This is a genomic window from Gemmatimonas sp. (assembly GCF_021298855.1).
GTDB lineage: Bacteria > Gemmatimonadota > Gemmatimonadetes > Gemmatimonadales > Gemmatimonadaceae > Gemmatimonas.
On the sequence record NZ_JAJTHI010000008.1, the window covers coordinates 1 to 82,413 of the forward strand.

Consider the following 82,413-nt stretch of genomic DNA (forward strand, 5'->3'; position numbering starts at 1 on the left):
CGTGCCCCTCCACCAACTCGGTGCTCTCCGTGAGTGCGCGTTTCCCCCGCCCCTCCAGGAGGCAACGCGACGCGCGCCTCATCATTCCCCGGCAGGTGAGTGACAGGGCGATGATGGTGGAGGCGATCATGGGGCATGACCACCTGCAGCTCGGCATCCGTCGCAGTTCTCCGTGCCCCTCCACCAACTCGGTGCTCTCCGTGAGTGCGCGTTACCTCACCCCTCGCGACTCGCCGCTCCCATCTCCACCCCCCGGTTTCGGCAAGCCGAACAGCCAGCCCGAACACAAAACGGCGGCCTCCACGGGGAGACCGCCGTTTGCGAGCAAACAGAGCGGGCGACCGGACTCGAACCGGCGACGTCCAGCTTGGGAAGCTGGCATTCTACCAACTGAATTACGCCCGCGATGTGAAGGGAAGGTAGCGCGTGACAGCAGCCGTGACAACGGGGCGCGCCGAGGTTCCGGTCCAGCCCGTCAGTCCACGGCGGCGATCCAGTCCCGTGGCAGACGTCGAGAGGCCACCAGCATGAGCAGGCCGGCCACCCCGTAGAACGCCAATCCATAGGTGATGGCGACCCGCATGCTCTCCGCGCCATAGACGGGGGCGAGCCGGTCGGAGAGGAAGCCGAAGATCCACAACCCCACCCCCAGCCCCAGCAGGTTCACCACCAGCAGGAACAGCGCGCTCGCCGTGCTGCGCATGATCGCCGGTACCAGATGCTGCACGGCGGTCATCACCGGGCCCATCCACGCGAGGTTGAGGCCCGTGGGCACGAGGAACAGCACCCAGGCCAGCGCGGGCTCCGTGAGGTGCAACGCCAGCAGCAACAGCGGCAGCGCCACGGCGTAGCACACCGCCGGTGTTCGCGCGTACGCCCCCCGATCGCGCGGTCCCAGCCGGTCGGCCACAACGCCTCCCAGCCAGATGCCGGCCAGCCCGCCGAACAGCTGAATGGTGCCGTAGTAGACCGACGTCTGCGCCAGCGTAAACCCCTCGCTGCGCATGAAATAGCTGGGCAGCCAGAACCCGAGCCCATAGCCGCAGATGGAGGAACAGGCCGCGCCGAGGGACAGGAGCCAGAAGCTGGGCGTCGCGCACACGCGGCGTGCCACCGAGAAAAACGGTGCCGTTCCCGGTGGCACGCCCACCACACCGCCGTCCAGCCCGCCGCGGACCGGATCGGCCACCACCCACTTGAAGAGGGGAGCGAAGAGGACCCCCGCCGCCCCCACCACGAGGAGCGCCCATCGCCAATCAATCCAGGCCGCCATGAGTCCGCCGAACAGAATGCCGGCCCCCGACCCCAGCGGCACGCCGAAGCTGTACACGGCCAGCGCACGCGCCCGTTGCTCCCGCGGGAAGTAGTCGGCGATGAGCGAATAGGCCGGTGCCACACCGCCCGCCTCGCCAAGCCCCACCCCGACGCGCGCCAGGAACAGCGACCAGAAGCCGGTGGCCAGACCGCACAGCATGGTGAACGCACTCCATGCGGCCACGGCGGCGGTGATGATCCACGTGCGACTCACGCGATCGGCCAACCACGCGATGGGGACCGCCACGGTGCTGTACAGCAGGGCGAACGCCAGCCCGCCCATGAGCCCGAGTTGCGTATCACTCAGCCCCAGATCGGCCTTGATGGGCTCCTTGAGAATCCCGAGGATCTGCCGATCGAGAAAGTTGAACGTGTACGCCACGAGCAGCATGAGCAGCACCAGGGCCCGCCGAGGCGGTGCCGCGGTTGCGCCCTCTGCCGGCGGTTCGGTGTTCGCGCGATGCATGAGCGCAATGTGCGCAGACATGGTACGTTCCGGCCATGGCGAACCGGCCCCACCTGCTCGTAATCGATGCGCAGTCGCTTGCCGCCCGTGCCGCCCATGTGGCCGGCGACGACCGCACGGCCGGCGTGCGCCTCTGGTGCCAGATGGCGCGCGGCACGGCGTCGGACATCGGGGCAACGCACCTGATCGCGGCGTGGGACCACGACGGCCCCACCTTTCGCCACGCGCTGTTCGCCGGGTACAAGCACCGCCGGACGGGAGACACGCGCGCGCGGGTGGCGCCCATTCGCACGGCGCTCGAAGGGGTCGGGGTGACGAGCGTGAGCGTGGAGGGCTTCGAAGGCGACGATGTGGTGGCCTCGATCATGGCCGGCTTCCGCGCGGTGCTGCCGGTGACGCTGCTCTCGAACGACTCCGACCTGCTGCAGTTCGTGGACGACGACGTGCAGGTGGTGTCGTATGTGGGCGTGGGAAAAGGCACCGACGGGTTGCGTGTGCGGCGCTGGTGTGCGGCCGACGTGCACGAACGCTTCGGCGTGAAGCCGTCGCAGCTCCCCGATTTCAAGGCGCTGTGTGGCGAAGACGGTGACGACATTCCGGGCGTTGCCCGCATTGGCAAGGGCACGGCGGTGAAGCTGCTGCGCCGCTGGCAGTCGCTGGAGAAGGCACTCGAGGCGAGCGAGTTCGTGAGCCATCGCGACGAGACGGCGAAGCTGGCGGGGCAGCACGACCATGCCCGGCTGATGCGTCAGCTCACCACCATTCGTCAGGACGCGCCACTCCCGCTGTTCGACCTGGCGCGCTGCGCCCTCGAGGCGGTCTCGTGGCCGTCGGGCAGCACCACGCGCGGTCGCGGCGGTGCCCCCGGGAACGGCTCGGGAGCGGCGGCACCGGTAACGCGGACGGCCGCGGGTCCTGGGCTGGAAGCAATTCCGTGGCCCGAGTGACCGGAACGGGAAATCCCCGGCCCGCGAGGCGGACCGGGGATTCGAGAGCCACAGATCGGGATTGAACCGATGACCGCCCGATTACGAATCGGGTGCTCTACCACTGAGCTACTGTGGCGGTGACGCGACTGCACCAACACCTGCATGCTCTGGAGCGGACTCGAACCGCTACGCCTTGCGGCACCGCCCCCTCAAGACGGCGTGTCTACCAATTTCACCACCAGAGCGAGGGGCTCGGCTTGCGACCGAGTTTGTGCGACCTGCTCCTGCAACCTGCACCTGCTGAGCCCGAACAACGACGGGAGCGACGGGGCTCGAACCCGCGACCTCTCGAGTGACAGTCGAGTGCTCTAACCAAACTGAGCTACGCCCCCCAACACCACCAACACCTGCATCCTGCGCCGACTCTCGCGAGTCGAGTAGCTCCAACGGGAATCGAACCCGTCTCTCGACCTTGAAAGGGTCGCGTCCTAACCGATAGACGATGGAGCCGTAGATGTGATTCAGACCATCTGCCTGCAGCAACGTCCAGCGCATAGCGGTAACGGGATTCGAACCCGTGTTCCAGCCTTGAGAGGGCTGTGTCCTAGTCCCCTAGACGATACCGCCGTTGACAGTCGCCTTCGGCGAATGCCGACGGCGGAACAAACAGATACAGGCCCGGAGGGAATCGAACCCCCAACCGCCGGTTTTGGAGACCGGTGCTCTACCAATTGAGCTACGGACCTCCGGAGAGCGGCGATGGATCGCTGCCCGCCAGTGTGTTCAGGGTGACCGACGGGAATCGAACCCGCAACCCCCGGAACCACAATCCGGTGCTCTAACCGATTGAGCTACGGCCACCATGCTCGCCCGGGCCCGCCTGCGCCCGTTGCGATTTCCTACCGACGTGGCTCCGATCGTGACGATTGGAGCGGATTTCCGCAGGAGACGCCAAGAGTAACCGGAGAAAAGGCCAAATTCAAGGGCTGAACCCGGCCATTTTCTCCGTTCGCTCAATCCTTCGCGCGGTCGAGGTACTCGCCCGTGTTGGGATTGACGCGCACGCGCGTTCCCTGCTCCACGAACTCCGGCACGTTCACCGTGACGCCGTTCTCCAGCTTGGCCGGCTTCGAGGAGGCCGTCTTGGTCGCACCGCGCACCACCGGCGCCGTCTCCACGATCTCGAACACCATGGAGTTGGGAAGCTGGATGCCAATGGGACGCCCGTTGTAGTACTCGGCCAGAATCTTGAGCCCCGACTGCATCCACGGCGCCGAATCGCCCAGCGCCTCCTCGTCGAGTTCGATCTGGTCGTAGTTCTCGGCGTTCATGAAGTGGTACGAGTCACCACCCTGGTACATGAACTCCAGCTCGTGCGTTTCCATGTCCGCCTTCACGATCGTGTCGGCAGCACGGAACCGATGCTCGAAGCTCGAACCCGTGCGCAGGTTCTTCAGCTTCGCCTGCACCATCGCGCGCAGGTTGCCCGGCGTGTGATGACGGAACTCGATGACTCGACACGGATCGCCCTCGAACACGAGCACCATGCCACGGCGGATCTGCGTAGCGGAAAAAGCCATATCTACGGCACCTGCAAGCAGGAATGGAAAGCACGAACAGCGCGATGATCACACGACCTGCCCGGATCTCACGGGCAGCCTCAAAACGTAACCGGACGGATCGCGGGCTGGAAGTGTGAGCGCGCGCCCGCGGCCAGTTGACGCCACTACGGTGCCACCAGCTCCCTGAGCAGCGGCCCCATGGCGCCCCATACCGTGCCGGCCACCACCCGCGCCCCTTCGGCGTTGGGGTGAATGCCGTCGCCCTGGTTCAACCGCGCCACGCCGGCCACCCCATCCAGCAGAAAGGGCCAGAGCGGAACCCCGGTTTCGCGGGCGGCCCGCCCATAGGCGTCGTGAAAACGGCGGGTATAGGAGGCGCCGAGGTTCGTGGGAGCTTCCATTTGCACCAGCGCCACCTTGGCCTCGGGGCGCTGCGCCTTCACCATCTGCACCAGCTTCACCAGGTTGGCGTAGGTGCTGTCAGGGTCCACGCCGCGCAGGCCGTCGTTGGCCCCCACCTCCAGCACCACCACCGCCGCCGGCTGCTCCAGCACCCAGGAGGCGCGGCGCACGGCCCCGGCCGACGTTTCGCCGCTCAGCCCGGCGTTCACGATCGTCACGGGCAGCTGCGCCGAATCGGCCTTTGCCTGCAGCAAGGCGGGGTACGCCTGCTCCGGCGGCAACCCCAGCCCCGCAGTGAGACTGGTTCCCAGCAGGACCACCCGCCGCGGCCCCACCGCGGCGCCTTTGGCCCCCGCGGGTGTATTCTCCCCCACGGCGCGCGCGGCCACGGCAGACGTCGCGGAATCCGTTGGTGCGTCGCCGCCGTTGGTATTGGCAGCCGCCGCGTTCCCCGAAGCCCCGGTACCACACGCGCCCAGCAATCCCGCTCCGGCAAGCGTCACCACCATGGCGGCGGTGCGCCAGCGGCAGTGTCCCTCTTCCCTCTTCTGTCTTCGCATGCTCGTTGCTCGTGGGTTGACCAAGGAATATCTGAGCGGCACCCAGCGCCTCACGGTGCTGCGTGACGTGTCGTTCGAGGTACCGGCCGGGGCGTTCGTCTCCATTGTCGGCCCCTCCGGCAGTGGCAAGACCACGCTGCTCGGCCTGCTCGCCGGTCTCGATACCCCGTCGAGCGGCACGGTATCCCTCGACGGCGAGGATTTCGGCCGCCTCGACGAAGATGCCCGCGCACGCCTCCGGGGAGAGAAAGTTGGGTTCGTCTTCCAAAGCTTTCAATTGATCCCCACCCTCACGGCGCTCGAAAACGTGCAGGTACCGCTCGAACTCGCCGGGCGCGTCCCGGTCCGTGAGGCGGCGGCGCGTGCCCGCGACCTGCTCGCGCGCGTCGGGTTGGGCGACCGCACGCACCACTTCCCGCAACAGCTCTCGGGCGGTGAGCAGCAGCGCGTGGCCCTCGCGCGCGCCTTCGTGAACGACCCCAAGATCCTCTTTGCCGACGAACCCACGGGCAACCTGGACGGTGCCACCGGTGAACGCATCGTGGAGCTGCTGCAGGCGCTCAACCGGGAACGCGGCTGCACCATCGTGCTGGTCACGCACGACGTGACGCTTGCGGCGCGCACGCAGCGGACCATTCGCCTCAAGGACGGCGTGATGGTGGAAGACGTGCACCACACCCCCGCATGACCGTCCAGACCCTGCTCCGGCTGGCGTGGCGCGAAAGCCGTACGGCGCGTCGGCGGCTCGCGCTCTACATGTCGTCCATTGCCTTCGGCGTGGCGGCGCTCGTGGCCATCGACTCCTTCGCCGGCAACGTCACGCGCTCCATTCGTGACCAGTCGCGCACCCTGCTGGGCGGCGACCTGTCGCTGCAGGCGCGGGCGAAGTTCCCCGCCGTCATCGACACCCTCACCGATTCGCTGCGCACCGCCGGCGTCCCGGCCTCGCGCGTGACCACCTTTGCCTCCATGGCGCTCGCCGAGCCCTCGGGGGGCACGCGCCTCGTGCAGGTGCGGGCGGTCTCCCCGGGATATCCGTTCTACGGCGCCATCGAAACGGTCCCCGCCAACGGCTGGTCGCGGGTGCACGACGATACGCTCGTGTTCGTCGACGCCTCGCTGCTCATTGCGCTCGACGCCAAGGTGGGAGACCGGCTCAAGCTGGGACAGCAGCCGTTCACGATCGGCGGCACGCTGGGCAACGTCCCCGGGGATGCCGGCATCACGGCGGTGATTGGCCCGCGGGTGTACGTGTCCGACCGGTGGCTCCCGCAAATGGGCCTGCTGTCCTTCGGCAGCCGCGCCGAATACGAACTGGTGCTCAAGCTGCCCGCGGCGCAGGCCACACCCAAGCCGGCGGCGCAGGTGGCCCGCGCCCTGCGCCGGCGCATCGACCCGGTGGACGCGGCCCGCATCGAGGCCGCGGAGGCCCGCGGCGAACGGGAGCGCAACGCGCCCGGCGGCGAGGGGGAAGCGGGCGCGCGTGACACCGCATCCGCAGCCGCAGACAGTGCCGCGGCGGCGCCGACCGCCACCACGGCCTCCCGCACCCGCGTGCGCGTCCGCACCGTGGCCGATACCGAACGGGAGTTCACCGAAGCGGTGGCGCGGCTCGCCGACTTCCTCAGCATCATCGGGCTCATTGCCCTGCTGCTGGGGGGCATTGGCGTGGCGAGCGGGGTGAACGCCTTCGTCTCGGCCAAAATCGACACCGTCGCCGTCCTGCGCTGCCTGGGCGCCACGAGCCGCCAGGTGCTGGCGCTCTACGTGGTGCAGGCCGCCGCCATGGGGCTGGTGGGCGCCATCGCCGGCGCCGCCCTGGGGGTGGCCGTGCAGTTCCTTCTGCCGCAGGTCATGGGGGATTTCCTCCCCGTCGACGTGACCATCGCGCTCGAGCCACGCCCGCTGCTGCTGGGGCTGGCCACCGGGGTGTGGGTGTCGCTGGTCTTTGCGCTGCGCCCGCTGCTGGCGCTGCGCCGTGTGTCGCCGCTGCAGGCCATTCGCCGCAATGCCGATCCGGCGGCCCTGCCCAGCGAGTGGAAGGATGGGGCGCGCCTGCTGGTGGACGCGCTGCTCGTGGGCAGCATCGTGGCCATCGTGCTCTCGCGCGTCGAATCGCTGCGCGACGGCCTCGCCATGACCGGCGGCATTGTGGCGGTCGTGCTCATCCTGTGGCTGGCGGCCACCGCACTCATTGCCCTGGCGCGACGCAGCACGCACCCCTCGTGGCCGTTTCCGTTGCGGCAGGGCATCGCCAATCTCCACCGCCCGGCCAACCAGACACGCGCCGTGACGCTGGCTCTTGGCTTCGGCGCGTTCCTGCTCAGCACCGTGTACCTGGTGCAGGCCAATCTGCTGGGACGGCTGCAGACCACGGCCGATGCCGCCGCCGGCAACCTGCTGCTCTTCGACGTGCAGGACGATCAGGCGGCGCCCCTCGACTCCATGCTGCGCGTGCGTCAGCATCCCATCGTGCAGCAGACGCCCATCGTGACGATGCGCGTGGAAGCGATCAACGGCACATCGGTTACCAAGCTGCAAGGGGACAGCACCGTGCGGCGCGCCGGCTGGTCGCTGCGGCGCGAGTACCGCTCCACCTATCGCCACGACATGCAACCGTCGGAAAAGCTGGTGAGCGGCACATGGTTCCCCGATTCCGCCGCGCTCGCGACGCAGCGTGCCGCCGACCCGTCGCGCCCGTTCCTGCTCTCGCTGGAGCAGGACGTGGCCGGCGAGATGGGCGTGACCCTGGGCGACACCATCACCTGGAACGTCCAGGGGGTTCCCGTGACCACCGTGCTCACCAACACGCGATCGGTGAACTGGGGGCGCTTCGAAGCCAACTTCTTCGCCGTCTTCGAACCGGCCGCGCTGCGCCGGGCCCCGCAGCAGTACGTGATCGTGGCCAACGTGCCCACCGGGGCGCCGCTCGCGGAGATTCAGCGTGACATCGTGCGACGGTACCCGAACGTCTCCAGCCTCGACCTGACGCTGGTGAAGCAGACGATCGGCGCCATCGTCGATCGGGTCACGCTCGCCATCCGGTTCCTCGGACTGTTCTCCCTCGCCATGGGCATTCCCGTGCTCTTCAGCGCGGTGGCCGCCACACGCCGGGCGCGATTGCGTGAGGGGGTGCTGCTGCGCACCCTCGGCGCATCGCGCACGCAGGTGGCACGCGTGCTGCTCGCCGAGTACGGCGCGCTGGGGGCTCTGGGCGCCCTGACCGGCATGGTGCTCAGCTTCGGCGGCGCGTGGGCCATCACCACCTTCGTGTTCGAGGACCCCTTCGATCCGGCCGTGGGCCCCACGCTCCTCATTGCCGGCGGGATGCTGCTGCTCACCATGACGATCGGCCTGCTCACGTCGCGCGACGTCTACCGTGAGACGCCCATGATCGCCATTCGTGAACCGGGGTGACCGGTCAGCGTGCTTCCACGAGGCCGTAGGCGTGCAGTTTGCCGTCCTTCACGGCCACCCACACGCGGGCGCCACGCATCCCCTGCAAGGAGGCCGGCAGGGGCACACGCTGCAGGGTACCGCCGTCGGTGAGACGCACGGTGCGCGCGTCCACCACGACACCGTCAAAGGCCGGCACTTCATTGAAGGCGCGCACCACGTAGTCGGACACGACGAGATCGCGCGGGGTGACGCGCACACCGCGCACCATGATCTCGCTCCCCACGAGCTTGCTGATGCCCGCGGTCGCCATGCCGCTCAGCGTCACCACGGTGGTGCCGGCGCGCAGCACGACGCTGCGCGTGGGCCCTGCGCCTTGCCAGACGAGCAGCCCGCGCACACTGTCGCCGCGCGCCCGGTCGCTGCCGGTTGCCCCGCCGGTGAGGCGCGAGGCGAACGCGCGCGCCATGGAGTCCCCGCGCGCCTGCGCGCGCCGGGACATGGTGCCGCCGGGAGTGCTGGCATCCTCCACGGCGCGGCGCGCGGCGCGCGCGGCAAGGGAATCGGAAGCCATGGCGAGAGAATCCTCGGGCACGGTGTCCCCCATCCGTCGAGCGAACTCGGCGCGTGACGCGGCACGCATGGAGTCGAGCACGAGCGGGGCGCGATCGGCCTCCCGGAGAATCTCACCACCACGGAAGGCCAGCGTATCGAGCCCCTCCACATCCCCGGAGACGCTGACCTCACCGGAACCGCACGCCCCCAACGCGATGACCGCACACGGTACCACCCAGGCGAGGCGGCCGGCCATGCTGCGCGCGAGCACACCTGCGGCGCCGGCTGGCACACCCGTGGCGACCTCCGCTTTCCGCTTCATCGTGAACTTCATGCAGTGGAAGCTACGATGGGTGACCATACCGTCAACGCGGCAAGTCGCCATATTTGTTGATGGCGCGCGCGATCAGGTTGCAACGACGACCGTTCTGCCGTGCGCCCCCGTGCAACCTGTGATCCACCCTGCACAACCGTCACGCTCCCGGCCCATTCACGGTTTACGGGGTGACGTCGATCGTTACAGCGCGTCAACCAAGGCATGGCAGACTTCCCATCCGATCGCCCCGTGGCGCGCCCCGAGCGTGACGCGTGGCCGCACGACAATCACCGCGGGCTGAGCCTCGCGGAGGCCGGCGACTGGGCGGAGGCCGCCGAGGCATTCGCCAGTGCGGCCGATTGTCTCGCGCGCAGTCTGCCCGATGATCGAGCCCTTGCCGGGGAGTCGCACCTCGAACCGCTGGCGTTGGTGCTTGGCAACCTCGCGCAGGCCTGCTTCCGCCTGGGGCGCCTGGATGAGGCGCTGCGCCATGCGCAGCGCGCCTGTGCCTTGCGCGTGGCCATCACCGGCGAAGATGGCATGCCCGTGGCGCGCACGCGCATGGATATTGCCGTCATGCTCGCCAGCGGTGGGCGCCTCGACGAAGCCACTGCACTTATCCAGCGGGCCATCGCCGGCATCGAACACCGGGTGGGTGAAGAAGATGAGCGCCTGGCTCCGGTGCTCGAGAACGCCGCCCGCATTGCCCTGGCGTCGGGGCAACCTGCCAACGCCGAGCCGCTGCTGCTACGTCTGCACGCCCTGCTGGACGCGCACGATCGGTCAACCGCCAGTGCCGACCTGCTGCTGGCGCAGGTCGCGGCAGTGCGCGCACATCAGCGGGCGGCCGTGGCCGTGCCGGCGGCGGCGCCGGAACGCGTCGTGGCGGCAGTGCCGGAACGCGTCGTGGCGGCGGCGCCGGAACGCGTCGTGGCGGCGGCGCCGGAACGCGTCGTGGCGGCAGCGCCGGAACGCGTCGTGGCGGCAGCGCCGGAACGCGTCGTGGCGCCGGCGCCGGCACCCGTGCCCGCCGCGGTTCCGGTGGAAACGCCCGTGTCGTCGGCGTACGTGGACGGCTTCGACGATGCCTCCCCACGCGTGTATGCGCACGCGAGCATCACCGATCGCGCGGACTGGGAAGACCAGCCACTGCGCGATGCGGTGGTCGTGACCGACCACTTGCTGCGCATCACGCCAACCGGGGTGCCCGTGGTTCCGACAACGGCACTGCTCGAACCGCCCGATCTCGCCGTGAACGACGAGACGGTCGACGAGGCCGAGGCGTTGCACGACCCCATCGACGTGCCCGACGCGCTCCCCGCGCACTCGCTGCGGGACCCCGTGACCGAGCGGCTGCCCTCGGTGGATCCCGTGCTCGAATCCGAGGCGGACGGCGATGCGTCGATGGCCGACGACGAGGCCGCCGTGGTGCAAGCGGCACCCATCTCGCCGCCGGAACCCACCGCCGAAGCCGCCATGACTCCGGCGCCAGCGCGTTTCGCGCCCACGCCGGCGGGAGGGCAGCAACCGGTGGCGCGTCCCCCTGAGGCACGCGTGGTGCTGCCCGAGCCCACCGAAAGCCCGGGCCATCACCGACTCATCGCCATCGTAGCGGCCGTCGTGGCCGCTGCGGCCGCCGGCGGCGCGGCGGCATTCTTCCTGCTGCGCTGACGGAGCGTCCGCGGGCGCGCGGGTGCGCGTCAGTTCTTGTGGCGGAACGTGATGCGACCGCGCGTGAGGTCGTAGGGGGACACCTCGACCGTGACGCGATCGCCGGCCAACACGCGGATCCGATTGCGACGCATATTTCCGGCGAGCGTCGTCAGTACTTCATGGCCGCTCGGCACCGTCACCCGAAACGTGGCATTCGGCAACAACTCGGTGACGGTACCCTCGAGTTCAATCGCGTCCTGCTTCCCCATGTATGCGTCGATCCTGTCCCCTTCGGTGGGACCGGCCCGGGAGTCGTGCCGGCCATGACGGTGACAAAGATATGATTTTCCCTGCGCGAGGCCAGCGGAGGGTACCCCGTGGGACATGATGCCGAGAGCGATGTCCTGCTCGTTGGCCCGGGGTGGCTGGGCGCACCGGCCGCGGCGGCGCTGGCTGCCGCCTCGCCCGCGCGGCGCGTCTGGACGGCGTCACGCACCGACCGGCCGGCGCCGGCGGGCTGTCACGCCCTGACCGCTGACGTGACGCGCGGCATGGACGACCCGGCCTTTGCCCGCGCGCTCGCCGCGCCGCTGGCGGCGGTCGTCGTGTGCGTGGCCCCGTCGCGTGCGCGTGGGGACAGCTATGCCGTGTATCCGGCCGCTGCACGCGGGGCGGCCACGATCGCCGCCGCGCTGGGCGCCGAGGCGCTGGTCTACGTCTCGAGCACCGGCGTGTACGATCGTCACGACGGCAGTGCGGTAGATGAGCGGACGCTCATTGCGCCAGCCAACGACCGGGTGCGGGCGCTCTTCGATGCGGAGCTCACCGTGCTGGCGACGGCGGCGGCAGGCTGTCGGGCCACCGTGCTGCGCGCGGCGGGGCTGTACGGACCGGGGCGGGATCCCGGCCCCCGTTTCGCCGCCGGATCCGTTGAGCCGGACACGTGGTGCAACTTCTCCTGGCGCGACGATGTCATTGCGGCCATGCGGCACGTCCTGACGCTCCCCGCCGCCCATGCCGGCACGATCTACAACTGTACCGACAACACGCCGGTACAGGCCGGAGCCATCACGCACGCCCTCACCGGGCTCCAGGCGGCCGTCACGGAGATGCCGGTCGAGGACAGTGCGGTCCGCGCCGGACGCAGCAACCAGCGCATCAGCAGCGCCGCACTGCTGGCCACCGGCTGGCGCCCCGCCATGCCCACCGTGTTCGATGGCCTGCGGGCTCTGGGGCACGCCCTTCCGGGGCACGCCCTTCCGGGGCACGCCCTTCCGGGGCACGCCCTTCCGGGGCACGCCCTTCCGGGGCACACCCTTCCGGGGCACACGGCGTGAGCGCACAGCCCTATGGCCCCAATACCGCCGGCGTGCGCCGCTTTCTCGTGCAGCTGGCGGGGTTGGGGAAGGAAGACCGCGGCCTCGTCGTGGCGCGCTACGCGCAGGCACGCACCACCGTCTCGTGGCGCGCGGCGGAGCAGCACTTGGCCACGGCGATCGCGCGCAGCGGACGCGAACCGCAGCGGGACGCCCTGACCGGGCCGCTGCTGCAGCTGGTGCGCCCCGTCAACGCGCCGGCCCCGGCCACCGACGACGATGCGCTGGCGCTCCTGGATCCGGTGGCGGAGCCGGCGCTGGCCGCCCTGCTGGCACTCCTGGTCGAGGAGCTGTTGCCACCGGAGGCGGTGGAGACGCTGAGTGCCCCGTTCGCCGGCGTGATCGCGCGCCGCTAGCGCCGCGCACACGCCGGCGCCCGCGTCACGACACGGTGTCGGCGCGCGGTTCGGCGTCGAGGGTGAAGCGCGGGATCACGGCGGTGAAACCGGAGCCGTCGTCGCGCACGAAGCGGTAACTGCCTTCCATCCAACCGTTCGGCGCCTTGAGCACGCAGAAGGAGCGGTACTCGTGCACCTGGCCGGGGAGCAGATGCGGCTGCTCACCCACGACGCCCTCGCCCTCGACCTCCGTATCTCCCGCGGCTTCATCGTGAATGAGCCAGCGACGGGTGCGCAACTGCGCCGCCTGCTCCCCCACATTCTCGATGCGAATGTGGTAGGCGAAGACGAACTGGCCAAGCAGCGGGTTGGAACGCTCCTTGAGATACCTCGGGCGCACCGTGATGCGGATGCCCGCGGTGATGCGATAGTAGAACGGGACGCGCTCGCTCATTGGAACCGTCCAGTGGGCGCAGTGGTGGGTCGAGTCACGATGGGTAGCGACACCGGGGGGCTTTCCGTGCCGACCCGGTTGAGCGCCGACACCGTGACCTTGGTGGGGACCACCCCGGAGGGGATGGGCCAGTGGGTCGTCGTCCCCGGCAATATCATGGTAATCCATGCCGAGTCCGTGCGCAGCCGCACCACCCACTGCCACGGTGCCGTGCGCCCCTGCGGCGTGAGGCGCAGCGTGGTGGCGCCGGCCTCCCGCGCAAGCCGGAGGGCTGGCGTGGGCGGCGGCGGCGCCTTGAGCCACGGCGTGGGCGGCGGCAGCGCCACGGTGGCGTACGGCCCCACCAGCAGCGTGTCGTTCATGCCCGCCTGATTTTTCAGAAACGACGTCATGCTGAAGTGCACGTTCCCCGACGCCCCCGGCTGCAGCCGGGTAAGCCGAATCTGCTCCACGAGATCGCTCACCGGAAAAGCGGCGGCCCCCGGCAGCCCCGCTCGCGAGGCGTAGTTCCCCGGCCAGAGATGCCGCTGCATGATGTTCTCCGTGGCCCACCAGTCGAGCAGCACGGGATAAGCCTGTCCCACCTTGGTGGTGGGCCAGTACAGCTGCGGCGTGAAGTAGTCCACCCACCCTTCGCGCAGCCACTTCCGCGCGTCGGCATAGAGCTTCTGATAGGCGTCGAAACCGCGCACCGACGCCGGATACCCGGGACGCCAGATCCCGAAGGGGCTGATGCCGAAGCGCACGTGCGGCTTGGCACGGTGAATGGCCGCGTCGAGTTCCCGCACGAGCGTGTTCACGTTCTCCCGTCGCCAATCGTCGCGCGACAGCGCGCCGCCTTTCGCCCGATACTTCTTCCAGCTCGCCGCATCGGGGAACGGGAGCGGCCGCCCCCGTCGGTCATTCTCCGGATAGGGGTAGAAGTAGTCGTCGAGATGCACCCCATCCACATCATAGCGCTTCACCACATCCACGATGACGCGCACCGTGCGTGCCCGCACGGCGGCCTCTCCGGGATCCATCCACCAGTAGCTGCCGTACTTCTTCACGAGCGACGGGTTCGTGCGCCGAATGTGCGAAGCGGCAGCCGCAGAACGCCCGCGGACGAAGCCGGCGCGATAGGGATTGAACCACGCGTGCAGCTCCATGCCGCGGGCATGGGCTTCCTTGATCGCGAAGGCGAGCGGATCCCACGACGGCGAGGGCGCCCGCCCCTGCACTCCCGTGAGAAACTCCGACCACGGCTCGATGGACGACCGGTACAGCGCGTCCGCCGCGGGGCGTACCTGGAAGATCACGGCATTGAGCCGCAGCGCTTCCGCGCGATCGAAGAGTGTGCGCAGCTCCGCCTGCTGCTCCGCCACCGATAGCGTGCGCGCCGAGGGCCAGTCCATGTTCCCCACCGTGGCCACCCAGACGCCACGAAACTCCCGCAGCAACGGTGGGGCGTCGGCGCTGGCCGCGGGGCTGGGGGCCGTGTTGGCCCCAGCCTTGGCAGCGGCATTGGCTTTGGCCGGTGGGGACGCCGCCGGGCGCGGCGCCGTCTCGGGGCGCGGCGCCTCCGGCACCGCCGCTGGCGCGGCGGCGCCACGGTCGAGGGGCGGGACCGCCGGCGTGAGTCCGGTGCGGCAGGAGACGCTTCCCAGCAGCAGCAGCGACGCCGCCGGCCAGACGCCCGCGCGCCACGACCGGGCGCTCATGACGTGTGCGCGCCCGGCGATCGGGGCTCGGCGGCGAGCATCGCCGACAGTACCACACCGGCGCGGCGGGCCGCCTCGGCAATGCGGGGGCCGTCCTGGATGAACGAGATGCGGAAGAACCCTTCACCACCCGCGCCGAATCCGGAGCCGGGCATGGCAATGACCCCCTGCTCTTCCCGCAGTCGGTCACAGAAATCGGCGCTCGCGATGCCTTCGGGGAGCGGGATCCACAGGTACATCGTGGCGGCCGGTGACTCGCACGAAAACCCGTTGGCCCGAAACGCCGCCACGGCGGCATCTCGCCGTTGGGCAAAGACGGCGCGATTGCGCGGGACGAACTCGCCCCAGCTTTCGATGGCTGCCACACCAGCCGCCTGGATACCGAGATACTGGCCGGTGTCGGTGAACGACTTCACCTTCGTGAGCGCGCCGGCAATCTCCGGCTTGGCCACCGCCCAGGCGCACCGCCATCCCGTCATGTTGTACGTCTTCGACAACGAGTGGAATTCGATGGCCACGTCACGGGCGCCATCGATCTCGAAGATGCTGGGCGGCACGTAGCCGTCGAAGCCCATCTCCGAGTACGCGTTGTCGTACACCAGCAGGATGTCGCGCTCACGGCACAGCCGCACCACGTGCTCGAGGTAGGCGCGTGGCGCAATGGCCGCCGTGGGATTGTTGGGATAGTTGAGATACAGCACCCGCGTGCGCGCCAGCACGTCGGCCGGGATTTCGTCGAGATCCACCAGGAACTCCGTGCGCGGCCGCAGGGCATACACATACGGCGTGGCATCGCTCATGAGCGCGCCGCCCAGATAGGCCTGATACGCCGGGTCCGGAATGATGGCCACATCGCCCGCCCCGAGATACGCGAAGGCGATGTGTGCCAACCCTTCCTTGCTGCCGAGCAGGGGAACGACCTCGGTCAGGGGATCGACACGGTGCCCGAAGCGCGTCTGCATCCAGCCACTGATGGCTTCCCGAAAGGGCACGTGCCCGAGGCCGAAGCCGTAGCGCTGCATGGCTGGCACCTCGGCCGCGGCCTGCAACGCCGCCACGGCGCCAGCGGGCGGCGGGAGATCGGCGTCGCCCGCGCCCAGGTCGATGACATCCACGCCCGCCGCCACGAGCGCCTTCTTGCGCGCCGGAATGTGCGCGAGCGGATAGACCGGGAAGGCCGAAAAGCGCGAGGAGAGGCGCGGCATCAGGACGTGGGCGGACTGAACTGCGCGTGCTGCGCGTCGATCCAGCTCTGATGGTACCGCGGATCCTCGATCGACAGCGCCGCCTTGGCCACCTTGAGCGGCCGGAAGCTGTCCATCATCACCGCGAGCTCGTTGGTGTACTTGGCCCCGATGCTCGCCTCCGCCCGCCCCGGATGCGGCCCGTGCGGCAGCCCATCGGGGTGATGCGTGATGGAGCCGTACTCGATGCCCTTGCGGCTCATGAACTCGCTCGACGCGTAGAAGAGGACTTCGTCGGAGTCCACGTTGCTGTGATTGTACGGCGCCGGCACCGCCTCCGGATCGAAGTCGTAGGGGCGCGGGCAGAAGCTGCAGATCACGAACCCGTCGCCCTGAAACGTCTGGTGCACCGGCGGCGGCTGATGGATGCGCCCCACGATGGGCTCGAAGTCGTGGATGTTGAAGATCCACGGGTAGAAGTAGCCGTCCCACCCCACCACATCGAACGGGTGGTGATCGAGCACCAGTTCGTTGAGCGCGTCGTACTGCTTCACCACGATCGGGAACGCGCCCTTCTCGTCGCGCGGCTCCAGCAGCATCGGGCGACGGATGTCGCGCTCGCTGAACGGCGCGCCTTCGAGCAACTGCCCGAAGTCGTTGCGATACCGCTTGGGGAACCGGATGTGCCCACGGCTCTCCATGACGAGGAACTTGCTGGGCCCCTGGCCGGGGTCGAGGCGCCAGCGATGGGTGATGTTGCGGTGAATCACCACGTAGTCGCCGGGCCGATACGGCAGGTCGCCGAACACCGACTCGAGCACCCCGTGCCCTTCCACCACGTACACCACTTCATCCGCCTGCGAGTTGCGATAGAAGTGGCCGTCGGTGACATCGGGCTCCACGTACAGCATGCCGATGTCGCTGTTGAAGAGCAGCGGCAGGCGATCGAGCGTGGGCGACCCGCCGCGGGCGACGCGCGACGTGAGGAAGTGGCGATGCCGCAGCGACGTGTCGGTGTCTTCTTCCCACCGCAGGTCGCGCAGCTTGCGCGCCGACAGGACCGTGGTGGGCGGATGCGTATGGTACAGCAGCGACGACGTGCCGACGAACCCCTCGTGTCCCATGAGTTCTTCGGCATAGAGGCCGCCGTCGGGACGCCGGAACACGATGTGGCGCTTGCGCGGGATGGCCCCGAGCTGATGGTAGATGGGCATGATCGGCTCGGAAGGTCAGAGATTGCCGCGCAGTGCCTGCTCGCGCTCGATGCTCTCGAACAGCGCCTTGAAGTTGCCCTTGCCGAAGCTCGTGGCCCCCTTGCGCTGAATGATCTCGAAAAAGAGGGTGGGGCGGTCTTCGACGGGCTTGGTGAAGATCTGCAGCAGATAGCCATCGGGGTCCCGATCGACGAGGATGCCGAGGCGGGCCAACTCGGCCACCGGTTCATCGATGTGCCCCACACGCGCCTGCAGCTCGTCGTAATACGACGTGGGGATCGACAGGAACTCCACCCCGCGGTCGCGCAGCGCCGTGACGGTGGCGAGGATGTCATCGGTGGCCAGCGCCAGATGCTGCGCGCCGGGACCGCCGTAGAAGTCGAGATACTCCTCGATCTGCGACTTCTTCTTTCCCGAGGCCGGCTCGTTGATGGGGAACCGGATCTTGTCGTTGCCGTTGGCCATCACCTTGGACATGAGCGACGAGTACTCGGTGCTGATGTCGCTGTCGTCGAAGGTGATGAGGTTGCGGAAGCCGAGCACGGTGGCGTAGTACGCCACCCAGTGGTTCATGCGCCCGAGCTCCACGTTGCCAACACAATGGTCGACGTACTTGAGGCCCACGCTGGCCGGCTGATATTGCGGCGTGACCGGACGGAAGCCGGGGAGGAAGACCCCCTCGTAGTGGCGACGCTCGACCAGCGAGTGGATGGTGTCGCCGTAGGTCCCGATGGCCGCGAGCACCACCGTCCCGTGTTCGTCACGCATCTCGGTTGGCGGCTGCACGGGGATCGCGCCGCGTGAGAGCGCCGTCTCGTAGGCGAGCCGGGCGTCATCCACCCAGAGCGCGTAGTCCCGGACCCCGTCCCCGTGCCGGTGCACGTGCGCGGCGATGGGCGACTCGGGGGACAGCGCCGTGGTGAGGACGAGGCGGATCTTCCCCTGCTGCATCACGTAGCTGGCGCGGTCGCGCACCCCGGTTTCGGGGCCGCGATACGCCACCAGGGAATAGCCGAAGGCGGCGCGATAGTAGTGGCTCGCCTGTTTGGCGTTCCCGACGTAGAACTCGACGTAGTCGGTGCCGTTGATGGGGAAGGCGTCCTGTTCGGCGCCCGTTTCGGGAAGCGTGAGCGTGGCCATGCGTGCCCCGGCAGAGTGAAGGACGATGAGGAAGACAACGCGAACAGGCGTGCGCCCGACCGGGGCGTCACGCGGCGTGCACCAACCTCTCGACTCTCAGATATGAGAACGGGGCAACGCGCCGATCCACGCGCGCTGCCGCTGATCCTCTGCCGGCGGGCTCAGACTCATGACACTAACCTAAGGGGTAACTGCGGGGTTGGCGACGGGCCTCCGGGGGGACGGCGACGCCCCCGGGAGCTGCAAGGCCGGAAGATCCCGAAACAATGCGAGCGCGGCCGGGTTGGCGAGGGCATCCACGTTCTTCACCGGGCGCCCATGGATGACCTCGCGCACGGCCAGCTCCGTAATCTTGCCGCTGATCGTGCGCGGCAGGTCACCAACGGCCACGATCACCCTGGGGACATGATGGGGGCTGGCGTGCTCGCGGATGCGGTGGCGGATCTCCTGCTGCAACGTCTCCGTAAGGTCGTGCCCCTCACGCAGCCGCACGAAGAGCACCACGCGGGAGTCGCCTTCGCCGATCGTCTGCTCCACGACCAGCGACTCCACCACCGCGGGGATCTGTTCGACCTGCCGGTAGATCTCCGCGGTGCCAATGCGGACCCCGCCCGGATTGAGCGTGGCATCGCTGCGGCCGTGAATCACGAGTCCGTCGTGCGGCGTGATTTCCGCCCAATCGCCGTGGCGCCACACCCCGGGAATCTGTTCGAAGTAGGCGGCGCGATAGAGCGCCCCGTCGGGATCGTTCCAGAAGGCCACGGGCATGCTGGGAAACGGCTTCGTGCACACCAACTCTCCCGGCACGCCGCGCACGGCCACCCCCTGCTCATCGAACACCTCCACCGCCATGCCCAACCCGCGCATCTGCAGTTCGCCGCGATGCACCGGCCCCGTGGGATCTCCCAGCGCGAAGCAGCTGACGATGTCGGTGCCCCCGCTGATGCTCGACAGGCGAACCCCCGAGCCCACGGCGCGCGCCACGTAGTCGTAGCTGTGCGAGGCCAGCGGGCTGCCGGTGCTGAGCACCGCCTTGAGGGCCCGCAGATCGGCACACTCGCGTGGAACGACTCCCTCCTTCTCGCACATGGCCAGGTACTTCGCACTCGTGCCGAAGACGGTCACGCGCTCCGCCGCCGCCATACGCCAGAGGATGGTGGGGTCCGGCGCCAGCGGCGCCCCATCGTACAGCACCACCGTGGCGCCAAGGGCCAGCCCTGACACCAGCCAGTTCCACATCATCCACCCGCAGGTGGTGAAGTAGAAGAGCACATCACCGGCCCGCAGATCGGTGTGCAGCGCCAGCTCTTTCCAATGCTGCAGCAGCGTGCCGCCGGCCCCGTGCACCATGCACTTGGGCAGGCCGGTCGTTCCGCTGGAGTAGAGGATGTACAGCGGGTGATCGAAGGGGAGCCGCGCGAAGCGCGGCGTGTGCTCGTGGCCGTGGGCCGCCAGCACATCGGGGAACAAGACGGCACCGGGCACCGTGTCGAGCGAGGGCGCCGCGTGCCGATAAGGCACCACCCACACCGCCGCCAGCGACGGGATGGCCGCCGCGATTTCGCGCAGCCGTGGCAGGCAGTCGATGTCCTTGCCGGCGTAGCGGTAGCCATCGGCAGCCACGAGCACCGTGGGGGCGATCTGTCCGAAGCGGTCGAGCACCCCTTTGGTGCCGAAATCGGGGGAGCAGCTGGACCACGTGGCGCCGATTGCCGCGGCGGCAAGCATGACGACCACCGTTTCCGGCAGGTTGGGCATCCACCCGGCCACCCGGTCGCCGGGGCCGACCCCCAGGGCGCGCAGTGCCGCCGCGCACTGCGCCACCTGCGCGGCCAGCTCGGCATACGTGATGCGGCGCTGTGCGCCTTGTTCGTTCCACGCCACCAGCGCCACCCCCTCATCCCGGCGGCGCAGCAGCTGTTCGGCAAAGTTGAGGCGCGTGCCGGTGAACCACTGCGGCCCGATACGGCCCTGTGGTCCGGTGTGCGGCGGCTGCATGACGTCCCCCTGCTCGAGGACGGCGCGCCAGGGGGCGTGGGCCGGCCCCGGTCCATCGGCCATGACGTCAGCGGCCTGCCACACGGCCGCCCAGAACTCGGCGAGGTGCTCCACCGACCAGCGTTGCAGCGCGTGGGCGTCGTGCACCTCCGCCGGTACGAGGCCGCGCGCAATCAGTCCCTCGCGAAAGCGCGTGAGCTGTGCCGTGGCCACATCAGCCGCAGCGGGACGCCAGAGTGGCAGATCGTCAGCAGGCACGGTGCACCAGAAAGTGCCGGAGAAAGGGTCAGGTCAGCATCGGGCGAGGGAACGGCGCGCCCCCCGAATGCTCGCCAGCGCGCACGCGGCGCGCCAGCGGATGGGGTGAGGAGCGCCGTAACGTCGCCGGTACGCCACCAAACGCCGGGGGACACCGGTGGGGCGTCAGCGTCATCCCCAGCGCACCACGGTGGCGCACAGATCACGGCCCGCGCCCGCGCCGGCGAGCACCACGACGTCACCGGTCGCCAGGAGGCCGCGCGTGACGGCATCGTCGAGCGTCAGGGGGGTGCAGGCCGAACCGGTGAAGCCAAGGGCGGATCTCGTGCTGTGGACGCGCGCCATCTCCTCCCCCAACGCCTCCATGATCGCGGCAACGGCACCGTCGCCGATCTGCGCCCAGAGCCAGTGCTGCACCATGGCCGGCTCCAGGCCGAAGCGCGCCAACAGCGCACGCAACTGGTCGGCACAGGCCTCCACCGGCAGCGGTGGCGGCATGGGGCCGGTCCAGCGCAGACGATTCTGAATGCCGGCGTCGATCACCGCGTGCGTGACCGGCGTGCGGCTGCCACCGGCGAAGATGCCGAAGGTGTGCACGTCGCGCGCGGAGGTGCGCACGTCGCTGCCGAGCACGCCCACGGGTGCGCCCGCGCTCGTGCGGTGGCCGTCACCGTCGTTGTCGCGCTGCCCCACCTCGAGCAGGAGGGCACCGGCGCCGTCGCCAATGTACGGCACTGTGCGGTGGTCATGCCCATCGAGGTACTTGGAGAGGGTGCTCGCGCCCACCAGCAGCGCCCGCTGCGGTGCCGACGCGCCGGCAAGGTACCCCCGCACCACCTCCAGCGCCGGGAGAAAGCCATCACCAGACGCGGTGAGGTCGAATGCCGGTACCGCGCGCATCTCGAGCCGTTCCTGCAGCACCGCCGCCGTGGCGGGCAGAATGTACTCCGGCGTATCGGTGGCCACGACGAGCAGATCGATGTCCGCTGCGGTGAGGCCGGCACGCTCGAGCGCCTGCAGCGCGGCTTCCTCGGCCAGGTCGACGGTGCTCTCGTGCGCGGCGCACCAATAGCGGGACCACGCCGTGTCGCCGGCATCCGGCCCGAGGGGTAGCGCGGCTGGCACCATGCGCCGCACCGCCTCGGCGTCGATGAGACGCGATGGCAGGGCACGTCCGGTGGACGTGATCGTAACGGAGTGGGATACGGTCATGCGCCAGGACGGTGTACGGAGGGTCGGGGCGAGGGGGACGTGCGCGGGGTCGGCGCCGTGCGGGTGCCACGGGCCGCTTGGTCACCTGCCTAAACTTCACCGGATGACCACCCCGCGCACCACCAAGGAATGGTTGACGGCCGGCACGCCACCGGAACGCCGCCAGCGTTCGCTGTGGGTGCAGGTGCTCGTGGCCCTGACCTCCACGACGGCACTGGTCGGCACGGTGGCGCTGGTGGCTGCGGCCGCCATCGTGCCCCCCATTGGCGCGCGGCGCATGGCGCGGGATGCCGCCCTGGGGGAAGTCGAGTCGGCCATGGCTCCCGGCGAACGCATCGTGGCGCAGGCGTTCGCGTCGCAGCGCCGATGGACCGACATGTGGCGCGAGTCGTTCGGCGTGGTGGTGGCCACCGACCGACGGCTGCTGTATGTGGGTGCGCCCCCCACACCGCTGCTTCGGCCGCGCGACGACGGGCCGCTGGCGTTGCTGGTGGAGAGCTATCCCTACGACGCGGCGTTCACATTGGAGCCGCGGACCATCTTTCGCGGGCGCGGGCGCGGGCTCGTCCTGCGCACCCCCGGTGCACGCGTGGACTTCATCGTGGATGACGCCTCGTGGCCCGAGGCAGAGCGGGTGGCGCAGGCCAGCGCGCGCGCGCGCGGCGCGGCCACGCGGGAGCAGCAGGAATCGGAAGGGACCGCGCGCAGCGCGCCGCGCCCCATGGACGAGTACGTGTCGCACATCGTGCGACGCGGCGAAACGCTGACCGGGCTCGCCCGGCGCTACCGCACCTCGCCGGACGTGCTGCGCCAGCTCAACCGGCTGGGGCAGGACGACATCACGGTGGGGCAGCGCCTGCGGGTGCCCAAACCGGCACCGGGCGATACGAGTACCCGCTAGCCGTTACTGGCCGAGGACGATGGCAAAGACGAGCGGCGCCACGATGCTGGCATCGGACTCGATGATGTACTTGGGCGTGTCGATGGCCAGCTTGCCCCACGTGATCTTCTCGTTCGGCACGGCGCCCGAGTAGGACCCGTACGACGTGGTGGAGTCGCTGATCTGGCAGAAGTAGCCCCACAGTGGCACCTCGGTGCGCTGCAGATCCTGATGCAGCATGGGCACCACGCAGATGGGGAAATCACCGGCAATGCCGCCACCGATCTGGAAGAAGCCGATGGTGGTGTCCTTCGTCATCTGCGTGTACAGGTCCGCCAGGTACATCATGTACTCGATGCCACTGCGCACGGTGTGGACATTCTTGATGTCCCCTTCCATGCAGTGCCCCGCGTAAATGTTGCCGTTGGTGCTGTCTTCCCAGCCCGGCACGATGATCGGGATGTTCTTCTCGGCCGCCGCGACCATCCACGAGTCCTTCGGATCGATCTGGTAGAACTCCTTGAGCTTCCCGCTGTTGAGGATGCGGTACATGAACTCGTGCGGGAAATAGCGCTCGCCCGCCCGGTCGGCGGCCTGCCACTCCTCGAGCACGGCCTTCTCGATGCGCCGGATGGCCTCGGCCTCCGGAATGCACGTGTCCGTCACGCGATTGAAGTGCTGATCGAGCAGCTTCTGCTCGTCGTCGGGCGTGAGGTCGCGGTAGTTGGGAACGCGGGCGTAGTGATCGTGGGCCACGAGGTTGTAGATGTCTTCCTCGAGGTTCGCCCCCGTGCACGTGATCAGGTGCACCTTGTCCTGCCGGATCATCTCGGCCAGCGAGATGCCCAACTCCGCCGTGCTCATCGCGCCGGCCAGGGTGATCATCATCTTGCCGCCCTGGTCGAGGTGGCGGATGTACCCGTCGGCCGCGTCGATGAGTGCCGCCGCGTTGAAGTGCCGATAGTGGTGACGCAGAAACGCCGTCACCGGCGCGGAAGTGGGCTGGGCCATGGAAGAGTCGGGTTCTGACGATGCACGGTGCTCCCACACCGGCAGCGGTGCCGGTGTGGTGCCGTTGGCAATCTAATCAGTCCCGAGTGGTGGGCGCCGACGGTGTGCGTACCAGCAACCACATGGCGACGGCCCCCAGCACCGCGGCAACCGTGGCGGCACCGTTCATGGCGGCTCCGAGGGCGCCTGCCCCCAGGATGATCGCCGGCAGCGCCGCACCGCGTGCGGCATCGTGCGGCGAGTGCTCAACCGCAGCGCGCGCGCGTGCCTCCCCCCAGCCGGTACCGTTGAACGCACTCGACCGATCTGCGCCTGCCGAAACGTCCCAATCCGTCGGCGTCGTGCGCACGCTGCCGTGCGGAACGAAGGCGCCGAGCCCCTGGCCGGGGAGCGGAACCGCGCTTTCCAGCGGCTCCTGCGCCCGTTCCAGGGCCCTGGTCGCGGCGGTTTCCGCCAGCAGTGACAGCCCGAGACGCACCGGCACGAGCGGCCCCTGCTCCACCTCGTGGGTGGCCACGCCGTCCACACCCGCCGCGCGTCGGGCGCGTATCGCGGCGGCGCCGGTGGCGGGCGTGCCTCCAGCCCGGTCATCCATGACCGTCGTGACCGGCGCCATCGGACCCGGGTCGCCGGCAGCACCCGCCACCAGAACTGCGAGGAGCGCGCGCGCCGCCGGGGGCACGGTGGCGCCGTGACGCCGCAGCAGGCGCTCCGCTGCGGTCACCGCCGCGGTCACCTCCGGGGGTGGCGACGCCGCGCGAGAAAGTGCCGCGCGCGACGGTGCCGCAGGAGACGGTGCCGCAGGAGACGGTGCCGCGGGAGACGGAGCCGAGGGAGACGGAGCCGCGGGAGACGGAGCCGCGGGAGACGACGCCGCGGAGGCGTCGGCCATGCTTCGCCCCCGCCGCAGTACCGGAACCAACTGCCGGACCAGCGTGTGCAGCGGCGCCGGACTGTCGGGCGTGCTTGGCCGTGCCCCGCTGTCGATGGGCATGGGCACGCCGTGGTGCCGCGGCTCGTCGACGGCATCCGTCAGCGCAAGCAACAGCTGTCGACTTGCGTGCGCCTCGGACGGCGTACAGGCGCTGGCGAGTGTTCCGCCGGCCGAGCAGGCACGGAGCAGCGTGCGCAGATGGTGCTGCAACGCAGGGGCGTCCTCATGTCGGAGCCGGGCGCCCAGGCGCGCGAAGGCGCTCGTCACCATGTCGCCGTCCGGGGCGCCGTCCAGGGCGCCGTCCGGGGCGCCATTGCCGGCCACCTCGGGGTGGAGCGTGGCCTCGGCGCGTTCGGCCGCGACCGGTTCCGCGTGAGTGGTCGCACTGGTGACCGCCCGGGCCACGCTGCGGTCGCGGTCGCGGCCGGCCGTGCGCACCGCCGTGCGCGCCCATGCCAGCGCCGGGTGCTCCGGCACGTTGGCCGCGAGGACGGACAGGAGGGCAGCCGCGTCGTCTGCGTGGCCCTGTCGGGCCAGCAGGAGCGCCTGCTGCGCCAGCAGTACCGGGTCGGCAGGGGTGCGCTCGAGCGCCCCGTGCAGCGCCGCACGCGCCCCCGAGAGGTCACCAACCATGGCGCGCGCGACCGACTGCAGCAGCCGCAGCGCCCGTGAATCGGGCTGCGCCTCCAACCCCTGTCCGGCCACGCGTTCGCCCTCGAGCGGATGCCCCAGCACGGTGAGTGCGCCCGATCGCAGGTACCAGCCCTCTTCGCTGTCGGCGGCTCCAGCCCAGATGGTATCGAGGACGGCCAGGGCCCCCTCCGGCTGGTGCTGGAGCAGTTGGCGGCGTGCGCTCTCCAGCCCCATTTCCATCGCCACGGGGGGCACCATCTCCCGCGTCTCCACGGCATCGCCAATGGCGAACAGCGCGTCGAGCGGCACCCCACTCCGCCCCAGAGGCGTGGTGGTGGGGGAAAGTCCCGTACCGGTGCGCTGGACCGGTACCACGGCGCGCGATGGCACCGCCGGCCGCACGGCGGCGGACGGCGGAATCGGGACGCCACTACCGGCGCCGCCCGTTCCGGCGACTTCTGAGGCCATGCGTCTTATATCGGCCGCTGCCGCCGCCTAGACGAGCGCTTCGACCAACGCTTCTTCATCATCCCCCCGCACGTAGCGCCCCACGCCGTCCAGCCAACGATAGGCCCCGCCGGTGGCGTCCAGTGCCAACCGACGCCTGGTCGCGCTGTGTTCGTACAGGCGCAGTTCGCCAACGTCCACCGGCCCTGGCACAAAGCCGATGAACCAGAAGGCTGCCGTGGCGTCGATGGCGTCCACGCCGAACACGCTCGCCAACGCGCGTTGCAGCGGGTACCAGTCGGGTGGGCGATACGAGGGGAATACGTCGTCGGACATGGGCATCTGGCTGCCTGCTGGACGCCCTGCGTTTCCCCTCGTCACGGATCGTCACGCCGGTGGTCGAGGTCGTTCGAACGTCCGTGCTGCCGGGATCACTCCGGCACGCAAATCACCGACCTGCGGTGTGTCGCGCAATGAAGTCCCGAGTGCGCGCCAGCGATTCCCGGGCTTCGGGAAGCACCGCGGCGAAGAACTGCCACACATGCGGCACACGGGGCCAGAGGGCACATTCCACCGGCACGCCCGCGTCGCGCGCGCGCTCGGCCACCCGCAGGGCATCATCGCGCAGGACCTCGTCGGCGCTGGCGTGCACCAGCAACGGGGGGAACCCGCGATAGTCGCCGTACAACGGCGAGACCGTGGGCGCACGCGGGTCGCCGCCGCCCACGTAGAAGCCGGCCGCACGGCGGATCGTTTCGCCGGCGAACATGGCACACCGCGCGCTGTTTTCGTTGAGCGACGCGCCGGTCGCCGCCATGTCCGTCCATGGACAGAAGGTGACCACGGCCGCCGGGAGCGGCTCGCCCGCGTCGCGGAGGGCCAGCACGAGGGCCAGGGCCAGCCCCCCACCGGCCGAGTCCCCGGCCACCACCAGTCGCTCGGGCGCCACACCCTGCTCGCGCTGCAGGAACCGGTAGGCCGACAGCGCGTCGTCGAGGGCGGCGGGATGCGGATGTTCGGGGGCCAGTCGGTACCGCGGCACCCAGGCCTCGCCGCCCGTGCGCCGCACCAGGGACCCGACAAGAGACCGATGGGTCTCGGGGGAGCAGGCGATGTAGCCACCACCGTGCAGATACAGCAGCGTGGGAGCGCCGGGGGCGGCAGCGGGCCAGACCAGATGCTCCCCCCCTGGCCACCCCCCTGTTGGGGGGCGCAGTGCGAGCCGCGCCCCGGTGGATCGCGCCATGAGCTGGCGGGGACCGCGGGGTTTGCCCATGTTGGCGCGCACCCACTGGGGATCGATGGGGCGCAACGCATGCGGGCGCATGCGTGCCGCCACCAGCCAGTGCACGACATGCGCCTGCCAGCTGGGGCGGCTGGCGGCCAGATACGGCCGCAGGGACTCAGCCACGACCCCACCCACGTCGGAAGCGCATGCGCGACCCGCCTAGACGCCGACCTGCTTTTCCACCCGGTCGCGATAGTGGCGACTGAGGCGCAACCGCGTCCCATCCTCGAGAATCACGACGTAGTCACCCGAGAACCACTGTTGCATTTCGCGCACCCGATTGAGGTTCACGATGGTCGAGCGGTGAATGCGGGCGAAGAGTCGCGGGTCGAGCGTTTCCTCGAGATGCGAGATGCGCTCCCGGATGGTGTGCGCCGTTTTCCCCACATGCAGGCGGACGTAGTTGCGATCGGCCTCGATCCAGTCGATTTCCGTGGTCTTCACGAAGAACATGCGGCCGTCCTGCTTCACCAGAATCCGGCTGGCGTAGCTGCCACTCGGCGCGGCGGCTCCTGCCGCCGGAGGCGCCGCCGCCGCGCTGCTGCCACCGGCGCCCAGTGCCAGACCGGCGAGGGCCGCAGCCCCGTCACGTGCTTCGCCACCGCCGTCGGCAAGGCGCCGTACCGTTTCGAGCAGCTCGCCCAGCCGTTCGGCCGCCACGGCGTTCGCGCGCTGCTTGCGCGCCTTCTCGAAGGCCGCGCGGAAGCGATCGCCGTCCACTGGCTTGAGCACGTAATCCACCGCGTGCACATCGAACGCACGCTGCGCATGCTCATCATACGCCGTGACGAACAGGACCATGGGGACCGGGCCACCCTCGATCTCCCGCAGCACGCCGAAGCCGTCGAGTCCGGGCATCTGCACATCGAGGCACACCAGATCCGGACGCAGCGCACGAATCATCTCGACCGCCTCGAGACCCGACTCGGCTTCGCCCACGATTTCCACGTCGCTTTCATTTTGCAGCAGGCGGCGTACGCGCTGGCGGGCCAGCGTTTCGTCATCCACAATCAGGACTCGCACTCGTGCCTTCTCCCCTCCCGTTGACGAACCGAAGCGCACCGGGCCATCACGTCGGGAGGCGCGACGTGACGGTGACGCTTCGACGACCATACCGCAGTGAGACCGATTTCGGGATCGCCAGCGGATACCCAGACCGGGGACCAACACCAAATTGCGAAGCGCGGTTGCACAGACGGTGGCCCCTGCTGTCCCGAACGGTTGCCCCAGACCCCGACGGAGGGAAGTGCCGCCTTGTTGCACGCGGTCCGCTGGTTCGCTGATACCCCGCTCCCGCTCCAGAGTTCGCCTGCGTGCCCGCGTGCTGTCCCGCCAGAGCGGATTCGTCCTGTCTCCCCTGAACGCGTCTTGTCTCACCCATGACCAACTCGTCACTTCCCCTCACCATCGCGGATGAGGGCGCACGGCTGCGGCGGCTCACCCGCGTGCTGTTTGCCGGCATCTGGGTGGTGCCCTCATCACTCGCCGCGCTGCAGCTCACCGTGGTGGGCGACACCTCCGGCGTCCACTACGGGATCGGCACGGCGCTGCTCTGGCAGGGCTCGGCGTGGATGTTGTGGGGACTCTGGTCGCAGCTGATCCTCACGCTCGTTGATCGCGTGCAGCTCGATACGGCCCGCGTCCTGCCGTGGCTGGCCCTGCACGCCGGGTTCACCGTGATGATCAGTGCGGCCAACGTGCTGGCCATTGCCTGGCTCGACCACGTGTTCGGCGCCGTCGGACAGGTCACGACCTACGCGTTCGCCCTGCGCGTGGTGATCGTGAATCATCTCGACATTCAGGTGGTGCTCTACTGGGCCGTGCTCGGGGCCGCGTACATGGTCGAGTTCGTGCGGCGGTATCGCGAGCGGGATCGCGCCGCCGCGGAGCTCGAGCAGAAGCTCGCGCGTACGCAGCTGGAGGCGCTGCGCATGCAGCTCAACCCGCACTTCCTCTTCAATGCCCTCAACTCGGTGGCCGAGCTGATGGAGATGAACGTGAAGGAGGCGCAGCGCACCCTCATTCGCGTCAGCGATCTGCTGCGCCTCTCGCTGCGGTCGGCCGGGCAATCGCTCATTCCCGTCTGGCAGGAGATCGAGCTGGTGGAGCTCTACCTGCAGATCGCCCGCGTACGCTACGGCCACGGGCTGGACGTGGACATCGACGTGGACCCCAATGCGGTCGATCTCATGGTGCCGAGTTTCCTGTTGCAGCCGATCGTGGAGAACGCCCTCAAGCACGGCCTGGCGCCGGGCCACCCCGATCAGTCGATCGCCGTGCGTCTGGCGCGCGTGGGTGGCAGTCTCGAGATCGTCGTGGAGGACAACGGCAAGGGACTCGACGGGCTGCTCACCACCAGCGGACGCTTTCTCGCGGCGGTGCCGTCGGTGGACGGGTTGGGCATTGGGCTCACCAACACGCGCTCCCGTCTCGCCATGCTCTACGGCGACCGCTATGCCTTTCGCATGAGCAACCAGCCCAGCGGGGGGTGTCGGGTGGACATCCGCCTGCCGGTGCAGAACTGAACAGGGGCCTGACGGCTGGGGCATGGCACGCTTGCCACCCGACGGGTTTCCACGGAGAATCCCTATCTCCACCGTTCTCCACCCTTTCGTACACTGCCCATGACGACGGTTGCCCCCCCCATCCCCCGCACGCCCCTGCTGCTCGGCGCTCTGGTGCTGGCCGTGGGCATGGCCGGCGCCGGTGCGTTGATTGGCACCGGCTTCGCCCGCATGCGCACCGCCGACCGCACCGTCGCGGTCAAGGGCGTCGCCGAGCGCGAGGCCAAGGCCGACCTCGCGATCTGGCCGCTGCGCCTGGTGGCCACCGACGATGACCTCGGGCGCGCGAACACCGCCCTCGAGCGCAACGTGCAGCAGGTGCGCGCCTTCCTGCGCGAGAACGGACTCGACTCCACCGCCGCGGAGATCACGGTGCAGGAGTTCCGGGTGGAAGACGCGCGCACCGTGGGCGGATATGCCAACACCGCCCGCTACATCATTCGTCAAACGCTGGTGGTGCGCTCGGCCGATGTCGACAAGGTGCAGGCCGCCAGCCAGCGGGTCCCGGAGCTGGTCCGCAACGGGGTGGTGCTGTCGAGCGGTCAGGAGTACGGGGGTGGCGGCCCCACCTTCGTCTTCACCGGCCTCAATACGCTCAAGCCGGCCATGATTGCCGAAGCCACGGCGCGCGCGCGCCAGGGCGCCGAGCAGTTCGCACGTGACGCCAACAGCACCCTCTCCGGCATCCGTACGGCCAGCCAAGGCGTGTTCGAGATCCTGCCGCGCGATCAGGCGGCGGGAATCACCGAGGAGAGCCAGGTGCGCAAGCGCGTACGCGTGGTGACCACGGTGGTGTACGGGCTCGACGACTGAGGCTCAGGCACGCCGCTCGTTACACGAACGCCGAGTGGCCGGTGATGGCGCGCCCCACGATCATGGTGTTGATCTCGTTCGACCCTTCGTAGCTGTAAATGGCCTCCGCGTCGGCAAACAGCCGTGCCACGTGGTACTCCAGCAGAATACCGTTGCCACCCAGCGCCTCCCGGGCCAGCGCCACCGTTTCCCGGCACCTGGCCGCGCAGAACTGCTTGGCCAGCGCCGAGTGTTCGTCGCGGGGGCCCAAACGGTCCTGCAACTCCGACGCCCGCAACGCCACGCCGATCATGGCCGTCACGTTGCCCAGCATCTTCACGAGCATCTGCTGCACCAGCTGGTAGGAGGCAATGGGACGACCGAACTGGGTGCGCTCGCCGGCGTACCGTAGCGCATGCTCGTAGGCGCCCATCGCACACCCCACCGCCTGCCATGCCGTCCCGCAGCGCGCCGTGACGAGCACCCGCTGGGTGTCGGCAAACGACGTGGCACGCTGCAGGCGGTCGGCTTCCGCCACCCGCAGGTCGCGCATGGTGATGAGGCCGTTGTGCACCGTGCGCTGCGCAATCTTGCCGCGCATGAGCTCCGCAGAGTAGCCCGGCAGTGCGGTGCGCACGATGAACCCCTTCACCGTCTGGTCGGCTTCGTCGCGCGCCCAGATCACCACCACGTCGCACCAGGTGGCATTGCCGATCCACTTCTTCTGGCCGTTGAGCACCCACGTGTCCCCATCGCGCCGACAGGTGGTCGTGAGTCCGCGCGCGACACCAGACCCGACATCGGGTTCGGTGAGCCCGAACGCTCCTACCAGATCCCACCGTCGCAATGCCGGCAGCCACTCTTCCTGCTGCTCCGGTGACCCGCAGAGCGCGATGGCGTTCATGCAGAGCCCGGCATGCACGCCGAAGAAGGTGGCAAGTGACGGATCGACACGCGCAAACTCCATGCTGAGCAGCCCATCCGAGACGGTGGCCACGGGCGCATGCGCCGGCGTGTACCGATGCTGCAGCAGGTCCAGCGCCTTCATGCGCGCCACGAGGTAGTCGCGCGGAAACTCGCCCTTCTCCCACCAGGCGTTGGCCTGCGGCTCCCACTCCTCGGTCATGAACTGCCGCAGGGCGAGGCGCTCCGCGTTCACCGCGTCGGGCACCGTGGAAAACCAGTCGTAGAAGTCGCTGGTGGTGATGGCTGGGCGACGCGGCATACGGACTCGTGACGAGTGGGAACGTGCGAGGGCGCCGGGTTGGACGCTCCGCGAGCGGGACCGAAGGCGCGTACTGGCCCCCGGCGATGGCCTCGGCAGTATAATGCACGGGCCGCCCTCGATCCCCTGCCCTGCCTGCCGCTCCTCGCGTGTCCCTCGCCCGTTACCTCGCCCGTCTCGGCTACGGCCCCCGCAAGGCGTGCGAGCGCCTGATTGCCGGTCAGCAGGTCCGTTCGGCCAGCGGGGCCGTCCTGCGCGACGGGGATCCGTTTGCCCACGATGACGTGCGCGTGGACGGTGCCCCGCTCGATCCCCCGCCCGGGGCCGTGGTCCTGCTGCACAAGCCCGTGGGCTACGTCTGCTCCACGCGCGATCGACCGCCGCTCGTGTACGACCTGGTGCCGCCGCGGTGGCTGGTGCGCACGCCCGTGCTGGCCACCGTGGGGCGGCTCGACGCGGACACGAGCGGCCTGCTGCTGCTCACCGACGATGGGCCACTCAATCACCAGCTCACCTCACCCCGATGGCACCTGCCGAAGGGCTACGACGTGACGCTGGCCGACCCGCTGCGCGGGGACGAGGCCGAGCGCTTTGCCAGCGGGACGCTGCGGCTGCAGGGAGACGACGAGCCCGTGCGTGCGGCCATACTGACGGCGCACGACGGGGGACAGGTGCGCCTGACCATCAGTGAGGGTCGCTACCACCAGGTGCGACGCATGTTCGCCGCCGTGGGCCACCACGTGACGGCCCTGCACCGCGCCACCTTCGGGCCGCTCGACCTGACCGGCGTGAACATCGGGAGCTGGCGGGTGCTTGCCGCCGACGAAGTCAGGGCACTGCGGGAGGCCGCGCAGTCGGCGGCCCGGGCGGCGAAGGGCGCGCGGTAGCCGGAAGGCGCTCTGCCAGGAGCCGCCTGATCGCCGGCCGCAGCGTAAGCGGGCCCACCGGCCCCATCACGGTATGGCGCACCACGCCCTGCCGGTCGACGAGAAAGCTCGTGGGATACCCGCGCACGCCACCGAAGGCGGCGATGACCTCAGCGGTGACGATCGCCACCGGATAGCGGATGTCGCGCTCAGCCAGAAAGGCATCCACCGTCTGAGCCGGACCGCGATCCACCGACAGCCCCAGCACCACCAGGCCGTCGTCGGCGTAGGCGTTGGCCAATTGCTGCAGCGCCGGCATCTCCGCCCGACAGGGTGGGCACCAGGTCGCCCACACATTCACGAAGACGACCTGCCCGCGCAGGCTCTCGGCGGTGATCCGGTCGCCGCGCCGTGTGGTCACGGCGTAGTCCGGCTGCAGCGCGGCACGCTGCCGCACCCCCATCAGCGCCTCCATGTGCGGCCAGCAGCGTGGCGCCGCCCACAGCAGGATGGCCGCGGTCACGAGATTGGGCAGCGTGAGCCAGCGGACCAGCCCCACGGGGATCCACGCCGGCGCCCAGGTCGGCACCCGGGACGGTCGTGGCTCGTGCTCCTCAGGCACGACGCACCCCGCCAATGACCTTGAACCGGCGCCCGTCGTGCGCCGTGCGCACCTCGCCAAACACCTCGGCGATGAGGCGCTCATACGGCAGCGTGCGGTTGGCCACCAGATACAGGCGCCCGCCACGATGCAGGTGCGCATGGGCCTGCTCGATGAACGCGCGCGGGATGGCCAGGTCGGTGCCCTTGCCAAGGTGAAACGGCGGATTGCTCACCACCACATCGAAGGCGCGCCCGGCGACGGCGCTGCACACGTCGCTGGCGCGCACGTCCACGTTGAGGCACTGCGCCATGCGGGCGGTGCGCTGTGCACAGCGGATGGCATCGGCATCGGCGTCGAGCATGCACACCGAGCCGGCCGGGGTGAGGCGAGCAGCCACCACCCCGAGGATGCCGGCCCCACACCCCAGGTCGAGCACGGTCTCGCCATCGTCCACGCGCATGAGGTCGGCCAGCACGCGGGAAGCCTCGTCGAGATGCTCCCATGAAAACACGCCGGGGCGCGTGGCCAGGACGAACGCGGTGCCGCCCACCACCACCGGTTGTTCGAAGAACGTCTCGCAGTCGAGCCACGGTGTGGTCGCGAGCACGCCGTCCGCCGGCACGTCTGCCGTTTTCACCGCCAACAGCAGCCGACAGCCACTGTGCTGGTTCTCGAGCCGCGCCGCCCCGAAAAGCTGCTCCAGCAGGCGCGCCGCCGGTTTGGCGCCTTCGTCATTCGCCCCCGCCAGCAGACACCGTCCCCCCACCGCAAGCGCACGGAAGGCTTCCACCACGGCCAACTGCACGCCCAGCTTGTCGGTGGGAATGCGAATGGTCACCAACTCGCACGAGCCAGCCTCCACGTGCGGATTGACGCACGCCGTGTGGAACACGGCCGGCGGGCTCTGGCCATCGTGCGCGCCGGGCGAAGCGGAGGCGAGCAGCGACCGACGGGTGGCCTCGGCATTCGCCGCGTACCGGTCAACGGCGAGCGGCGCAAACCCCACGGCCTGTGCCACGGCGGGCACGAGCCCATTGCCGCTCCCCAGGTGGAGGGACAGTGCGCCGGCAGCCGACGGACGCCGGGTGGCCACCGCTTCGGCCAGCATGCCGGCGGGTGCGTCGGTACCGCCGTGGGCCAGGACGCCCGGCTTGGAGGCCACGGCCACCACCGCGTCCATGACGGACACCCGCCCCACCTGCCACGTGTCGTAGGCGGAGATTCCGCTGCGCATGGTCATGGGCGCAAGCTACTGCGTGGTGTGACCGGCGAAACGCCCAGCCGGCGCCGCATCAGCGGCGTCCCCACACCACGGCGGTGCGCGGCGGCACGGTCAGCACGCCACGGGCACGGTCCCAGCGGGCGCTGCGAACGCGCGCGTCGGCCGCCGTGGGGGCGGCCAGCACCGGATGCAGCTGGAGTGGCGCGCCGGCCAGCCACGGGACCGTTACCTCGTGCGCCACCGTGTCGGCGTTCACGGCATACAGCAGGTCGGCGAAGTTGGCGCCGGTCAGTCCGCGACCGTCGAGATGGGCCGCGATCACCGTGGGCTCCTGGGCGCGCCCCACGTTGGCAAAGCGCAGCCGGGTGCGCACCTCTCCTGCCGTACGCAACCGGAAGAGAGAGGAGCTCGCGCGGATGCGCAGCAGGTCGAGAAAGGCGGCGCGCGTGAACCCCACCGTGGCCGGTGACGGCACCAGCGTGGCGTCGGCCAGCCGCTCACGCTGCAGCGGCCAGCTGGCGGCGTTGTCATTGCGCGGAGGCAGCCCGCGTCCGAATCCGTGTTGGGCGCCGGTGGGGTCGTAGCTGTTGAACCAGTCTCCCGAATCGAAGCTGTTGCGATCGAGACTCTTGCTGCGCAGCAGCTCCTGCCCCGCATGCACGTACGCGATGCCCTGACTGAACAGCACCAGGGACGACGCCAGCAGCTGCACCCGCGCACGGTCGTCCATGGTCGTGCCGCGCGGCAGCTTCAGCACGATCGCGTCGAACAGCGTGGTGTTGTCGTGATTCTCCACGTAGTTCACGACTTCGGCCGGCGTGTGCACATACCCCGCTGGTTGACCGCCGTAGCGCAGCGCTGCCCCCGCCTGCACCGTGCCGCTGGCGGTGACGAACCGGTAGTCCCGCAAGGTGCCGGCGAGCCCCAGGCGCACGAGATCGGCCGCCTGCCGCAGGGCGTCACGGTCGGCGGCCGGCGTGTCGAGCTGCTGCCGCTCCGCGTTGGGGGCATAGCCCAGCCCATTCACCCAGCCCTGATGGCGTACCTGTGCCACGCCATCATCGAGGGCGCTGCCGCCACGAATGGCATCGCGCGCGCGATCGGAAAAGGTGGCGATGCCGCTGCCACCCAGCGCACGCTGCGACGCCTGCACGAAGCGCCGGCCATCGGCGACTTCACCGAAGTTCCACCCCTCGCCGATGAGCGGCACGGCGGTGCCGGCGGCCGCATTCACCGCGCGCTGCAGTCGCTCCATCGCGGCGCGTGGCTGGTGCCCCATGAGATCGAAACGAAACGAGCTGATGCCATAGTGCCGCACCCACGCCACCGCCGACTCGATCATGAGCTTCGCCATCAGGCGATGCTCGGTGGCCGTGTTGGCGCAGCAGGTGGAGGTTTCGACGCGTCCGTCGGCATCCAGCCGATGGAAGTAGCCGGGCACGATGCGGTCGAGCACCGATTGCGGCGACTGACCGGCCGCCGAGGTGTGGTTGTAGACCACGTCCATGCCCACCCGCAAGCCGGCGGCGTTGAGCGCCATCACCATCTGGCGGAACTCGCGGATACGGGCCTGATGGGCGCCGGCATCAGTGGCGTAGCTGCCTTCGGGCACCGTGTAGTGCAAGGGGTCATAGCCCCAGTTGAAACAGTCGCTCCCGGCGGCGGCCATGACGGTGGCCTGCTGCGCCTCTCCCGCCGGGGTGCCGCGCACATCCGGCGTCAGGCAGCCGATCTCGGGGATGGTGGCGATGTCGAAGACCGGCAGCAGATGCACGTCGGTGACACCGGCGCGTGCGAGTGCCTGCAGGTGCCGCATGCCGTGGCTCGCGGTGTCCGTGAACGCGAGGTACTTGCCGCGATGGGCCGGTGGCACGCGCTCGTCCTGCACGGAGAAGTCGCGCACGTGCAATTCGTAGATGACCTGATCCACCGCATGGGTCAGCGTCGGCGGCTGTCGCCGATTCCACCCCGGGGGCGCCAGCATCGGATCGGCGAGGTCCACCACCACCGACTGCGCGGAGTTGGCCGTGAGGGCCAGCGACCAGGGATCCGTGACCCGATTGCGCACGATCCCGGTCCCGGGGACGTGCACATCGACGAGATAGCGGTACGGGGTGCCCTGTGGCGCCTCAGGCACCGTGGCCGCCCACACGCCGCTGACGGTGTCGGGCTGCAACGCCACGATACGCGCGCCCTCCGTCCCCTGGTGGAGGCAGACGGCAACGTGGCGGGCGGTGGGCGCCCACAGCGCAAATCGGGTGCGCTGGCCGGCAACAGGCTGGGCTCCCAGCGTCATGGATTCGGCGGCGGTGGCGTACAGCGCGTCGAGTGCCCGTGCGGTTTGCGTGTGGGTGGCCGCCAGCACCCGTCCCTCCCCGTCTTCGCGCACGAGCACCAGCGGCCCCGCCAGCAGCATGCGAGGCAGGGCTCCGCCACGTGCCAGCGAGAGCGTGGCCCCAGGGAGCACGTGGCGGGTGGCTCGCGCCAGCGGCGTGGCCAGAGCGGCAGACCGCCCGACCAGAGGCACGGTGTCGGTGGCGCCGGCGACCCGTTCGCCCGGGCGCACCGTCAGCGACGCCCCCCGGCTGGCATACAGCACGAACCGGCCGCTATCGAGCGGCGCCTGCGGCCAGCGTACCGTGCGGGCGTCGAGCCAGACGGCGCGCGCCGCCGCGGGTTGGTCCCGCACCGGCTGGAGCAGGCGGGCGTGGGTCTCGGCGGTGCAGTCGCCTGCCGACGGCGGCTGGGCGGCGGCCGACCCGGCGCCGCCCAGCAGGACGGCGGCAGTGAGGCTACGAAGGAACGAGCGCATGCAGTGAGCCTAACGCAAAGGGCCCCGGAATGTCCGAGGCCCTTGCGTACATGTGCGAAATGCGATGAACCGACAGTGGGCCTGAGAGGAGTTGAACCTCTGACCTCACGCTTATCAGGCGTGCGCTCTAACCACCTGAGCTACAGGCCCGGTGCCAGGCGCCCGAACCGGGCCACCAATCCACCAGAGCCGCATAATGTATCCTCTGGCGATCCTCGAGTAAAGGGAGCCGCCCGCTTTTCCTCACGATCCCTGCGGCGGACGCTCGGCCAGCGCCACGCCTCGGCCAAACGCACAACGGGCGACCGGTAGGTCGCCCGTCTTCCGTCCGCCTGCTCCCGTGCGGGAGGCCAGCGGACTGATCACGCGTCCGGATCGTCCTCGTCGCCGTAGCCGAGGTCTTCGTCGAAGTCGTAGTCGTCGTCGTCGTCGTCGTCCTCGTCGTCGAGATCCTCATCATCGTCGTCGAGGTCGTCCTCGTCGTCCTCATCGTCGTCGAGGTCATCGTCGTCGAAATCGACGTCGTCGTCGTCGTCATCCTCGTCGAGATCGTCCTCGTCGAAGCCCTCGTCATCGAACTCTTCGTCGTCGTCGGCGGCGAGCATGAAGACCGACGACTGCACCTTCTCTTCGAGCGCGTCCATTGACGACGACCCGAACAGCTCCAACATGGGACGATTCTCCTGCGAGTGTGAAAGAAAGGGAACGCGTGTGCCTGCTGTGCGGGAGTATCGGCAGGCGACGCGCAGGGCGCAAGCCGATCCAACGCACCGATACCCCGAAAAACGCGCCCGGATACGCACCCGGGCCCGCCGTGATCGGCTGGGCCCGGATGGTGACTGCGGCAGCGGAGACGGGCGGTTACGCCGAGGCGCGGTCCCGTTCGCGCTTGACTTCGCGCGTGACGCGCTTGCGGTCGCTGGCGGCCAGCATGCGCTTGCGCAGGCGGATGCTCTGCGGGGTGACTTCGATCAGCTCGTCATCCTCGATGTACTCGAGGGCGCTTTCGAGGGTGATCTGGCGGGGCGGTTCCAGCACGATGGCCTCGTCCGCGCCCTTGGAGCGCATGTTCGTGAGCTTCTTCTCCTTGCAGGGGTTCACGTCCATGTCGCCCGGACGCGAGTTCTCACCGATGAGCATGCCCTCGTACACGGCGTCGCCCGGGGTGACGAAGAGCGTCGAACGCTCCTGCAGCGAAAAGAGCGCAAAGGCAATGATGGTGCCGTTTTCCATGGACACCAGCACCCCGCGCGAGCGTCCCGAGAGCGGCCCGGCCCACGGCCCGTACTCCAGGAACCGGTGGTGCATGATGCCCGTCCCGCGCGTATCGGTCAGGAACTCCGAGCGGTAGCCGAAGAGCCCGCGCGCCGGCACACGGTACAGCAGGCGCACCAGCCCCTGCCCCGGGTTCTTCATTTCGATCATCTCGGCCTTGCGGGGGCCCAGCTTCTCGATGACCACGCCGAGATAGTCCTCGGGCACGTCGATCGCCAACTCCTCGAACGGCTCGAGCTTCTGGCCATTGTCGTCGATGCGCGTGATCACGCGCGGGCGCGACACCTGGAACTCGAACCCTTCGCGCCGCATCGTCTCCATGAGGATGGACAGGTGCAGCTCACCACGTCCCGACACGCTCCAGGCGTCGGTGGTGTCGCTGTCTTCCACCCGCAGGGCCACGTTGCGCTCGAGCTCCTTGTACAGCCGCTCACGGATCTGCCGCGAGGTGACGAATTTCCCTTCCTTGCCGGCAAAGGGCGAGTTGTTCACCACGAAGTCGACACTGATCGTGGGCTCCTCCACGCTGATCCCTTCCAACGCGTCCGGCGTGTTGGGATCGGTGAGCGTGGTGCCGATGTCCACGTTTTCGAAGCCGGCGAGCAGCACGATCTCCCCCGCCGATGCCTCCTGGATTTCCACGCGCTCCAGCCCTTCGTAACCGTACAGCTTCGTGACCCGGCCGCGCACGGGCGCCGCGCTGTTGTCGGGGGTGACGAGGGTGATGCTGTCACCCATGTGCACCGTACCGCGCTCGATGCGCCCGATCGCCATGCGGCCGAGATAGGCCGAGTAGTCGATCGTGGAGACGAGCATCTGGAAGGGCCCGTCCTTGTCGGTCGGCGGCGGCGGGACCGTCTTGACGATGGTCTCGAAGAGTGGTTCGAAGTCCACCGCTTCCTGGTCGAGATCGAGCGTCGAGATGCCGTTCTTGGCCGAGCAGTACACCACGGGTGAGTCGAGCTGCTCCTCGGTGGCCTCGAGCTCGATGAAGAGCGAGAGCACCTCGTCGTGCACGCGGAGCGGGTCGGCCCCCGGACGGTCGATCTTGTTGATGACGATGATGGGCGTGCGCCCGAGTTCCAGTGCCTTGCGCAGCACGAAGCGCGTTTGCGGCATGGGGCCGTCGAAGGCGTCGACGACCAGCAGCACCCCGTCCACCATGCGCAGAATGCGCTCCACTTCGCCGCCGAAATCCGCGTGCCCCGGCGTGTCCACGATGTTGATCTTCGTGTCCTTCCACCGGATGGAGGTATTCTTCGCCAGAATGGTGATCCCCCGCTCCTTCTCGAGCGGATTGGAGTCCATCACGCGTTCTTCTACGACCTGATTTTCGCGGAAGGCTCCGGCCTGGCGGAGCATTTTGTCGACGAGGGTGGTCTTCCCGTGGTCGACGTGCGCGATGATGGCGACGTTGCGAATTTCCATAGCCTTAGAAGATAGCGGGGACAGGGATACCAAAACAACGGCCCGCCGGTTCGGAATGATCCCCGGCGGGAAAACCCGGCCCCCCGCCGCCGCCGCGACCTGACCGGCACCCCCTCAGCGTGCTCCCGGCGTCCATGCCGGGGCCGGGTCGCGGTCACGGCACACCGCCGTTACCGTCGGCTGTCTCGCGTCTGCCGACGCTCCACCATCTCCACCGCCACCGCCATCGCCCGCACCAGACTCTCGGCACTCGCAATCCCCTGCCCCGCAATGTCCAGCGCGGTGCCATGATCCGGCGAGGTGCGCACGAAGGGCAGGCCGAGCGTGATGTTCACCGCGCTGCCAAAGCTCGCCACCTTGATGGCCGTCATTCCCACGTCGTGATACGGCGCGATGACCGCATCGAACTCGCCGCGCAGCGCGCGCACGAACACCGTATCGGCGGGAAAGGGGCCGAACATGCCGCAGGCGCGGGCCACCGGCGCCAGCAGGTCATCGTCTTCGTGACCGAAACGGCCACCGTCACCGGCGTGAGGGTTCATGGCGCACAGCGCGATGCGCGGCACGTCGATGCCCAGATCGCGGCGCAGCCCCTCGTGGGTCGTGCGGAACGTCTGCGCCAGCACCTCGCGGGTCAGCGCGGCCGGCACGTCGCGCAGCGCGATGTGCGTCGTGGCCAACACCACCCGCAGCCGGTCGCTGGCCAGCATCATGGCCGTGGGGACCCCCGCCAGCCGGGCCAGCATTTCCGTGTGCCCGGGAAAATCGAAGCCACCGGCCTGCAGCGCGTGCTTGTCGAGCGGTGCCGTCACCATGCCCGCGACCTCGCCGCGCAGCGCGAGTTGCGCCGCGAGCTCCACCGCACGCCCGGCAAAGCGCCCGCCGGCGGCTTCATCGCGCGCCGCATCGCCCGTGGGCGCCCACGCGCCCAGATCGTCGTGCACCGGCAGCCCGCAGCCGCGCGGGCCGATCACCCGCCACGCCACCGCGTTTGGCCCATGCGCCGAGGCGCTCAGCGCCGCAATTCGCGGATCACTGAGCGCCTTGCCGACGATCTCCGGACCGATGCCCCGCGGGTCCCCCAGCGTGAGCGCCAGCCGCATCACCGATTGCCACCCCCCTGCTTGGTGGGATCGTAGCGAACACTCACATAGGTCTGCTTCTTCAGATTGTCGATGAGGCGGCGCATCTTGCGCTCCTCCGACAGCTGATCGCGGATGCGATCGCGCGCCTCGTTCAGCGTCCACGCCCCCGCCTCGTCCAGAAACGTGACCTGGGCAATGACGAACTTCGCCACCCCGGCTGACGGATCGGGGAGCGGAAACGGATCGACGATCTGGTTGAGCGTGGCCCCCTCGAGCGCGTTCCGGTAGGGCTCGGGCAACTCACTGCGCGGATACTCCGGAATGGTCTTGTCCTCGCCACTCGCGTTGTCGTGGAACTTCACGCTGAGCGAGTCGAAGCTGCCGCCGGCACGCCACGCCAGCACGATGCTGTCGGCCAGCTCCTTGGCGCGACGCTCGTCGCTCGAGTCCACCTGCGGGCGGATGAGGATGTGTCGCGCCTTCACCTCCGCCGGCTGCACGCGATCCACGCGGATGATGTGAAACCCGAAGGCCGTCTCCACGATCGGACTGACGACGCCGGGGTTGAGGGAAAACATCATGCGGTCGAACTCCGGCACCATGCGCCCGCGGCGGTTCCAGCCGAGGTCGCCCCCCATTTCCGCCGAACCGTCCATGGAGTACTTCTTGGCCATCAGCTCGAAGTCCTCCGGCCGCGTCTGCAGCTCGTTCCAGAGCGAGTCGATCTTGTCGCGGGCGCGCTTCTTGGCCGCCTCGCTGGGCTTGGTGGCCACGACGATCTGCCGCAGGCCCACGCGGGCTTCCTTGGGGCCGATGCGCTGCTTGAACACCTCGAACGCGTCGCGGATCTCCTCCTCACTCACATTCACGGCGCTGACCTTGCCGTCGCGCTGCAGCTTCTGCATGACCTGCTGCTGCATCTTGTCGCGGCGCAACTGATCGCCGGTGATCTTGCGCCACTCCTCGATGGTGCCCATGCCGGCTTCCTTGAGCGCCGCCCTGAACTCGGCGTCGCTCTGAAAGCGCTTGCGGATGTTCTTCTCCTGGTCATCCACCGCACTGGCCACGTCGCCGTCCTGCACCTCCACCTTCTCGTCTTTCGCCTTCTGCACCAGCAGCTCGGCGTCGATGAGGCGCTCGAGAATATCGGCCTCGAGCTTGGCGAGATCGGCGGCCGACTCCACCTTGGCGCCCGACGCCCGCGCCTGGTTGACCGCCGTCATGACCTCCGACACGAGGATGATCTGATCGCCCACGATGGCGGCGATGCCGTCAATGGGAAGACCGCGAATCGTGTCGGCCGCGGGCGCGGGCGCCGCAGCGGCGGGTGACGCGGAGGTCGCTTGGGCGCGCACGAGCGCGGGCGCCGCCGTGAAGGCGACAGCGGCAACAAGGAGGCGGTGGTTCATGCGAGGCATCATTCGGGTAGGTACCCGCGGGCGGGAACAGGGTTGCAGCGCGGCCATCGTGGCCCCGTGTACAACGCGCCCCGGCCGGAAGCCGGCCGGGGCGCTGAGACCCACCGGAGTGGGCGGTTACTTCTTGGTCGTGTCAGGAGCCGGAGCCGGCGTGCTCGGCGCCGCCGCACCCGGCGCCGCCGGCGGACCCTGCTGCGCCTTGCTCGAATCGGCCTTGGCGCGCACGCCCTTGGCCAGCTCGATGACCTTGTCGAGCCCCGCCTCGTTGATGGCGAAGGTGTACTTCTTCTGCACCGCGCGGGCCACCGGGTACGGCACGTCCACGAACGGCACTTCGTTCTTCACGAGCTTGCTGAAGAAGGCTTCCACCTTGGCGCCGGCAATCTTCTCCTTGTCGCCGCCCGCCGCCTTGGCACTGTCGGCCAGCTTGGTGGGCTCCACCCCCAGCGATGCCCACGACTGCGTGACCGCGTTCTTGAAGTTCAGGAACAGGTTCGACATCTCGGCCGTGTCCACCGTGGCCTTGGCGCTGTCGGCCTGACGCAGCACGAGCTCGTTGCGCACGATCTGCTTCACGAACTTCTCGACCAGCGTGTCCGGCGCCTGCACCAGCTGCGGGCGGATCTGCGACGACGGCGGATAGGCCGCGAGCCAATCGGCGAAGCGCGACGCGGTGAGCTTGCCCCCCTTGTAGGTGGCCATGGCGTCGTTGTCCTTCATGTAGCCCAGCGTGTTCTTCGCGATGGCCTTGGCCTTCACCGTGGCGTTGGCCTCGACCTTCACTTCGTTGCTCGCTTCGAGCTTGGCCAGGTACGTGCTCTCGGCAATGGCCACGTTCCGCTGCTTGGCGATGGGCGCGAACTTCTCCGCGACGTCGGCGTACGGCGAGCGGTAGATGATGTGGAAGCCGAACGACGACTGACAAAGCTCCTTGGAAATCTCGCCGGGCTTGAGCGCCGCGACACACTTCTCGAACTCCGGCACCATCATGCCCTTGCCGAACAGCCCCAGATCTCCGCCGCGCTCCTTGGCGCCCGGCTCGTCGGAGCGGGCGGTCAGCGACACGAAATTGGCGGGGGTGGCCTGTTGCAGGATGCCCTGCGCCTTGCTCTTGGCGGCCGCGATCTGCTCGGGCGTCGCCCCCTGCTCGGTCTTGATGAGGATGTGCCGGGCGGCATATGCCTCACCGCTGTTGTACCGCTCCTCGTCGCTACCCGGGACCTGCGCCTGCCAGCCCTTGGAGACGTTGTCGTAGAACTTCTTCACGCGGATGTTGTCGAGATTCGACCACAGTGCGTCCTGCATGACCTTCGGATCGGTGAGCGAGTCACCCTTGGCCGCCGCGAGCGCGACCAGCTGGTAGTTGACCCACAGCTCGGCAATGGAGCGCGCCACATCCTTCTCGAGGGGCGCCTGCGACTGCCCCACGATCTCCGCGAGTCGAGCCGCCGAGAGCTGCTGATTGCCGGCGGTCGCCGCCACGTCGGGATTGGACGCTGCCCCGCAGGCAACGGCGAACGCGACGGCACCCAGCACGGACAAACGGTATGATTTCATCAGGTCGGACTCCGGTAGCGGAGACGAAGGTCAGGGAACGAGGGCCTTGAGGGCGCGGACCAGCCCGTCGAGCATCTCGGCGCCCCCCAGGCGGGTGAGCTTGAGAGCCAACGGCTGCGCACGGCGGACATCCACCTGGAATTGTACCCCGTGGAACGCCGCAGACAGCCCCTTCAGGCGCGGAACTGCGTCAGCCCTGAAAGTAATACGCGCCTCGGAAGCGCGCACAAGCACCCCCTCCACCCCCAGGGCGGCCCCGATCACCCGCAGCATGGCACTGCCGAAGAGCGCCTCGGCGGGGGCCGGCAGCGCCCCGAACCGGTCACGCACCTCCTGCCGCAGCGCCTCGATGGCGCTGGCATCCCGCAGCGCCGTGAGGCGGCGGTAGACATCCAGCTTGGCCTCCGGCGACGCGATATAGTCGTCGGGGAGGAAGCTCGGGAAGTCGAGGGTCACGTCGGCCGGGATCCACGCCTTCTGCGACCCGTCGTTGGACAGCTGCCGCACCGTTTCGTCGAGCAGGCGCAGGTACAGGTCGAACCCCACCGAGTGCACGAACCCGGACTGCTCGGGGCCCAGCAGGTTGCCGGCGCCACGCAGCTCGAGGTCCTTGAGGGCCACCCGGTAGCCGGCGCCCAGTTCGGTATGGTGCTCCAGCACCGCCAGACGGCGCTCGGCGTCTTCGTCCACCCGGTCGGGGACGAGCAGGTAACAGTAGGCACGCCGGTGCGACCGGCCCACGCGACCACGCAGCTGGTACAGCTGCGCCAGCCCCAGATGGTCGGCCCGGTTCACGAACATCGTGTTGGCATTGGGTACGTCGAGGCCGCTCTCCACGATGAGCGTGGAGACGAGGATATCGAGCTCCCCCTCCACGAACTGCCGCATGATCTTCTCGAGGTCGCGCTCCTTCATCTGCCCGTGCCCCACCCCCACGCGGGCACGCGGCACGATGCGGCGCAGGTGGTCGGCGATCGCCTCGATGGTCTCGATGCGGTTGTGCACGAAGAACACCTGCCCGCCGCGGTCGAGCTCACGGCTGACCGCCTCCTCGATGAGCGCGTCGTCGAACGGCTCCACGAAGGTGAGCACCGGCGAGCGGTCGCGCGGCGCCGTCTGCATGAGCGTGAGGTCGCGCAGCCCCGCCAGCGACTGGTGCAGCGTGCGCGGAATGGGGGTGGCCGTGAGCGTGAGCACGTCGGTGCTGAGCTTGAGCTGCTTGAGCCGCTCCTTGTGCTTCACGCCGAAACGGTGCTCCTCGTCAACGATGATGAGGCCAAGCTCGGCGAACGACACATCGGGGCTCAGCAGCCGGTGCGTGCCGATGATGATGTCGATCTGCTTCTTCTTGAGCTTCTCCACCACCACCGCCTGCTGCCCCGCGGTCTGGAAGCGGCTCATGACTTCCACCGTGACCGGGAAGTCGGCCAGCCGATCGCCGAAGCTGCGCGCATGCTGTTCGGCCAGAATGGTCGTGGGCACCAGCACCGCCACCTGCCGTCCGCTCTGCACCGCCTTGAAGGCGGCACGAATGGCGATTTCGGTCTTGCCGTACCCCACGTCGCCCACGAGCAGGCGATCCATGGGGCGCTCGCCTTCGAGGTCCCGCTTCACGTCTTCGGTGGCCTTGCGCTGGTCGGGGGTATCCTCGAAGAGGAAGCTGCTCGCCAGCTGGCGCTGCCACGCCCCGTCGGCGCCGTGCGGCGGCCGCGTGGTGACCTTGCGGCGCGCATAGAGGTGCAGCAGCTCCTGCGTCATTTCCAGGATGGCCATGCGCGTCTTGTCGCGCTGCGCCTTCCACTTGTTGCCCCCCAGCTTGTGCAAGCGCGGCGGGGGCGCGTCGTCGCTCACATCGCTGGCGCTGCGATACCGCTCGATCTGATCGATGCGGTACAGCGGCACGTTCAGCCGGTCGCCCCCTTCGTACTCGATGACGGCACTTTCGATGGTGGCCTCGCGCACGAACACCTGTTCGATGCCGCGATAGATGCCGATGCCGTGCTCGAGGTGCACCACGTAATCGCCCGGCTTGAGCGCCCCCAGCGACTCGAGCGACGCGCCGGTGCTGTAGCGGCGCGCGCGCCGGAGGCGGCGTTCGCGGCGGAAGATCTCGTGGTCGGTGAGCACCCGCACCACGTTGGGCACGACGAAGCCGCCCCCCAGCACGCCGATGGCGAGCGACGCGGCCACGGGCCCGTCTTCGCCGAGCAGTTCCTCGAGGCGCTCGGCCTGGCCGGCGTTGTCGCACAGGATGACCGTATGCAGCCCGTCCCGCTGCAGGCGGCGCAGCACGCGCAGGTCGCGGGAGATCGTTTCCGGATGCCGAATGGGGAACACCACGTCGGGCTCCGGCCCCACCGGCACATGGTCGGCGGCATTGGTGCTGACGGCGCGCTGCGGCGGCGGGTTGAAGCGCACCGTGCCGAAGCGCGCGAGGGTGCTCGCCATCTTGGGCGGCTCCACGAAGAGCCGGTCGCGGTGCGTGTACTCCTCACCGCGGCGCAGGGCGAGCTCGATATGATGCGACGCTTCCTCCCAGGTGCGCACGAGTTCGGGCAGCACGCTGCTGCCGCTCGGCATGATCACCAGCGAATCGGCGGGCCAGAGCTCGGGGAGCGTGACGCGCTCCCCGCGGTCGTCGCCCAGCTGCACGCGACCGTCCACGGGCAGCACGAGCGCCACCGCGGCGTCGCGCGTGCTGCGCTGCGTGTTGAGGTCGAAGTGGCGCAGCTCGATGATGTCATCGCCCCAGAACTCGAGGCGCACCGGCTCCGCCATGCCGAACGAATAGATGTCGAAGATGCCGCCGCGCACACTGAACTGCGCCACGTCTTCGACCATGGGCACGCGCTCGAAGCCGATACCCTCCAGGTGCGCCGCCAGCTCCTCGGGGCGCCGCACATCCCCCTTGCGCAGTTCGAGCCGAGCCCCGGAGAGCGCCCTGGGGAGCGCGGTCTTTTCGAGCACCGCCCGCGACGTGGTGAGCAGCACGCGCACACCGCTGCGCCCCAGCTTCTCGAGCGTTTCCACCCGTTCGCCGGCCACTTCGGCGTGCGGCTCCACTTCCCCGAATCCTTCGCGCGGCGGGTAGAGCGCCACCGGCACATCGTCGACCAGCGCCTGCAGGTCGGCGAGCCACCGTTCGGCGTCACCCAGCTGGTCGGTGATGACCACGACCAGCCGCTGCGGCAGCGCGCGCGCGAGCGCGGCCACCAGCACCGCATCGGCGGACCCTGCGAGGCCGCCAATACGAAGAGACCCACCCGGACCGGGGAGGGTCTTGAGCACACGGTCGAAGGCGGAGAGCCCGGCGACCGCGTCAAGCAGACGTGGAAGTGCCATCTACAACCTGGAGCAAGAGAACAGGAAGCCGGAAACCTAACGACCACTCACATAGGCTTCCGCCAACAGCGCGGCCAAGGCCAGCGCCACGAGGGGTAACAGCAGGGCCTGCCCCGCTGCCCGGGAGAACACGGCGTCCTGCCACTGGGTTGCATCGGTGGCAGCCACCACGTCCCGACCAACCACGAGTCCCGCCACCGTGGCGTCGGCATTGGTGTTGGCGCTGGTGCCGGAGGCGGCGGCGAACTCCGATTCCGACGGCTCCCCGTTCACCACCAGGGCCCCCGCCCTCGCCTCCTGCCGGCGCAGGAAATAGACCCCGGCCTGCGCGGGGACCGTGAGCCGATCGGACGCCAACGGCGACACGGTGCCGTCGGGGGCCTCGAGACCGGAGATGTCGCGCAGGCCGCTCACCACCTGACCGGGGCTGGCCTCGATAAGGCGCCCGTCGTCGCCCAACCGCCTCGCCAGCGCCTCCAGCAGCCAGGGCACGAACGCCGCGTCGAGCGGCAGGTCAGTGGCCTCGGGGTCCACCGGCGAGCCGAGCAGCACGTACCCCTCGCCAGCCACCACCCACGGCGCGCCGCCGGCCGTGGCGATGGTATCGGGGGCACTGGTCGGCGCCGCCGCCCCGCTTCCCGGGGAGTACTGCAGGGGATACCGGGTACGCACCGGGGTGCCGTCGAAGGCACGGGCCGAGATGGAACTGGTGTCCGCGGCGCCGCCGCGCGCCGGCACGCGGGCCAGCACCTGTGAGCGGGCAATGGCGCCAAAGCGCCACGGGATGCCGAGGCGTTCGAGCTGGCGATTGGCCTCCCCCACCCCAATGGGGTCGCGTGGTGCCGTGAGCAGCACCGGCAACCGGGTACCGGGGGCGTCGGCCCCCGATACGGTCACGGCACGCGATTCCCCGGCACGCGCACGGGCCAGCCGCCCTTCGTCCACGAGGGTGCCCAGCGCGGCGCCCAGAAACAGGCCACCCTCACCGCGCACGTTCACCGTGGGTGGCGGCGCGACGCGCACGGCAAACCACCGCGTGTCGTCGGCGCGCAACGCGTCGGCGTCCAACTCCACGCTGCCGCGCACCCAGCCGCTGCTGGTGCTGGCGAGACGCTGCGTAACGCGCGCCGGCGCGTCGAGGGTGGCGGGCGGCACCGTGCCACGCGCCACGGTGCGGCCATCGAGTGTCAGGCGCCACGCGGCCGCATCGGGGGAGGTGACGGCCAGCGTGACCGTACCACCGGGCGTCCAGCGTACCGGTTCCGGCGTGGCCTGCAGCACGGCGCGATTGCGCGGCAGGGGGCCGCCGCGCAGCAGCGTGACCACCGGGACCTCGTCGCTTTGTACGACCGAGTCGCTGCGAAACGAACTGCGCTGGCCGTCGCTGACGATGGCCACCACCGGGGTGCGGGGCATCCCGCTGCGCGCCAGTCCCACGGCGCGGCGAGTGGCGGCGGCCAGGTCGCCGCGCCCTCCCACCGGTTGCAGCGCGTCGAGCCCGGCGCGCAGCGCCTCCGGCCCACCACCAATGACCCGGCCGTCGGCCGTCACGATCCACGCCCGATCGTCAGCCGTGAGTTCATCCACCAGGCGCCGTGCGTCGGTTCGCAGGCTGTCGAAGCGCACCTGTCCGTTCTGGACCACGCCGGTGCTCAGCGAATTGTCCACGACGATGGCCACGGCCATGGGCGCGTGCCCCACACCCAGCAGGCGCGCGATGGGGCGCGCCGCCGCCAACGCCAACGCCAGCACTGCAAGCAGCCGGAGCAGCAGCAGCAGCCGGTTGCGCAGCTTGAGATCGCGGCTGTGTTCCTGCTCCATGCGCTCGAGATAGCGCACGGCGGGGAAATCAATGACACGCCCGACGCGGCGGCGCAGCAGGTGCACCAGCAGCGGCACACCGGCCAGCAGGCCGAGGGCGAGGAAGGCGGGGGCAAGGAACGCCATCAGCAGAACGCCATCAGGGGTGCGCCATCAGCGGGTGCGCCATCAGCGGGTGCGTTGCTTGGGGTGGAAGAGCACGTCGGGCAAGTCCGTAAAGTCGTCGTCCTGCGTCCACACCACACCGCCAACCATCTTCGCGGTGGCGTAGACGATGCTGTCGGCAAGCGGCAGGTTGTACTGCCGCCCGAGCTTGGCCGCCGTGAGGGCAAGACTTTCGTCCAGCGCCACGACCTGCCCCTGCTGCATGACGGCCGTGACCTGCAAGGCGTCTCCTTCGCCACGCTGCCGGGCCACCACCTTGAACACCTCGGTGAGACAGATCGCGGGCACGACGAGATGCTCGGTGTGCTCAATGGGAGGTGCGAACACGGCCGCCGTCGGCTCATCGGCGAAGTAGGCCAGCCAGGCGGAGGAATCGACGACGTTGAGTCGCGCGCGCTTCACCACGCCGCAGCCCCGACCGGGCCAACGTGCCTATCAGACACGATCGGCGCCACGCCCGCCATCGCGAGCGATGGTGGTATCGAGACCCTTGAGGAAGCCGCGCAGGGCGCGTGCAGGGCGCAACGGGATGAACTCCACCCGATCGTCGTAGGCGATGGCCTGGACCTGTTGGCCCGGCTCGAGCTTGAGGCGTTCCCGCACCGCGCGCGGAATCACCACTTGGAACTTCGGCGAAATGGTCACGATGTCCATGGTGTCTCCGGCGAAGGCGATCGATCGCGAAATCGTACAACAGAAGAATACATCGATCCATCCGGCGGCACACCACCACGCCGCGGCGCGGCGCCTGGGGCACGGCTCACACCATCGCCCCGCGCCCGTTCACCCCCACCAGATGGCGCAGCGCCCGCCCGAATGGCTCGTCCGTGTAGGCCAGCGCGTAGCGGGCACCGGCCCGGCCGAGCGCCGCCTTCCAGTCGGCGAGCGCTTCCTGTACGGTGGTGCGGTAGGTGGTGCGCACGTCGCCCGGGCTGGCCGGCACTTCGTGGCCGCTTTCGGGATCGCGATAGCGCGCCTCGCCGCTCTCGGGGAAGTCGCGCTCGGCGGGGTCCATGACGTGCAGCACCAGCACCTCGTGGCCGCGGGCGCGCAACGTACGCGCGGCATCGGCCGCGGGCGCGGGGTCGGTGAGCAGATCGGAGAGCAGCACCACGAACCCCGGGCGGCGCACCAGCTTGCCGGCCGCGGCAAGGGCGTCGCTCACATTGGACGCCGTTCCGCCGCCGGGTTCACCAAAGGCCGCCACCAGCCGACGCCATTGCCCGCGCTGCGAGCGCGGGGGTACGACATCACGCAGCCCCGCGTCGAAGCGCACCAGCCCCACGGCGTCCCGCTGACGCAGCAGCAGCAGCGCCATGGCGCTGGCCAGCCGCTCCGCGTAGGCCAGCTTGGACAGGCGCGACGGGTCCCCGGTCCACTGCATGGAGGCGCTCACGTCGAGTACGAGCATGGCGCGGGCGTTGGTCTCTTCCTCGAACTGCTTGACCACCCAGCGGTCGGCCCGGCCGGCGATGCGCCAGTCGAGGTAGCGCAGGTCGTCGCCCGGCATGTACGGGCGATGCTCGGCGAACTCTACGCTGAACCCCTTGCGCGGCGACCGGTGGAGCCCGGTAATGAAGCCGTCCACCACCCAGCGGGCGACGAGCTCGAGGTGGCCGAGTGCGGCGAGGACGGCGGGATCGAGTTGGTCGGCGCGGGGCTGGGACATGCCACAACGTACGCCAATGGCAGGCATTTCGTTCTTCGGCCACGCGCGGGCGCCGGCACGGGCCGCGTTGGCTTGGGGACAGGCACGGCGCCGACTACCGTCGGGTTGCGGCCTTCTGCGACGTGAGTCTTATTTCACGAAGTGGGCAGCGAAGCAGTTCGGCGACAAAGAGCCTTCAGGGAGGGCACGTGTTCCGATTGACGAGATTTCGCATGGCAGTGGCGGTGATCCTTCCCGCGCTGGCCCTCGCGCCTCTTGGCGCCCAGGCGCCGTCGGTGAGCGTGACGAAAGTCACGCCGGTCCGGGCGGTGGAGAAGTGGCCGGGGATGACGCTGGTCGCCGATCAGGATGCACACACGGTCGTTGTGGCGGTCACCCGCGGTCCGCGGCAGACGGCGGTGCAGGTGCTGTCGCCAGTCGCCCCCACGCGGGCGTCGTCGGTCCGCAGGGGCAAGCGACTCCCGGTGCGTTCGCTCCAGGCCGACGAACTCGCCCATTTGACGACGTATGGCTCGCGTCCCCTCATCCTGGCTTTCGCGTCCAGCGCGAAGCCCAATCTCGACGCGTTCGTGCAGCAGAACCGCTGGGCGCCCGACATGGTGCTGGACACGGCCGTCACGTCGGTGCAGGAAGTGATCGGTGTGCTGGGACGGGAACTGTTCGACGAGGCAGCGGTCGTGAGCGTCACCGTGGCCGAGGCGGCGTCCCCCGTGTTGCTGTCCGCTCAGGCCAATGCCTTTACGTTCGTCGAGAGTTGCGGGAACGGGGCCGCGAGCTCGGTACCAAGCGGCAATGTGTCCTATACCGGCGCGCTCGGCATCGTCGGTTACCCGGACTTCAACTGGGGTGCCGGAAAGCTGATCTCCGGGCAGTCCTTCAAGATCATCCCGGCTCGGTCCGTGGGGAGCGCCTGCATTGACGCTCGCATGGCGCTCTTTCCGATGCCGACTCCCGGTACGCCCCGGCGGCCCGTGCCCGCGAACATGCCGGCTGCGGCAGAACTGAAGATGCCCCCGGTCTCGGACAAGCCGGTGGAAGCGATACCGGCGCACATGGCGCCGGGGCCGGTGGTCAACCCGCCCGCGCCCAAGCCCCCCCGCTGACGCCAAGGCGGACGCGCACGCGAACCAGGAAGGCCGGCTCCCCATCGTGACGACGGGAGCCGGCCTTTTGCGTTCAGCCTTGGGCACGGTTCCCGGCCCTGCTATGTTGAAAGGTTATCCCAGTTTCGGTACTTCAGAGGACGGCCCCGTTGCATCTCAGCCACATCCGCAATTTCTGCATCGTCGCGCACATCGATCACGGCAAGTCCACGCTGGCGGACCGCCTCATCGAAAAAACCGGCACCCTGCAGAAGCGGGAAATGAAGTCGCAGGTGCTCGACACGCTCGACCTCGAGCGTGAACGCGGCATCACCATCAAGTTGAACGCCGTCCGCATGAGCTACACCGCGGGCGACGGTCAGAACTACGAGCTCAACCTCATCGACACCCCCGGCCACGTGGACTTCACGTACGAGGTGTCGCGGTCGCTGGCCGCCTGTGAGGGCGCCATTCTCGTGGTGGACGCGTCGCAGGGCATTCAGGCGCAGACGCTGTCCAATCTCTTCCTGGCCATGGACGCGGGGCTCGAAATCATCCCCGTGCTCAACAAGATCGACCTCCCCGGCGCCGAGCCGGAGCGCCGTCGGCAGGAAGTGGTGGACCTCATCGGGTGCCTGCCCGAAGACGTGCTCTGCGTGAGCGGCAAGGAAGGCACGGGCGTGCCCGAACTGCTCGAGGAAATCGTGCGGCGCGTGCCGCCGCCCACGGGTGAGCTGGACGGCCCGCTGCGCGCGCTCATCTTCGATTCGTACTACGACAAGTACCGGGGCGCCATTCCCAGCATCCGCGTGGTGGACGGCGAGATCCGCAAGGGCATGAAGATCACCTTCGGCGTGTCCGACAACGTGTACGAAGTGGCCGAAGTGGGGTATCTGCAGCTGCGCCAGGTGCCCACCGACGTGCTGCGCGCCGGCGAGGTCGGGTACGTGCTCGCCGCCGTGCGATCGGTACGCGAGACGCGGGCCGGCGACACGATCTTCGACAAGGACAACCGTGCCGCCGAAGCGCTGCCGGGCTATCAGGAAGTCAAGTCGTTCGTGTTCGCGGGCATCTACCCCACCGACACCACGCAGTACGAAACACTGCGCGACGCGCTCGAGAAGATGAAGCTCAACGACGCGTCGCTGCAGTACGAGCCGGAAACATCCACGGCACTTGGCTTCGGCTTCCGCTGCGGGTTCCTCGGGCTGCTGCACATGGAGATCGTGCAGGAGCGGCTCGAACGGGAGTACGACCTCGATCTCGTTACCACGGTGCCGAGCGTGGAGTACCACGTCACCAAGACGGACGGCACGGAGTTGCTGGTCGAGAACCCGGCACTCATGCCGCCGGCCGTCGTGATCGACGACGTGCAGGAACCGTACGTGCGCGCGCGCATCATGTGCCCCGCCGAGTACATCGGGCCCATCATGACGCTCGGCATGGAACGGCGCGGCATCTACAAGAACACGCGCTTCCTCGACACCGTGCGCGTGGAGCTGGACTGGGAGTTCCCGCTCGGCGAAATCATCCTCGACTTCTTCGACAAGATGAAGACAGTGAGCCGCGGGTATGCCTCCCTCGACTACGAGATGCTCGAGTACCGCTCGAGCGATCTGGTGCGCCTCGACATGCTCATCAACGGCGACGCCATCGACGCGTTCTCCGTGATCGTGCACAAGGACAAGGCGTACGAGTGGGGGCGCAAGGTGGCGGAGAAGCTCAAGGAGCTCATTCCGCGCCAGCTCTTCGAAGTGGCCATTCAGGCCACCATCGGCCAGAAGGTCATTGCGCGCGAGACCGTGAAGCCGCTTCGCAAGGACGTGCTGGCCAAGTGCTACGGCGGCGACATCTCCCGCAAGCGCAAGCTTCTGGAGAAGCAGAAGGAAGGCAAGAAGCGCATGAAGCAGGTGGGCAGCGTGGAGATTCCGCAGGAGGCCTTCCTGGCGGTGCTCCAGGTCGACTGACCACGTGATCTCGGCGGTCCTGCAAACCAGCTTTCTCGGCGACATGGTCCTCACCACCCCGCTCCTCGAGCGGCTGGCTGGTGAGGGCCGTGTGCATGTGGTGGCCACGCCGGCCAATGCGGCGCTGCTGAGCAACCATCCCGCCGTGGCCAGCGTCATCGTGTTCGACAAGCGCGGCGCGGATCGCGGGCTGGGCGGTTTGCGCCGTGTGGCGCGGCAGTTGCGTGCGGTCGGGGCGCAGCGCGCCTATCTCGCGCAGGGGTCGAGCCGTACCGCCGCGCTGGCCTTTCTGGCACGGATCCCGGAACGGATCGGGTTCGACACCAGCGGTGGGCGCCTGTTCAGCACGCGGCGGGTTCCGTTCGAGCCGTCGCTGCATCACGCCGCGCGCCTGTGGCAGCTGGCCAATGCGCCCGGTGACGCCACGGTCCCTCCGCCACTTCGCCCCTCGCTGTTTCCGGGGGAGCGCGAACAGGCCGCGGTAGCGGCGCTGCTGGCCGCGCACCAGGTGCACGACGGTGACCCGCTGGTGGCCCTCGCCCCCGGCAGCGTGTGGGCGACCAAGCGCTGGCCGTCGTTCGACGCCCTCGCTGCGGCGCTGGTGCGCTCCGCGACACTGCCCAACGCGCGCCTGGTGGTGTTGGGCGCCGCGAGCGATGCGCCGCTCGCCGCCGCCATTGACGCGGCCGCACGCACCGTGGGGGCACCGCCCATCATCGATGCCACGGGGCGCCTGTCGCTGCTCGGGTCAGCGGCGCTGCTGGCCCGCTGCCGCGTGCTCGTGACCAACGACTCGGCGCCCCTCCACCTCGCCAGCGCCATGAACACCCCCACGGTGGCGCTCTTCGGCCCCACGGTCCCCGCACTCGGCTTCGGGCCACTGGCGGAGCGGCAGATCGTGGTGCAACACGACACTCTTCCCTGCCGCCCCTGCCATGCGCACGGCCCCATGCACTGCCCCCTTGGGCATTGGCGCTGCATGCGCGATCTCTCGCCGGCAGCCGTGTGCGCGGCGGCGGAGCGCGCGGCGGCGGAGCGCGCGGCGGCGGCTCAGTAGCGGATCGCCTGACGCAACCGCTGCCAGAACTGCTCATCGAAGGTACTCGACGCCAGCGGGTTGCCGCCGCCGACAGCGGCCTCGTCGCCGTGGCGCACCACCACGAGGTCGAGGCTGGGGACTACGTAGATCTTCTTGTCGCCCTTGCCCAGCGCCGCCACCAGGTCACGGGGCGCCGCCGGGACCAGCGGGCCGCTGAGGGTGGGCAGCACAGAGGGCCCGGGAAGGCGGTGACGGTCGCTGCCGTTGAGCCACCAGAGCATGCCGTAGGCAGGATTGTCATGCGGCGCCGGGCGCCACATCTGCGTCACCCACGACGTATCGGTGACGACGCGCGTGGTGCCCCATGCGCCGCGGGACAGCGTGAGCAGACCGAAGCGCGCCATGTCCCGGGCGCTGCAGCTGAGGACGAAGCCCGGTTCTCCGGTGTCCACGTTGAATCGCCAGGTGCACGACATGCCGATGCGATCGAACAGCCGCGTGCGCGAGGCCGTGGTGATGTCCTGTCCTGCGGCGCGCGTGACCACCGCAAAGAGCTGGTAGTAGGCCGGGTTGTTGTAGTAGAACCGCGTGCCCGGTGCGACGACCGTGCGCAGGGAGTCATCGAGCCCGGAGGACATCTGCAGCAGGTGCCGCACGGTAATGCGCCCCTCGGTGCCGGGGCTGCGCGACCATCCGGCGCCCAGATACTGGCTGGCCGGGGCCTCGAGCGAGAGGCGCCCTTCCGCCTGCAGCTGCCCGATCAGCGTGGCGAGCACGCTCTTGCCGGCGGAGGCGATGATGCTGTCCGTCTCCCCGGTCCATCCGCGCCAGTACCGCTCTGCCACCAGACGCCCGCGCCAGGTGATGACCACGGCGGTGGAGCGTTGCGTACCGGCCCAGTCGAGGGCGGCGCGCAGTGCCGTGGTGTCCCAGCCCAGGGCGCCGGCACTCACGGTGGGCCACTCCGCCCCGGGCGCGGGGTGCACGAAGGGCAAGGCCCGCACATCGGCCGGCGGTGCCGGCAACGGTGACGGTGATGGTGCCGCCGGCGTCGGCGCTGGCGCGGTAGGGCCGCCGCCGCAGGCCATCAGCATTCCCGGCACGAGAAGTCGGCAGAGACGAGAGATCAAGGGCATACCCCATGGACGCGCCAGCGCCCGGCGTGTTAACCGCGCCCCGTGGGACGTTATGTTTCCGACCATGTCCTCACCGTCCCTCTCCCCCGCGTCGCAGTTCATCGTTGGTGTCGATCTTGGCGGCACCAACATTGTCGTGTCGTCCATGTCGCTCGATGGCTCGCGGCTCTTCGGCGCCCAGAGCGAACCGACCCACGCGCAGGAGGGGGCGGACGCCGTGGTGGCCCGCATGGCGCGTATGGTGAACACCACCATCGACGTCACGACGCGCGAGGCGGGGGTACCGCGGGGGGCAGTGTTGGGCGTGGGCATCGGCGCCCCCGGCACCGTGGACCGCAAGCGTGGTCTGGTGCTCGCCGCCCCCAACCTCAAGTGGTACGACTTCCCCCTCATCGAGCGCATGGCTGCGCTCACGGGGTTGCCGGTGCGCATCGACAACGACGCGAATTGCGCCACCTACGGGGAGTGGTGGCTGGGCGCGGCACGCGGGGGGACCAACGTGGTGGGCGTCACGATCGGGACGGGCGTGGGCGGGGGCATCATCGTGGACCGGCATGTGTACCACGGCTCGAGCGACGCCGCCGGAGAGATCGGGCACATCACCATCGACCTCAACGGACGTCGCTGCGGCTGCGGCAACTACGGCTGCCTCGAGGCGTACGCCTCCGGCAGCGCCATCGCCGAGCGGGCGCGCGAGGCGCTGCACAACAATGAATCGTCGGTCTTGCCGTCGCTCGTCGACGGTGATGTCAGTCGCATCACGGCGGCGGTCGTTTATCAGGCTGCGGGTCAGGGTGACGCGCTGGCGCTGGAAATCGTGCGGGACACGGCGAAGTATCTGGGTGCCGGCATTGCGAATCTGCTCAACGTCTTCAATCCCGACGTGGTCGTGATCGCCGGTGGCGTGACGCAGGCGGGGGAAGCGCTCTTCGGCCCGTTGCGCACCGAAGTCCGCCGCCGCGCCTTCAAGAGTGTCTCCGACAGCTGCCGTATCGTGCCCGGCACGCTGCCGGGGACCGCCGGCGTGGTGGGTGCCGTGGCCTCGTTCATCTCGCAGACCACCGGCCAGCCGCCGGCGTGACGATGTCAGCCACGGCCGGTACCGGCGCGCCACGCAAACGCGTGGGGGTGATCGGCTCCTTCGTGTGGGATGTGCTGCATGGACGCGACCGGCGCAGCGTACCGATGGAGGAGTGGGGGGGCATTACGTACTCGCTGTCGGCGCTCGACGCGGCACTGCCCGATGACTGGGAGATCGTGCCACTCGCCATGGTGGGTGACGATCTGGTGGAACGGGCGCAGCTGTACATCCGGGGGCTGCGTCGCATGGCCCCCGACGCCGCGCTCATTGGTGTGCCGTACCCCAACAACCGCGTCGAGCTGCGCTACCTCGACGACGAACGGCGCACCGAACATCTCACCGGTGGCGTCCCCGGATGGACCTGGCTGGGGCTCAAGCCGGTGCTGGACGCGGCGCGGCTCGATGCGCTCTACATCAACCTGCTCAGCGGGTGGGAGCTCGACCTCGAAACGGCGCAACTCATCCGCGCCCACTTCACCGGCCCCATCTACTGCGACCTGCACATGCTCGTCATGGCGGTCCAGGCCGACGGCCTGCGCACGCCGCGCCCGCTTCCCAATGTCGCGGAGTGGTGCAGCTGCTTCGACGTGCTGCAGGTGAACGAGGACGAGATGCGCCTGATGGCCCCCGATTCCATGGCGCTCGCGGCCACCGCGATGGCGGCCGGGGTCTCCATCCTCGGCGTTACCCTCGGCAAGCGCGGCGCGGCGTACTTTGCGGCGCCGGGCATTGAACGCCTGCAGGATCTGCCACCGCGCCGAGGTCACAACGTTGCGCTGTCCACATCACCACGGGGTGGCGCTGGGGCGCTTGGCGCCGTGCGCACGGCACTCGTGCCCGGCGTCGCGCCGCGCGTGGACGGCCCCGGAGATCCCACGGGATGCGGCGATGTGTGGGGCGCCACCCATTTCTCACGACTCCTCGCCGGTGATAAGTTGACGGAGGCCATCGCGGCGGCGAATCGGGCTGCGTCGCGCAACGTCGAACATCGTGGGGCCAATGGTCTCGCGAATCATCTCCGCGGAGAGCTCAGCACCACGTGACGATCGTCATCAGCGTGCCGCCCTCGCTCGACGAACACTCGTTCGAGCAGGTCATCGAGCAGCTCGCCGCCGCCCCCGACGGATCGAAGATCCTGCTCGACGCGCGGCACGCGCGTTGGGCCTCGCCGTATGGGCTGACCGCCCTGTTGTGCGTGCCTCAAGCCCGCCCCGAGCCCATCGGCTTCGCGGTGCCCGAGCACCCCGACACGGTGCGCTACTGGTCGCGCGCCGGCTTCTTCCGCCATGCGGCCGAGTTGTACGAACTGCACGGCGCCGTGCCGCGCGCCCGCGAGGCGCACGAAAGCGAGGTGCTGCTGGAAATCACGCCCATCGCGAAGAGCGACGATGTGCACGGCGTGGTGGGACGCATCCAGCAGAAGGCCGCTGACATTCTGCACGGCCAGCTCAACCTCGACACCGCGGTGACCGGCGCCTTCGGCATGACGCTGAGTGAGTCGTGCCAGAACATCGTCGAACATGCCGGCGTGGGCGGGTGGGTGGCGGTGCAGACCTACAATTACAAGCAGCGCCTGGGCCGTCGGGTGGTGCAGATCGCCGTGTGCGATGCCGGCGTGGGCTTCCGCACGTCGCTCGAAAGTTCGCCCGGTCATCGTCACAAGGATCGCTGGGATGACGCCATGGCCCTCGAGGATGCGGTGCTGCGCGCCGTGTCGCGCTTTCGGCACGGCGATGCCGGTCGTGGCCAGGGACTCGCGGGGATCCGGCGCTTCGTCGGGCGCTGGCACGGCAAACTCACCGTGCGCAGCGGCACGGCGCGCCTGGGGATCATTCCCGAGTGGGACGAGGATGTGCCCATGACCGAGGGGCTGCCCTTCTTTCCGGGGTCCCAGATGCAGATCATCATCCCGGAGCGCTCGGCCGATGCGCCGGCCCGCGCCCGCAGCACGGCGGCGGCAACCCGCGGCCGGAGCCGCTTCTGATGCACATCGACGTGGGTATGGTGCTGCGCGGCACGGTGTGCGACCTGTATTCCAATCTCGTCACCCGCCCCACCGGGGCGGCGGTGCGATCGGCGATCGAGCGCCAGGTCACCGAGATCGGGGCGCCGGTGGTCACCACCATCGACTTCTCGCAGGTCAACCTGCTCGATTTCTCCTGCGCCGACGAAATCGTGGCCAAGCTGCTGCTGCGCTATGCCAGCGAGGACGGACCACCGGGGTATCTCACCTTCCGCGGCATTCACGAAGGCCACATCGATCCCATCGAAACCGTCCTCGAACGGCACGCCCTGGCGCTGGTCTCCTGGCACGAGGGCGAAGCGGAGCTGTTCGGTTACGTGGACGACGACGAGCGCGATCACTGGCTCACCGTGCGGGATCACGGGCCGGTGCTCTCCGCGACCGTCGCGCAATTGTTGGGGGTGGCACCGGAGTTCGCCGAAGGGCAGCTGGAGCGGTTGGCCCGCCGTCGCCTCGTCATGCGTCACGAGACGGGGTATTCGGTACCAGGCGTGGTGCATGGCGCGTCCGGTACGTTGCCGGGCCACGGACAGGGAGTACAGTGAGCGACGACAAGAAGCGTCTCGGGGGCCCGGTGGGCGGGGCGAGCAAGCGGGGTCTGTTCAGCGGGTTCTCCCCCCCGCTGCAGGTGGTGGGGTTCATTGCCACCCGCATGGGCGATCCCGACCGCGGTCCCCTCGTCCGCATGCGCCCCGATGACGCGCTCATTCGCCTCGTGACCGCGGGCGATCTGGTGCGTGTGGTATCGGACCGCTGCTCGGAGCTGGCCGTCCTGGAGGTCGATGAATCGCTCCCGCGCGGGGGCGTCGTGCTTCGGGACGTGGTGGGCGCGTCGCTGGCGGAAGTCATCCGGGTGCTCCGGGTGGACAGCGCCCCACGTCCTCGTCCCTGATCCCCTCTTCTGTGTCTCACTCGCTGACCCGTCGGCTGGCCGAGTTGGAGGGCGCTGAAGCGGCCCTCGTGCTGGCCAGCGGTCGCGCGGCGGTTGCCTGCACGGCGCTCGCCCTGCTCCGCCCGGGCGATCACCTGCTTGCCGGATCGGCGCTGCAGGCCTCCACACGGGCGTTCTTCACCCGCGAACTGCCTGCGCTGGGCACGGAGGTGACCTACGTGGATCCGCGGGAACCGCGCGGCTGGCGACGCGGTCTGCAGCGAACCACCCGGGCCCTGTTCGTGGAGTCGCCGGTGATCGACAGCGGACGGCTGGTGGACCTGCGCCCGCCCCGCACGCTCGCCAATGAACTCGGGACCGCGCTCATCGTGGACGCCACCGGGGCATCGCCGGTCAACTTCACGCCGCTGGCGCATGGCGCCGATGTCGTGCTGCACGACGCCACGGCGTTCATCGAACCGCATGGCAAGGGCGAGGTGGGCATCGTGGCCGGCACCGAGGCGCTGGTGGAGGAAGTGCGTCTCAAGATGAAGGCGTGGGGCGCTGACCCTCACCCGGCGGCCTACGCCCAGCTCGAGCGCGGCCTGGCCACCCTCGAGGTGCGTGTGCACCATCAGAACAGCGTGGCCCTCCAGGTCGCCCAGTGGGCCGGTACGCACCCACAGGTGTCCGGCGTGGTATACGCCGGCCTCCCCGACCACCCGGACCAGCCGTTGCTGGCGGAGTGGTTCAAGGGCGCCGGTGCGCTGGTCCTGCTGCAGCTGCAGGACGGGCACGACCCGGCGCGTGTGAGCGCGCACGCCACCGCGCGCCTGCGGGAGGGCGTCGAGCCCACGCGGGTGTCCACCCGGTTCCTTGCGCAGGGCGAGACCGGCTGGTTGCGCGTGGAGGTGGGGTTGGAGCCCGCCGAGCACCTCGCGGATGCCCTCGCCGCCGCGCTGGCCGTCGCGGCCTCGTCGCCCGCGTAGCCGATGTCCGAGATTCTTCGCGTCACGAACGTGTCGAAGGAGTATCCGCGTTCGGGGATGGCACTGCGTGATGTGTCCTTCGAGATGCAGAAGGGCGAGTTCGTTTTTCTCGTGGGGCACTCGGGTGCCGGCAAGAGCACGCTGCTCAAGCTGCTCACGATGGCCGAGCGCCCCACCGCCGGCGAGGTGCGCGTCTCGGGGTTCTCCAGTTTCTCCATCCAGCCACGTGACGTGCCGCAGTTGCGCCGCCGGCTGGGCGTGGTCTTCCAGGACTTCCGCCTGCTTCCCGACCGCACGGCCGAGCAGAACATCGCCTTCGCGCTCGAGGTCACCGGGACGCCCGGCGCGCAGATTGCGCCGAAGGTGGCCCGACTGCTGACGCAGGTGGGGCTCGCCGCCCGGGCCACCGCGTACCCGCATGAGTTGTCCGGAGGCGAACAGCAGCGCGTGGCAATCGCGCGCGCCCTCGCCAACGATCCGTTCCTGCTGCTTGCCGACGAGCCCACGGGCAATCTCGACGACCGCGCCACGCACGCCATCTACCTGCTGCTGCGGGAGATCAACGCCCGTGGCACCTCGGTGCTCATGGCCACGCACGACGTGGCCATGATTCAGCGCGCGGGCATGCGCTGCCTCGAGCTGGATCACGGGCAGCTCGTATTCGACGGCACCGACGTGGGGACCCTGGTGGCCAACATGCGCGGACGGCGCGGGTGAGCCGGCCATGAAGCTTGCCCTGCGCGAGGTCATCCTCGCCTTCCGCCGCGCGCCGCTCATGGCGATCCTCGGGGTCGTCACCATCGGCTTCTCGCTGTTCGCCTTCGGGCTCTTCGGACTGGTGGCGCTCAACATCCGCACGGCGCTGCGCGAGGTCGAGGACCGGGTGGAGATCCGCGCGTTCCTCGTGGAGGGCGCGCGCGACACGCAGGTCGAGGCACTGATGCGGCGCCTGCAGGCCGATCCGGCTGTGGCGACCGTGGGCTACGTGTCGCCCGATTCGGCGCTCACGCGCGCACGGGCCGAGCTGGCGGAGTTCCGCGATGTCCTGGACGGCGCCTTCCTGCCCGGGTCGGTGGAATTGCGCCTGCGCGAAGGGCGTCGCGATCCGGAGACGGTGGCGGCGCTGTCGCGACGCCTGCAGACCTATGCGGTGGTGGAGGACGTGCGCTACGGGCGGGAGTGGGTGGAGAAGCTGTACCGCATCCGCAACATCGCGGCGCTCGTGGGGACCGTGCTGGGCAGCGTCTTTGCGCTCGTCGCCGTGATCATCATCGGCAGCACCATCCGCATGGCCATTCTGGCGCGCACGCGCGAGATCGAGATCATGCGCCTCGTGGGTGCCACGAACATGTTCGTGCGCCTCCCCTACCTCATCGACGGGACGCTCAAGGGGCTGCTGGGCGGCATCCTCGCCGCCATCCTGTCGTACGGCACCACCGTGGTGCTGGGGCGCTCGCTCATGCAGACACAGTTCTTCGACGCCCGGCAACTGCTCCTCGGCATTCTGGCGGGTGGGCTGCTGGGCCTGATCGGCAGTTGGGGGTCGGTGGGACGCCACCTGCGCCAGGTGTGGCGCGACTGATCGCCCCGGCCCGCATGCGGGGGGTCCGGCACGTCGTGGCCACCATGGGCGTCGCGCTGCTGTCCGCCGGCGGCGTGGTGCCGTTGCCGCTGCGCGCGCAGCAGCCGCCCCCCGAACAGCGGTTGCGTCAGCAGCAGGACGAGCTGGACAAGCTGCGCAAGGAGCGGGCCGATCTGGAGGCGCGCATGACCGCACTGCAGCGCAGCGCCCGCTCCCTGACCGAGGAAGTGAACAACCTCGAGGCGCAGCGCCAGACCACGCTCCGCCTCGCGGCCGCGCTCGACCGGCAGCTGGAAACGATCAACAAGGAAGTGGCGAAGGCGGGCAGCGGCCTGAGCGGTGCCGAACGGGAGCTCGACACCAAGCGGGGCGCCCTGCGGCGCCGCATGGTGGAGATCTACAAGCGCGGCAGCCTGTACGACGTGGAAGCCATGCTGTCGGCCCAATCCTTCGCCGGCCTCGTCGCGCGCTACAAGTACCTGCACGAGCTGGCGCTGAACGATCGCAATCTCGTGCGCCGGGTGGAGGGGCTGCGCGATCAGATCATCACGCAACGCATGCTCCTGGTGCGGCTGCAGGACGAATTGCGCCGCAACCGTCAGGAAAAGGACCGCGAGGCGAGCCGGCTTGCCGACCTCGAATCGCGCCGCCAGCGCAACCTCATGGCTGTGCAGCTCACGGCCCAGCGCACGCGGGAGCGCCTGCAACAGCTGACGCGTGACGAGTCGCGTATTGCCAATGCGATCAGCACGCTCGAAACCGCGCGGCGGCGTGCCGAAATGGCGCCCAACGCGCGACCGGCGGCGCCGTCCACGATACGCACCAGTGACCTGGGCAAGCTCGACTGGCCGGTGGACGGCGCCATCCTGTACCGCTTCGGGCGCGTGGTGAACCCCAACAATACGACGACCCGCTGGAACGGCATCGGCATTGGCGCCGCCGTGGGGACGGCCGTGAAAACCATCTCCGCCGGCGAAGTCGTGCTGGCCGACAACGTGGGAACCTATGGCCCCACGGTGATCGTGCAGCATGGTGGCGGTGACTACTCGGTGTACGGCTCGCTGCAGAACATCGGCGTGCGTCGCGGACAGCAGGTGAACAAGGGGCAGGTCATCGGCACCGTCGGGGACACCGATCCCGAGCTGCCGCCGCACCTGCACTTCGAGATCCGCCCCAAGGGGCGCGCCATCGATCCCCTCGAGTACCTGCGCGCGCGGCGCTGACCCCGACGCGGACCGCTGTTACTGTTGGGGCATGCCTGCCAAGCAATCCTCCACCACACCCACCACGCCGGCGGCGGCCGCCGCCGCGAAGAAGCCCGGCGCGCGCAAGCTGGCCGCACCGAAGGCGCCCCCCCTCACCGCGCCCATCACGGTGGATGCCGGTGACTGGACGGGTGACGGAGCGCCGCTGGGGGCGCACGTGTCCATCGCCGGCGGCACGTGGGAGGCAGCGTCCCGGGCGCGCGAGATCAGCGCCACGGGCGCCCAGGTGTTCACGAAACAGGCCAACCGTTGGGTGGAGCGCGAGATCGACGAGGCCGAGGCCACACGATTCCGCGAGGCAATGGCCGAGACGCACGTGCGCTGGATCTGCGCTCACGACTCATACCTCATCAACCTCGCCTCGCCGGACGCGCCGCTGCGCGCACGGTCGGTGGAGAGCTTCCGGGCCGAACTGCGTCGCTGTCACGCCCTGCGGCTCGATGCGCTCGTGTCGCACCCCGGCAACTACATGGATGACCGCGGCAGCGGCATCGCCCGCAACGCCGACGGCATCGTGCAGGCACTGGAGGCGGAGGTGGGACCCACGCGGCTGCTGATGGAACTGACGGCGGGTCAAGGCACCGTCCTTGGCTCCACCTTCGAGGAAATGGCCGACCTGCTCGGGCGCATTCCGGCGCCGTTGCGCGCGCGCGTGGGGGTGTGCCTCGACACCGCGCACGTATGGGCCGCAGGCTACGACCTGGTCGGCGATTACGACGGCGTCTGGCAGCGCTTCGGTGACGTGCTGGGATTCCAGCAACTGGGGTGCCTGCACCTCAACGACTCCAAGGCCAAGCTGGGCTCACACCTCGACCGCCACGAGCTGATCGGCGAGGGCACGATCGGTGGCGACGTGTTCCGACGCATCATGACCGACGACCGACTGGCCCACGTGCCACGCATCATCGAAACGCCCAAGGGTGATACGCCGGCCGAAACAGATGGCCGCATGCTGCGCACCCTGCGAAGCTACGCCGCACGCTGACCTGGCACGCGGAACCCGACGCCGCACGCGACGGAGGCTCGCGGCGGCGCCGCCGTTTCATGTTGCCAAACGCTTGAGCGGACGGTCACACTGGAGCAGATTTGCGGGATCCGGCCGCACGGCGCCCAAAGGGACGCCGAAGCCGGTGATTCCGGCAGTATTCCCCACCGAATTTCATGCGGCCTGCTCCGCTCTGGCTGGTGCAGTGCCGCTTTCCGCTTTCCATGAGGGTCGCACGCATGGCGACACAGGTCTCCCCGTCCGCTCCCGTCCGCGAAAGTGCCGACGGTCTCGCCCCGCAGGGCATCGCCCCGCGTGGTACGGTCCACTGGAACTACGTCGCCCCGGAGCTGATCGAGTCGGCCATTCGCCGCGGAGAAGGAACGCTGGCGCACATGGGGCCGTTCGTGGCCATCACCTCGCCGCACACCGGACGTTCGCCGAACGACAAGTTCGTGGTGCAGGAACCGTCCACCGAAGCCGACGTGGATTGGGGCAAGGTCAACCAGCCCATTTCCCCCGAGCACTGGGCCACGCTCAAGGCCGACGTGCAGGCGTATCTCAACGGCCTCGATGAGCTGTTCGTGCAGGACCTGTATTGCGGCGCCGATCCGGCCACGCGCCTGAGTGTGCGATACGTGCTGCCCAACGCATGGCACGCCGCGTTCGTGCGCAACATGTTCATCCGCCCCGACATCGCCGAACTGGCGGGGTTCCTGCCCAATTTCACGGTGTATCACGCGCCGGAAATGCAGGCGGATCCCGCTCGCCATGGGACGCGCACCGGCACGTTCATCGTGCTCAATCTCGCCGAGCGCGCCATTCTCATTGGCGGCACGCGCTACGCGGGTGAGCTCAAGAAGGCCATGTTCACGGTCATGAACTACCTGCTCCCCAGGCAGGGGGTCCTGTCCATGCACTGCTCCGCCAACATCGGCCGGGACGGCGATACGGCGCTCTTCTTCGGCCTCTCCGGCACCGGCAAGACCACGCTCTCCGCCGACCCCGAGCGCGGCCTCATTGGCGACGATGAACACGGCTGGTCGAGCGACGGCACCTTCAACTTCGAGGGGGGCTGCTACGCCAAGGCCATCAATCTCTCGGCCGAGGGGGAGCCGGACATTTATCAGACCACGCAGATGTTCGGCACGATCCTCGAGAATGTCGTGCTGAACCAGCCCTCGCGCACGGTCGACTTCGCCAACCAGAGCATCACCGAGAATACGCGCGCGTCCTATCCGCTGCCGTACATCGGCAATCACGTGCCGAGCGGCCGCGGCGGCCACCCGAAGAACGTGGTGTTTCTCACAGCCGACGCCTTCGGCGTGTTGCCGCCCATTGCCCGGCTCACCCCCGAGCAGGCGATGTACTATTTCCTCTCGGGGTACACGGCCAAGGTGGCCGGCACCGAGCGCGGCGTGACGGAACCGCAGGCGACGTTCTCGGCGTGCTTCGGCGCCGTCTTCCTCGTGTGGCACCCCACCAAGTACGCCGAGATGTTGGGGGCACTGCTCAAGGAACACGGCTCCCAGGTGTGGCTCGTGAACACGGGCTGGAGCGGCGGACCATATGGGGTGGGGCGGCGCATGAAGCTCGGCTACACCCGCGCCATGGTGCGGGCGGCGCTGGGCGGTGCGCTCGATGGCACCGAGTTCGTCGCCGATCCCGTCTTCGGCCTGCACATCCCCACGTGGGTACCGGACGTGCCGGGAGAAGTGCTGGAGCCGCGCGGGACGTGGGCCAACGGTGCCGAGTACGACGCCCAGGCGCAGAAGCTCGCCGGCATGTTCCGCGAGAACATCCGGAAGTTCGGCGACGCCGTTTCGCCGGCCATTCTCGCCGCTGGCCCGCAGGGCTGAGCGCGCGGCCCCGGCGCGTGACACGCGAGCCCGCTGAATCAGTCGATTCAGCGGGCTCGTTGCCGTATGGGTCGTAGCGGCCGCACGGGCGCGTGCTACTTGGGGTTGGCCAGACGGACAGTCTCGAGGAACAGCTGGCGCCCTTCGCGCGCCGTCACATAGATCAATCCGTTGGGGCCGAAGCCCACCACCTGTCGACCAGGTGGCAGCTTGACTCGCTCGATGAGCGTGCCGTCGGGGGTGATCACGTCGTAGACCAGCGGCGGCTGATTGGCCATGGCGCCCATCATCGCCATCAGGGCCGCGGGAGGCGCCTGCCGCGTGGAGTCACCCGGCGCACCGGGCGCTCTCGCGGCGCCGGGTGCCCGCGCTGCGCCCCCCATCATGCCCGGCGGAGGCCCACCGGCCCCGCGCGCGCCCATGAACGTCTGCGCCAGCTGCGCGGACAGGTTGGAGGTGGTGGGCACGACCCACAGGTTGCCGTTGCGATCGGCAATGCTCGACCCCTGCCGCACCGGCGGATAGTAGTCGGGCAGCTTGTCGGCGCCGATCGGCTCGAAACTCATGCGGAACCCACCGCCTCCGCCCTGCCCCGCGCGCTCGGACGCCGCCTTGGCCATGGTGGCCAGCGAATCCACCAGCTTGGTCTTCTCCTCGTCGGAGATGCGCTTCCAGTCGAACGGCAGCTTGTCGGAGGCGACGTGCGTGCCGTCGGGCCGATAGTAGTCGACGTGATAGTCGAGCACGCGCATCACGGCCACGGTGCCGTCGGCCAGCAAGGCCCAATCATCGGCCTGCGGCAGCGGGTTGATCTTGATGGTAAGCCGCGTCGCGCCATCCTCGCCGCGCGTCATCTGCGTTTCGTTCTTCGGCACCTTCACGAAGGTGACCGTGTCGGCCTTGCGGGTGTCGAAATCGACCCGAACGATGGGTACCGAGTCCGGCTGGTTGGCAGGGTTGAAGCCGCGCCCCCCGGGACCACCAAAGGCCTGCGCGCCGCCCCCCCCGCCGCCACCACCCCCACCACCTGGCGGAGCAGCGGCGTCACCGCCGCCGCCACGTACGGCCTGCGTGCGGGTGTTGCCACCCTGTCCGCCGCCCTGGAGTCCGCGCGCACCGCCACGGTCGTTCCCGCCGCCGAACATCATGCCCGCCATGCCGCCACCACCGGGCCCCCCGGTGCCGCCCTGGCGGTAATAGAGCCGCCCTTTCGCATCGAACGCGTGTGATCCGAGGTTCGCGCTGGTCAGCAGGTTGATGTCGTTGGGGCGCGGAGAGGCCATCACCCGCACGGTACGCCCCATGCCGTCGATAACCACCAGCGACAGCGTGGAGGCATCGACCACGATGCTGGAGTCACCGGCGTACGGCAGCAGCCCCACGGGGCGCTGCCCATAGGGCATGAGCGCCCCGCGCGCCGTGTCGGCAACCACCAGGGTGTTCTTGAGCGAGGCGTCGAAGCGCAGCAGCTGACGTTTCTGCACGTCGTTCACCAGCACCGACCCGTCGCTGAGCGGCCGCACCATGGTGGCGCTCAGGATGGGCTGTGCGCTGCGGGCAATGGCTGCAGTGACTTCGCGCACCGGCAATTGCGCCGTGGTGGGGCTGGTTGGTGGGGCCGTCTGCGCCAGCGCCGGGCTGGCGGTGAGCAGCACGCCCACGGCGCTCCAACGGGCCAGCGGCCCGGTCGTGCGGGGAACGAAGTGCATGGGATGTCCCACAGAGGTATGCGTACCGGAAGTGTTCATGCTCAGCGCCGACCCATGCCGCCGCCCATGCCACCACCCATGAAGCGGTTGCCACCGGCAGTACCCGAACGAATGCCCTGCAGGTTCCGCTTGTCCATGAACGGGATGAGCGATTCGGGGAGAATGCGGATCTGCTCCGGGGTCAGCAGGTTGCGGATACCGGGGGCCACCTGAATGAGGATGTCCACGCTCGCCTCGCGCGCCTGCCGGTAGCGTCCGTAGGCATCGTCGTGGTTGTACTTGTCGGGCAGGTCGGCGAGGAAGCGCGCCACGGGGGTCCAGATGCTGTCGCTCTTGAGCACGTACAGCCGGTTGAGCGTGGCCAGGCTGTCGGCCTGCTTGCGCGTGAGCTTGAGCGTATCCGCCTGCTGGAGGATCTGCTGCATGGGGTTGATGAGCCCCACGCTCGCCGTCTGTCGCAGCTGCTGCAGGCTGGGCTTGTTGCCGGGGCGCGAGCGGCCGCGATCGAGCTGCTGCAGCAGCTGCTGCTGCTCACGGGTGGGGCCGAGGTCCCACCCCATCTGCATGGTGAAGGTCACGGGTGCCGACCGCTGCGTGGTCTGGCTGGGACGCGTGGAGCCGAAGCGTTCGTTCACTTCGTACTTGTAGCGGTTCGCCACCGGATCGAAGCCGCGCACGAACAGCAGCGCCCCGTTGCTCTGCGGATTCACGAACGCGCCCCACCCCTTGAGCCCCGCCTCGCCGTTGAGGAGGCGATCGATGCCGTTGAGCGGATTGGCGACCTGGAAGGAGAGGTTGGCCCGCTGCGGCAGGCCAAGTTTGAGCGAGTTGAACGAGATGTTCAGGTTCCCCGTCATGGACCAGGGGCCTTCGCACGAATTGCGCGCCGCAAACCGGCCGAGCTGGTTGCGCAGGCACGCCGTGGCCTCACGGGTGCCGGTGGCAAGGAAGTTCTCGAGCCCCGCCTTGAGCTGGGGATCGGCCACCGCCGCCGGGTCGAAGATGAACGCGCGATCGTTCCCGTAGCTGTCGCCGTTCACGTCCTGATTGACCGTGGGCGTATAGAAGATGCCCGAGCGGAAGTTGCCGAACCACGAGATGCGCACCGCATCCCACGCGTTGTAGCTCAGCGAGTACTGGATCTGGTGCCGCGAGAAGTTCGCGCCGCGCGACCACTCGATGCCCACCGGCGTGTTCACCGTGCTGTTGAAGCCGAGGAACTGCTCGCGGACATCGGCCAACACGTACGACAGACTCCAGCTCCAGCGGGTATTGAACACGAACGGGCGCAGCGACGCCGTGACCTGCCGGCTCTCCGATTCCAGGTCGGAGGTTTGCGCGGTCACCCGGCCGTACTGCGGAAAGAGTCGCGCCTCACGCCAGGCCACCTGGCCGGTGGCCGGCACGATGGCGGTGGGCGTGACGTAGACGGGGCGGTTGGCTTCGTCGGCCAGCGAGAAGCGCTGTAGGTTGGGGAAGTTGATATCGATGCCCCCCTGCTGCCGCTGGTTGCGCGAGAAGGTCGCGTCGACCGAGAAGTTGAACCGGTTGCGGAGAATGGGCCCCTGCCACCCCAGGTTTCCGCGCAGCGAGCGCTGGGCGTAGAAATCGGGGAGGAACAGCGTGACGTTGGGCGCGCTGTTGGAGAACACCGTGCCGTTGGTCCCGTCGGCGCAGGTGCGCGGAATGTTGTTCACATCGGCCGCGTACCTGGTCCAATCGGGAAACGGCGTGGCGGCCCCCACGCAGGTGAGCTGCTGCAACCCGCTCGGCAGCCCCGTGTTGTCGATCGCATTGGAAATGAGCTGCGTGCCGGGGGTGTTCTGGAAGAGCCCCACCCCGCCGCGAATGACGGCGCGCGGCGCGCGGATCATGCCGGGGAGCAGCGCCATCTGGTCGGCCTGCCCCACGGTCCACGAGAAGCCAAGGCGCGGGCTCACGTAAATGCGATTGGGCACCGCGGCGTTGTCGTAGCCGAACTTGTCGATCACGTCGGCGTTGCTCTGCGGGCCCATGTTGAAGTGATTCCCGTCCACGCGCACGCCGTACTGCACCTGCAGGTCGTTGGTGGGACGCCAGGCATCACCCAGCGAGACGGCGCCCACGTACTGGCTGCCCGTGCGGGTGCGCGGCGAGAGCAGCCGCGTGAACGACGCGGGTCGGTTCGCCTGCAGGTCGGCCAGCGTGTTGTAGCCGAACGACCCGAACTCGTTGAAGTTGAACAGCGACGAGAACTCGTCACGCCGCAGCTCCGTGGTGAGCTTCACCCGGTGCCGATTGTCGCTCGAGAACCACGACAGCGTATTGTTGCCGGCCAGCGAGGTGTTGCCGTTGGCGTTGTTGAGCGCCGTGCTGCCGCCGAACTGCAGGTTGGTCACCGAGGCGGAGCCGTCGGCGAACTGCGAGTTGACGCGCACATTGCCCGAAGGCAGGAAGAAGAACGGGTCGCCGTCGCTGCGGCTCACGCTGTAGCCGATGGTGGTTTCCGAGAAGATCCCCTTCCACCCCAGCAGGCCGCTGTGGCGCGCCTGGGCCGACCCGCCCCAGTTGGTGCGCGTGCCGTCGCGCGACGGCGTGATGAGGCTGGTGCCGCCGCCACCGAACCCGCCGAACCCGCCGAAGCCGCCGCCGCCACCCACGGGTGACGTGCGGTTGAAGTTCGCCGACAGCGTGAAGGAGTAGGTGCTGCCGCGCGAGGAGTTTTGCGGCACCCAGTCGAAGCTGTTGAGCGTGTTGATGCGCGTGTTGATGCGCTGCGGATCGTAGCCGGGCACCGTCACCGGCACCTGCTCGGTGCCGAGGATGTCGATGAGTCGCGCGACCGAGTCGGCCGACACACCCGCCGCGGCGAACCCGGCGTCGTTGCTGTTGATGAGCGTCTGCAGGTCCTGCAGGCGTCGATCGAACTGGAACGAGGTGTTGTAGAACATCTGATCGGGCTTGATCGGCCCCGACGCCGAGCCGCCCAGCGACATGTTCGTGTACTGCTGACCGGTGGCCACCCCGATGCGATCGGTCCATTGCAGCTGCGGCGAGATGAAGTTGCCACTCAGGCGACGGGTCACGAAGTTGGAGCCCGCGCGCGTGCGCACCTGCAGCTGCCCGCCGGAGAAGCCGCCGCGCGACACGTCGTAGGGCGACGTATTGAGCGACGACATGACATTCGCGTCGCGGGGCAGTTGCGCGTCGCCGAAGTTGAGCCCGTTGAGCTGCGTATTGTTCTGGTCGCCACCGAGTCCGAAGACGGAGAAGGCATCGGCCGCGCCGTCGGCCCCCATGAGCAGCTGCACCCCCGGGATCGCCGAGGCCATGGCCGCGAGGTCTCCCAGCTGTTCGGCGTTGAGAAAGCCGGCTGTTTCGTCGCTCACGCTGCGTTCCGTCCCGCCCACATCGGACACGGTATCGCTGCGCGAGGCGGCAACCCGCTCCGTGACCTGAACGGCGTCGAGCGTGATGGCCGCGGGCGCCATCCGCGCATCGGCAATGAGGATTTCCTGGTCGGCCGTGCGCTTGACCTGATAGCGCCGTGGCGCCAGGCCGATGCCCGAGAAGGTGACCCAATAGTCGCCTTCGCCCCCCGGGAACGAAATGGTGTAGCGGCCCTGCGCATTGGTGCGCGCCGTGCGACTGACGTTGCCCGACAGCGTCGTGGCCGTGACGAGCACGTTGGGAATGGGGAGCGTGTCAGTCCCCATCACGCGTCCGCGAATGATGTCGACTTGCTGCGCCACAGCGGACGCGGCACTGCCCGCGAGGGCAAGGCACACCGTGAATGCCCACAGGACGTGCCGGAGAACAGGCGAGGAAATGGTCACGACGATTGGACGAGAGGATCCCGGCGTTCGTTAATGCCGGATCTTTGCCGCAGCTGCACGGGCCGACGGCCCGCCTCTCAGGTAAATGCGCCGGTCGCTCGTTTCGTTGTGTCCCGCGTGCATGGCGCCGGCTGTGTCGATTGATGACAGGTACGTGACGGCGGCCCGACATATCTTTAGCACCATGGAAATCCTGCGCGATCCGCTCTGGAACAACATCCGCCTCGACCCGTTGGCGTTGGCGCTGCTCGAAACCCCGGTCATGCAGCGGCTGCGCTATGTGCGGCAGCTGGGACTGGCCTTCCTGGTCTATCCGGGAGCAACTCATTCGAGATTCGAGCACGCGCTGGGCGCGTGGCACCTGGCGGGCATGGCGCTGCGCCTCCTCGACGAACGGGGCGCGCTGCACGGCATCGCGGCGCGGGAACAGCAGGTGGTGCGCGCCGCCGCCCTGCTGCACGACGTGGGGCATTACCCGTTCTCCCATGCGCTCGAGGAGATCGGCGTCACCGATCACGAAGAGGTCGCCCGCCCGCTCATCACCGACGGCGTGATCGGCGAGTGCCTGCGCGCGCACCTCGGGGGGCATGCTCCGCACGAGGTGTTCGACCTCATTACCGGACGCAGCAGGCACCCGCTGCAGGGACTCATCTCCGGGTCCATCGACCTCGACAAGATCGAGTACCTCAAGCGTGACGCGACCATGTGTGGCGTCCCGTACGGTGAGATCGACGTGGACCGGCTGCTCAACTCGCTGGTCCTGGTGTCGCGGCCGGGGGATGGTCCGGCCATCGGGGTGCACGAGAAGGGCCTCTCCGCCCTCGAGTCACTCCTGTTTGCCAAGTACCAGATGTATCGCAACGTGTACTGGCACCACGCGGTGCGCAGTGCCACGGCGATGTACAAGCGGCTGGTGGCCGTGGCCATCGACACCGGCGCCGTGGCGGCCGACACCGTGGCGCGCTTCACCGATGAAGGGCTGCTGGTGCATCTCGATACGCCCACGCTGGTACCGGAGGCGCGGGAGTTGCTCGACGCCATCCGCATCCGACGCCTGCACAAGCGCGCCTACGAGTGCCCCGCCGCCACGCTCGGCGAGGAGGTCGGGGAGTGGATTGCCTCCGACTATCGCCTGACCCGTCGAGTGGAGGATGCCTTCGCCGCTGAACTGGGACTCCCGTCGGGCGCGGTGCTGCTCGACTACCCCGCGAAGACCCAGATGCTGGGGGTGGACATTCCCATGCAGCGGCGCGACGGACGCGTGGTGCAGCTGACCGCCGAAGGCTGGGAGGGCGCGCTCAATCTGCCGCGCCTGAGTGACGAGCTCTACCGGAGCGCCCGGCGCCTGCGGGTCTTCACGGCCAAGCGCGCGCCGGTACCGGAACGTGGCGTGTTGGCGGTCCTTCGCATGGAGGCCGGCGACGTGGCCCGGCGGCTCGATATGGGACAGCCGCTACTGGGCTGACCCGCCGGCGGTCAGCGCCGGTCTTCCCCTGACCAGGTCAGCGGCTGGCGCTGCCGGCGCTGCCGGCGCTGCCGGCGCTGCCGCGGTCGCAGTGGACGCGACCGGCGGCCGCCGCCTCGAGCATCTCCACAGCCTCGCGCGCGATGGCCGCACCCTGATCCTTGGCGTAAAAGGCGCGGATTCCGGCGTGCACCGAGTCCAGCGACGCACGCTTCCGCTCCTGCGACGACCACTCCCGCAGCGCACGGGGCTGCTCGACAATGCAGCCGCGCTCGCGCCCCTCGGCGTCGAGCAATACGAACGTGGGCGTGGCCACGCGGCCGTCGAGCGACCGGTGCTGCTCCTGCACCGGCCGACCGGCCGCCGGCAGCACGATGCGCAGGTCCACGCCGGCCTGGGAGGCGAGACGCGCAACGTACGGGACGGTATTCATGGAATCCCCGCAGGCATCGACCGCCACCACCAGCAGCTTCCAGCTTCCCCCCACGGCCCGGGCGCGTTGCACGAGGGCGCCATCCACCTGCGCACTGTCGGCCAGGCGCAGCCACCCTTCCCGGCGCGCCTTTGCTGCCGCAACGAAATCGGAGAACGACTGCCCGCTGGCATGCAGGGCAGCCAGCGTGCTGTCAGCAGGCGAGAACACCGGCCCGCCCGCCGCTGCCGAGCGAATGGGCTGTGCCGGCGCACCGCACGGCAGGACACGACCGGTCTCCCCGCCGACGTTCATCTCCACCAGGGGGGCCGGAAACGCCCGCAGCGGGGCAGTCGGCGTCAGGACCGCGCCGCCCAGCAGGGCGAGCGCACAGCGGCGGAGTGAGCTCATGGCAGCGACCCGGAAGAGGGGGAGGCCGCGTCACCGGGACGTGCCTGTCGGTGAGCGTCGGCCAGCTTGCGCCCGATGCCGCGATAGAACGCGGCGTCGAGCGGCTTTCCATCAGACTCGAGCGACAGCGCGCACCGCTCGAGCGCATACAGCAGGTTGCCGAGATACAGTTCGGCCAACCCGCCAACCGTCTCGTCAGCCAAGGACCGCGGCCATTTCGCCCGTCGCCGTGCCGGTGACCTTCACCACCTGCACCACGATGGCCGTGATGTTGTCCAGGCCGCCGCGCCGATTGGCTTCGGTGATCATGGCGTCCACCATGCGCCCCGGCGTCTGCTTGGATTCGAGGATCTTCCGGAGTTGCGGGTCCTCGACCATGCCCGTGAGGCCGTCGGAGGCGACCAGATAGAGGTCGCCAATCTGGAGTTCGCCCGTGAGGACGTCGGCCTCGACCACGGCATTGGCGCCAACGCAACGCGTAATGACGTTGCTGTAGGGGTGGTAGCGCGCCTGCTCGGGAGACAGGAAGCCGGCGTCGACCTGCTCCTGCACGTATGAATGGTCCTTCGTGATCTGCCGGAACTGGCCATCGCGCAGCAGATACACGCGCGAATCGCCGATATGGCCGATGATGTACCGGCCCTGCCCCATGAGCAGACAGGACGCCGTGGTGCCCATACCCTGCTTGTCGGCTTCCTGGATGGTGCGCTCGTAGATGGCCCGATTGGCGGCCTTGAGCGCCTCGGCCATGCGCGATCCGGCGGCGCCGGCCGTCAGGTCACGAACGTCGGAAAGATCCCGGGCGACAATCTGGACCGCCATCTCGCTGGCCACTTCACCAGCGGCGTGTCCCCCCATGCCATCGGCCACGATGAAGAGCCCGCGCTCCTGATCGGCGTCCGCATAGAGACTGTCTTCATTGCCTGCCCGAATGCGTCCGACATCGGTACCGGCGGCGACAGATAGCTGCACGTGGGTGGGGTGTTCGTCCGGAGGGGAAGTACGGGGGAACTCAGAAGCCAACGCCGGAGTAGCGGGTGGGCCACAGGCGAAGCTACCCGACAGCCGCGTCGGTTGGCAAGCGTGTCCCTTGGGCGGCGGGCCGGTTTGCGAGTGCCTCGTCGCCGGCCTGCAGCCGGAACAGTCGCTCGTACGTGCCGCCCGCCTCGAGCAGCGAGCGGTGCGTGCCACGTTCGATCACGGCACCGTGGTGCAGCACGAGGATCTCATCGGCGTCGGTGATGGTGCTGAGTCGGTGTGCAATGGCAATGGTCGTGCGCCCCCGCATGAGCGCGCGCACCGCCTCCTGGATGTCCGCCTCCACGCGCGAATCGACGGCACTGGTGGCTTCGTCCAGCAGCAGGACCGAGGGATCAGCCGCAATAGCGCGGGCGAAGGCGAGCAGTTGCCGCTCCCCCACGCTCACACCGGCCCCACGTTCCCCCAGCACGTGCCTCCACCCCCCCGGCAGCCGGTCGATCACACGGTCGGCCCCCACCCGAGCCGCCGCCCGATGGACCTCCTCATCGCCGATCGGCGCCGACAGCCGCACATTGGTCAGCACGTCGCCGGCGAAGAGGAAGATGTCCTGCTGGACGTAGGCCATGAGGGCACGGAGCACGTCCAGCGGCAGCTGCCGGACGTCCTCCCCATTCACCAGAATGCGCCCGCGCTGGGGCTCGTAGTAGCGCAGCAGCAGGTTCACGATGGTGCTCTTGCCCGCCCCCGTGTGTCCCACGAGCGCCAGCGACTGCCCGGGCCCCACCGTGAACGAGACATCACGCAGGACCCAGGGCACGCTCCCCCCTGTTTCCGGTCCCCCCGCCAGCTCCGCAGCCGGATCAACAGCGGGCGTGGCGGGGCCGTAGGCAAACCAGACGTGCTCGAACTGCACGGTCACCCCCCGGCTGGCCATGGCGCGCACCCGGGCCTCCCGGTCGGTCGAGGGGGCGTGGCCAGCCGTGCCCGGGGTATCGAGCAGCCCGAAGAGTCGCTCCGACGCCGCCATGGCCGCCTGCAGGATGTTGTACTTCTCCGACAGATCCTGCAGGGGCTGGAAGAACCGCCGCACGAGCTGGAGAAAGGCCGCGACGGTGCCGACGGTCACCCGATGCCCCGCCACCTCGCCGGCGGCCGTCACGAGGAGACTGGCCAGCGCCAGCGTGGTGAGGAATTCGATGACCGGGAAGTACAGGGCATACACGGTGATCGAGCGCAGCTGCGCCTCGAGGTGCCCCTCGTTGAGCCGGGCGAATCGCTGCGCCTCGCTGTGCTCGCGGCCGAACAGCTGAATGAGCCGCATGCCGGACAGTCGCTCGCCGAGATAGGCGTTCACCTGGGCCACCCGGGCGCGGATCTCGCGGTAGGTCTCCCGCACGTGTCGCTGGAAGACGCGGGAGGTGAGCAGCACCAGGGGAATCACCACGAAGGCGGCAACGGCCAGGCGCCAGTCCACGACCAGCATGACCACGCTGATGGCCACCAGGGTGAACAGATCCCCGACGCCCGATACCACGCCGGAGGTGAACAGCTCGTTCAGCGCCTCCACGTCGCTGGTGACACGCGTGACGAGCCGCCCCACGGGCGTGCGGTCGAAGTAGGCAATGGGCAGCCGCTGCACGTGCGCAAAGAGCTCCGCCCGCAGGTCGCGCATCACGCGCTGCCCGAGCAGCGCGGTGAACAGCGTTTCGCCGTACGAGGCGGCGAACTGCAGCACGAGCAGGGCGGCAAAGCCGCCGGCCACCTGCATCACCAGCACGCGGTCGCGCGCGGGCCACGCCACATCGATGACCCAGCGCGTCAGGAGGGGCGCCGCCAGCTGCAGCGCCGCCGCCACCCCGAGGCACCCGAGGGCGGCGGCGGCGAGGGCGCGAGAGGGGCGCACGTAGCGCAGGAGGCGCCGCACCAGCCGCGCGTCGTAGGCCGCGCCCAGGGCGTCGTCGTCGGGGTGGGCGGAAGCGGGGGCGGCAGCCATGACCCGCGCAATCTAGCAGGCCCCCCGCCCTGCCCCGCCGGCCCCCTTTGCGCCTACCGATAGCTTTCACGGATGAAGGACAAGATCCGCATCCGTGGCGCGCGGCAGCACAACCTCAAGGGGTTCGACCTCGAATTGCCCCGACGCGCCATCACCGTCATCACCGGGGTCTCCGGGTCCGGGAAGTCGTCGCTGGCCTTCGACACACTGTATGCCGAAGGACAGCGCCGGTACGTGGAGTCCCTCTCCGCCTACGCGCGCCAGTTCCTCGAGCGCATGGAGAAACCGGCGGTGGACGGGGTGGACGGCATGTCGCCGGCGGTGGCGATCGAGCAGAAGAACCCCACCCGCACGTCCCGTTCGACGGTGGGCACCGCCACGGAGATCTACGATTATCTGCGCCTGCTCTGGGCGCGCGTCGGGCGCACGTATTGCCGCCTCTGCGACCGCGAGCTGCGCCCAGACACCGTGCAATCGGTCACGGATCTGGTGCTCGCCCTGCCCGCCGGCACGCGCTTCATGGTCGCCTGCCCGCTCGTTCGCTCGCCACTGGTCACGCACGCTGTCATCGCCGACAACCTGCGGGCCCGCGGGTTCGTGCGGGTGGCCGTGGGCGACGTGGTGCACCATCTCGATGACGTGACGGCGGACACGCTCGACCTGTCCGCCACCCCCGACGTCCATGTCGTGATCGACCGGCTGCGTGTCGAGGCGGCTTCGGCCGGCCGCATTGCCGAAGCCGTGCAGACGGCCTTTCTCGAGGGTGACGGCGACGCGGTCCTGCTGTTTCCGGAACCGGTGCTGCCCCCACCGGCGCTGCACGCGGCCCCCGCCGGGCATCCGGTCACCCGGATGGCCTTCACCGAACGCTTCGAGTGCGCGAACGACGGGACCCGCGCCCCGGCCCCCACGCCGCAGCTCTTCTCCTTCAACAACCCGCGCGGGGCCTGCGCCACGTGCAACGGCTTCGGCGCCACGCTCGATTACGACGAAGCGCTCATCGTTCCCAATGCGGATCGTTCCGTGCGCGACGGGGCGATCGATCCCTGGACGGCGCCGCGCTACGAGAAGCAGCGCCGGCTGGTCGTTGATCAGGCCCGCGCGCTTGGCGCGTCTCCCGATGCCCCGTGGAAATCCCTCCCGGCCGCGGTGCGCCGCGGTCTGCTCCATGGCTCCACACGGCAGTACACGGGCATTTATCCGTTCCTCAAGGCGCTCGAGGACAAGCGCTACAAGCAGTACATCCGCATCTTCCTGCGCAAATACCAGAGCGCACAGGACTGCGCCACCTGCGGCGGCACCAAGCTGCAGCCCGACGCCCTGCAGGTGCGCATCGGGGGGCGCACCATTGCCGACGTGACGCGCCTGCCGGTGCGCGATCTCCGGCACTGGCTGGACGAGCTCACGCTCACGGGCAGTGACGCGCACATCGCCGAGACGGTGCTGCGCGAAGCACGCGCCCGGGTGCGCTTTCTGGCCGACGTGGGACTCACCTACCTCACGCTCGATCGCGCGACGCGTACCCTCAGCGGTGGCGAGGCCCAGCGCATTACCCTCTCAAACGCGTTGGGCGCCGCCCTGGTCGACGCCACCTACGTGCTCGACGAGCCCAGTATCGGGCTGCACCCGCGCGATCTCGACCGGCTGCTCTCGCTGCTCCTCCGTCTGCGCGACCTCGGCAATACCGTGGTCATGGTGGAGCATGACCTCGAAGCCATGCGCATTGCCGATTTCATGGTGGAAATGGGGCCCGCGGCCGGTGAGCAGGGCGGCCAGGTGGTGTTTGCCGGCCCCATGGCCGACGTCGCCAGCAGCCCGCTCACCGGGCAGTACCTCACGGGCGCGCGACGCATTGACGTCCCCGCGGTGCGACGCACGCTTGGCCCGCGCTGGCTCGAGCTGCGCGGGGCGCGCGCGCACAATGTGCAGGGCGTGGACGTACGCATTCCGCTGGGCGCCATGACCGTGGTGACCGGCGTGTCGGGGTCGGGGAAGAGCACACTCGTGCACGACGTGCTCTTTCACGCCATCGAATCGCGGCTGCATGGGGAGCACTCCGCAAAGGAGCATCTCGGCGAGACCGTCGGCGACTTCGTCTCCCTCTCGGGCGACGAGCACCTCGACGATGTGGTGCTGGTGGATCAGAGCCCCATTGGCAAGTCGCCCCGCTCCAATCCGGTCACGTACGTGAAGGCGTACGACGAGATCCGGCGGCTGTTCAGCGCGATCCCGCTGGCGCGCACCCGCGGATACGGCGCGGGCCACTTTTCGTTCAACGTGGCCGGTGGCCGCTGCGAGCATTGCGAAGGGGCCGGCGCCATCGAGGTGGAGATGGTGTTCATGGCCGACGTGTTCGTGCCGTGCGATGCGTGCGGGGGCAAGCGGTTCAAGCCCGAGGTCCTGGAGGTCCGGCTGCGCGGGCGCAACATTGCCGACGTGCTCGAGCTCACCGTCGACGAAGCGATCCGGTTCTTTCCGCGCGAGGACAAGCTGGCGCAGGCGCTGTGGCACGTGCAGCAAGTCGGGCTGGGCTATCTGCGGCTCGGACAGCCGGCCACCACCCTGTCCGGCGGCGAGGCCCAACGCCTCAAGATCGCGCGCGAACTGGCGCTCACCGCGAAAGGCTCGGCCCGCAAGCTCTACGTGCTCGACGAGCCGACCACCGGGTTGCACCTGGAGGATATCCGGAAGCTGGCGCAGGTGTTCGAGCGGCTGCTCGACCAGGGCCACACGCTCCTGCTCATCGAGCACAATCTCGACGTGATCAAGCTGGCCGACTGGATCATCGACATGGGCCCCGACGGTGGGGATGGCGGCGGCCACGTGGTGGCCATGGGACGCCCCGAAGCCATCGCGGCCGTCGAGTCGTCCCACACGGGGCGGTGGCTGCAGACCGTGCTCCCCCGGTAGCCGCCGCCGCTTGACTCTGCCCGGCAGGTCGTTGATTATATGAGGCTCCGGCAACGCAGGTGGCTGTCGGGGCGGTATTCCCGGGTAGCTCAGGTGGTAGAGCAGGTGACTGTTAATCACCCTGTCGGGGGTTCGAGTCCCTCCCCGGGAGCTGTTGAAAATCAACGACTTACGAGAACGGCCAGCCCTTTGAAGGCTGGCCGTTTTTCGTTTGGATCTACACCGGATCTACACTTAGCACACAATGCCAGGCATGGGCGACCGATTGACCAGTCGGAATCGTTTGCTTTCTGATATGGGGACTGATGACCTTCGGTTCATGATGTCGACCGAAAGCCTTCACTGCAGGCCAGCGTGACGACCTTCCACGTCTTCTGCGACGAGTCTCACCTCTCTCCTCACACGTACCGAATCCAAGGAGGGATCTGGGTTCGATCCGAGGGACTCCGTGAGGTGCGCCAAGCATTCACCGAACTGCGCGCGCGGCACCCCAAAGCCGGTGAACTGCGCTGGGGCAAAGTAGATGGACGTGAGCCATGGCGAGTCTACTTGGATCTCATGGATCTCTTCTTCAGCGGACCAGCAGCGAAGCACCTGTCCTTCAAGTGCATCGTGGTGCACTCGGAAGATGATCGATCGAGGAATGGAGACAAGCACGAGAGAGACCTCGGCTTCTACAAGGCGTACTGGACGCTCCTCTCGCATCGTTTGCTGGCCAACTGCACGTATCACATTCGTCTCGACCAGCGCAGCAGTCCGCGCTTGAAGGATCCCGAGGGGCAGCTACAAGAGCGCCTGAACAACACGGGCTACAACAAGGGGTCGTACTGGGACGTGCTTACCTGCCGAGGAGAGTGCTCGAAAAGGGAGGATCTCCTACAGCTCGCAGACGTGCTTCTCGGTGCAATCGGGTGGGCGTGGAATGGTCGTCGTTCTACGTGCGGAGCCAAGCCCGGCCTCGAGCGGTACATCGCCGACAAACTCCGCTGGAAGGACCTTGCTCGAGACACCGCAATGAACTCGGCCAAGGCGAACATCTGGAAGTACACGCCCAAAACGCGTTGAGCCGGGGCACCCGCGGCCTATCCTCGGAACGGATTCCGGGAGGTTCTCCCCATGGGGGAGAGGTTCGGCATGGCAGGTGCGCCGGCTCAACGACGCGAATACTGGAGCTGGGACGATACTGTCGCAAGTCTCTGACAGTTTGCCTCCTGGAATTGTTCCAGAGAGGTGACCGGAGCGCGCCCTCAGCTCGAAGAGGCGTCAGATAGGACGCCTTCCCTTCTGCAACCCGGACAGGTAATGCGCGCGCCCCCCAGCTCTTCGGAGGTGCGTCCGTCTCCAGGCCGGGCCGTCCACATTTTCCCACACTCGCAACTCACTTCGACTGAGCGCAGGCCGATCGGCTGAATGCCGCCGAGCTCTCTATGCAGCTCGGCGGACGGGGCGTAGCGATACCGAGCATTCTTGAAGGTGAACACAATGTCTCCTGGTGAGGTGGACCGGCTCCGTGATTGGACGGGCGAATGTGAGGCGCGTCGACGACCGGCAGAGATATGGCCTAGGGCAATATCGATGTCGGCACCGTGGGCAGATCGGGCAGATCGACGCCATGACTCAGCTCATTCACCCCGTTCGGTACCACGCACCGGAAGTACCGCGGCCGGTCAATATCGAGTCCGCCGGTCTTGCGAAATGATCTCTCCAGCTGGTCCGGCTCCTGGGCCGCGAGGTCAGTGACGCCGGCGAAGATCCACACTTGCGCCATCACGC

Annotated in this window: 66 protein-coding genes and 10 tRNA genes; 28 read left to right on the forward strand and 48 right to left on the reverse strand. The window is 68.9% G+C overall.

From position 1 onward, the window contains the following. Window positions 1-332: 332 nt before the first annotated feature. Window positions 333-405, reverse strand: a tRNA-Gly gene (locus LW840_RS03405). A 70-nt stretch (window positions 406-475) separates the two neighbouring features. Further along, entirely contained in the window at window positions 476-1,780 is a 1,305-nt protein-coding gene (locus LW840_RS03410) for an MFS transporter (RefSeq protein ID WP_345780901.1), read from the reverse strand. A gap of 35 nt (window positions 1,781-1,815) precedes the next feature. Between LW840_RS03410 and LW840_RS03415 the strand changes: the two genes are divergently transcribed. Then, window positions 1,816-2,727, forward strand: coding sequence for a 5'-3' exonuclease H3TH domain-containing protein (locus tag LW840_RS03415; protein ID WP_291263837.1), 912 nt, complete (start codon window positions 1,816-1,818; stop codon window positions 2,725-2,727). Between the two features lie 46 nt (window positions 2,728-2,773). Here LW840_RS03415 and LW840_RS03420 read toward each other — a convergent pair. The 9 genes from LW840_RS03420 to LW840_RS03460 form a co-directional block, all read right to left on the reverse strand. Further along, window positions 2,774-2,845, reverse strand: a tRNA-Thr gene (locus LW840_RS03420). A 27-nt stretch (window positions 2,846-2,872) separates the two neighbouring features. Further along, window positions 2,873-2,954 (reverse strand) — tRNA-Leu (locus LW840_RS03425). Window positions 2,955-3,026: 72 nt separating this feature from the next. Beyond that, window positions 3,027-3,101, reverse strand: a tRNA-Asp gene (locus tag LW840_RS03430). 46 nt (window positions 3,102-3,147) lie between these two features. Then, window positions 3,148-3,219 (reverse strand) — tRNA-Glu (locus LW840_RS03435). Between the two features lie 44 nt (window positions 3,220-3,263). Next, a tRNA-Glu gene (locus LW840_RS03440) sits at window positions 3,264-3,336 on the reverse strand. A gap of 46 nt (window positions 3,337-3,382) precedes the next feature. Further along, a tRNA-Trp gene (locus tag LW840_RS03445) sits at window positions 3,383-3,455 on the reverse strand. 41 nt (window positions 3,456-3,496) lie between these two features. Further along, a tRNA-His gene (locus tag LW840_RS03450) sits at window positions 3,497-3,570 on the reverse strand. A gap of 152 nt (window positions 3,571-3,722) precedes the next feature. After that, on the reverse strand, window positions 3,723-4,289 hold the full coding sequence (gene efp / locus LW840_RS03455) for an elongation factor P (RefSeq protein WP_291263836.1): 567 nt from the start codon (window positions 4,287-4,289) through the stop codon (window positions 3,723-3,725). Window positions 4,290-4,435: 146 nt separating this feature from the next. Continuing rightward, on the reverse strand, window positions 4,436-5,233 hold the full coding sequence (locus LW840_RS03460; RefSeq protein ID WP_291263835.1) for an arylesterase: 798 nt from the start codon (window positions 5,231-5,233) through the stop codon (window positions 4,436-4,438). Between LW840_RS03460 and LW840_RS03465 the strand changes: the two genes are divergently transcribed. Next, window positions 5,232-5,921 (forward strand): ABC transporter ATP-binding protein, encoded by a 690-nt coding sequence (locus LW840_RS03465; protein ID WP_291267488.1) that lies wholly within the window; start codon window positions 5,232-5,234, stop codon window positions 5,919-5,921. The genes LW840_RS03460 and LW840_RS03465 overlap by 2 nt on opposite strands. Next, window positions 5,918-8,650, forward strand: a complete 2,733-nt coding sequence (locus LW840_RS03470; protein ID WP_291263833.1) for an FtsX-like permease family protein — start codon at window positions 5,918-5,920, stop codon at window positions 8,648-8,650. The genes LW840_RS03465 and LW840_RS03470 overlap by 4 nt, the downstream gene beginning before the upstream one ends. A gap of 4 nt (window positions 8,651-8,654) precedes the next feature. Here the strand turns inward: LW840_RS03470 and LW840_RS03475 are convergent, their stop codons facing one another. Next, window positions 8,655-9,518: a hypothetical protein gene (locus tag LW840_RS03475; RefSeq protein ID WP_291267490.1), complete on the reverse strand. Its 864-nt coding sequence runs from the start codon at window positions 9,516-9,518 to the stop codon at window positions 8,655-8,657. A gap of 204 nt (window positions 9,519-9,722) precedes the next feature. On the opposite strand from LW840_RS03475, the gene LW840_RS03480 reads away from it, so the two are divergent. Next, entirely contained in the window at window positions 9,723-11,171 is a 1,449-nt protein-coding gene (locus LW840_RS03480; protein ID WP_291276408.1) for a tetratricopeptide repeat protein, read from the forward strand. 29 nt (window positions 11,172-11,200) lie between these two features. Here the strand turns inward: LW840_RS03480 and infA are convergent, their stop codons facing one another. Then, window positions 11,201-11,422 (reverse strand): translation initiation factor IF-1, encoded by a 222-nt coding sequence (gene infA, locus LW840_RS03485; RefSeq protein WP_291263830.1) that lies wholly within the window; start codon window positions 11,420-11,422, stop codon window positions 11,201-11,203. A 108-nt stretch (window positions 11,423-11,530) separates the two neighbouring features. On the opposite strand from infA, the gene LW840_RS03490 reads away from it, so the two are divergent. After that, complete coding sequence (locus LW840_RS03490) at window positions 11,531-12,490, forward strand: NAD-dependent epimerase/dehydratase family protein (protein WP_291276409.1); 960 nt, start codon at window positions 11,531-11,533, stop codon at window positions 12,488-12,490. After that, window positions 12,487-12,885 carry a hypothetical protein gene (locus LW840_RS03495; RefSeq protein ID WP_291263828.1) on the forward strand — a complete coding sequence of 133 codons (399 nt, stop codon included), beginning with the start codon at window positions 12,487-12,489 and terminating at the stop codon, window positions 12,883-12,885. The genes LW840_RS03490 and LW840_RS03495 overlap by 4 nt, the downstream gene beginning before the upstream one ends. 25 nt (window positions 12,886-12,910) lie before the next feature. Here LW840_RS03495 and apaG read toward each other — a convergent pair whose 3' ends face one another. From apaG to LW840_RS03530, 7 genes are all read right to left on the reverse strand, one after another. Next, the gene (gene apaG / locus LW840_RS03500) at window positions 12,911-13,321 is read right to left on the reverse strand and encodes a Co2+/Mg2+ efflux protein ApaG (RefSeq protein WP_291263827.1); all 411 of its coding nucleotides are present in this window, start codon (window positions 13,319-13,321) and stop codon (window positions 12,911-12,913) included. Beyond that, window positions 13,318-15,021: a family 10 glycosylhydrolase gene (locus LW840_RS03505; protein WP_291276410.1), complete on the reverse strand. Its 1,704-nt coding sequence runs from the start codon at window positions 15,019-15,021 to the stop codon at window positions 13,318-13,320. Before LW840_RS03505 ends, apaG begins: the two co-directional genes overlap by 4 nt. Then, window positions 15,018-16,226, reverse strand: a complete 1,209-nt coding sequence (locus tag LW840_RS03510; RefSeq protein WP_291267495.1) for an aminotransferase class I/II-fold pyridoxal phosphate-dependent enzyme — start codon at window positions 16,224-16,226, stop codon at window positions 15,018-15,020. Before LW840_RS03510 ends, LW840_RS03505 begins: the two co-directional genes overlap by 4 nt. Then, window positions 16,226-17,419 carry a homogentisate 1,2-dioxygenase gene (locus LW840_RS03515; protein WP_291276411.1) on the reverse strand — a complete coding sequence of 398 codons (1,194 nt, stop codon included), beginning with the start codon at window positions 17,417-17,419 and terminating at the stop codon, window positions 16,226-16,228. The genes LW840_RS03510 and LW840_RS03515 overlap by 1 nt, the downstream gene beginning before the upstream one ends. Before the next feature lie 15 nt (window positions 17,420-17,434). Then, on the reverse strand, window positions 17,435-18,559 hold the full coding sequence (gene hppD / locus LW840_RS03520; protein ID WP_291263823.1) for a 4-hydroxyphenylpyruvate dioxygenase: 1,125 nt from the start codon (window positions 18,557-18,559) through the stop codon (window positions 17,435-17,437). A 180-nt stretch (window positions 18,560-18,739) separates the two neighbouring features. Then, window positions 18,740-20,815 (reverse strand): acetoacetate--CoA ligase, encoded by a 2,076-nt coding sequence (locus LW840_RS03525; RefSeq protein WP_291267497.1) that lies wholly within the window; start codon window positions 20,813-20,815, stop codon window positions 18,740-18,742. A gap of 171 nt (window positions 20,816-20,986) precedes the next feature. Then, on the reverse strand, window positions 20,987-22,027 hold the full coding sequence (locus LW840_RS03530) for a 3-oxoacyl-[acyl-carrier-protein] synthase III C-terminal domain-containing protein (RefSeq protein ID WP_291276412.1): 1,041 nt from the start codon (window positions 22,025-22,027) through the stop codon (window positions 20,987-20,989). Between the two features lie 103 nt (window positions 22,028-22,130). Between LW840_RS03530 and LW840_RS03535 the strand changes: the two genes are divergently transcribed. Further along, the gene (locus LW840_RS03535; protein ID WP_291263820.1) at window positions 22,131-22,928 is read left to right on the forward strand and encodes a LysM peptidoglycan-binding domain-containing protein; all 798 of its coding nucleotides are present in this window, start codon (window positions 22,131-22,133) and stop codon (window positions 22,926-22,928) included. 3 nt (window positions 22,929-22,931) lie between these two features. Here LW840_RS03535 and LW840_RS03540 read toward each other — a convergent pair whose 3' ends face one another. The 5 genes from LW840_RS03540 to LW840_RS03560 all read right to left on the reverse strand — a co-directional run bounded on the left by LW840_RS03540 (window position 22,932) and on the right by LW840_RS03560 (window position 28,243). Next, a complete protein-coding gene (locus LW840_RS03540; protein WP_291267500.1) occupies window positions 22,932-23,918 on the reverse strand; it encodes a deoxyhypusine synthase family protein in 987 nt (328 codons plus the stop codon). Window positions 23,919-23,994: 76 nt separating this feature from the next. After that, window positions 23,995-25,953: a hypothetical protein gene (locus tag LW840_RS03545; protein ID WP_291276413.1), complete on the reverse strand. Its 1,959-nt coding sequence runs from the start codon at window positions 25,951-25,953 to the stop codon at window positions 23,995-23,997. 27 nt (window positions 25,954-25,980) lie between these two features. Continuing rightward, window positions 25,981-26,268, reverse strand: a complete 288-nt coding sequence (locus LW840_RS03550) for a hypothetical protein (protein ID WP_291261269.1) — start codon at window positions 26,266-26,268, stop codon at window positions 25,981-25,983. A gap of 112 nt (window positions 26,269-26,380) precedes the next feature. Next, the gene (locus LW840_RS03555; protein ID WP_291261268.1) at window positions 26,381-27,343 is read right to left on the reverse strand and encodes an alpha/beta hydrolase; all 963 of its coding nucleotides are present in this window, start codon (window positions 27,341-27,343) and stop codon (window positions 26,381-26,383) included. 36 nt (window positions 27,344-27,379) lie between these two features. Next, complete coding sequence (locus LW840_RS03560) at window positions 27,380-28,243, reverse strand: LytTR family DNA-binding domain-containing protein (protein WP_291267502.1); 864 nt, start codon at window positions 28,241-28,243, stop codon at window positions 27,380-27,382. 356 nt (window positions 28,244-28,599) lie between these two features. On the opposite strand from LW840_RS03560, the gene LW840_RS03565 reads away from it, so the two are divergent. Together LW840_RS03565 and LW840_RS03570 are read left to right on the forward strand one after the other, a co-directional pair. After that, window positions 28,600-29,745: a histidine kinase gene (locus tag LW840_RS03565; RefSeq protein WP_291276414.1), complete on the forward strand. Its 1,146-nt coding sequence runs from the start codon at window positions 28,600-28,602 to the stop codon at window positions 29,743-29,745. A 99-nt stretch (window positions 29,746-29,844) separates the two neighbouring features. After that, window positions 29,845-30,597, forward strand: coding sequence for an SIMPL domain-containing protein (locus tag LW840_RS03570; RefSeq protein ID WP_291276415.1), 753 nt, complete (start codon window positions 29,845-29,847; stop codon window positions 30,595-30,597). Between the two features lie 19 nt (window positions 30,598-30,616). Here the strand turns inward: LW840_RS03570 and LW840_RS03575 are convergent, their stop codons facing one another. Further along, window positions 30,617-31,801, reverse strand: coding sequence for an acyl-CoA dehydrogenase family protein (locus tag LW840_RS03575; RefSeq protein ID WP_291267503.1), 1,185 nt, complete (start codon window positions 31,799-31,801; stop codon window positions 30,617-30,619). A 149-nt stretch (window positions 31,802-31,950) separates the two neighbouring features. Between LW840_RS03575 and LW840_RS03580 the strand changes: the two genes are divergently transcribed. Continuing rightward, the gene (locus LW840_RS03580) at window positions 31,951-32,688 is read left to right on the forward strand and encodes a pseudouridine synthase (RefSeq protein ID WP_291267504.1); all 738 of its coding nucleotides are present in this window, start codon (window positions 31,951-31,953) and stop codon (window positions 32,686-32,688) included. Here the strand turns inward: LW840_RS03580 and LW840_RS03585 are convergent. From LW840_RS03585 to LW840_RS03650, 14 genes are all read right to left on the reverse strand, one after another. Further along, window positions 32,630-33,256, reverse strand: coding sequence for a TlpA disulfide reductase family protein (locus LW840_RS03585; protein ID WP_291267505.1), 627 nt, complete (start codon window positions 33,254-33,256; stop codon window positions 32,630-32,632). The genes LW840_RS03580 and LW840_RS03585 overlap by 59 nt on opposite strands. Before the next feature lie 25 nt (window positions 33,257-33,281). Next, on the reverse strand, window positions 33,282-34,511 hold the full coding sequence (locus LW840_RS03590; RefSeq protein WP_291276416.1) for a methyltransferase: 1,230 nt from the start codon (window positions 34,509-34,511) through the stop codon (window positions 33,282-33,284). 52 nt (window positions 34,512-34,563) lie between these two features. After that, the gene (gene pulA / locus LW840_RS03595; protein ID WP_291276417.1) at window positions 34,564-37,305 is read right to left on the reverse strand and encodes a pullulanase-type alpha-1,6-glucosidase; all 2,742 of its coding nucleotides are present in this window, start codon (window positions 37,303-37,305) and stop codon (window positions 34,564-34,566) included. 76 nt (window positions 37,306-37,381) lie between these two features. Then, window positions 37,382-37,455 (reverse strand) — tRNA-Ile (locus LW840_RS03600). Window positions 37,456-37,667: 212 nt separating this feature from the next. Next, on the reverse strand, window positions 37,668-37,976 hold the full coding sequence (locus tag LW840_RS03605; protein ID WP_291276418.1) for a hypothetical protein: 309 nt from the start codon (window positions 37,974-37,976) through the stop codon (window positions 37,668-37,670). Between the two features lie 190 nt (window positions 37,977-38,166). Continuing rightward, window positions 38,167-40,008 (reverse strand): translational GTPase TypA, encoded by a 1,842-nt coding sequence (gene typA, locus LW840_RS03610; protein ID WP_291261258.1) that lies wholly within the window; start codon window positions 40,006-40,008, stop codon window positions 38,167-38,169. A 170-nt stretch (window positions 40,009-40,178) separates the two neighbouring features. After that, complete coding sequence (pdxA, locus tag LW840_RS03615) at window positions 40,179-41,111, reverse strand: 4-hydroxythreonine-4-phosphate dehydrogenase PdxA (protein ID WP_291267509.1); 933 nt, start codon at window positions 41,109-41,111, stop codon at window positions 40,179-40,181. After that, window positions 41,111-42,502 carry a peptidylprolyl isomerase gene (locus LW840_RS03620; RefSeq protein WP_291267510.1) on the reverse strand — a complete coding sequence of 464 codons (1,392 nt, stop codon included), beginning with the start codon at window positions 42,500-42,502 and terminating at the stop codon, window positions 41,111-41,113. The genes pdxA and LW840_RS03620 overlap by 1 nt, the downstream gene beginning before the upstream one ends. A 126-nt stretch (window positions 42,503-42,628) precedes the next feature. Then, entirely contained in the window at window positions 42,629-44,047 is a 1,419-nt protein-coding gene (locus LW840_RS03625) for a peptidylprolyl isomerase (RefSeq protein WP_291276419.1), read from the reverse strand. Between the two features lie 51 nt (window positions 44,048-44,098). Beyond that, window positions 44,099-47,410, reverse strand: coding sequence for a transcription-repair coupling factor (gene mfd, locus LW840_RS03630; protein ID WP_291276420.1), 3,312 nt, complete (start codon window positions 47,408-47,410; stop codon window positions 44,099-44,101). Window positions 47,411-47,446: 36 nt separating this feature from the next. Continuing rightward, window positions 47,447-49,357: a BatA domain-containing protein gene (locus LW840_RS03635; protein WP_291267513.1), complete on the reverse strand. Its 1,911-nt coding sequence runs from the start codon at window positions 49,355-49,357 to the stop codon at window positions 47,447-47,449. Between the two features lie 42 nt (window positions 49,358-49,399). Next, on the reverse strand, window positions 49,400-49,801 hold the full coding sequence (locus LW840_RS03640; RefSeq protein ID WP_291276421.1) for a type II toxin-antitoxin system VapC family toxin: 402 nt from the start codon (window positions 49,799-49,801) through the stop codon (window positions 49,400-49,402). 30 nt (window positions 49,802-49,831) lie between these two features. Beyond that, window positions 49,832-50,050, reverse strand: coding sequence for an AbrB/MazE/SpoVT family DNA-binding domain-containing protein (locus tag LW840_RS03645; RefSeq protein WP_291267515.1), 219 nt, complete (start codon window positions 50,048-50,050; stop codon window positions 49,832-49,834). Between the two features lie 106 nt (window positions 50,051-50,156). Next, window positions 50,157-51,065: a DUF58 domain-containing protein gene (locus LW840_RS03650; RefSeq protein WP_291276423.1), complete on the reverse strand. Its 909-nt coding sequence runs from the start codon at window positions 51,063-51,065 to the stop codon at window positions 50,157-50,159. A gap of 212 nt (window positions 51,066-51,277) precedes the next feature. Here LW840_RS03650 and LW840_RS03655 point away from each other — a divergent pair, with 212 nt between their 5' ends. From LW840_RS03655 to waaF, 3 genes are all read left to right on the forward strand, one after another. Then, entirely contained in the window at window positions 51,278-52,168 is an 891-nt protein-coding gene (locus tag LW840_RS03655) for a hypothetical protein (protein WP_291276424.1), read from the forward strand. A gap of 149 nt (window positions 52,169-52,317) precedes the next feature. Then, complete coding sequence (lepA, locus tag LW840_RS03660; protein ID WP_291276425.1) at window positions 52,318-54,114, forward strand: translation elongation factor 4; 1,797 nt, start codon at window positions 52,318-52,320, stop codon at window positions 54,112-54,114. Between the two features lie 4 nt (window positions 54,115-54,118). Then, window positions 54,119-55,171 carry a lipopolysaccharide heptosyltransferase II gene (waaF, locus tag LW840_RS03665; protein ID WP_291276426.1) on the forward strand — a complete coding sequence of 351 codons (1,053 nt, stop codon included), beginning with the start codon at window positions 54,119-54,121 and terminating at the stop codon, window positions 55,169-55,171. On the opposite strand, the gene LW840_RS03670 is transcribed toward waaF, so the two are convergent. After that, entirely contained in the window at window positions 55,165-56,247 is a 1,083-nt protein-coding gene (locus LW840_RS03670) for a serine hydrolase domain-containing protein (protein ID WP_291267416.1), read from the reverse strand. The two genes, waaF and LW840_RS03670, sit on opposite strands and share 7 nt — an antisense overlap. A gap of 106 nt (window positions 56,248-56,353) precedes the next feature. Here LW840_RS03670 and LW840_RS03675 point away from each other — a divergent pair, with 106 nt between their 5' ends. From LW840_RS03675 to pckA, 11 genes are all read left to right on the forward strand, one after another. Then, window positions 56,354-57,370: an ROK family protein gene (locus tag LW840_RS03675; protein WP_291276427.1), complete on the forward strand. Its 1,017-nt coding sequence runs from the start codon at window positions 56,354-56,356 to the stop codon at window positions 57,368-57,370. Beyond that, on the forward strand, window positions 57,367-58,413 hold the full coding sequence (locus LW840_RS03680) for a hypothetical protein (protein ID WP_343213654.1): 1,047 nt from the start codon (window positions 57,367-57,369) through the stop codon (window positions 58,411-58,413). Before LW840_RS03675 ends, LW840_RS03680 begins: the two co-directional genes overlap by 4 nt. Continuing rightward, window positions 58,410-59,354, forward strand: a complete 945-nt coding sequence (locus LW840_RS03685) for an ATP-binding protein (protein ID WP_291267415.1) — start codon at window positions 58,410-58,412, stop codon at window positions 59,352-59,354. The genes LW840_RS03680 and LW840_RS03685 overlap by 4 nt, the downstream gene beginning before the upstream one ends. Beyond that, a complete protein-coding gene (locus LW840_RS03690; RefSeq protein WP_291267414.1) occupies window positions 59,354-59,938 on the forward strand; it encodes a hypothetical protein in 585 nt (194 codons plus the stop codon). The genes LW840_RS03685 and LW840_RS03690 overlap by 1 nt, the downstream gene beginning before the upstream one ends. After that, entirely contained in the window at window positions 59,935-60,285 is a 351-nt protein-coding gene (locus tag LW840_RS03695) for a hypothetical protein (protein ID WP_291267413.1), read from the forward strand. The genes LW840_RS03690 and LW840_RS03695 overlap by 4 nt, the downstream gene beginning before the upstream one ends. Window positions 60,286-60,296: 11 nt before the next feature. Next, window positions 60,297-61,253: a PLP-dependent transferase gene (locus tag LW840_RS03700; protein ID WP_291276428.1), complete on the forward strand. Its 957-nt coding sequence runs from the start codon at window positions 60,297-60,299 to the stop codon at window positions 61,251-61,253. Between the two features lie 12 nt (window positions 61,254-61,265). Next, window positions 61,266-61,970, forward strand: coding sequence for a cell division ATP-binding protein FtsE (gene ftsE, locus LW840_RS03705; protein ID WP_343213655.1), 705 nt, complete (start codon window positions 61,266-61,268; stop codon window positions 61,968-61,970). 7 nt (window positions 61,971-61,977) lie between these two features. Beyond that, entirely contained in the window at window positions 61,978-62,835 is an 858-nt protein-coding gene (locus tag LW840_RS03710; protein ID WP_291267411.1) for a permease-like cell division protein FtsX, read from the forward strand. Further along, entirely contained in the window at window positions 62,823-64,058 is a 1,236-nt protein-coding gene (locus LW840_RS03715; protein WP_291276429.1) for a peptidoglycan DD-metalloendopeptidase family protein, read from the forward strand. Before LW840_RS03710 ends, LW840_RS03715 begins: the two co-directional genes overlap by 13 nt. A gap of 31 nt (window positions 64,059-64,089) precedes the next feature. Further along, the gene (locus tag LW840_RS03720) at window positions 64,090-65,085 is read left to right on the forward strand and encodes a deoxyribonuclease IV (protein WP_291276430.1); all 996 of its coding nucleotides are present in this window, start codon (window positions 64,090-64,092) and stop codon (window positions 65,083-65,085) included. A 239-nt stretch (window positions 65,086-65,324) separates the two neighbouring features. Next, a complete protein-coding gene (gene pckA / locus LW840_RS03725; protein WP_291269021.1) occupies window positions 65,325-66,944 on the forward strand; it encodes a phosphoenolpyruvate carboxykinase (ATP) in 1,620 nt (539 codons plus the stop codon). Window positions 66,945-67,039: 95 nt separating this feature from the next. On the opposite strand, the gene LW840_RS03730 is transcribed toward pckA, so the two are convergent. Further along, window positions 67,040-68,653 (reverse strand): hypothetical protein, encoded by a 1,614-nt coding sequence (locus LW840_RS03730; RefSeq protein WP_291267407.1) that lies wholly within the window; start codon window positions 68,651-68,653, stop codon window positions 67,040-67,042. 41 nt (window positions 68,654-68,694) lie between these two features. Further along, window positions 68,695-72,468, reverse strand: coding sequence for a TonB-dependent receptor (locus LW840_RS03735; protein ID WP_291267406.1), 3,774 nt, complete (start codon window positions 72,466-72,468; stop codon window positions 68,695-68,697). A 184-nt stretch (window positions 72,469-72,652) separates the two neighbouring features. On the opposite strand from LW840_RS03735, the gene LW840_RS03740 reads away from it, so the two are divergent. Then, entirely contained in the window at window positions 72,653-73,933 is a 1,281-nt protein-coding gene (locus LW840_RS03740) for an HD domain-containing protein (RefSeq protein ID WP_291276431.1), read from the forward strand. Between the two features lie 37 nt (window positions 73,934-73,970). On the opposite strand, the gene LW840_RS03745 is transcribed toward LW840_RS03740, so the two are convergent. The 4 genes from LW840_RS03745 to LW840_RS03760 form a co-directional block, all read right to left on the reverse strand. Next, window positions 73,971-74,756 (reverse strand): thioredoxin family protein, encoded by a 786-nt coding sequence (locus LW840_RS03745; protein WP_291273046.1) that lies wholly within the window; start codon window positions 74,754-74,756, stop codon window positions 73,971-73,973. After that, window positions 74,753-74,959, reverse strand: a complete 207-nt coding sequence (locus tag LW840_RS03750; protein ID WP_291261863.1) for a hypothetical protein — start codon at window positions 74,957-74,959, stop codon at window positions 74,753-74,755. Before LW840_RS03750 ends, LW840_RS03745 begins: the two co-directional genes overlap by 4 nt. Continuing rightward, window positions 74,952-75,728 carry a Stp1/IreP family PP2C-type Ser/Thr phosphatase gene (locus LW840_RS03755; RefSeq protein ID WP_291261862.1) on the reverse strand — a complete coding sequence of 259 codons (777 nt, stop codon included), beginning with the start codon at window positions 75,726-75,728 and terminating at the stop codon, window positions 74,952-74,954. Before LW840_RS03755 ends, LW840_RS03750 begins: the two co-directional genes overlap by 8 nt. Before the next feature lie 82 nt (window positions 75,729-75,810). Further along, a complete protein-coding gene (locus LW840_RS03760) occupies window positions 75,811-77,730 on the reverse strand; it encodes an ABC transporter ATP-binding protein (RefSeq protein ID WP_291267403.1) in 1,920 nt (639 codons plus the stop codon). Window positions 77,731-77,802: 72 nt separating this feature from the next. On the opposite strand from LW840_RS03760, the gene uvrA reads away from it, so the two are divergent. The 3 genes from uvrA to LW840_RS03775 all read left to right on the forward strand — a co-directional run bounded on the left by uvrA (window position 77,803) and on the right by LW840_RS03775 (window position 81,705). After that, entirely contained in the window at window positions 77,803-80,640 is a 2,838-nt protein-coding gene (uvrA, locus tag LW840_RS03765; RefSeq protein WP_291267402.1) for an excinuclease ABC subunit UvrA, read from the forward strand. 78 nt (window positions 80,641-80,718) lie between these two features. Beyond that, window positions 80,719-80,791, forward strand: a tRNA-Asn gene (locus tag LW840_RS03770). Between the two features lie 203 nt (window positions 80,792-80,994). Beyond that, on the forward strand, window positions 80,995-81,705 hold the full coding sequence (locus LW840_RS03775; protein WP_343213829.1) for a DUF3800 domain-containing protein: 711 nt from the start codon (window positions 80,995-80,997) through the stop codon (window positions 81,703-81,705). A gap of 496 nt (window positions 81,706-82,201) precedes the next feature. Here the strand turns inward: LW840_RS03775 and LW840_RS03780 are convergent. Next, window positions 82,202-82,413 (reverse strand): hypothetical protein (locus LW840_RS03780; RefSeq protein WP_291276433.1); only part of this gene is annotated, 212 nt, incomplete at its 5' end.

Excerpts from the sequence above, each read along its gene's own strand:
- LW840_RS03410 (WP_345780901.1), bottom strand. The coding sequence starts at position 1,780 with ATGCATCGCGCGAACACCGAACCGCCGGCAGAGGGCGCAACCGCGGCA.
- LW840_RS03415 (WP_291263837.1), top strand. The coding sequence starts at position 1,816 with ATGGCGAACCGGCCCCACCTGCTCGTAATCGATGCGCAGTCGCTTGCC.
- efp (WP_291263836.1), bottom strand. The coding sequence starts at position 4,289 with ATGGCTTTTTCCGCTACGCAGATCCGCCGTGGCATGGTGCTCGTGTTC.
- LW840_RS03465 (WP_291267488.1), top strand. The coding sequence starts at position 5,232 with ATGCTCGTTGCTCGTGGGTTGACCAAGGAATATCTGAGCGGCACCCAG.
- LW840_RS03460 (WP_291263835.1), bottom strand. The coding sequence starts at position 5,233 with ATGCGAAGACAGAAGAGGGAAGAGGGACACTGCCGCTGGCGCACCGCC.
- LW840_RS03470 (WP_291263833.1), top strand. The coding sequence starts at position 5,918 with ATGACCGTCCAGACCCTGCTCCGGCTGGCGTGGCGCGAAAGCCGTACG.
- LW840_RS03475 (WP_291267490.1), bottom strand. The coding sequence starts at position 9,518 with ATGAAGTTCACGATGAAGCGGAAAGCGGAGGTCGCCACGGGTGTGCCA.
- LW840_RS03480 (WP_291276408.1), top strand. The coding sequence starts at position 9,723 with ATGGCAGACTTCCCATCCGATCGCCCCGTGGCGCGCCCCGAGCGTGAC.
- infA (WP_291263830.1), bottom strand. The coding sequence starts at position 11,422 with ATGGGGAAGCAGGACGCGATTGAACTCGAGGGTACCGTCACCGAGTTG.
- apaG (WP_291263827.1), bottom strand. The coding sequence starts at position 13,321 with ATGAGCGAGCGCGTCCCGTTCTACTATCGCATCACCGCGGGCATCCGC.
- LW840_RS03505 (WP_291276410.1), bottom strand. The coding sequence starts at position 15,021 with ATGAGCGCCCGGTCGTGGCGCGCGGGCGTCTGGCCGGCGGCGTCGCTG.
- LW840_RS03510 (WP_291267495.1), bottom strand. The coding sequence starts at position 16,226 with ATGCCGCGCCTCTCCTCGCGCTTTTCGGCCTTCCCGGTCTATCCGCTC.
- LW840_RS03515 (WP_291276411.1), bottom strand. The coding sequence starts at position 17,419 with ATGCCCATCTACCATCAGCTCGGGGCCATCCCGCGCAAGCGCCACATC.
- hppD (WP_291263823.1), bottom strand. The coding sequence starts at position 18,559 with ATGGCCACGCTCACGCTTCCCGAAACGGGCGCCGAACAGGACGCCTTC.
- LW840_RS03530 (WP_291276412.1), bottom strand. The coding sequence starts at position 22,027 with ATGACCGTATCCCACTCCGTTACGATCACGTCCACCGGACGTGCCCTG.
- LW840_RS03535 (WP_291263820.1), top strand. The coding sequence starts at position 22,131 with ATGACCACCCCGCGCACCACCAAGGAATGGTTGACGGCCGGCACGCCA.
- LW840_RS03540 (WP_291267500.1), bottom strand. The coding sequence starts at position 23,918 with ATGGCCCAGCCCACTTCCGCGCCGGTGACGGCGTTTCTGCGTCACCAC.
- LW840_RS03545 (WP_291276413.1), bottom strand. The coding sequence starts at position 25,953 with ATGGCCTCAGAAGTCGCCGGAACGGGCGGCGCCGGTAGTGGCGTCCCG.
- LW840_RS03550 (WP_291261269.1), bottom strand. The coding sequence starts at position 26,268 with ATGTCCGACGACGTATTCCCCTCGTATCGCCCACCCGACTGGTACCCG.
- LW840_RS03565 (WP_291276414.1), top strand. The coding sequence starts at position 28,600 with ATGACCAACTCGTCACTTCCCCTCACCATCGCGGATGAGGGCGCACGG.
- LW840_RS03570 (WP_291276415.1), top strand. The coding sequence starts at position 29,845 with ATGACGACGGTTGCCCCCCCCATCCCCCGCACGCCCCTGCTGCTCGGC.
- LW840_RS03575 (WP_291267503.1), bottom strand. The coding sequence starts at position 31,801 with ATGCCGCGTCGCCCAGCCATCACCACCAGCGACTTCTACGACTGGTTT.
- LW840_RS03590 (WP_291276416.1), bottom strand. The coding sequence starts at position 34,511 with ATGACCATGCGCAGCGGAATCTCCGCCTACGACACGTGGCAGGTGGGG.
- pulA (WP_291276417.1), bottom strand. The coding sequence starts at position 37,305 with ATGCGCTCGTTCCTTCGTAGCCTCACTGCCGCCGTCCTGCTGGGCGGC.
- LW840_RS03605 (WP_291276418.1), bottom strand. The coding sequence starts at position 37,976 with ATGTTGGAGCTGTTCGGGTCGTCGTCAATGGACGCGCTCGAAGAGAAG.
- typA (WP_291261258.1), bottom strand. The coding sequence starts at position 40,008 with ATGGAAATTCGCAACGTCGCCATCATCGCGCACGTCGACCACGGGAAG.
- pdxA (WP_291267509.1), bottom strand. The coding sequence starts at position 41,111 with ATGCGGCTGGCGCTCACGCTGGGGGACCCGCGGGGCATCGGTCCGGAG.
- LW840_RS03620 (WP_291267510.1), bottom strand. The coding sequence starts at position 42,502 with ATGAACCACCGCCTCCTTGTTGCCGCTGTCGCCTTCACGGCGGCGCCC.
- mfd (WP_291276420.1), bottom strand. The coding sequence starts at position 47,410 with ATGGCACTTCCACGTCTGCTTGACGCGGTCGCCGGGCTCTCCGCCTTC.
- LW840_RS03635 (WP_291267513.1), bottom strand. The coding sequence starts at position 49,357 with ATGGCGTTCCTTGCCCCCGCCTTCCTCGCCCTCGGCCTGCTGGCCGGT.
- LW840_RS03645 (WP_291267515.1), bottom strand. The coding sequence starts at position 50,050 with ATGGACATCGTGACCATTTCGCCGAAGTTCCAAGTGGTGATTCCGCGC.
- LW840_RS03650 (WP_291276423.1), bottom strand. The coding sequence starts at position 51,065 with ATGTCCCAGCCCCGCGCCGACCAACTCGATCCCGCCGTCCTCGCCGCA.
- LW840_RS03655 (WP_291276424.1), top strand. The coding sequence starts at position 51,278 with ATGGCAGTGGCGGTGATCCTTCCCGCGCTGGCCCTCGCGCCTCTTGGC.
- LW840_RS03670 (WP_291267416.1), bottom strand. The coding sequence starts at position 56,247 with ATGCTGATGGCCTGCGGCGGCGGCCCTACCGCGCCAGCGCCGACGCCG.
- LW840_RS03675 (WP_291276427.1), top strand. The coding sequence starts at position 56,354 with ATGTCCTCACCGTCCCTCTCCCCCGCGTCGCAGTTCATCGTTGGTGTC.
- LW840_RS03690 (WP_291267414.1), top strand. The coding sequence starts at position 59,354 with ATGCACATCGACGTGGGTATGGTGCTGCGCGGCACGGTGTGCGACCTG.
- LW840_RS03710 (WP_291267411.1), top strand. The coding sequence starts at position 61,978 with ATGAAGCTTGCCCTGCGCGAGGTCATCCTCGCCTTCCGCCGCGCGCCG.
- LW840_RS03720 (WP_291276430.1), top strand. The coding sequence starts at position 64,090 with ATGCCTGCCAAGCAATCCTCCACCACACCCACCACGCCGGCGGCGGCC.
- pckA (WP_291269021.1), top strand. The coding sequence starts at position 65,325 with ATGGCGACACAGGTCTCCCCGTCCGCTCCCGTCCGCGAAAGTGCCGAC.
- LW840_RS03730 (WP_291267407.1), bottom strand. The coding sequence starts at position 68,653 with ATGCACTTCGTTCCCCGCACGACCGGGCCGCTGGCCCGTTGGAGCGCC.
- LW840_RS03740 (WP_291276431.1), top strand. The coding sequence starts at position 72,653 with ATGGAAATCCTGCGCGATCCGCTCTGGAACAACATCCGCCTCGACCCG.
- LW840_RS03745 (WP_291273046.1), bottom strand. The coding sequence starts at position 74,756 with ATGAGCTCACTCCGCCGCTGTGCGCTCGCCCTGCTGGGCGGCGCGGTC.
- LW840_RS03760 (WP_291267403.1), bottom strand. The coding sequence starts at position 77,730 with ATGGCTGCCGCCCCCGCTTCCGCCCACCCCGACGACGACGCCCTGGGC.
- uvrA (WP_291267402.1), top strand. The coding sequence starts at position 77,803 with ATGAAGGACAAGATCCGCATCCGTGGCGCGCGGCAGCACAACCTCAAG.